The 111,277-nt window shown below is 66.1% G+C and carries 111 protein-coding genes, 1 tRNA gene, 1 other RNA gene and 1 pseudogene (1 of these 114 cut by a window edge); 64 read left to right on the top strand and 50 right to left on the bottom strand.

From position 1 onward, the window contains the following. Positions 1–653: the 3' portion of a M48 family metallopeptidase gene (locus ACH2CY_RS06815; RefSeq protein ID WP_395017422.1), read on the top strand. Its footprint begins 592 nt before the window's first position; only the last 653 of its 1,245 coding nucleotides appear in the window; the start codon falls outside the window, past its left edge; its stop codon occupies positions 651–653. Position 654: 1 nt separating this feature from the next. Here the strand turns inward: ACH2CY_RS06815 and ACH2CY_RS06810 are convergent, their stop codons facing one another. The 4 genes from ACH2CY_RS06810 to ACH2CY_RS06795 form a co-directional block, all read right to left on the bottom strand. Then, complete coding sequence (locus tag ACH2CY_RS06810) at positions 655–1,548, bottom strand: carbohydrate ABC transporter permease (protein ID WP_395017420.1); 894 nt, start codon at positions 1,546–1,548, stop codon at positions 655–657. Continuing rightward, on the bottom strand, positions 1,548–2,486 hold the full coding sequence (locus ACH2CY_RS06805; protein ID WP_395017417.1) for a carbohydrate ABC transporter permease: 939 nt from the start codon (positions 2,484–2,486) through the stop codon (positions 1,548–1,550). Before ACH2CY_RS06805 ends, ACH2CY_RS06810 begins: the two co-directional genes overlap by 1 nt. Positions 2,487–2,642: 156 nt before the next feature. Next, the gene (locus ACH2CY_RS06800) at positions 2,643–3,965 is read right to left on the bottom strand and encodes an ABC transporter substrate-binding protein (RefSeq protein WP_395017414.1); all 1,323 of its coding nucleotides are present in this window, start codon (positions 3,963–3,965) and stop codon (positions 2,643–2,645) included. 299 nt (positions 3,966–4,264) lie between these two features. After that, entirely contained in the window at positions 4,265–4,735 is a 471-nt protein-coding gene (locus ACH2CY_RS06795) for an NUDIX domain-containing protein (protein WP_395017411.1), read from the bottom strand. A 132-nt stretch (positions 4,736–4,867) separates the two neighbouring features. Here ACH2CY_RS06795 and ACH2CY_RS06790 point away from each other — a divergent pair, with 132 nt between their 5' ends. Further along, the gene (locus ACH2CY_RS06790) at positions 4,868–5,158 is read left to right on the top strand and encodes a hypothetical protein (RefSeq protein WP_395017409.1); all 291 of its coding nucleotides are present in this window, start codon (positions 4,868–4,870) and stop codon (positions 5,156–5,158) included. Positions 5,159–5,160: 2 nt separating this feature from the next. Here the strand turns inward: ACH2CY_RS06790 and ACH2CY_RS06785 are convergent, their stop codons facing one another. Further along, positions 5,161–5,799, bottom strand: a complete 639-nt coding sequence (locus ACH2CY_RS06785) for a DUF2306 domain-containing protein (RefSeq protein WP_395017407.1) — start codon at positions 5,797–5,799, stop codon at positions 5,161–5,163. 52 nt (positions 5,800–5,851) lie between these two features. On the opposite strand from ACH2CY_RS06785, the gene ACH2CY_RS06780 reads away from it, so the two are divergent. From ACH2CY_RS06780 to ACH2CY_RS06770, 3 genes are read left to right on the top strand one after another with little or no spacing between them, the layout of a single operon-like run. Further along, positions 5,852–6,502: a TetR/AcrR family transcriptional regulator gene (locus ACH2CY_RS06780; RefSeq protein ID WP_395017404.1), complete on the top strand. Its 651-nt coding sequence runs from the start codon at positions 5,852–5,854 to the stop codon at positions 6,500–6,502. Between the two features lie 6 nt (positions 6,503–6,508). Beyond that, entirely contained in the window at positions 6,509–7,705 is a 1,197-nt protein-coding gene (locus ACH2CY_RS06775; RefSeq protein ID WP_395017401.1) for an amidase, read from the top strand. A 39-nt stretch (positions 7,706–7,744) separates the two neighbouring features. Beyond that, a complete protein-coding gene (locus ACH2CY_RS06770) occupies positions 7,745–8,419 on the top strand; it encodes a hypothetical protein (RefSeq protein ID WP_395017398.1) in 675 nt (224 codons plus the stop codon). Here ACH2CY_RS06770 and ACH2CY_RS06765 read toward each other — a convergent pair. Further along, positions 8,407–8,934, bottom strand: coding sequence for an adenine phosphoribosyltransferase (locus tag ACH2CY_RS06765; protein WP_395017396.1), 528 nt, complete (start codon positions 8,932–8,934; stop codon positions 8,407–8,409). The two genes, ACH2CY_RS06770 and ACH2CY_RS06765, sit on opposite strands and share 13 nt — an antisense overlap. 107 nt (positions 8,935–9,041) lie before the next feature. Here ACH2CY_RS06765 and ACH2CY_RS06760 point away from each other — a divergent pair, with 107 nt between their 5' ends. The 14 genes and pseudogenes from ACH2CY_RS06760 (at position 9,042) to ACH2CY_RS06695 (ending at position 21,231) form a co-directional block, all read left to right on the top strand. Beyond that, positions 9,042–9,548: an Lrp/AsnC family transcriptional regulator gene (locus ACH2CY_RS06760; protein WP_395017393.1), complete on the top strand. Its 507-nt coding sequence runs from the start codon at positions 9,042–9,044 to the stop codon at positions 9,546–9,548. A 227-nt stretch (positions 9,549–9,775) separates the two neighbouring features. Then, positions 9,776–11,029, top strand: coding sequence for a type III PLP-dependent enzyme (locus tag ACH2CY_RS06755; protein ID WP_395017390.1), 1,254 nt, complete (start codon positions 9,776–9,778; stop codon positions 11,027–11,029). A 107-nt stretch (positions 11,030–11,136) separates the two neighbouring features. Continuing rightward, entirely contained in the window at positions 11,137–11,529 is a 393-nt protein-coding gene (locus tag ACH2CY_RS06750) for a hypothetical protein (RefSeq protein ID WP_395017387.1), read from the top strand. Positions 11,530–11,536: 7 nt separating this feature from the next. Further along, on the top strand, positions 11,537–12,664 hold the full coding sequence (locus ACH2CY_RS06745) for an MlaE family lipid ABC transporter permease subunit (RefSeq protein WP_395017383.1): 1,128 nt from the start codon (positions 11,537–11,539) through the stop codon (positions 12,662–12,664). 6 nt (positions 12,665–12,670) lie between these two features. Next, complete coding sequence (locus ACH2CY_RS06740; protein ID WP_395017380.1) at positions 12,671–13,498, top strand: ABC transporter ATP-binding protein; 828 nt, start codon at positions 12,671–12,673, stop codon at positions 13,496–13,498. 11 nt (positions 13,499–13,509) lie between these two features. Next, positions 13,510–14,448 (top strand): MlaD family protein, encoded by a 939-nt coding sequence (locus ACH2CY_RS06735; RefSeq protein WP_395017377.1) that lies wholly within the window; start codon positions 13,510–13,512, stop codon positions 14,446–14,448. Continuing rightward, positions 14,445–15,038 (top strand): ABC-type transport auxiliary lipoprotein family protein, encoded by a 594-nt coding sequence (locus tag ACH2CY_RS06730; protein ID WP_395017375.1) that lies wholly within the window; start codon positions 14,445–14,447, stop codon positions 15,036–15,038. The genes ACH2CY_RS06735 and ACH2CY_RS06730 overlap by 4 nt, the downstream gene beginning before the upstream one ends. Before the next feature lie 21 nt (positions 15,039–15,059). Continuing rightward, the gene (locus ACH2CY_RS06725) at positions 15,060–16,382 is read left to right on the top strand and encodes an aspartate aminotransferase family protein (RefSeq protein WP_395017372.1); all 1,323 of its coding nucleotides are present in this window, start codon (positions 15,060–15,062) and stop codon (positions 16,380–16,382) included. 332 nt (positions 16,383–16,714) lie between these two features. Next, positions 16,715–17,812, top strand: coding sequence for a DUF2336 domain-containing protein (locus ACH2CY_RS06720; RefSeq protein ID WP_395017370.1), 1,098 nt, complete (start codon positions 16,715–16,717; stop codon positions 17,810–17,812). Positions 17,813–18,085: 273 nt separating this feature from the next. Then, positions 18,086–18,313 (top strand): hypothetical protein, encoded by a 228-nt coding sequence (locus ACH2CY_RS06715; protein WP_395017367.1) that lies wholly within the window; start codon positions 18,086–18,088, stop codon positions 18,311–18,313. Between the two features lie 204 nt (positions 18,314–18,517). Next, positions 18,518–18,787 (top strand): ArsR/SmtB family transcription factor, encoded by a 270-nt coding sequence (locus ACH2CY_RS06710; RefSeq protein WP_395017364.1) that lies wholly within the window; start codon positions 18,518–18,520, stop codon positions 18,785–18,787. Positions 18,788–19,048: 261 nt separating this feature from the next. Beyond that, a complete protein-coding gene (locus ACH2CY_RS06705; RefSeq protein ID WP_395017362.1) occupies positions 19,049–19,798 on the top strand; it encodes an SDR family NAD(P)-dependent oxidoreductase in 750 nt (249 codons plus the stop codon). 160 nt (positions 19,799–19,958) lie between these two features. Then, positions 19,959–20,995, top strand: a pseudogene (gene dcm / locus ACH2CY_RS06700) (DNA (cytosine-5-)-methyltransferase). 41 nt (positions 20,996–21,036) lie between these two features. Then, positions 21,037–21,231 carry a hypothetical protein gene (locus ACH2CY_RS06695; RefSeq protein ID WP_395017359.1) on the top strand — a complete coding sequence of 65 codons (195 nt, stop codon included), beginning with the start codon at positions 21,037–21,039 and terminating at the stop codon, positions 21,229–21,231. Between the two features lie 164 nt (positions 21,232–21,395). Here the strand turns inward: ACH2CY_RS06695 and ACH2CY_RS06690 are convergent, their stop codons facing one another. Further along, positions 21,396–21,644 (bottom strand): helix-turn-helix domain-containing protein, encoded by a 249-nt coding sequence (locus ACH2CY_RS06690; RefSeq protein ID WP_395017356.1) that lies wholly within the window; start codon positions 21,642–21,644, stop codon positions 21,396–21,398. 236 nt (positions 21,645–21,880) lie between these two features. On the opposite strand from ACH2CY_RS06690, the gene ACH2CY_RS06685 reads away from it, so the two are divergent. The 8 genes from ACH2CY_RS06685 to ACH2CY_RS06650 all read left to right on the top strand — a co-directional run bounded on the left by ACH2CY_RS06685 (position 21,881) and on the right by ACH2CY_RS06650 (position 29,516). Further along, positions 21,881–22,981, top strand: coding sequence for a Gfo/Idh/MocA family protein (locus tag ACH2CY_RS06685; protein ID WP_395017354.1), 1,101 nt, complete (start codon positions 21,881–21,883; stop codon positions 22,979–22,981). Beyond that, complete coding sequence (locus tag ACH2CY_RS06680; RefSeq protein ID WP_395017351.1) at positions 22,978–23,934, top strand: sugar phosphate isomerase/epimerase family protein; 957 nt, start codon at positions 22,978–22,980, stop codon at positions 23,932–23,934. Before ACH2CY_RS06685 ends, ACH2CY_RS06680 begins: the two co-directional genes overlap by 4 nt. Continuing rightward, positions 23,931–24,872, top strand: a complete 942-nt coding sequence (locus ACH2CY_RS06675; protein ID WP_395017349.1) for a LacI family DNA-binding transcriptional regulator — start codon at positions 23,931–23,933, stop codon at positions 24,870–24,872. Before ACH2CY_RS06680 ends, ACH2CY_RS06675 begins: the two co-directional genes overlap by 4 nt. Then, positions 24,869–25,957 carry an ABC transporter ATP-binding protein gene (locus tag ACH2CY_RS06670; protein ID WP_395017346.1) on the top strand — a complete coding sequence of 363 codons (1,089 nt, stop codon included), beginning with the start codon at positions 24,869–24,871 and terminating at the stop codon, positions 25,955–25,957. Before ACH2CY_RS06675 ends, ACH2CY_RS06670 begins: the two co-directional genes overlap by 4 nt. Further along, positions 25,954–27,279: an extracellular solute-binding protein gene (locus ACH2CY_RS06665; protein ID WP_395017343.1), complete on the top strand. Its 1,326-nt coding sequence runs from the start codon at positions 25,954–25,956 to the stop codon at positions 27,277–27,279. The genes ACH2CY_RS06670 and ACH2CY_RS06665 overlap by 4 nt, the downstream gene beginning before the upstream one ends. Before the next feature lie 4 nt (positions 27,280–27,283). Continuing rightward, the gene (locus ACH2CY_RS06660; protein WP_395017340.1) at positions 27,284–28,204 is read left to right on the top strand and encodes a carbohydrate ABC transporter permease; all 921 of its coding nucleotides are present in this window, start codon (positions 27,284–27,286) and stop codon (positions 28,202–28,204) included. Continuing rightward, entirely contained in the window at positions 28,201–29,031 is an 831-nt protein-coding gene (locus tag ACH2CY_RS06655; RefSeq protein ID WP_395017337.1) for a carbohydrate ABC transporter permease, read from the top strand. Before ACH2CY_RS06660 ends, ACH2CY_RS06655 begins: the two co-directional genes overlap by 4 nt. Positions 29,032–29,123: 92 nt before the next feature. Further along, a complete protein-coding gene (locus ACH2CY_RS06650; protein ID WP_395017334.1) occupies positions 29,124–29,516 on the top strand; it encodes a hypothetical protein in 393 nt (130 codons plus the stop codon). Positions 29,517–29,520: 4 nt separating this feature from the next. On the opposite strand, the gene ACH2CY_RS06645 is transcribed toward ACH2CY_RS06650, so the two are convergent. After that, the gene (locus ACH2CY_RS06645; protein ID WP_395017331.1) at positions 29,521–30,108 is read right to left on the bottom strand and encodes a glutathione S-transferase family protein; all 588 of its coding nucleotides are present in this window, start codon (positions 30,106–30,108) and stop codon (positions 29,521–29,523) included. Positions 30,109–30,227: 119 nt separating this feature from the next. Between ACH2CY_RS06645 and glgX the strand changes: the two genes are divergently transcribed. Further along, positions 30,228–32,309 (top strand): glycogen debranching protein GlgX, encoded by a 2,082-nt coding sequence (gene glgX / locus ACH2CY_RS06640; RefSeq protein WP_395017328.1) that lies wholly within the window; start codon positions 30,228–30,230, stop codon positions 32,307–32,309. A 216-nt stretch (positions 32,310–32,525) separates the two neighbouring features. On the opposite strand, the gene ACH2CY_RS06635 is transcribed toward glgX, so the two are convergent. From ACH2CY_RS06635 to ACH2CY_RS06620, 4 genes are read right to left on the bottom strand one after another with little or no spacing between them, the layout of a single operon-like run. Continuing rightward, positions 32,526–33,425 carry an NAD(P)-dependent oxidoreductase gene (locus ACH2CY_RS06635; protein ID WP_395017325.1) on the bottom strand — a complete coding sequence of 300 codons (900 nt, stop codon included), beginning with the start codon at positions 33,423–33,425 and terminating at the stop codon, positions 32,526–32,528. A 16-nt stretch (positions 33,426–33,441) separates the two neighbouring features. Beyond that, complete coding sequence (locus ACH2CY_RS06630; protein ID WP_395017322.1) at positions 33,442–34,932, bottom strand: aldehyde dehydrogenase; 1,491 nt, start codon at positions 34,930–34,932, stop codon at positions 33,442–33,444. A 4-nt stretch (positions 34,933–34,936) separates the two neighbouring features. Further along, positions 34,937–35,512: a thiamine pyrophosphate-dependent enzyme gene (locus tag ACH2CY_RS06625; protein WP_395017319.1), complete on the bottom strand. Its 576-nt coding sequence runs from the start codon at positions 35,510–35,512 to the stop codon at positions 34,937–34,939. Between the two features lie 5 nt (positions 35,513–35,517). Then, entirely contained in the window at positions 35,518–36,048 is a 531-nt protein-coding gene (locus ACH2CY_RS06620; protein ID WP_395017316.1) for a phosphonopyruvate decarboxylase, read from the bottom strand. 122 nt (positions 36,049–36,170) lie between these two features. Here ACH2CY_RS06620 and ACH2CY_RS06615 point away from each other — a divergent pair, with 122 nt between their 5' ends. Next, positions 36,171–37,592, top strand: a complete 1,422-nt coding sequence (locus tag ACH2CY_RS06615; RefSeq protein WP_395017313.1) for an MmgE/PrpD family protein — start codon at positions 36,171–36,173, stop codon at positions 37,590–37,592. Here the strand turns inward: ACH2CY_RS06615 and ACH2CY_RS06610 are convergent. Further along, entirely contained in the window at positions 37,583–38,089 is a 507-nt protein-coding gene (locus ACH2CY_RS06610) for a hypothetical protein (RefSeq protein ID WP_395017310.1), read from the bottom strand. The genes ACH2CY_RS06615 and ACH2CY_RS06610 overlap by 10 nt on opposite strands. 141 nt (positions 38,090–38,230) lie before the next feature. On the opposite strand from ACH2CY_RS06610, the gene ACH2CY_RS06605 reads away from it, so the two are divergent. Further along, complete coding sequence (locus tag ACH2CY_RS06605; RefSeq protein WP_395017307.1) at positions 38,231–38,767, top strand: DUF1877 family protein; 537 nt, start codon at positions 38,231–38,233, stop codon at positions 38,765–38,767. Between the two features lie 103 nt (positions 38,768–38,870). Here ACH2CY_RS06605 and ACH2CY_RS06600 read toward each other — a convergent pair whose 3' ends face one another. The 3 genes from ACH2CY_RS06600 to ACH2CY_RS06590 form a co-directional block, all read right to left on the bottom strand. Continuing rightward, positions 38,871–40,244, bottom strand: a complete 1,374-nt coding sequence (locus tag ACH2CY_RS06600; RefSeq protein WP_395017304.1) for a mechanosensitive ion channel family protein — start codon at positions 40,242–40,244, stop codon at positions 38,871–38,873. Between the two features lie 116 nt (positions 40,245–40,360). After that, positions 40,361–40,437: transfer RNA gene (locus tag ACH2CY_RS06595), tRNA-Pro, on the bottom strand. Between the two features lie 330 nt (positions 40,438–40,767). After that, a complete protein-coding gene (locus ACH2CY_RS06590) occupies positions 40,768–41,790 on the bottom strand; it encodes a polyprenyl synthetase family protein (protein ID WP_395017301.1) in 1,023 nt (340 codons plus the stop codon). Positions 41,791–41,906: 116 nt separating this feature from the next. Here ACH2CY_RS06590 and ACH2CY_RS06585 point away from each other — a divergent pair, with 116 nt between their 5' ends. From ACH2CY_RS06585 to ACH2CY_RS06560, 6 genes are all read left to right on the top strand, one after another. After that, the gene (locus ACH2CY_RS06585; protein WP_395017298.1) at positions 41,907–42,659 is read left to right on the top strand and encodes a tRNA1(Val) (adenine(37)-N6)-methyltransferase; all 753 of its coding nucleotides are present in this window, start codon (positions 41,907–41,909) and stop codon (positions 42,657–42,659) included. A 32-nt stretch (positions 42,660–42,691) separates the two neighbouring features. Then, positions 42,692–42,913 carry a hypothetical protein gene (locus ACH2CY_RS06580; protein WP_395017295.1) on the top strand — a complete coding sequence of 74 codons (222 nt, stop codon included), beginning with the start codon at positions 42,692–42,694 and terminating at the stop codon, positions 42,911–42,913. 75 nt (positions 42,914–42,988) lie between these two features. After that, positions 42,989–43,870 (top strand): glycine--tRNA ligase subunit alpha, encoded by an 882-nt coding sequence (locus ACH2CY_RS06575; protein ID WP_395017292.1) that lies wholly within the window; start codon positions 42,989–42,991, stop codon positions 43,868–43,870. After that, the gene (gene glyS / locus ACH2CY_RS06570) at positions 43,870–45,975 is read left to right on the top strand and encodes a glycine--tRNA ligase subunit beta (RefSeq protein ID WP_395017289.1); all 2,106 of its coding nucleotides are present in this window, start codon (positions 43,870–43,872) and stop codon (positions 45,973–45,975) included. The genes ACH2CY_RS06575 and glyS overlap by 1 nt, the downstream gene beginning before the upstream one ends. Positions 45,976–46,003: 28 nt before the next feature. Continuing rightward, positions 46,004–48,730 carry a pyruvate, phosphate dikinase gene (gene ppdK / locus ACH2CY_RS06565; protein ID WP_395017287.1) on the top strand — a complete coding sequence of 909 codons (2,727 nt, stop codon included), beginning with the start codon at positions 46,004–46,006 and terminating at the stop codon, positions 48,728–48,730. A gap of 195 nt (positions 48,731–48,925) precedes the next feature. Beyond that, on the top strand, positions 48,926–49,831 hold the full coding sequence (locus tag ACH2CY_RS06560; protein ID WP_395017286.1) for an ArgK/MeaB family GTPase: 906 nt from the start codon (positions 48,926–48,928) through the stop codon (positions 49,829–49,831). A 67-nt stretch (positions 49,832–49,898) separates the two neighbouring features. Here ACH2CY_RS06560 and ACH2CY_RS06555 read toward each other — a convergent pair whose 3' ends face one another. The 6 genes from ACH2CY_RS06555 to ACH2CY_RS06530 all read right to left on the bottom strand — a co-directional run bounded on the left by ACH2CY_RS06555 (position 49,899) and on the right by ACH2CY_RS06530 (position 55,795). Beyond that, a complete protein-coding gene (locus ACH2CY_RS06555) occupies positions 49,899–50,690 on the bottom strand; it encodes an ABC transporter ATP-binding protein (RefSeq protein ID WP_395017283.1) in 792 nt (263 codons plus the stop codon). Further along, complete coding sequence (locus ACH2CY_RS06550) at positions 50,687–51,523, bottom strand: ABC transporter ATP-binding protein (RefSeq protein WP_395017281.1); 837 nt, start codon at positions 51,521–51,523, stop codon at positions 50,687–50,689. The genes ACH2CY_RS06555 and ACH2CY_RS06550 overlap by 4 nt, the downstream gene beginning before the upstream one ends. Positions 51,524–51,525: 2 nt before the next feature. Beyond that, positions 51,526–52,464, bottom strand: a complete 939-nt coding sequence (locus tag ACH2CY_RS06545) for an ABC transporter permease (RefSeq protein ID WP_395017279.1) — start codon at positions 52,462–52,464, stop codon at positions 51,526–51,528. A gap of 13 nt (positions 52,465–52,477) precedes the next feature. Next, positions 52,478–53,488, bottom strand: a complete 1,011-nt coding sequence (locus ACH2CY_RS06540; RefSeq protein WP_395017277.1) for an ABC transporter permease — start codon at positions 53,486–53,488, stop codon at positions 52,478–52,480. An 80-nt stretch (positions 53,489–53,568) separates the two neighbouring features. Then, the gene (locus ACH2CY_RS06535) at positions 53,569–55,140 is read right to left on the bottom strand and encodes an ABC transporter substrate-binding protein (protein WP_395017274.1); all 1,572 of its coding nucleotides are present in this window, start codon (positions 55,138–55,140) and stop codon (positions 53,569–53,571) included. 157 nt (positions 55,141–55,297) lie between these two features. After that, complete coding sequence (locus ACH2CY_RS06530) at positions 55,298–55,795, bottom strand: cupin domain-containing protein (protein WP_395017272.1); 498 nt, start codon at positions 55,793–55,795, stop codon at positions 55,298–55,300. 81 nt (positions 55,796–55,876) lie between these two features. Here ACH2CY_RS06530 and ACH2CY_RS06525 point away from each other — a divergent pair, with 81 nt between their 5' ends. From ACH2CY_RS06525 to ACH2CY_RS06515, 3 genes are read left to right on the top strand one after another with little or no spacing between them, the layout of a single operon-like run. Continuing rightward, on the top strand, positions 55,877–56,524 hold the full coding sequence (locus tag ACH2CY_RS06525; protein WP_395017271.1) for a CDP-alcohol phosphatidyltransferase family protein: 648 nt from the start codon (positions 55,877–55,879) through the stop codon (positions 56,522–56,524). Then, a complete protein-coding gene (locus tag ACH2CY_RS06520) occupies positions 56,521–57,462 on the top strand; it encodes a phosphatidate cytidylyltransferase (protein WP_395017269.1) in 942 nt (313 codons plus the stop codon). Before ACH2CY_RS06525 ends, ACH2CY_RS06520 begins: the two co-directional genes overlap by 4 nt. After that, positions 57,462–58,106, top strand: coding sequence for a lysophospholipid acyltransferase family protein (locus ACH2CY_RS06515; protein WP_395017267.1), 645 nt, complete (start codon positions 57,462–57,464; stop codon positions 58,104–58,106). Before ACH2CY_RS06520 ends, ACH2CY_RS06515 begins: the two co-directional genes overlap by 1 nt. Before the next feature lies 1 nt (position 58,107). Here the strand turns inward: ACH2CY_RS06515 and ACH2CY_RS06510 are convergent, their stop codons facing one another. Genes ACH2CY_RS06510 through ACH2CY_RS06500 form a run of 3 tightly spaced genes read right to left on the bottom strand, consistent with a single transcriptional unit; the run spans position 58,108 to position 60,576 of the window. Continuing rightward, positions 58,108–58,554: a hypothetical protein gene (locus ACH2CY_RS06510; RefSeq protein WP_395017265.1), complete on the bottom strand. Its 447-nt coding sequence runs from the start codon at positions 58,552–58,554 to the stop codon at positions 58,108–58,110. Further along, entirely contained in the window at positions 58,551–59,624 is a 1,074-nt protein-coding gene (locus ACH2CY_RS06505; RefSeq protein ID WP_395017264.1) for a P1 family peptidase, read from the bottom strand. The genes ACH2CY_RS06510 and ACH2CY_RS06505 overlap by 4 nt, the downstream gene beginning before the upstream one ends. Positions 59,625–59,658: 34 nt before the next feature. Continuing rightward, on the bottom strand, positions 59,659–60,576 hold the full coding sequence (locus tag ACH2CY_RS06500) for a YgfZ/GcvT domain-containing protein (protein ID WP_395017261.1): 918 nt from the start codon (positions 60,574–60,576) through the stop codon (positions 59,659–59,661). Positions 60,577–60,674: 98 nt separating this feature from the next. Between ACH2CY_RS06500 and ACH2CY_RS06495 the strand changes: the two genes are divergently transcribed. The 4 genes from ACH2CY_RS06495 (at position 60,675) to otsA (ending at position 65,564) form a co-directional block, all read left to right on the top strand. Continuing rightward, positions 60,675–61,769 carry an ATP-dependent 6-phosphofructokinase gene (locus ACH2CY_RS06495; protein ID WP_395017258.1) on the top strand — a complete coding sequence of 365 codons (1,095 nt, stop codon included), beginning with the start codon at positions 60,675–60,677 and terminating at the stop codon, positions 61,767–61,769. Continuing rightward, positions 61,766–62,269: a TIGR02444 family protein gene (locus tag ACH2CY_RS06490; protein ID WP_395017257.1), complete on the top strand. Its 504-nt coding sequence runs from the start codon at positions 61,766–61,768 to the stop codon at positions 62,267–62,269. Before ACH2CY_RS06495 ends, ACH2CY_RS06490 begins: the two co-directional genes overlap by 4 nt. A 113-nt stretch (positions 62,270–62,382) precedes the next feature. Beyond that, the gene (locus ACH2CY_RS06485) at positions 62,383–64,182 is read left to right on the top strand and encodes a glycoside hydrolase family 15 protein (RefSeq protein ID WP_395017254.1); all 1,800 of its coding nucleotides are present in this window, start codon (positions 62,383–62,385) and stop codon (positions 64,180–64,182) included. Then, positions 64,179–65,564: an alpha,alpha-trehalose-phosphate synthase (UDP-forming) gene (gene otsA, locus ACH2CY_RS06480; RefSeq protein ID WP_395017251.1), complete on the top strand. Its 1,386-nt coding sequence runs from the start codon at positions 64,179–64,181 to the stop codon at positions 65,562–65,564. The genes ACH2CY_RS06485 and otsA overlap by 4 nt, the downstream gene beginning before the upstream one ends. On the opposite strand, the gene otsB is transcribed toward otsA, so the two are convergent. Then, positions 65,561–66,298 (bottom strand): trehalose-phosphatase, encoded by a 738-nt coding sequence (otsB, locus tag ACH2CY_RS06475; protein ID WP_395017248.1) that lies wholly within the window; start codon positions 66,296–66,298, stop codon positions 65,561–65,563. The genes otsA and otsB overlap by 4 nt on opposite strands. Positions 66,299–66,308: 10 nt before the next feature. Continuing rightward, on the bottom strand, positions 66,309–66,953 hold the full coding sequence (locus tag ACH2CY_RS06470; RefSeq protein ID WP_395017245.1) for a UbiX family flavin prenyltransferase: 645 nt from the start codon (positions 66,951–66,953) through the stop codon (positions 66,309–66,311). A gap of 198 nt (positions 66,954–67,151) precedes the next feature. On the opposite strand from ACH2CY_RS06470, the gene ACH2CY_RS06465 reads away from it, so the two are divergent. From ACH2CY_RS06465 to ACH2CY_RS06450, 4 genes are all read left to right on the top strand, one after another. Continuing rightward, positions 67,152–67,328 (top strand): YdcH family protein, encoded by a 177-nt coding sequence (locus ACH2CY_RS06465; protein ID WP_395017242.1) that lies wholly within the window; start codon positions 67,152–67,154, stop codon positions 67,326–67,328. 461 nt (positions 67,329–67,789) lie between these two features. Beyond that, the gene (gene leuA / locus ACH2CY_RS06460; protein ID WP_395017240.1) at positions 67,790–69,496 is read left to right on the top strand and encodes a 2-isopropylmalate synthase; all 1,707 of its coding nucleotides are present in this window, start codon (positions 67,790–67,792) and stop codon (positions 69,494–69,496) included. Between the two features lie 5 nt (positions 69,497–69,501). Continuing rightward, complete coding sequence (locus ACH2CY_RS06455; RefSeq protein ID WP_395017237.1) at positions 69,502–69,933, top strand: GFA family protein; 432 nt, start codon at positions 69,502–69,504, stop codon at positions 69,931–69,933. Positions 69,934–69,988: 55 nt separating this feature from the next. After that, complete coding sequence (locus ACH2CY_RS06450) at positions 69,989–70,864, top strand: DMT family transporter (RefSeq protein WP_395017234.1); 876 nt, start codon at positions 69,989–69,991, stop codon at positions 70,862–70,864. Here the strand turns inward: ACH2CY_RS06450 and ACH2CY_RS06445 are convergent. The 5 genes from ACH2CY_RS06445 to efp form a co-directional block, all read right to left on the bottom strand. After that, positions 70,845–72,035, bottom strand: a complete 1,191-nt coding sequence (locus ACH2CY_RS06445) for a peptidoglycan -binding protein (RefSeq protein WP_395017231.1) — start codon at positions 72,033–72,035, stop codon at positions 70,845–70,847. The genes ACH2CY_RS06450 and ACH2CY_RS06445 overlap by 20 nt on opposite strands. Before the next feature lie 6 nt (positions 72,036–72,041). Further along, the gene (locus ACH2CY_RS06440; protein ID WP_395017229.1) at positions 72,042–73,196 is read right to left on the bottom strand and encodes a flagellar motor protein MotA; all 1,155 of its coding nucleotides are present in this window, start codon (positions 73,194–73,196) and stop codon (positions 72,042–72,044) included. Between the two features lie 49 nt (positions 73,197–73,245). After that, positions 73,246–74,436, bottom strand: coding sequence for an OmpA family protein (locus ACH2CY_RS06435; protein ID WP_395017227.1), 1,191 nt, complete (start codon positions 74,434–74,436; stop codon positions 73,246–73,248). A 165-nt stretch (positions 74,437–74,601) separates the two neighbouring features. After that, positions 74,602–75,393, bottom strand: coding sequence for an inositol monophosphatase family protein (locus tag ACH2CY_RS06430; RefSeq protein WP_395017224.1), 792 nt, complete (start codon positions 75,391–75,393; stop codon positions 74,602–74,604). 12 nt (positions 75,394–75,405) lie between these two features. Beyond that, complete coding sequence (efp, locus tag ACH2CY_RS06425; RefSeq protein ID WP_395017221.1) at positions 75,406–75,972, bottom strand: elongation factor P; 567 nt, start codon at positions 75,970–75,972, stop codon at positions 75,406–75,408. A 235-nt stretch (positions 75,973–76,207) separates the two neighbouring features. Here efp and ilvD point away from each other — a divergent pair, with 235 nt between their 5' ends. Together ilvD and ACH2CY_RS06415 are read left to right on the top strand one after the other, a co-directional pair. Further along, complete coding sequence (ilvD, locus tag ACH2CY_RS06420) at positions 76,208–78,052, top strand: dihydroxy-acid dehydratase (protein WP_395017218.1); 1,845 nt, start codon at positions 76,208–76,210, stop codon at positions 78,050–78,052. Positions 78,053–78,095: 43 nt separating this feature from the next. Next, positions 78,096–79,109: a lysylphosphatidylglycerol synthase domain-containing protein gene (locus tag ACH2CY_RS06415; RefSeq protein ID WP_395017217.1), complete on the top strand. Its 1,014-nt coding sequence runs from the start codon at positions 78,096–78,098 to the stop codon at positions 79,107–79,109. Here ACH2CY_RS06415 and ACH2CY_RS06410 read toward each other — a convergent pair. The 3 genes from ACH2CY_RS06410 to ACH2CY_RS06400 all read right to left on the bottom strand — a co-directional run bounded on the left by ACH2CY_RS06410 (position 79,089) and on the right by ACH2CY_RS06400 (position 82,649). After that, positions 79,089–80,000 (bottom strand): hypothetical protein, encoded by a 912-nt coding sequence (locus ACH2CY_RS06410; RefSeq protein WP_395017215.1) that lies wholly within the window; start codon positions 79,998–80,000, stop codon positions 79,089–79,091. The genes ACH2CY_RS06415 and ACH2CY_RS06410 overlap by 21 nt on opposite strands. A 1-nt stretch (position 80,001) precedes the next feature. After that, on the bottom strand, positions 80,002–81,393 hold the full coding sequence (locus ACH2CY_RS06405; RefSeq protein WP_395017214.1) for an aspartate aminotransferase family protein: 1,392 nt from the start codon (positions 81,391–81,393) through the stop codon (positions 80,002–80,004). 86 nt (positions 81,394–81,479) lie between these two features. After that, positions 81,480–82,649, bottom strand: coding sequence for an MFS transporter (locus ACH2CY_RS06400; RefSeq protein WP_395017212.1), 1,170 nt, complete (start codon positions 82,647–82,649; stop codon positions 81,480–81,482). 107 nt (positions 82,650–82,756) lie between these two features. Between ACH2CY_RS06400 and ACH2CY_RS06395 the strand changes: the two genes are divergently transcribed. Beyond that, entirely contained in the window at positions 82,757–83,533 is a 777-nt protein-coding gene (locus ACH2CY_RS06395) for an MBL fold metallo-hydrolase (protein ID WP_395017211.1), read from the top strand. 324 nt (positions 83,534–83,857) lie between these two features. Continuing rightward, complete coding sequence (locus tag ACH2CY_RS06390; RefSeq protein WP_395017209.1) at positions 83,858–85,489, top strand: methyl-accepting chemotaxis protein; 1,632 nt, start codon at positions 83,858–83,860, stop codon at positions 85,487–85,489. Positions 85,490–85,545: 56 nt separating this feature from the next. On the opposite strand, the gene ACH2CY_RS06385 is transcribed toward ACH2CY_RS06390, so the two are convergent. Next, on the bottom strand, positions 85,546–85,758 hold the full coding sequence (locus ACH2CY_RS06385) for a hypothetical protein (RefSeq protein ID WP_395017207.1): 213 nt from the start codon (positions 85,756–85,758) through the stop codon (positions 85,546–85,548). A gap of 11 nt (positions 85,759–85,769) precedes the next feature. Further along, positions 85,770–85,991, bottom strand: coding sequence for a hypothetical protein (locus ACH2CY_RS06380; protein ID WP_395017204.1), 222 nt, complete (start codon positions 85,989–85,991; stop codon positions 85,770–85,772). Between the two features lie 188 nt (positions 85,992–86,179). On the opposite strand from ACH2CY_RS06380, the gene ACH2CY_RS06375 reads away from it, so the two are divergent. Continuing rightward, positions 86,180–86,812 carry a LysE family translocator gene (locus tag ACH2CY_RS06375; protein WP_395017203.1) on the top strand — a complete coding sequence of 211 codons (633 nt, stop codon included), beginning with the start codon at positions 86,180–86,182 and terminating at the stop codon, positions 86,810–86,812. On the opposite strand, the gene ACH2CY_RS06370 is transcribed toward ACH2CY_RS06375, so the two are convergent. Continuing rightward, positions 86,809–87,945, bottom strand: a complete 1,137-nt coding sequence (locus tag ACH2CY_RS06370; protein ID WP_395017201.1) for a P1 family peptidase — start codon at positions 87,943–87,945, stop codon at positions 86,809–86,811. The genes ACH2CY_RS06375 and ACH2CY_RS06370 overlap by 4 nt on opposite strands. Beyond that, positions 87,942–88,583, bottom strand: a complete 642-nt coding sequence (locus ACH2CY_RS06365; protein WP_395017200.1) for a TetR/AcrR family transcriptional regulator — start codon at positions 88,581–88,583, stop codon at positions 87,942–87,944. Before ACH2CY_RS06365 ends, ACH2CY_RS06370 begins: the two co-directional genes overlap by 4 nt. 157 nt (positions 88,584–88,740) lie before the next feature. Between ACH2CY_RS06365 and ACH2CY_RS06360 the strand changes: the two genes are divergently transcribed. Then, positions 88,741–90,168 carry an APC family permease gene (locus ACH2CY_RS06360; protein WP_395017197.1) on the top strand — a complete coding sequence of 476 codons (1,428 nt, stop codon included), beginning with the start codon at positions 88,741–88,743 and terminating at the stop codon, positions 90,166–90,168. 22 nt (positions 90,169–90,190) lie between these two features. Here ACH2CY_RS06360 and ACH2CY_RS06355 read toward each other — a convergent pair whose 3' ends face one another. Beyond that, positions 90,191–90,979, bottom strand: coding sequence for a sterol desaturase family protein (locus ACH2CY_RS06355; RefSeq protein WP_395017194.1), 789 nt, complete (start codon positions 90,977–90,979; stop codon positions 90,191–90,193). Positions 90,980–91,078: 99 nt separating this feature from the next. Between ACH2CY_RS06355 and ACH2CY_RS06350 the strand changes: the two genes are divergently transcribed. Further along, positions 91,079–91,771, top strand: a complete 693-nt coding sequence (locus ACH2CY_RS06350; protein WP_395017192.1) for a TetR/AcrR family transcriptional regulator — start codon at positions 91,079–91,081, stop codon at positions 91,769–91,771. A 112-nt stretch (positions 91,772–91,883) separates the two neighbouring features. Next, positions 91,884–92,528 (top strand): glutathione S-transferase family protein, encoded by a 645-nt coding sequence (locus tag ACH2CY_RS06345; RefSeq protein WP_395017190.1) that lies wholly within the window; start codon positions 91,884–91,886, stop codon positions 92,526–92,528. 3 nt (positions 92,529–92,531) lie between these two features. Here the strand turns inward: ACH2CY_RS06345 and ACH2CY_RS06340 are convergent, their stop codons facing one another. Continuing rightward, a complete protein-coding gene (locus ACH2CY_RS06340) occupies positions 92,532–95,195 on the bottom strand; it encodes an ATP-binding protein (protein ID WP_395017188.1) in 2,664 nt (887 codons plus the stop codon). 261 nt (positions 95,196–95,456) lie between these two features. On the opposite strand from ACH2CY_RS06340, the gene ACH2CY_RS06335 reads away from it, so the two are divergent. After that, entirely contained in the window at positions 95,457–95,831 is a 375-nt protein-coding gene (locus ACH2CY_RS06335; protein WP_395017186.1) for a response regulator, read from the top strand. Here ACH2CY_RS06335 and ACH2CY_RS06330 read toward each other — a convergent pair. Continuing rightward, complete coding sequence (locus ACH2CY_RS06330; protein WP_395017184.1) at positions 95,828–96,058, bottom strand: hypothetical protein; 231 nt, start codon at positions 96,056–96,058, stop codon at positions 95,828–95,830. The genes ACH2CY_RS06335 and ACH2CY_RS06330 overlap by 4 nt on opposite strands. 142 nt (positions 96,059–96,200) lie before the next feature. Between ACH2CY_RS06330 and gcvA the strand changes: the two genes are divergently transcribed. Together gcvA and ACH2CY_RS06320 are read left to right on the top strand one after the other, a co-directional pair. Then, on the top strand, positions 96,201–97,112 hold the full coding sequence (gene gcvA / locus ACH2CY_RS06325) for a transcriptional regulator GcvA (RefSeq protein WP_395017181.1): 912 nt from the start codon (positions 96,201–96,203) through the stop codon (positions 97,110–97,112). Further along, positions 97,109–97,684: an isochorismatase family protein gene (locus tag ACH2CY_RS06320; protein ID WP_395017179.1), complete on the top strand. Its 576-nt coding sequence runs from the start codon at positions 97,109–97,111 to the stop codon at positions 97,682–97,684. Before gcvA ends, ACH2CY_RS06320 begins: the two co-directional genes overlap by 4 nt. Before the next feature lie 9 nt (positions 97,685–97,693). Here the strand turns inward: ACH2CY_RS06320 and ACH2CY_RS06315 are convergent, their stop codons facing one another. Further along, a complete protein-coding gene (locus tag ACH2CY_RS06315; protein ID WP_395017177.1) occupies positions 97,694–98,626 on the bottom strand; it encodes a helix-turn-helix domain-containing protein in 933 nt (310 codons plus the stop codon). A 433-nt stretch (positions 98,627–99,059) separates the two neighbouring features. Here ACH2CY_RS06315 and ACH2CY_RS06310 point away from each other — a divergent pair, with 433 nt between their 5' ends. Further along, entirely contained in the window at positions 99,060–100,559 is a 1,500-nt protein-coding gene (locus tag ACH2CY_RS06310; RefSeq protein WP_395017174.1) for a methyl-accepting chemotaxis protein, read from the top strand. Between the two features lie 26 nt (positions 100,560–100,585). Here ACH2CY_RS06310 and metF read toward each other — a convergent pair whose 3' ends face one another. The 7 genes from metF to tkt form a co-directional block, all read right to left on the bottom strand. Next, positions 100,586–101,446 carry a methylenetetrahydrofolate reductase [NAD(P)H] gene (metF, locus tag ACH2CY_RS06305; RefSeq protein WP_395017785.1) on the bottom strand — a complete coding sequence of 287 codons (861 nt, stop codon included), beginning with the start codon at positions 101,444–101,446 and terminating at the stop codon, positions 100,586–100,588. Positions 101,447–101,658: 212 nt separating this feature from the next. After that, complete coding sequence (locus ACH2CY_RS06300; RefSeq protein ID WP_395017783.1) at positions 101,659–102,255, bottom strand: thiamine phosphate synthase; 597 nt, start codon at positions 102,253–102,255, stop codon at positions 101,659–101,661. A gap of 53 nt (positions 102,256–102,308) precedes the next feature. Beyond that, entirely contained in the window at positions 102,309–103,229 is a 921-nt protein-coding gene (locus ACH2CY_RS06295; protein WP_395017173.1) for a class I fructose-bisphosphate aldolase, read from the bottom strand. Between the two features lie 179 nt (positions 103,230–103,408). Further along, complete coding sequence (locus ACH2CY_RS06290; protein ID WP_395017171.1) at positions 103,409–104,971, bottom strand: hypothetical protein; 1,563 nt, start codon at positions 104,969–104,971, stop codon at positions 103,409–103,411. Continuing rightward, positions 104,971–105,357 carry a class II fructose-bisphosphate aldolase gene (locus ACH2CY_RS06285; RefSeq protein WP_395017169.1) on the bottom strand — a complete coding sequence of 129 codons (387 nt, stop codon included), beginning with the start codon at positions 105,355–105,357 and terminating at the stop codon, positions 104,971–104,973. Before ACH2CY_RS06285 ends, ACH2CY_RS06290 begins: the two co-directional genes overlap by 1 nt. Continuing rightward, positions 105,300–106,310, bottom strand: a complete 1,011-nt coding sequence (gene gap, locus ACH2CY_RS06280) for a type I glyceraldehyde-3-phosphate dehydrogenase (RefSeq protein WP_395017168.1) — start codon at positions 106,308–106,310, stop codon at positions 105,300–105,302. Before gap ends, ACH2CY_RS06285 begins: the two co-directional genes overlap by 58 nt. Positions 106,311–106,457: 147 nt before the next feature. After that, positions 106,458–108,482, bottom strand: coding sequence for a transketolase (tkt, locus tag ACH2CY_RS06275; protein WP_395017165.1), 2,025 nt, complete (start codon positions 108,480–108,482; stop codon positions 106,458–106,460). A gap of 253 nt (positions 108,483–108,735) precedes the next feature. On the opposite strand from tkt, the gene ACH2CY_RS06270 reads away from it, so the two are divergent. The 5 genes from ACH2CY_RS06270 (at position 108,736) to ACH2CY_RS06250 (ending at position 110,975) form a co-directional block, all read left to right on the top strand. Continuing rightward, the gene (locus tag ACH2CY_RS06270) at positions 108,736–108,945 is read left to right on the top strand and encodes a hypothetical protein (protein WP_395017163.1); all 210 of its coding nucleotides are present in this window, start codon (positions 108,736–108,738) and stop codon (positions 108,943–108,945) included. A gap of 21 nt (positions 108,946–108,966) precedes the next feature. Further along, on the top strand, positions 108,967–109,296 hold the full coding sequence (locus ACH2CY_RS06265; protein WP_395017160.1) for a cell division protein ZapA: 330 nt from the start codon (positions 108,967–108,969) through the stop codon (positions 109,294–109,296). Positions 109,297–109,308: 12 nt separating this feature from the next. Then, positions 109,309–109,467, top strand: a non-coding RNA gene (ssrS, locus tag ACH2CY_RS06260) — 6S RNA. A 72-nt stretch (positions 109,468–109,539) separates the two neighbouring features. Then, positions 109,540–110,133 carry a 5-formyltetrahydrofolate cyclo-ligase gene (locus ACH2CY_RS06255; protein WP_395017158.1) on the top strand — a complete coding sequence of 198 codons (594 nt, stop codon included), beginning with the start codon at positions 109,540–109,542 and terminating at the stop codon, positions 110,131–110,133. Between the two features lie 11 nt (positions 110,134–110,144). Next, positions 110,145–110,975 carry a TIGR00282 family metallophosphoesterase gene (locus ACH2CY_RS06250; RefSeq protein WP_395017155.1) on the top strand — a complete coding sequence of 277 codons (831 nt, stop codon included), beginning with the start codon at positions 110,145–110,147 and terminating at the stop codon, positions 110,973–110,975. Positions 110,976–111,277 lie beyond the last annotated feature (302 nt).

Below are 111,277 nucleotides of genomic sequence, written 5' to 3'. Positions count from 1 at the left end.
CCTTCGTCATGCCGCTGTTCAACAAGCTGGAGCCGATCGACGATGCCTCGCTGCGCGGCAAGATCGAGACCCTGCTCGCCCGCTGCGGCTTCCGCTCCAAGGGCCTCTTCAAGATGGACGCCAGCAAGCGCTCCGGCCACGGCAACGCCTTCTTCACCGGCTTCGGCCCGTCGAAGCGGATCGTGCTCTTCGACACCATCATCGCCAGCCTCTCGGCCGCAGAGCTCGAAGCGGTGCTGGCCCACGAGCTCGGCCATTTCAAGCTGAAGCATATCGCCAAGCGCATGCTGATGATGCTGGTCACCAGCCTGATCGGCTTCGCGGTGATCGGCTGGCTGATCGCGCAGCCCTGGTTCACGGCGGCGTTCGGCGTCTCATCGGCAATGCCGCTCAGCGGCCTGATCCTCGCGCTCCTTGTGCTCCCAGCCTTCACCGGCTGGCTCAGCGGCTTCTCAAACTGGCGCTCGCGGGTGCATGAGTTCGAGGCCGATGCCTATGCCGCCGACCAGACCAACGGCGCCGATCTCGCCTCCGCCTTGCTGAAGCTGCACAAGGACAACGCGGCGCCGAGCACCACCGACCCGATCTACTCGACGTTCAAGCATTCGCATCCGCCGACCGCGGAGCGGATCGCCCGGCTGCAGACCGCCTGACCTATTCCTTCACCGCGCCGGTCATCGACGAGACGTAGTAGTCCACGAAGAACGAGTACAGAATCACCACCGGCAGCGACCCGAACAGCGCGCCCGCCATCAGCGCGCCCCATTCATAGACATCGCTCCGCACCAGCTCGGTCAGGACGCCGACCGGCACCGTCTTGTTCTCCGAGGACTGGATGAAGGTGAGGGCGTAGATGAACTCGTTCCAGGAGAGGGTGAAGGCGAAGATGCCGGCCGAGATCAGGCCCGGCACCGAGAGCGGCAGGATGATCTTCCACAGGATCTGCAGCCGGGTCGCGCCGTCGATCAGCGCGCATTCCTCGAGCTCGTAGGGGATCGAGCGGAAATAGCCCATCAGCAGCCAGGTGCAGAACGGGATCAGGAAGGTCGGGTAGGTGAGGATCAGCGCCCATTTGCTGTCGTAGAGCCCGAGCTTGAACACCATGAACGCGAGCGGGATGAACAGGATCGAGGGCGGCACCAGATAGGCGAGGAAGATGCCGAGGCCCACCTGCCGCGATCCCTTGAACCGCAGCCGCTCGATCGCATAGGCGCCGAACACCGCGGCGAAGATCGAGAGGAAGGTCGCTGCCGCCGAGATGATGATCGTGTTCCAGAGCCAGGGCAGGTAGGAGGTCTCGAACAGCAGGTAGCGGATATGCTCCAGCGTCGGCTTCACCACCCAGAACGGGCTGTAATTCTCGTAGTCGGTGAGCTGCTCGTTCGGCTTCACCGCCGTGATGGTCATCCAGTAGAACGGGAACAGCAGCACGAAGATGAAGACCGCCAGCGGCAGGTAGAGCGTCACCAGCCGCCGCGGCGTCCTTTCGAGATAGGTGGCGCCGCCCTCGTCGTGCTTCTTCCTGCCCATGGTCTCGGTCGCGGCCATCAGTCGCGCCCTCCCTGCTGCCATTTGCGCCGCTGCAGGCCGAAATAGCTGAACAGAATGGCCGAGAGCAGGAAGGGGATCATGGCGATGGCAATGGCCGCGCCTTCACCAAGATGCCCGCCCGGGATCGCCCGCTGGAAGGAAAGCGTCGCCATCAGATGCGTGGCGTTGACCGGGCCGCCGCGGGTCAGCACGTAGATCAGCTGGAAATCGGTGAAGGTGAACAACACCGAGAAGGTCATCACCACCGCGATGATCGGGGTTAGCATCGGCAGGGTGACATGGCGCAGCCGCTGCCAGGAATTGGCGCCGTCCAGCATCGCCGCCTCGTAGAGCGAGGGCGGGATGGTCTGGAGCCCGGCCAGCAGCGTGATCGCCACAAAGGGGATGCCGCGCCAGACATTGGCGGCGATCACCGAAGCCCGAGCAAGCGTAGGATCGCCGAGGAAGTTGATCGGGCTGTCGATGATGCCGAGCTTCATCAGCGACCAGGAGAGGATCGAGAACTGCGCGTCGTAGATCCACCAGAAGGCGATGGCCGAGAGCACGGTCGGAACCACCCAGGGCAGCAGCACGATCGCGCGGAAGAAGGCCTTGAACGGCAGCCGCTCGTTCAGGATCAGCGCCAGCCAGAGGCCGAGCGCGAATTTGAGAGCCGAGGCCACCACGGTGTAGAGCACCGTGTTGAAGACCGAGAGCCAGAAGACGGAATCCGACCAGAGATACTCGTAATTCTCCAGCCCGACGAAGACGCCTTCGCGGCCGATCTGGGTGTCGGTGAAGCCCAGCCAGACGCCGAGCCCCAGCGGATAGGTGAGGAAGAGCAGCAGGATGACCGCCGCCGGCAGCAGGAAGATCGCGCCGAGGACGTTGCGGTTCTCCAGGAGGTGCAGGCCGCGGCGCTCGTTCTGCGTGTTCGAGATGGTCGTCGAGGTCATTTCTGACTTTCAAATTTTGTCGTCATGGTCCGCGTAGGCGGACCATCCACGAGTTGTTTTGTCGCTGGCAAACTCGTGGATGGTCGGCCTTCGCCGACCATGACGATCGAGAAGAAACGACCAGCGAGACTAGCCCGCTGGTCGTGCATCGAACAATCAGCTCTTGTAATATCGCTTCGCGCGCTGCTCGGCGCGGGCGATGGCGTCTTCCGGCGAACGCTGGCCGGTGACCGCTTCCGCGAACATGTCGACCAGCACGTAATCCGCCATCACGCCGGCCGAGGCTGGCCCGAGCGGACCGGCATAGCCGTTGGTGCGCAGCGTCTCCGATGCCTTGGCATAGGGCGCAAAGACCGGATCGGCGGTCCAGATCTTGTTGGCCGCATAGGCCTTCAGGGTCTGGCAGCAATAGGCGCTGGAGGCCTCGATCCAGGGATCCATCTGCGGCTGCTCGAACATGTATTGCAGATAGCGCATCGCCGCCTTCGGGTACTTGGTGTACTTGAAGATCACCGCCGAGGTGACCTGGTAGAGCTCGGCGGCCTGGCCGCTCGGGCCGATCGGGAAGGGGGTCGAACCGATGTCGGCCGCGATTTCGGCCAGGGCCGGATCCTTCTTCGCCGCATAATAGACCGAGACGCCGTTGGCGATCAGCGAGACCTGGTTCGCCAGGAAGGCGCGGTTGTTGTTGACGTCGAGCCAGCTTTCCGTGCCCGGCACGAAGTTCTTGTAGAGCTCGCTCGCATACTTGACGGCTTCCAGCGTCTCCGGGCTGTTGATCGTGACGTTACCCTGCTCGTCGACCATCTTGCCGCCATGGCTCCAGAGCAGCCAATGGGCGTAGTTGTTGCCGTCGCCGACGCCGTGGCCGTGGGTGAAGCCGGCACCGAGGCCATTCTTCTTCAGTCCCTCGACCAGCTTCAGGAAGCCGGCAGTGTCCTTCGGAAACTCGTCGAAGCCGGCGGCCTTCATCAGGCTCTTGCGATAGACCACCGCGTTGCCGATGGTCGCGAGCGGCAGGCCGACGAACTTGCCGTCGCGCGTGGCATAAGACTTAGGCCCGTCATACCAGCCGCCGTACTTGCCGCCGAGATAGTCGGCGAGCTCGGTCACGTCCAGCAGCTTGTCGGGATACTGGTGCGGGTCGTCGAACCAGACCCACATGATGTCCGGGCCGGAGCCGACATTGGCGGCGACCGCGGCCTTGGGGCGGATGTCCTCCCAGCTCTCCTTGTCGATCCGGACCTGGATGCCGGTCTCCTTGGTGAATTTCTCGGTGTTCGCCAGCCAGGCCTTCTCGTCGCCCTCGACGAAGGGCGACCAGCGGGTCACGCGCAACGTCGCGCCTTCCTCCGGCGTGATCTTCATATCCTGCGCCGAAGCCGGGTTTCCGCCGAGCAGCCTGGCGCCCACCGCGCCGGCGGCAAGCCCTGCCGTGCCATGCACCAGCTGCCGCCGCGTGAGTCTGAACTTCGTCATGACGTTTCCTCCGTGTGAATTGTTCTTGGGACGGATCGAGAGGGAGCACGCGTTCCCGCGCGCAAGCGGATGGCCGACGAAGCTCCTCCCGAAATTCGTTGTCGTGGCTGGCGGTCTCTTCGACGGACCTTCGTGCAAAGCAATTCAGTTCGACCGGCTTCTGTTCCGCTTGCACCGGCACTCCTCTGAAAGCGCTGTCATTTTAACCGGAATCCGATGACCGGGATCAAGCCCTAAAAGCTGCGCTGCGCTGAAACCAATGCCGACTTTGGTCGGACTTGAAATGTGGGATCAAAGGGTTATCGGACAGCGTCGCCGAGCCGGCGGGCCAGTTCGTCTAAGATCGGCACTTGGCCCGGCTGGATGCGCTTCCGCGCCTCGCCGAGGCCAAACCAGGCGGCCCGATCGACCTCTGCAAATGCCTGCGTCCTGCCCGATTTTGGCGGCCATTCCATTTCGAACAGGTTGCTGGTGATCCGCTCGACGTCGAGATTCTGCTCGACTGCGAAGGCGTGGATCACCTTGCGGCTCGGTTGCTTCAGAGGCGTGAGGGCCAGCGCCTCACCCTCCACGCGCGTGCCGATCTCCTCGGCGAACTCGCGGCGCGCGGCGGCGAGCGGCGCTTCGTCTTCCAGGAACTCGCCCTTCGGGATCGACCAGGCGCCGAGGTCTTTCCTCGCCCAGAGCGGCCCGCCGGGATGGGCCAGCAGGACCTCGAGCCCCGCCTCGCCCCGGCGGTATAGCAGCAATCCGGCGCTTTGCTTCGGCATGGCCCCGCTATTAAGGATTAAGGCAACCGGGCGCGTTCCGACTCACCTTTTCGTCACCGCCCATCGCGGAAATTTGCGCCATAATAGTGGCCAATTCCGCCGCGATCTCGGCGTTCCTCAGGAGTGATGCGCATGTTCCGGGTTTCCTCTCTCCGCGCCGCGGCGATTGCCGCCGTCATCGCGCTGTCCGGTAGCCCCTCAGCCGCAAGTGCGCAGGATTCCACGATGCAGGATGCGCAGAAGCAGGCCGTGGAAGGAATCGGCAAGCTGCTCGAGGCTTTGCAGATGTTCGTGAAGTCGGTGCCGCAATATTCGGCGCCCGAAGTGCTGCCGAACGGCGACATCATCATCCGCCGCGTTCCCCAGAAGCCGGAACCGGCGCCGGAAAAGCCGCAGACCGACGACGACACCAGCAGCACCTGAAATCAGGCCGGTGCGATCTGCGTCCGGCGTTGCTGGGTCGCCGCGGCGTGGATCGCGACCGCGATCACGTTCGGAACCCAGGACGTATAGGCGAGCCAAGGCGACATCGCCGCATAGCTTTCATAGCCGAGCGCAAACCCGATCGGGATCTGCAGGCGCAGGGTCACCGCGGCGAAAGTCATCGCATAGCTGAACCGCATCAGCAGGCGGTGCAGCGCAAAGCGACGCCGAACCGCCGCCCGCCACGCCGCCAGGGTGACGGCGATCCACAGCACTGCGAGCAGGCCGAAGCCGAAGCCCGCGACCGGACCGCCGCTGGCGTGAAACGCGGTGAACAGCCCGGCCGTCCCGGCGATGACGCAGGCGGCAACATAGACCCGGCCCGACCGGCGATGAAAACGCGGATGCCGGGCACGCAGGTTCGGCAGGAACTGGAATACGCCGAGCAGGAGCGCCACCGGCGCCACCAGCATGTGGATCAGGGCGCGCAGCGGAAACTGCTCGACCACGCCGCGGATGGCGGCATCGATCCCCGGCCAGGCTCCGAACGGCGCGGCGGCGAAGCGCAGGGAATAGAGCGCGACGCCGCTGGCGAGCAGCAGCATCGCGCCCATGCCGATGCGGGAAACACGCTGGCCCATGGCCGTCCTCCGGGCTACAATCTGAACACTGTCAAGCAGGATAGGGATCAATTTGAACACTGTCAAGATTACGCGCGGCAAGCGGCCGGCGCGGCGCGGCTATCACCACGGCGATCTTCGGGCGGCGCTCGTCGCCGCCGCGGAAGCGCTGGTGGTCGAGCGCGGGGTGGATGGCTTCACCTTGCGCGAGGCGGCGCGCCGCGCCGGGGTCTCGCCGGCCGCACCCGCGCACCACTTCAAGGACATGCGCGGCCTGTTGACCGAGGTGGCGCTGCTCGGCTTCCGCGATTTCGCCGATGCGCTGGAGGAAGCGGATCGGCGCGGCGGCGCGGATCCGCTGCTTCGCCTGCGCGAGCAGGGTGCCGCCTATGTCGCCTTCGCTCTGCAATTCCCGGGGCGCTTCCTGCTGATGTTCCGGCACGACAAGCACGACAAGGACAGCGCGGAATTCGTCGCCGAGGCGCGGCGAGCCTACCGGGTTCTGGAAGACGCGGTGCGCGCCGCCACCGGCGTGGCGCCCGGCGCCGCGCTGGCCGCGGACGGGCGGGGCTTCCTGCTGGCCACCTGGTCGATCGTCCACGGCTTCGCCCATCTGGCGCTGGGCGGCGAGCTCGGCCAGGCGCCGGAAACGAAGAAGGGCAGAGGCGCGATACTGGAAACGCTGTTGCCTGCTATGCTCCAACATCTGCCGAGATTGAAGTAAGACAAGATGACGTCAATTCCCGACCGCGACTCCCTCAACGCCTTCTGCGAGCATGTCGACATCCGGATCCCGGGCAAGCCCGGCGGGCCGCTCGCCGGGCTTGGCTTCGCGGCCAAGGACATCTTCGACGTCGCAGGACATACCTGCTGCTGCGGCAATCCCGATTGGCTGGCGAGCCATGCGCCGGCGACCCGCACCGCGCCGGTGATCAGCCGTTTGGTCGAGGCGGGCGCCACGATGGTCGGCAAGACCATCACCGACGAGCTCGCCTACAGCCTCAACGGCCAGAACTTCCATTACGGCACGCCCAGGAACGGCGGTGCGCCCGATCGCATCCCCGGCGGCTCCTCCTCGGGTTCGGTCTCGGCGGTCGCCAACGGGGCTGCGGATTTTGCGCTGGGCTCGGATACCGGTGGCTCGGTGCGCATCCCCGCCTGTCTCAACGGAATCTGCGGCATCCGCCCGACCCATGGCGCCACCGATCTCAGCGGGGTGATGCCGTTGGCGCCGAGCTTCGACACGGTCGGCTGGTTCGCGCGCGACTCGGCGCTGCTGGCCAAGGTCGGCGATGTGCTGCTGCCGGAGGATCGCGTCCCGGGACCGCTCGGTCCCGGCGTCCTGGTTCCGACCGATGCCTGGGCGCTGGCGGATCCGGAAGTGCGCGCGGTCTTGTGGGCTGCGCTCGATCGCCTGGTCTTGCCGCCGCGGCAGGAGATCGACCTGGCCGGGCCGACCGGCGGGCTCGACGCCTGGCGCGTGACCTTCCGCGCCATCCAGATGCGCGAGATCTGGGCGCAGCACGGTGCCTGGATCGAAAGCCGCAAACCCGCCTTCGGCCCGGAGATCGCCGAACGCTTCGCGCTGGCCAAGGAGACCGCCGCCAAGCCCGATCAGGGCGAGGTGAAGCTGCGTGAGGAAATCCGTTCGCTGGTGGATGAATACTTGGCCAACGGTGCGGTGATGGTGATCCCGACCGCAGCCGACATCGCGCCGCTGAAGACCCAGACGTCAGCGGAATCCCTCCGCTTCCGCGACCGCACGCTCAGCCTGACCTCGATCTCCAACCTGACCGGCGTCCCGCAGATTCAGATTCCGGTCGGCCGCGTCCACGGCGCACCGGTCGGGCTCTCCTTCATCTCGGCCCGCGGCAGCGACCGCGCGCTGCTGCGGTTCGCCGCCGACGTGGCGCAGCGGCTTTCTTGACCGCTCACTCAAAACGGGTACCGTGCTAAAGGGATTGGCGTGGACACCATCGAGTATCCGTACAAGCCGAAACCCGAGCTGATGTACAGGGGCTTCTTCTTCTTTGGCGCCGGCTCCATCCTGCTCGCCTGGACGGCGGATCACAATAAGAACGGCCTTGTCCTAAACGGGATCATCCACCTGGATCCCCACGGTGCGACGCTCTTCTACTGGGGCCTCACCGCAGTCTGCGCGCTCGTCGCTGCGACCGCACTCATGATGAGCTTGTTCGGACTATTCAGCAGTCAGGTTCTAAGCGTCAGCGAGACGGTCCTCTCGGCGCCGAAGTGGCTCCTTTCGCCGGCCAACACGGTCATACCGCTCTCGAGCATTACGCGGTTGGAACTCAAGTCGGTGCGCAACCAGCACTTCCTTAGCGTCCATCACCATGAGGGCAAGCTGACGATCACAGCGGCGAATCTACCGAACGCTGAGGCGTTTGGACTTGTCTGCGCGCGGCTTGCCGACCGCCACCACCTGGGCGGCGCCTTGCCGGACGCCGAGCCTCTGGCCTACACGCAGGCCCCGCTGCAAGGTCAGCCGTTCACCCGGCCCGAAGGCGAGAAGGCCGGCCTCTTGAGAGTATTATTGGTGGTCGCGGTCTTTGCGGTCCTTCTCTTTACAGCGCTTGGAGTTATCGCGCTGCTAAAGATGGCCTGGGCTCAGCTGTCGTAAGACAGGATCGTGCTGAACGGCACGTTCAGCCGTTCGCGCCCGGCGAGGAAGGTGAGTTCGATGATCGAGGCAGCACCGACGACATCGCCGCCGACCTGGCGCAGCAGCTGGATCGCCGCCGCCATGGTGCCGCCGGTCGCCAGCAGGTCGTCCAGCACCACCACGCGCTCGCCCGGCTCGATCGCGTCGGCCTGCACCTCGACCACGTCCTGGCCGTATTCGAGGTCGTAGTGGTGGCGAATGACCTCGCCCGGCAGCTTGCCGCGCTTCCGCACCATCACGAAGCCGATGCCCAAGAGATAGGCGAGGGGGGCGGAGACCAGGAAGCCGCGGCTCTCGATCCCGACCAGCTTGTGCGGCTTCAGGGGTTCGATCGCGGTCTTCAGCCGATCGACGGTCTCGCGCCAGGCCTCGGGGTTCAGCAAGAGGGTCGAGATGTCGTAGAACAGGATTCCCGGTTTCGGGAAATCCGGGACGTGCCGGACATGCGCCTTCAGGTCGAATTCTGGCTTCATCGCGAAATCCCGGTCAGGAGAATAGGCCCGGTGGAAATGCGCCGGGCGCAGGCTGTATAAGCCATTTGTCGGTGTTGTCAAAGCTCGCGGGAGGGTACGGGAACGGCATGGCGAAGGCCCAGAAGATCGACAAGATGGACCTCAAGATCCTGTCCGTGCTGCAGGCCGACGGGCGGATGAGCAACACCGAGCTCGCCGCCAAGGTCGGGCTCTCGGCCAGCCCCTGCCATACGCGGCAGCGCGATCTCGAGAAGCAGAAGGTGATCCGCGGTTACCGCGCCGACATCGACATGGCCAGGCTCACCGACTATGTCGAGATCCTGAGCTTCGTCACCCTGCACAAGCATGGCCGCGCCCAGCAGGGCGCCTTCGAGACCCTGATCCAAGAGACGCCGCAAGCCATCGCCTGCTACCAGATCTCCGGTAATTTCGACTACATCGTCCACTTCATTTGCCGGAGCGTCGGCGACTACGTCTCGCTGCACAACGAGCTCATCGAGCAGGAGCCGAATATCGCCTCGGTCACCACCAACGTCATCATGGCCGAGACCAAGAAGTTCGCCGGCTACCCGGTGAAGGAACTGGTCGAGCCGGCGGCGGCGAAGGACGCCTGAGAACGCGAGCAGAAGAATCTCCCGATTTTCGCCCTTAACCTTGGTAAATCTCCTGGTCGGGGCGGCAAAATCGGCAGCAAGCCCCTGGCTTTCCACACTATTTTAACCCCTAGATCAGATGATGATCGCCGCTTCGGACCGGTGGAAACGCCGCTCTCGGGCGGCGTTTCTCTTTAGAGCCTGAAATCGACCAACCTCCAGCGCACGAAGTGGAAAAATAACGAGAGATGAAGAACAACCTCGCCAAGGTCGCCCGCAGCCGTTCCGCCAATACCCCCGCCACCATTACTACGGCTGTGGCCAATTCGAATGTGAAGCTGGTTGCCCAGCCCCACGCCCTGGCGCCGAATCATTCCCGGATCATCTCTTATCTCGAGGCCCATAAGCCCGCGACGCCCTGCCTGGTGGTCGATCTCTCGATCGTCGCCGGCAAGTACGGCGATCTCCGCGCGGCACTCCCGGCCGCGGAAATCTTCTATGCGGTGAAGGCCAACCCGGCGCCGGAGATCCTCGGCCGCCTGGTTGCGCTCGGCTCCAGCTTCGACACCGCCTCGGCCGGCGAGATCCGCCAGGTGCTGGCCGCCGGTGCCAAGCCAGCCCAGATCTCCTTCGGCAACACCATCAAGAAGCCGGCCGACATCGCCTTCGCGCATTCGGCGGGCGTCGATCTGTTCGCCTTCGATTCCGCGGCCGAGCTCGCCAAGATCGCCGAGCACGCGCCGGGTGCGCGGGTCTTCTGCCGCATCCTGGTCGAAGCCGAAGGCGCACTCTGGCCGCTCAACAGGAAGTTCGGCTGCGCCCCCGCGATGGCCGCCGACCTGCTGGTCGCGGCCGCGTCGCAGGGCCTGAAGCCGGTCGGCGTCTCCTTCCATGTCGGCTCGCAGCAGCTCGACCCGACGCAGTGGGGTGCCGCCATCGCCAACGCGAAGTTCGTGTTCGACCGCGCGGCCGAGCAGGGCGTCACCTTGACCCTGATCGATCTCGGCGGCGGTTTCCCGGCGACCTATGGCCCGGGCGTCCCGACCGTGGCCGCCTACGGCGCCGCCATCCAGCGCGCGCTCAAAGCCAGCTTCGGCGCCAAGCTGCCGGAAATCATCATCGAGCCGGGCCGCTACATGGTCGGCGATGCCGGTGTGCTCGAGACCGAGGTCGTTCTGGTCTCGCAGAAGTCCTATGAGGACGACCGCCGCTGGGTCTATCTCGACGTGGGCCGTTTCGGCGGCCTCGCCGAAGTGGAGGGCGAGGCGATCCGCTACCGCATCCGCCCGGTGGCCGAGAGCCAGGCGCCGGAAGCCCCGGTCGTGCTCGCCGGCCCGACCTGCGATTCCGCGGACATCCTCTACGACAAGGCCGGCTATACCCTGCCGTCCGACCTGGCCAGCGGCGACCGGCTCCGGCTCTACTCGACCGGCGCCTACACGACCACCTATTCCGCGGTCAATTTCAACGGCTTCGACCCCTTGCGGGCGATTTACATCTAAGCCTTTCGGAACGGCCGCGCCGGCTCCAGGTTGAGACCTGGGGCTGGTCGCGGCCGTCTTTGCCATGCCATAGTCTTGCCCCTGGTTGAGACAATACGGGCATAGCGATGCGGCGCCGAAATTCCCAGATCCTGGCGGCTTTGAGCCTCGCGGCGGCGCTCGACGCGCAAGTCGCGCAAGCCGGGGCGCAGCGCCCGATCATCGGCCAATGGTGCGGCGTCGACGACTACGTGATCAATGTCGCCGCCGACGGCATTTTCTTCCATCCGCGCCGGGGTTTCTACTCGCCGCCCGCGATCGATGTCAGCGTTGGCCAGGACAGCGCCAGCTACAGCCAGCGCTACGAGTCGATGCAGGTGACCGTCAGCTGCACTTTAGTCGTGACCGCCATGCAGGCGGCGACCGAGACCTGCGACAATCCGGAAGAGAGCTTCTATCCCAAGCAGGGCGAAACGGCGGAGCTGCACCGCTGCCTGCCGAAGCTGGAACCGAGCGTCTGATCGCGAGATGGCCGATCCAGGATGGGTGAAAGCGGGGTCCGGTGACCACGGGCAGGTCTGTCAGTTCGGCGGCGGCTGGACATTAGCCCATGCCACCGCGCTCAACGCGGAACTCTCGGCTCTGAAGCTCCGGCCGGACGCCGTCACCTTCGACCTCTCGGCGGTCGAAGTGATGGACACGGTCGGGGCCTGGCTGATCTTGCGGACGGCCGAGGCCGCCGCCGGAGAGGGCGCCAAGGTTCACTGGATCGAGCCGCCGGAGGCGGTGCTGCCGCTGTTCAAGCGCGTGCTCGAAGCCGGTGCCGCGCCGGAGGCGCAGCGCAGCCGCCGCGTCCTCTTCCTCGACTGGCTGGCCGATCTTGGCGCCGCCACGGAAAGCGTGGGCAAGGACTCGCTCGACCTCATCGCCTTCTTCGGGGCGCTGGTCGAGACCTTCGGCCGCATCATCGCCAGGCCCAGGCGCCTGCGCTGGGTCTCGGTGGTCTCGCATATCGAGCGCACCGGTTTGAACGCCCTGCCGATCGTCGGCATGATCTCCTTCCTGGTCGGCGTCGTGCTGGCCTTCCAGGGTGCCGATCAGCTCCGCCGCTTCGGCGCCCAGGTCTTCACCGTCAACATGGTCGGCATCTCGGTGCTGCGCGAGATGGGCATCCTGCTGACCGCGATCGTGGTCGCCGGCCGCTCCGGCTCCGCCTTCACCGCCGAGATCGGCGCCATGCAGGTGAACGAGGAGGTGGATGCCTTGCGCGTCACCGGCCTCGACCCGATGGAAGTCCTGGTGGCGCCGCGGGTGCTGGCATTGATGATCTCGCTGCCGCTGCTGACCTTCTTCGCCGATATCATGGGCCTGCTCGGCGGCGGCATCATGGCGGTGACCCTGATCGACATCAGCTTCGGCCAGTACTGGCGGATCCTGAACAGCGCGGTCAGCCTCAACACCTTCCTGGTCGGCCTGGTGAAGGCGCCGGTCTTCGCGCTGCTGATCGCCCTGGTCGGCTGCTTCGAGGGTCTGCGCGTCTCCGGCTCGGCGGAAAGCGTCGGCCGCCTGACCACGCGCTCGGTGGTCGAAGGCATCTTCCTGGTGATCGTCTTCGACGCCTTCTTCTCCGTCCTCTTCTCTTACATCGGATTCTAGACCGCCATGGCCGAGTGGAACGAACCGATCATCCAGCCGCCGGTCATCTCCCTGCGCGGCATCGTCAACCGCTTCGGCAAGCAGGTGGTGCACAATGGCGTCGACCTCGACGTGAAGCGTGGCGAGGTGCTCGGCATCGTCGGCGGCTCGGGCAGCGGCAAGTCGGTGCTGCTGCGGACCATCATCGGCTTGAACCGTCCGGCCGAAGGCTCGATCGAGGTGCTCGGCAAGTCGATGCTCGGGATGAACGAGCGCGAGCGGCGCGAGGTCGAGGAGCGCTGGGGCGTGCTGTTCCAGAACGGCGCGCTGTTCAGCTCGCTGACCGTGGCCGAGAACATCGAGGCGCCGCTGAAAGAGCATACCCAGCTGCCGCCGGAGCTCCGCCGCGAGATCGCCGAGTTGAAGATCCGCCTGGTCGGCCTCGCCCCCGAGGCCGGCGCGAAGTATCCGTCGGAACTCTCCGGCGGCATGAAGAAGCGGGCGGGCCTGGCGCGGGCGCTGGCGCTCGACCCCGAGATCCTGTTCCTGGACGAGCCGACCGCCGGCCTCGACCCGATCGGCGCCGCCGAGTTCGACGAACTGATCCAGAGCCTGCAGCGCAGCCTCGGCCTGACCGTGGTGATGATCACCCACGATCTGGACAGCTTGGCGGCGATCTGCGACCGTATCGCGGTGCTGGTGGACAAGAAGATCAAGGTCGGCACTTTGGCGGAATTGCAGCAGGACGATCACCCGTGGATCAAGTCGTATTTCCACGGACCGCGGGCCCGCGCCGCCGGAATCGGTGGGGCAATCGGCGTCGCACCACAACCGCGACCGCAACCGGCTAACTGAGCGAAAGAGCGATGGAGACCCGAGCCAGACATCTCGCCGTGGGCGCCTTCGTCATGGTGCTCGTCATCTGTGGCGGCCTGTTCGCGATCTGGGTCGCGAAGTTCAGCGGCCAGGTGACCTTCGTGCCCTATTACACGCGGTTCAGCGGCTCGGTCTCGCAGATGCGGGTCGATACCACCGTGCTGTTCGGCGGCATTCCGGTCGGCCGCGTCACCGACGTGCGCATCGACCCGGAGAATTCCGAACTGGCGCGGGTCGATTTCGTGGTGCGCGACCAAACGCCGATCCGCACCGACTCCCAGGCCACGATTGAGATCCAGTCGATCGCCGGCGGCGTCGGCCTGCAGATCAGCCGCGGCACCAGCAACGCCGACCTGCTGGCGCCCGGCCTGGAGGTCAAGGGCGGCGCCTCGCCGCTCGAGCGCGTGATGTCCCAGGCGCCCAACCTGATCGCGAAGTTGGCCACCATCGCCGAAAACCTGAACAAGATGCTGAGCGACGAGAATCGCGATGCACTGACCCAGACCCTCGGCAACCTGCGCGACCTCTCGGTCAACCTGAACAGCCACCAGGACCAGATCAACACCCTGCTCGACAACGGCAACACCGCGGTCGCCAACTTCTCCGAAGCGGGCGCCTCGCTCAAGAATCTCGCCGACCAGCTGAACAAGAGCGCCGGCGCCATGACCGGCGACGCGCGCAAGGCGGTGCAGAGTTTCCAGCAGATGTCCGCCGCCTTCAAGGATACGGCGGACCAGTTGAACGGCGTCATCACCGACAACCGCGGGCCGCTGAAGCAGTTCACCGGCAGCGCGCTTTACGAGGCGACCGATCTGATCGCCCAGCTGCGCGAGCTCGCCGGCTCGATGGCCCGCATCTCCGAGGAAATCGAACGCGATCCGGCGCGCTTCTTCCTCAGCGACCGCAACAAGGGAGTGACTCCGCAGTGAAGCGCCGCGACTTTCTCCTCCTGTCGGCGGCGGGCCTCGCCGGTTGCGGCATCGTCCCCGACGTCAACAAGCCGCTGACGCTCTACACCGTGAAGCCGAAGCTCAGCCTGGCCGAGCAACCGGCCAAGGTCGCCTGGCAGCTGGTCGTGGCCGAGCCCGCCGCCGAGCGCGACATCGACACGACGAGGATCGCGCTCACCCGCACCCCGAACGTCATCGAATATTTCGCCGACGGCAACTGGTCCGACACCGCGCCGAAGATGGTGCAGGCCAAGATGATCGAGGCCTTCGAATCCACCAACGCGATCGTCGCGGTCGGCCGCGATGCCGCCGGCCTGCGCGCCGACTACATCCTGCAATCCGACCTCCGCGACTTCCAGGCCGACTACACCGACGGCGCCGCCGCTGCGCATGTCCGCCTGATCGCCAAGCTGGTTGAGATGCCCGACCGCCGCATCACCCGCACCGTCAGCGCCGAGACCACGGTCCCCGCCGGCGGCAAGGACCTCGCCGCCATCGTGGTCGCTTTCGAAGCGGCGCTCGGCCAGGCCCTCAGCAAGATCGTCACCGAAATCCTCGCCGCCAGTTGAGTCCAGGGATTTAGAGTTTCCATGTCACACGTATTGCACCGCGCCCTGAAGAAGACCCTCCCCGTCGCGGTGAAAGGCGAGGGCGCCTATATCATCGACAGCGCCGGCAAGCGCTATCTCGACGCCTCGGGCGGGCCCGCCGTTTCCTGTCTCGGCCATTCCCACCCCAAGGTGATCGAGGCGATCGCCAGGCAGGCCTCCGAACTCGCCTACGGCTACACGCTATTCTTTACCTCGCCGGCGATGGAGCAACTCGCCGACCGGCTGGTCGAGCAGGCACCCGACGGACTCGAGAGCGCCTTCTTCGTCGCCGGCGGCGCCGAGGCGGTGGAGAGCGCGATCAAGCTCGCGCGGCAATACCATCTCGAGCGCGGCGAGCCTTCGCGCAAGCTGTTCATCGCCCGGCGCCGCAGCTATCACGGCAACACGCTCTCGACGCTGGCGCTCGGCGAGGACGTGACCCGCCGCGCGCCCTATGAGGCGCTGCTGGCCAAGGTCGAGCATATCTCGAACTGCTACGAATACCGCGACCGCCGCGCCGACGAGAGCGCCGAGCAATATGGGATTCGCATCGCCGACGAGCTCGACGTCGCGATCCGGATGCTCGGCCCGGAGAACGTCGCCGCCTTTATCGCCGAGCCGGTGACCGGTGCCAGCCTCGGCTGCGCGCCGCCGGTGCCGGGCTACCTGAAGCGCCTGCGCGAGATCTGCGACCGCCACGGCGTCTTGCTGATCTTCGACGAGGTCATGTGCGGCATGGGCCGCACCGGCCATATGTATGCCTGCGCCGAGGACGGCGCGACGCCCGACATCCTCACCATGGCCAAGGGGCTGGGCGGCGGCTATGCGCCGATCGGCGGCCTGCTGGCGCACCGCCGGATCCGCGACGCCATCGCCGCGGGTTCCGGCGTGCTGAAGCACGGCACCACCTATTCCGGCCACACCCTCTCCTGCGCCGCGGCACTTGCGGTCCAGGACGTGATCGCGGAGGAGGGGCTGCTCCGGAACGTCCGCAAGATGGGCGGCCTGCTCCGGGAGCGGCTCGAGGAGGCCTTCGGCCAGCACCCCCATATCGGCGACATCCGCGGCCGGGGTCTGTTCCTGGGGCTGGAACTGGTCGCCGACCGGGAGACCAAGGCGCCCTTCGACCCCGCCCGGAAGACCTGGCTGCGGCTCCGGGACGCGGCCATGGAACGGGGCCTGATCTGCTACCCCGGCGGCGGCTGCATCGACGGGAAGCAGGGCGACCACATCGTCCTGGCCCCGCCCTACAACCTGACCGAGGCCCAAACCGGCGAAATCGTGGACAAATTGGCCGCCGCCCTGGCTGCGGCCACCGCCTAGATCGAGCTTGCGGCACCCCCACCCAACCCTCCCCCGAAGCCGGGGGAGGGCTTTGCGCCGTGCCCTCTTCTCCCTCCCCCGTCTTCGGGAGAGGGCCGGGGAGGGGGTGCCGCACACCCGCTGCCACTTCCGCCAACGCCGGCATTTTCCGCACATTCTCGCAGCATTCGCGGCACGGAACCCTCGTCAATTTTTCCTTAAGTACCAGTCCGTTAAATAGGAACAGCGGGCCGATTTCACGTCGACCCCTCGGGCATTAACGGGTACATTTCCCTAGGCATCCGCCTGGGAGCAACGGGCGAGAACCACCGATGAGGCCGATGATGGCTGGCATGCTGACGGAAGCTGATGTGCAACGGCTGATGGCGAGCCCATCCAGCGATGTGCGTGCCGAGACGGCCCAGAAACTCGCTGCCGCCTTCGATGTGAACAAGCTCAGCGCCAAGGAGCGCGAGCTCGCCGAGGCGATCTTCCGCGTCATGATGAAGGACGTCGAGGTGATGGTGCGCGAGGCGCTCGCGCGCAACCTCAAGGAAAATCCCGACCTGCCCAAGGATGTGGCCCTGAGCCTGGCCAAGGACGTGGAATCCGTCGCGCTGCCGATGCTGCAATTCTCGACCGTGCTGAGCGACGCCGACCTGATCGAGATCGTGCGCGTGTCCGGGGCCGACAAGCAGGTGGCGATCGCCAAGCGCGTCCAGGTCTCCACCGCCGTCGCCGAGGCCCTGGTCGATCACGGCCGCACCCCGCAGGTGGTCGCCGCCCTGGTCTCTAATCCGGGCGCCAAGCTCAACGAAAGCATCATCAACAAGGCGATCGAGAAGCACGGCACCGACGTGACGGTGCGCAATACCCTCGCCCATCGCCCCGACCTGCCGGTCACCATCGCCGAGCGCCTGGTCGCCGCGGTTTCGGAATCGCTGCGCGACTACCTGCTCACCAAGCGCGAATTGTCGCCTGACCAGGCGGCGGACCTCGTGCTGCAGGCGCGAGAGCGCGCCACCGTCGCCTTGCTTCCGCCCGGCTCCAAGGGCGCCGACGTGATCGACCTGGTGAAGCAGCTCAAAGACCATCAGCGCTTGACGGCGAGCCTCATCCTGCGCGCGCTCTGCATGGGCGATCTCGGCTTCTTCGAGGCCAGCCTCGCGGTGCTTTCCAACACCACGATTGTCAACGCCCGCGCGCTGATCCACGACGAAGGCAAGCTCGGCCTGCAGTCGCTCTATGCGCGCACCCAGCTGCCGACCGCGCTCTATCCGGCTTTTCGCACTGCACTCGACATGGTGCGATCGACGGAATACGACGGCGGCGAGAAGGACCGGGAGCGCTTCGCCTCCAAGGTCATCGAGCGGGTCCTCACACAATATGAGGACATGGATGCCGAGAACCTCGAATACCTGCTGAAGAAGCTCCGCCAGCTGGCGGCCTAGGACCGGCGCCTTCGCGGGCTTTCTGCCCAAAAAACCATCAGGCTGAAAGGCCACACTGTGTCGCGCGCGCCCTCTCGCAGGCGCGTTACAGGCGTTCGTGCGAAAAAGAGAAACTTTTAGAAAAATAACGCTTTATTAAGTGAGATCGGCGACAATAAGTATAAGTCGCCGAGTCGACGAAACCGCAATGGCCGATGTCAAGGGGCGTCCAGCGCGGGGACTTGAGCGACAAAGAGTAGGTCGAAAACAAAGACCGCTGGGATGGAAGTGCCAATGTTCGGTTCGTTTGGAATCACGGAATGGGTGGCGGCTTCGATCACGTTGTGGCTGGCCGCCCAACTGCCTCTGGGGATGCTTGTCGGCTTTTATCTGCGCCGCGCCACGGCGCTGAGCACGGTCGGCGTTGCGGTCGAGACCGCGCCGGTCTATGCGCAGCGCAAGAGCGGCTGGCAAGGCTTCCTGCAGAGCAACTCAATTCCGGCAGCGCCGCGCGCGCTGTAACCGGCATCCGATGACGGCCCGGAGCCGATCCGGGCGACGTCATCGGCAGGACCTCAGGACGACCCGGCGACCCGGGCGTATCCCCTAACTCGGTCTTGCGGCACACGACCTCTAATCCTTTGGAATGACGATATTCCGCCACGGCCGCTTTAAGTGCTGTGGCACGATCGCTACATTGCACTTATGGCCAAGTCCGATTCCAAATTGAGCGACCGGCAATTCTCGCGGATCGCCCGTGCCCTCGCCGAGCCCCGCCGCTACCAGATCCTGAAGCAGATCGGCGACGCCGACGGCCGCCTGGCCTGCAGCGCGATCGGCGAATGCCACGACATCAGCGCCGCGACGCTCTCGCACCACATGAAGGAACTGGAAACCGCCGGCCTGATCGAGATCGTCCGCGAAGGCAAGTTCGCCAACCTCATTCTCCAGCGCGACGTGCTGAAGGCCTATCTCGACCGGCTGGCGAAGATCTAGTCTGGTCCGCCTCAAGCAGCTTCCAGACCCTCACCCAACCTCTCCCTACGGGAGAGGGGTTCACCGAGCGCCGGCAACGGCGTCCCCTCGCCCGTAGGGAGAGGGACAGGGTGAGGGTCTTGCAGCTGCCTGAGGCCCATCAAGCCAATCCAAGCAAACAAGAATCGGATCGCCCGCCCTAAGAAGATCTGGCCCTCTTGAATCCATCGCTTCGACACTTATCTAACTATCGAACTCAACGGCAACCTCAAGGAGAGCGACATGAGTGACTTGGCGGGGAAGGTGGCGGTGGTGACCGGCGCCTCCAAGGGTATCGGTGCCAGCATCGCGCAGGAATTGGCCGCGGCCGGCGCTTCCGTGGTCGTCAACTACGCCTCGGCGCAAGACGACGCCGAGCGCGTGGTCGCTTCGATCAAGCAGAAGGGCGGCAAGGCGGTGGCGGTGCAGGGCGACGTCTCCAAGGAGGCCGACGTGAAGCGCCTCTTCGCCGAGACCAGCAAGGCCTTCGGCGCGGTGGATGTGCTGGTCAACAATGCCGGCGTCTACGCCTTCGTGCCGCTCGAGAACGTGACCGAGGCGGAATATCGCCGCCAGTATGACATCAACGTGCTGGGCCCCTTGCTCGCGACCAAGGAAGCGGTCGCCCATTTCAACGGCAAGGGCGGCAGCGTCATCAACGTGAGCTCGGTCGTCAGCACCAAGGCCTTTCCGCTGACCTCGGTCTATTCCGGCACCAAGGGCGCGCTCGACGCGGTGACCCGCGTGCTCGCGGCTGAGCTCGGGCCCCGCAAGATCCGCGTCAACACCATCGCGCCGGGCGGCGTCGAGACCGAAGGCTCGCGGGCGCTGGGCATGATCGGCGGCGATGTCGAGAAGCAGTTGGTGGCGGCGACACCGCTCGGCCGCATCGGCCAGCCGGACGACATCGGCAAGATCGCCGTCTTCCTCGCCTCCGACCGGTCGGGCTGGGTCACCGGCGAACGCCTCGTCGCCGCCGGCGGCTATTCCTGAGCGGCTTTCCTCCCGGCGGAGCGGGGCGTCGCTGCGCGCAGCAGCGGCGCCCTGTTTCGTTTCGCCCCGACTCCGTTGCACGGTCGAAGGTTGACCCTCGATCCCGACTCGGTCACCACTGAGCTTGAGGAAGATGATTCGCTTATAGACAATACGTGACATGAAGATCACCGGAAGCAGCCTGCGTCTGAACCGGCAGCAACTGGGTCTCTCCCAGGCCAAGCTGGCGGAGATCGCGGGCATTCCACAACACCTCCTGTCGGCCTTCGAGCTTGGCAAGATCGAGCTCGCTTCCACCGCGCTCGACAGCGTGACCGATGTCCTGGCCGACAATCGAAAAGTCGCGGCGGTGGTGCAACGGGCGAAGCGCTATCGTGCGCATGAATATGCCACTGTGCCCCGGCTGCCGGAGCGGATCGCGCTCGCGCAGCGGACCGAGGAGAATGTCGCCTATCTCGCATTGCTGGACGACCTGGCCGCCGGCCATGCGAGCGACGATCCGCGGCCGCTCTCGGCGCTCAGCCTGTTTTCCGGCGCCGGCGGCTTCAGCCTGGGCTTTTCCGCGGCCGGTTTCGCCATCAAGGGCTTCGTGGAGATCGATGCCGCGCTCCGCAGCATCTACCGGCTGAATTTCCCCCATTCGACGGAGCTCGGCGGCGATATCACCGACATCGCGCAGGATGCGCTGGAGGCGATGGCGTGGACGCTCGGCGGCATCGACGTGATCATCGGCGGCCCGCCCTGCCAGGGATTCAGCCTGTCCGGAAAGCGCGACATCCACGACCCCAGGAATCAGCTGTTCCGGCACTACTGCGCTTCGTCGACGCGTTCCGGCCCGTGGTCGCGGTGCTGGAGAATGTGCGCCTGCTGACCTCGATGAAGAATGCCGAAGGCAAGCGCGTCGTCGATGACATCGCCGCGGAGTTTGCGCAGCGGGACTATCGGATCCGGTCCTTCGAGGTGAACGCGAAGGATTACGGGGTGCCGCAGCATCGCGAGCGCGTGCTGTTCATCGCCGTCAGGGACGATCTCGCCTTTTCGCCCTCGCTGCCGCCGCGGTCGCATGGCGACGGCGACCTGCTGCGCAGCCTGGCGCCCTGCTGTCGCCGCAGAACTGCCGCAGCGCGCCGACGGCGCGCTCGGAAACCGGAATGCCGTTCTGCTGCAGCAGGGCGGCAAAACCCCGTGCCGTCGTGAAATAGAGCTGGGCGTTGGTCGGTGTCCGGTTGTTGCATTGCTTGACCGAAACCCCCGCCGTGATCGTCCGGCCGTCGCCGGTGGTCAAGGTGACGACGATGTCGCTCTTGCAGCGGCTGACCGGCATGCCGTTGACCGACAGCCATCGCTTGCCTTCCTCGGAAGTCGCCAGTGCGCCGGTGGAAAGGGCGATGTCGGAGAGCAGCCGTTCGATGTTCTGGCTTCGCGCGATGTAGTCGATGAGCAGCCGGCCCGGGCTGCCGGAGAGGATATGCCCGATGCTACGGTTCGGGAAATCGCGCGGAGTCGCGAGCTGATCTCCGCCGTGACCGCATCTTCGAACTGATGCCCCGATTTCCGGCCGAGCACGCCGGCCTGGATCTGCAGTGCATGGATCTCGTCAATCGGCGTCAGCGTCATCGTAGACCTCGGTCAGTCGCGAAACCGAAGTCTCGAGGCCCTCCGCCAGCTTCAGGAGATTGAGCAGGGAAGGGTTCCGCTTCCCCCGCTCCAGCATGCTTATGTAGGTCCGATCGAAGCCGCATCGGTTGGCAAGTTTCTCTTGCGACAGCCCAAGTTGGGTCCGCTGCTGGCGAATGGCTCGACCGAAGGGTGCGAGTGACTTTGGCACGCTGAATTCGGCGTCCATGACGACAATCCGTCTACGGACTATACGTCACAAATCCGCAATTTTCCCCATTGAATCAGCAGCCCAAGGCCAATTCCGCCGGGCAGCGGCCGGGTGGCGCTCCGCGCGCTCGGCTTGACAGGGCCGGACCTGAAATGTTTCAGTGCGAAAAATTGGAACGATCCAATCAAGAGATCGCAGTGTTGGAAAATCTAAACCGGCCGCGCCCGCAAGAGGCACGGCCTGCGGCAGGGACCATGAAAAGACTTCGGGTGGGGCTGGTCGGCGCGGGACTTGTGGGGCAGGCGGAGCACGCCTTCTACCTCTGGGAGGAGCGGGCGCGTTTCGATTTCGTCGGCTTGGCCGATGCCTCCGCCGCGGTGCGCGAAGCCCTGGGCGCGCGCTACGGCATCCAGCATCTGCATGCCGATCTGCCGAGCCTCATCCAGGCCGCCAAGCTCGACGCCCTGGTGATCGCCGCACCCGATCCCTTCCACCCCGATCTCGCCGCGACCGCGCTGGATGCTGGCCTGCATGTCCTCTGCGAGAAGCCGCTGTCGCTGACCTTGAGCGGCTGCGACCGCATCAAGGCTGCACGCGACAAGGCGGGGAGGGTGCTGCAGGTCGCCTATATGAAGCGGCACGATCCCGCCTATAAGAAGGCGCTCGACCTGCTGCCGAAGATGATTGACGACGTGAAGCTGATCTCGGTCGAATGCAACGACCCCGACCAGGACCCCTTCGTCGCGCATCTGCCGATGACCTTGCCGACCGACATCCCGGCGGCATTGAAGGACCAGTTCAAGGCCGCCAACACCGCGCAGCTCGCGGAATCCGCGACCCGCACCCCCAGCGAAGCCGGCGCCCGCGCGCTGTCGGGCGGCTTCTTGTCGTCGCTGGTGCATGACGTCGGCGTGGTGCATGGGATGCTGCTGCATATGGGCCACGACCTGCCGCCGCAGGCCAGCCACGGCGTGTTCTTCGACGGCGGCCGCGGCGTCCAGCTCGCCGCCGACCTGCCGGGCGGCGGGCGGATCTCGATGACCCATCTCAATCTGCCCGGCGTGCCGGATTACACCGAGCGCATCACCATCTATTGCACCGACCGCATCGTCGAGCTCACGTTCCCGTCGCCCTACCTGCGCCATTTCCCGACCAAGCTCACCTTGCGCAAGGACGCCGGCGACAAGGGGCTCGAGACCCACGAGTTCCGCGTCTCCTACGAGGAAGCGTTCCGCGAGCAGCTGCGCGCCTTCCATGCCGCGGCCTGCGGCGAAGGCCCGGTGAAGACCCCGCTCGAGCAGGCGCGGCGCGACGTCGAGTTCCTGATCTCCGCATACAGAAAGGCTGAATCATGAGAATCGGCGTCTATTCGGATTCGCTGCCGCATCTCGATCGCCGCGCGATGTTCCAATGGTGCGCCGAGCGCGGGTTCAACGACATCGAGATCGGCGTCGGCGCCTGGGGTCCCTGGCCGCGCCCGCATCTCGACATCAAGACCGTCGGCACCGCGAAGGAGCGCGACACCATCGCCGGCGAGATGCGCGAGTTCGGCATCCGCTTCTCGGCGATCAACGCCGCCGGCAACCTGCTGCATCCCGATGCCGCGAAACGCGCCGATGCGCAGGCCCGCTTCGAGGCCGCTGTCGATCTCGCGGTCCATTTCAAGGTCGATCGCGTCATCACCATGAGCGGCTGCCCGGCCGGCAAGGGCGGCGGCGCCTTGAGCATCTTCCCCTGCTGGGCGACCTCGGCCGATGACGAGCGAATCTTCCAGTGGCAGATGGAGAACGAAGTCGGTCCCTGGTGGCGCCAGACCTCGACCTGGCTCGCGCGCAACGCGCCGAAGGTGATGGTTTGCCTGGAGATGCATCCCGGCGTCACCATCTTCAACGCCGCCGGCTTCGGCGAGCTCACCAAGTATGTCGACCGCAATGTCGGCTTGAATCTCGACCCCTCGCATTTCTGGTGGCAGGGCATCGACCCGGTCAGCGTGGTCGAGGAGTGGGGCGACCGCATCGGCCATGCCCATGGCAAGGACACCAAGCTCTATCCCGACCGCATCCGGAAACACGGCGTGCTGCATTTCGCGCCGCCGGATCCCTTGAAGGCGCCCTGGCATTTCGTCTCCTGCGGCGAAGGCCAGGACGACGCCACCTGGGTCCGCTTCCTCAAAGCTTTGCGCAAGGCCGGCTATGACGGCGTGATCTCGATCGAGCACGAGGACCCGCGCTATGACGGCGAGGAGGGGACCTCGCGTTCCGCCGCCGGCCTGACCCGCGCGCTGGCGCAGATGGCCGAAGCGGCATGACCACCCTGATGGATGTGGCCGAGAAGGCCGGCGTCTCGAAATCCACGGTCTCGAACGTCATCCGCGGCACCGCCATGGTGGCTGAGGAGACGCGGGCCCGGGTCGAGCGCGCCATCGCCGAGACCGGCTATCATCCAAACGCCATCGCCCGCTCGCTCAAGGCCCGCACCAGCTCGGCGATCGGCATCGTCGTCCCCGACCTCACCAATCCCTTCTACGCCCAGCTCGCGGTCGGCGTGGAGCGCGCGGCCAATGCGCTGGGCTATGCGGTGCTGACCGCCAACACCGAATGCCTGCCGGAGACCGAGGAACAGGCCGCCCGGGCCTGGATCGAGCGCCGGGTCGATGGCGTCATCATCGGCGGCATGTCGCTGGCCTCGACCTTGCCGAAAGTACTGCTCGACCGCGACGTGCCGGTGGTCCTGGCTTCCTTGGGCGAGTTCGAGGACCCGCGCCTCGGCGTCATCGATCATGACGACGCCGCGGCCATGGAGTCGATCGTCGCCCATCTCTACGACCTCGGCCACCGCCGGCTCGCCTTCGTGTCCGATCACCTCCGCGAGCACGCCGGCGAGCGCCGCTTCCTGGGCTTCAAGGCCGCGCTGAAGAAGCGCCGCCTGATGCCGATCGCGATCGACGACGGCGCCACCGCCGTGGTCGCGCATAACGACCTGCAAGCCATCGCCACCATGGACCGGCTGGAGCGCCGCGGTTTGAAGGTGCCGGACGACGTCTCGGTGGTCGGCTTCGACGACATTCCGCTCGCCGGCCATAGCCGCATCCAGCTCACCACGGTCCGCTCCGACGCGGTGGAGATGAGCCGCCGCGCGGTCGATCTGGTGATCCAGGCCGCGCGCGGCAACCGCCCGGTCTCGCACCGAGAGTTCCTCGACGTGCAGCTGGTCGTCCGCTCGACCACCGCGAGGCCAAGCAAATGAGCGGCGTGCGCTACGAAGGCATCGAGAAACGCTTCGAGGCCTTCACGGCGCTCCACGCCCTCAACCTGGAGATTCCCGACCGCACTTTCCTGGCCCTGCTCGGGCCGTCCGGCTGCGGCAAGACCACGGCCTTGCGCATCCTCGCCGGCCTCGAGACGCCGACCGCCGGCAAGGTGATGATCGGCGACCGCGACGTGACCAGGCTGCAGCCGCGCGACCGCGACGTCGCCATGGTGTTCCAGTCCTATGCGCTCTACCCGCATATGACCATCGCCGACAACATCGGCTACCCGCTCTGGATCCGCAAAGTGGACGCCGGCACCCGCGCCAGGAAGATCGCCGAAGTGGCGCAAGCCCTCGAGATCGACCCGCTGCTGGACCGCCATCCGCGCCAGCTCTCCGGCGGCCAGCGCCAGCGCGTGGCTCTGGCCCGCGCGATCGTGCGCGACCCCGCCGCGTTTCTCATGGACGAGCCGCTCTCCAACCTCGACGCGCGGCTCCGCCTCTCCATGCGCGGCGAGATCAAGCGGCTCTGCCATCGCCTGGGTGCCACCACGATCTACGTCACCCACGACCAGGCCGAGGCGCTCACCATGGCCGACCTGGTCGCGGTGATGCGCCAGGGCGAATTGCAGCAGCTCGCCCCGCCGACCGATGTCTACGAGCGCCCCGCCAACCGCTTCGTCGCACTCTTTGTCGGCAACCCGCCGATGAACGTGTTGAAGGCCGAGGTGAGCGAGCAGGGCATCCACCTGGCCGGCGCTTGCCTGCCGATCGACGCCGCGCGCAAGCGCGAATGCCTGGCCGCCGGCATCACCGAGATCGGCATCCGCCCGGAAGACATCCGGCTCGACGCGGCCAGCTTGCTGCGCGGCGAGGTCTATGTGGTCGAGCCGATGGGCAACGAGACCCTGGTCGATGTCCGCTTCGGCGACCAGCGCCTGACCCTGCGCGCGCCCAAGGGCTTCACCGCCGCGATCGGTTCGCCGCTCGGCGTCGCTTTCGACGCCGCGGATGCCAGCTTCTTCGATTCCACGGGTTCAACAAGGGTGCATCGCGCACGAAACAAGGGAGGGCAACAATGACCGGCATGAAGAAGAACCGCGGCATCACGCGCCGCAAGGTCCTGCAGAGCGGCGCCAGCCTCGCGGTTGGCGCAGGCCTGATCACCTCGATCGTCCGTACGACGCCCGCGCGCGCCGCCGGCGGCAAGGTGATCATCGGCGCCTTCGCCGATGGCGGCCTGACGCCGTTCAAGGAGAAGATCATCCCGCTCGCCAAGGAGCAGGGCGGCTTCGACATCCAGTTCCTGGAAGACGAATACGGCGTCACCCTGGAAAAATGGTTCGCCGACGCGCAGAACAGCGCCGGCCAGTATGACCTCTATTTGCTGGACGATCCCTGGGTGCCGCAATTCGGCGCCGCCGACGTGCTGGAGGACCTCGGTGCCGGCGGCATCGACGGCAATGACAAGGACTGGATCGGCTCGATGATCGACATGGGCTTCTGGCCGCCGCGCGCGGGTCCGCGCGTGAAGGGCTTCGAGAGTGCCGAGCCGAAGCTGATCACCGTGCCTTTCGTCGGCGATCTGCAAACGCTCACCTATCGCAACGACGTCTACGGCTCGGCCCCGGCGACCTGGGACGAGCTGATCGCCAAGGGCAAGGAGGGTGTGGCCGCCGGCAAGATCAAGTTCCCGGTGGTGTTCCGCGGCGTCTCCGGCAACCCGATCGTCACCTCCTGGTATCCGGTGTTCCTCTCCTTCGGCGGCGAGTTCTTCGACGACAAGTGGAACCCGACCTTCAACTCCGAGGCGGGCCGGGCCTCGGCCGACTTCTTCGTCGGGACGATGAAGGCCAACACCGCGCCCGGCGTGGTCGAGTTCGACAGCGACCAGGAAGGAGCGGCCATCCTCGGCGGCGATGCCGGTGCCATCATCCAGTATTCCGGCAATGCGCTCAAAGCCGACGACGCGAAGCAGACCAAGGTGCCGGGCAAGCTTGACTTCGGCGTGGTGCCGAAGCAGGTGAAGGCGATCTCGCAGATGGGCATCTTCATCGCCGGCGTGCCGAAGTCGGCGCCGAACAAGGCCAACGCGATCGAGTTCCTGAAGTGGTACACCTCGGCCGACGCGCAGAAGGCGCTGGCGACCGCGGGCTCGATCCCGGTGAAGCGCAGCGGCTTCGCGGCCGAGAAGCCGGGCAATCGCCTCATTCCAGTGGCGTTGCAGCAGCTCGACGCCGGCTGCCTGCCGCGGCCCCGCACGCCGGACTGGGCGAAGGTCGAGGAACTTCTCGGCATCCAGCTCAACAAGGCGCTGCAAGCCGGCTCCGGCGGCGGCGACGCCTTGAACACCGCCGCGGAGCAGGTGAAGGACTACCTGACCCAGGCCGGCTACTACAAGTAAGCGGGTGACCGACGCGACCAAGATCGGAACGACGATACGCCGCCGGGAAAGGCTGCAGGGGGCAGGGCTCGACCTCGCCTTGCCTTACCTGCTGCTCGCCCCGGCGGTGCTGATCGTGCTCGCCGTCCTGGTCTATCCGCTCTGGGACGGGTTGCGCGCCAGCCTGATGTTCTACCGCTACGGCAAGCCGATCGACTTCGTCGGCCTGGACAACTACCTCCAGCTCTGGACCGACGCCCAGTTCCTGAATTCGCTCTGGGTCACGGTCCGCTTCGTCTTCTTCGCGGTCGCGATCGAGACCGTGCTCGGCCTGGCGCTGGCGCTGTTCTGCCTGCGCGAGTTCTACGGCATCCGACTCCTGCGGACGATCCTGATCATCCCGATGGTGATCACGCCGGTCGTGGTCGCGATCGTGTTCCGCCTGATCTATGCCAGCGACGCCGGCATGCTGACCGCCTTCTCCGAAGCGATGGGCGGCGGCCAGGTGCAGATCCTCGGCGATCCCTTGAAGGCCTTCATCGGCCTGGTCGCGCTCGACGTCTGGGAATGGACGCCGCTGATGTTCCTGATCCTGCTCGCTGGCCTGCAAAGCCTGCCGCAGGAACCCTTCGAAGCGGCGCGCGTCGACGGCGCCGGCGCCTGGCGCACCTTCGTCGACCATACCTTGCCGATGCTGAAGCCGGTGCTGGCGATCGCGATCGTGCTGCGCACCATCGACTGCTTCGGCACCTTCGACCAGGTCTTCGTGCTGACCCGTGGCGGCCCCGGCGAGGCGACGCGGCTGGTCTCGATCTTCGGCTACGACACCGCCTTCAAATTCCAGCAGACCGGCTATGCCGCGGCGCTGTTCGTGACCGTGGGGCTGATCATCCTCGCCTTCGCATTGTTCGCGGTGCGCATGCTGAAGCGGGCGGGGCCGGAATGACCTCGAACTGGAAGCTCTCCCTCGCCCGCGTCGCGGTCTTCGTCGTCATCCTGGGCGTCGTGCTGCTGCCGATCTACTGGATGGTCGCGGCCTCCTTCAAGTCCAACCCCGAGATCACCCAGGACGCGACGCTCTACCCGCATGTCTGGACCCTGGACAACTACATCCGGCTCTTCTCGGAGAAGGAATTCGGCAACTACCTCACCAATTCCCTGGTCGCGACCGTGGTCTCGGTGGTGCTGGCGCTGATCGTCGGCTCGCTCGGCGCCTATGCGATCGCGCGCTTTCACCTGAAATACCGGCTGGAGCGCAAGATCGGCCTCTCACTCTTGACCTTGCGGATCGTGCCGCCGGTGGTGATCCTGATCCCGGTCTATCTCCTGATGCTCAGCCTGAAATTGCTCGACACCTGGCTCGGGCTGATCATCACCTACACCGCCTTCAACATCACCTTCTGCGTCTGGATGATGGAGAGCTTCTTCCGCGAGATCCCGGTCGATCTCGAGGAAGCGGCGATGGTGGACGGCGACAGCCGCTTCGCCGCCTTCCGACGGATCGCACTTCCGCTGGCAGCACCCGGCCTGGCGGCCACCGCGATCTTCGCCGTCATCGTCACCTTCAACGAGTTCCTGTTCGCGCTGGCACTGACCGCAACGCCCAAGGCCATGACCATGCCGCGCGGCACCGCGACCCTGATCGGCCGCATCGACACCGACTGGGCCTCGATGTCCGCCGCCGGCGTCATCGGCGCAGCGCCGATCGTCATCTTCGCGCTGCTGGTGCAAAGGCACCTGGTGCGCGGCCTTACCATGGGCGCGGTGAAATAGCCGGCTCTCGTCTGCCTGGCTATCGAAAGTTGTCCTTGCCGCATCTTTGAAATAGAATCCGCCCTGGAAGCCAAGAGTATTCGGGGGGCAGTATGCGTGGATTTCTGGTGACCGCTGTTCTTTGCCTGGCGGCCTGCACGACGACCCAGCAGGCCACCGACCATCTGAAATCGGCCTGGATCGGCCGCAGCGCAGACGACTTTGTCGCGCGCTATGGAATCCCCAAGGGCCAATATCGCATGCAAAACGGCGACAACATGCTGGCCTGGGGCGACACGGCCAACACCCTGCAAACGGTATCGGACGGCGGCCATGTCGACCCAGAGAGCGGCATCTATGTTGAGGATACCACCACGGTGCCGCGGGAAATGTCCTGCGACGTCCAATTGACGGTATCGCCGAACGGCATGATCAAGGACGTGATCATTACCCGCGACACCGTAGGCAAATGGAACAATTCACGCTGCGCGGAAGTCTTCGAGTAGCGGACTACTTTGCCATCGCCCGCTGGAACGCCGGGCGCGCGGTGATGCGCTCGACATACTCCTTGAACACCAACGTCTCGGCCATCCGCTTCACCATGATCATGAACTGGATCGCGCCGCCGACCATGATGTCCGCGGCGGAAAACTTATCGCCGAGGAAGTACCGGTTCTCGGCCAGGTGCCGGTTCAGCAAGGCATCGACCTCGTCGGGCTCGGGCCAGCCCATCGCGCCGGTGACATGTTCGATCTTCAGGTGCCGCTCGAGCATCGCCGGCTCCAGCACGCCCGGCCGGTAGGCGAGCCAGGACAGCAGCGCGCCGCGCTTGGGCTCGCCGACCCGCGGTCCCAGACCCGCCTCGGGGAAAAGATCCACCAGGTAGAGCGCGATCGCGGCACTCTCGAACACCAGCGCGCCGTCATGCAGCAATGCCGGGACCTTGCCGTGCGGATGCGGATTGTTGGGATCGCGCGCGCCCTTGCCGTCGGCCGTGCGCGTCGTTACCACCCGGGTCTCGTAAGACGCACCGATCTCCTCCAGCAGCCAGATGATGCTGGCCGAGCGCGTCTGGGGCTTGGAAATCAGGGTGAGCATGCCGTTCCTCCGATCCGTTCTCTTCGCTCGCACTATAGCGGCGGCGTCGCGCCCGAAAAGCGCAACCATCCGCGGGCGCGGACGTTTATCCCGGTCTTCCAGCGCCGAGGATCTTCAGAATGGCAGACCGGATGGTGACCACCCGCGATGTTCTGCCGGGCGATCCGCGCGTGCGCGGCGCCCATTGGGACGGCGAGGGGACCAATTTCTCACTCTTCTCCACCCATGCCGAGCGGGTCGAGCTCTGCATCTTCGATTCCAAGGGCCGCAAGGAGATCGACCGCATCACCTTGCCCGAATATACCGACGAGATCTGGCACGGCTACCTGCCGGGGCTGGGGCCGGGCACGCTCTACGGCTATCGCGTCCACGGTCCCTACGCGCCGGAGCAGGGCCATCGCTTCAACCCCAACAAGCTGCTGATCGACCCCTACACCCGCGAGCTGGTCGGCGACGTCAAATGGTCCTCGGCGCATTACGGCTACAAGCTGCGGGCAAAGGAGAAGGACCTCTCCTTCGACGACCGCGACAGCGCCGCCTATATGCCGAAATGCCGGATCATCGACCCCGAGGCCAAGGAATGGCGCGAGGACCCGCGCCCGCAAATCCCCTGGGCCGAGACCGTGTTCTACGAGACCCATGTCCGCGGCTTCACCCAGCTCCACCCGGCGATCCCGCCGGAATTCCGGGGCAAGTTCGAAGGCCTCGGCCACCAGGCGGTGGTTGACTATGTGAAGAGCCTCGGCATCACCGCGATCGAGCTGCTGCCGGTGCATGCCTTCCCCGACGACGAGCACCTGCTGAAGCGGGGCCTCAAGAACTATTGGGGCTACAACTCGATCGCCTTCTTCGCCCCGGCCGCGCGCTACGTGGGGCCGCAGGGCCTGGCCGGCTTCCGCAACATGGTGCATGCCTTCCACGACGCCGGCATCGAGGTGATCCTCGACGTGGTCTACAACCACACCGCCGAGGGCAACGAACTCGGGCCGACGCTCTCCTTCAAGGGCATCGACAACTTCGCCTATTACCGGACGCAGGCCGGCCAGCCGCGCTACTACGTCAACGACACCGGCACCGGCAACACCTTCAACACCTCGCATCCCCGCGTGCTGCAGCTCATCCTGGACTCGCTGCGTTACTGGGCGACCGAGATGCATGTCGACGGCTTCCGCTTCGACCTCGGCACCATCCTCGGGCGCGAGCCCAACGGCTTCGACCAGCGCGGCGGCTTCTTCGACGCGATCGGCCAGGATCCGGTGCTCTCGCGGGTAAAGCTGATCGGCGAGCCCTGGGACATCGGTCCCGGCGGCTACCAGGTCGGCGGCTTTCCGCCCGGCTGGGCCGAATGGAACGACAAGTATCGCGACACCGTCCGCGACTACTGGAAGGGCAGCGAGGGCATCATGCGCGACTTCGCCGCGCGGGTGACCGGCTCCGGCGACATCTACGACATCCGCGGGCGCCGGCCCTGGGCCACGGTCAACTTCGTCACCGCCCATGACGGCTTCACCCTGAACGACCTCGTCTCCTACAACGACAAGCACAACGAGATGAACGGCGAGGACAACCGCGACGGCCATTCCGACAACCGCAGCTATAACTATGGCGAGGAAGGTCCGACCGACGACGTGGGCATCAACGCCACGCGCGCGCTCCAGAAGCGCAACTTCCTCGCCACGTTGCTGCTCTCCCACGGCACGCCGATGCTGCTCGCCGGCGACGAGTTCGGCCGCAGCCAGGACGGCAACAACAACGCCTATGCCCAAGACAACACGATCAACTGGATCGACTGGGAAGGCATCGACGACGCAGGCCGCGCGCTCACGGATTTCCTGAGGAAGCTCACCTGGTATCGCCGCGAGCAGCCGATCCTCCGCCGCCAGAGTTTCCGCGACGGCCTGGTGATCGCCTGGCTCAATCCCGGCGGTGGCGACGAGACCGAGGAGCAATGGGCACTACCGACCGCGAAGACCATCGGGCTGCGCTTGACCTATCCGGAAGCGCCTAAGGACTCATCGCAATGGCAGGATGTGTTGATCCTCTACAACGCCCATGACGGCACGGTGCCCTTCACCTTGCCGGCGCGCGAAGGCAATCCCTGGAAACCGATCATCGACACCGCGAACCCGGAAGCGAAATCCGAAGGCCTCCCCGGCGGCCCGCTGGAACTACCGGGCCGGTCGTTGATGCTGTTGGTGTAGCGGGCTGGATCTTCGCACAATCGCAGCCGGCGATATCACGGCTGCATCAACCCCCTACCCAGCCTCCCCCCATCTTGGGGGGAGGGGACTTTATGAAGACGCCGCCTCGCGAGAACGCGATGGCTGGAGCCATCCGTGCTCGCTGCCGCTGTCCCCGCCCCCAAGATGGGGGCGGGTATGGGTGGGGGTTGACGGTTCCGCTACTGTGAGCCGCCGCTACCCCTTGAATCGCGGCTTCTCGATCCCCGCCATCGTGCACAAGGCATCGACCATCGCCGAGAAATCCTGGCCGCCGAAGCCGCTGGCCCGCGCCATGCTGAAGGCCTCGCGCGCCGCCGCCGCCATCGGCATCGGCACTTTCGCGCTGTTGGCGGCATCGACGATCAGGCTCAGGTCCTTGTGTGCGAGGTCGATGGTGAAGCCGGGCGAGGTATCGCCCTTCAGCACCTTGTTCGGCCAGTTGAGCTTCAGCTGCCCGTTGGTCGCCGTCGTGCCGTAGAGCACGTCCAACGTCTTCTCCAGCGCGAGACCGAATCGCTGCGACAAGGCCAAAGCCTCGGCGTTCATCTCGCACAAGCCCACCGCCAGGAAGTTGTTCACCAGCTTCATCCGCGTTCCCGATCCGACCGGGCCGCAATGGTGGATGGTGGTGCCCATCGCCTCCAGCAGCGGCTTCACCCGCGCGAAATCCGCGTCCGTGCCGCCGACCATGAAGAGGGATTCCCCGCGATCCGCATGCTCGGCCAGGCGCCCGACCGGCGCATCGACGAAGCCGACGCCCCTGGCTGCCGCCGCCTTGGCCAGAGCATCGGTCGTTTCCGGGCTGACCGTGCTCATATCCATGATGAGGCCGCCGGGCTTCACATGGGCGAGCAGCCCGTCCTTGCCGCCGACGATCTCGCTGACCACAGCGGAGTTCGGCAGCATGGTGACGACGACGGGCGCTTCCTGCGCCACTTGCGCGGCGGTCTCCGCGCCGCGGCATTGCAGCTTCTCCATGTCGGCGACGGCGGCGCGGTTGATGTCGTTGACCACCAGCCGGAAGCCCTTGCGGCTCAAGTTCGAGGCCATGGGCTTGCCCATGCGGCCGAGGCCTACGAAGCCGATCGTCTCCATGTAATGCTCCTGAATTTCAGCGGATGATGAAAGGATTGGCGGTCTTGCCGACCATGTCGATCCAGACCGTCTTGGTCTGGAGATATTCGTGGATCGCGTCCTGGCCGCTCTCGCGCCCGATCCCGCTGCGCTTCATGCCGCCGAACGGCGCCATATAGCTGACCGCGCGATAGGTGTTGACCCAGACCGTCCCCGCGCTGAGCGCAGCACTCCCGCGCAGCACCCGCCCGATATCCGCGGTCCAAAGCCCGGCGGCCAGGCCATAGGGGCTGTCATTGGCGATCGCGAAGGCTTCTTCCTCGTCGTCGAAGGGAATGACTGAGAGGATCGGCCCGAACACTTCCTCGCGCGCGATGCGCATCGTGTTGTCGACCCCGGTGAAGACCGTCGGCTCGACGAACCAGCCGTCGCCGAGCTCCCGTGCATCCGGCCGCCCGCCGCCCATGGCACAGGTGGCGCCGCCCGCCCGCGCGATCTCGATATAGCTCAGCACCTTGTCGCGCTGTGCCAGCGTGGTGATCGGCCCAACCTGCGTCTCAAGCTTCGAGGGATCGCCGATCCGCGCCGAACGGCCGAGCTTGACCAGCCCCTCGACCACCTGGTCATGCACCTTGCGCTCGACCAGCAGCCGCGACCCGGCGATGCAGGTCTGCCCGGTCGCGGCGAAGATGCCGGAGACCGCACCGTTGATGGCACTTTCGAGATTGGCATCGGCGAAGACGATGTTGGCCGACTTGCCGCCGAGCTCCAGGGTGACCTGCTTCAACCCGGCCGCCGCCGCGCCATAGACCGAGAGTCCGCCGGCCTCGCCGCCGGTGAAGGCGATCTTGGCGACATCGGGGTGGCTGACCAGCGGCATGCCGCATTCGGCCGGGAAGCCGGTCACCGTGTTGACCACGCCCTCGGGAAAGCCGGCCTGCGCGAACAATTCCGCAAAGGCCAGGGTCGAGCAGGAGGCATGTTCCGACGGCTTGATCACCACGGTGTTGCCGGCGGCCAGCAGCGGCGCCAGCTTCCAGGTCAGCAGCAGCAAGGGCGAGTTCCACGGCACGATCGCGGCGATCACCCCCAGCGGCTCATGCCGGGTGAAGGCGAACATGTTGGGCTTGTCGATCGGCAGCACGGACCCTTCGATCTTGTCCGCGAGCCCGCCGTAGTAGCGATACCATTCCGCCATGTAGCGGACCTGCGCCGACATCTCGGCAATCAGCTTGCCGTTGTCGCGCGTCTCCAGCGCCGCCAGCCGCTCGGCATTCGCCCCGATCAGATCCGCCAACCGCACCAGCAGCTTGCCGCGCGCCGATGCGGTCATGCCGCGCCAGGGTCCCTTGAACGCCTGCGCCGCCGCCGCCACCGCCGCATCGACTGCGGCGGAATCGCAGCGCGGCACCAGCGCCCAGGGCTTGCCGGTGAAAGGATCGAAGCTTTCGAACGTCGCCCCAAGGGACGTACCGGTCGGCGCCGCCTTGCCCGCAACGATGTTGGTGAAACGCGTCAGCCCGGACATTCTTCTAACTTGGTGCGAAGCCGAGATGGGCGCGGAACCGGTTCTTGATGAAGACGGCGTCGCGCGACGGCATGGAACGCGGCGGGCTCTCCGCCGAAACCTTGATGACGAAGAGCCGCGGTCCCGCGGCCTCCTGCTGCAAGCTGGGAACGACCGCCGCGATCTCGTCCAGGCTGCGCAGCGTCACGGCGCTCGCGAAGCCGCTGGCGCCGGCGATGGCGGCGAGATCGATGCCGCGGCCGGTATGGCTCGCCTGCATGCCGGTCTCGCCGTAATGCTGGTTGTCGATCACCGCGATCGCGAGATTGCGCGGCCGGGCGGCGGCGATGGTGGCGAAGCCGCCCAATCCCATCAGCTGCTCGCCGTCGCCGGTCACCACCAGCACGCGGCGCTTCGGTTGGGCCAGGGCGAGGCCGAGCCCAACCAAAGCCGCGCCGCCCATGGCGCCCCAGAGATAATAGTTGTCGTCGCGGTCGCCGGCGGCATGCACGTCATAGGTCGGCGAGCCCAATCCGGTGACGACCAGCAGATCCTTCCGGTCTTTGAGCAGAGCGGCGACGGCCGCGCGACGTTCCAGCATGGCGGTCACCATTTCTTCCGGCCGAGCAGGCGCTGGCCGATCAGCACCGCCACCTGTTGGTCGGCCTTGAAGGCGAGATCGGCGGCGGCCGCGACGGTCTCGACCAGATCCTCGGCCGTGTCGGCGCGCAGCACCTTCATGCCGATCGCCTCCAGGCTCGGCTGGGTCGCGCGGCTCATCGGCATCTGCCAGGGATTGAACTCGGCCCATTCGCCGCGCATGGTCACCAGGATCAGCAGCGGAAACCGCCCGATCGCCGGCAGGGACAGCATGTTGATGCAATTGCCGACCCCGCTCGACTGCATCAGCAGGACCGAACGCTGCCCGCCGAGCCAGGCGCCGGCCGCGATGGCGACACCTTCCTCCTCGGTGGTGAGCACCGTCGAGATCACGTCCCGGTCGGCCTGGAACAGGTTGATCAGCGCGGTATGCCCGGCATCCGGCACATAGGCCATCTGCCGGACCTCGGCCGCCTTCAGCAGCCGATGGATCTCCGCCGGCCAGGTGGCGACGTCGGTATCCGATCTTCCGTCCATGCGTTACATCCGTCGCGCTTGATCTTCTCCTCCCCTCAGGGAGGAGATACTTCATCTTCCCCTCCCCCCTTCAGGGGGGAGGTCGGGAGGGGGGCACGTGTTATAGTCACCCGATGGACAGCATGGAACCACGCCCCGCACTCGACCGGCAAGCACCCCAAAATGGGGAGCCCACCACTTCCGAACAGAAGCTCTGCCGTTTCGTCGCCGATCTCCGCTTCGAGGCGATCCCGCCGCGCGTCATCCAGTTCGGCAAGGGCCTCATGATCGACTGGCTGGGCTCGGCTCTGGCGGGGAAGGGCGCGCCGCAGGTCGAGGCGCTCGAACGCTTCGCCGCCGCGATGGGGCCGAGCGACGGTCCGAGCACCATCGTCACCAGCCGCCGCAAGACCAGCCCCTATTTCGCCGCCATGGTCAACGCCGCGGCGAGCCACGTGGTCGAGCAGGACGATGTCCACAACGGCTCGGTCTTCCATCCGGCGACGGTGGTCTTTCCGCCGGTCCTCGCCGTCGCCGAGGCCGAGGGCAAATCCGGACGCGACATCCTCACCGCCGCCATCGCCGGCTACGAGACCGGGATCCGCATCGGCGAGTTCCTCGGCCGCTCGCATTACGAAGTCTTCCACACCACGGGCACGGCGGGCACGCTCGCCGCCGCCATGGCGGTCGGCAAGCTCCTCGGCCTCGACGCCGTCGCGCTCAACCACGCGCTCGGCTCGGCCGGCACGCAGGCCGCGGGCTTGTGGGAATTCCTCCGCGATGCCGCGGATTCCAAGCAGCTCCACACCGCCAAGGCCGCCGGCGACGGCCTGCTGGCCGCTTACCTCTCAAGAGACGGCTTCAAGGGGGCGACCCGCATCCTCGAAGGCAAGCAAGGCCTCGCCGCCGGCATGTCGAGCGACGCCGATCCTTCGCGCCTGACCGATGGCCTCGGCACCCGCTGGGCCACGGAAGAAACCAGCTTCAAATGGCACGCCGCCTGCCGCCACACCCATCCGGCGGCGGATGCACTGCAGCTCCTGATGCAACGCGAGAACCTCCGCGCCGAAGACATCGCCGAGGTCACCTGCCACGTGCACCAGGCCGCGATCGACGTCCTCGGCCCGGTCACCGACCCGAAGACCGTCCACCAGGCCAAGTTCTCCATGGGCACGGTGCTGGGCCTGATTGCCGTGCACGGCGTCGCGGATCTGGACGCGTTCGAACGGTATGCGCTCACCGACCCGAAGGTCGCCGCCTTCCGCAACAAGGTCCGCATGCTGCGCGACGCCGAAGTGGACGCGCTCTATCCGAAGCGCTGGGTCGGAAAACTCACCGCCACCAGCACGTTGAGGCGCGCGCTTGAAGCGCGGGTCGACGAGCCGAAGGGCGATCCTGGAAACACGCTGTCAGCCGCCGAGATCGAGGAGAAGGCAACGCGGCTCGCGGTGTTTCGCAGTGGTGCCACCGCAGATGAGATGCGCAAGTTGATCGCCCGAATTTGGGACGCCGAAAGCGAGGGAAGGCCCGAACTCCTGCCCGCCAGAATCGACAATCAACAATGAATCTTCATCGCGTCCTGCTGGCTCTTGCCGTACTCACCTGCTTCTGCAGCACCGCGTCGGCGGACGAAGTTGTGCCGGCGCCGGAATCCGTTTTGTTTCGTCCAGTTCATGACGTTGTGACGGTGGAGAAGAATGCTTGGATCTTCGGTGGGCCTGGCGGCAATGCCATCTTCAAGCTCAAAGCGCGAACTCGGGTGGCCGCGCAGGCTGTTTCCGTGGACGGCCGCTGGTGGGAGATCGTTTTCCCCAATGGCGATATCGGTTACGCGCCCACAGTCTCTCTTGTGAACAAGCCATAGTCGCTTCGCCCCGACTGTCTCCCGCGCGCGCTTGAGCAGCCCCGCATCGCCGCCTTCCAGCAGCGGCAGCATCAGCCCCTTCTCTTGGAGATAGGTCTTAGCGAACTTCGGATCCCGCGCCAGGATCGAGCTCGTGTTGTCCAGAAGATCGGCGAGCTTCACCGTCTTGGCGTCGGGCTTGTCGCAGCGCGCGCCCATCTATCGCACGGCTCGGACTATCCTTGGTAGAATTGCCTGTTATTATTGGTTGTGCTCTTCACAAAGAATACGGCTCGAAATGGCGGCGGGCGATGTATATGATGGACGTTGAGCGACCAATGCGGAGATACGCCGGTGGGAATGGTATTCGAGATGCAGGCCGTGACGGCGCGCCAGATTGAAGCGATGCACAAGGACCCGCGCCTAGCCGACGCGGTGTTCGCTTTGAGCGCGTACGACAAGAACCCGAAGCAGCCGTTCGATGAACCGCTGTCTGAACGCCTCGACTTGGATAAGAGCTGGGCGATTCTCAATTTCCTGTTTGATAGAGCTGCACCTCCCTTCAACTCCACCGCTCCAGCGTATTCGTGTGACCTCTTGAGTGGGGCAAGCATCGGGGAGCCGAAAGACTACGGTCCTCTCGGTTTGTGGGATGTCGAGGACACCAAGGAACTCGCCGCTTACCTGAAGGGAGTGACTTGGGAACAACTCTTGGCGCACTTTGACAGTCAGGAAATGTGGGAGGCGGACACTTATATGGTGGAGGCGGAGGACATCGGGGACGAGATTGGTGAGCGCGAACTGCGCGAGTATGCGAGCAGCAATTTCCAAGCGTTGCGGAACTATGTTTTGAAAGCGGCAGAAGCGGGAAATGGCTTGCTGGCTTGGGTCGGCTAAGAGCGAAATGATATGGGGCTGGCCGGTGTATTTGCGCGTCTGCCCGACATGCGCCCCCACTGGGCGTCCGCTCGGCAGCTCGATTTTCAGCGGTCTTCTGGGTCTAGCGAGACGACGCCCTGCCCGCGAGCGGCGGGATTGGCGTGATGTCACCCTCCGCCGGCTCCCCCTGCGCCGAGATCTTCACCTCGATCGGCGACGTGATGTTCATGTCCCGCTGCGGGTTGGGGATCTCGATGCCGTGCTGCTGGAATCGGTCCCAGACCTCGAGCAGCACCTCGCTCTTCACATTGGTCACCCCGTTATGCGGATCACCGATCCAGAAGCGGAGCTCGAGGTCGATCGCGCTGTCGCCGAAGCCCTTGACCAGGCAGGCGGGCTCCGGCGTCTTGAGCACGCGCGCGACCGCGGCGGCGGCCTCCACGCATAAGGCAATCGCTCGGCGCGGGTCGGAATCATAGGAGATGCCGAGCGGAATCTTCAGCCGGATCTGGTCCGAGCTGTAGGTCCAGTTCTCGACCTGCTGCGTCACCAGGTCTTCGTTCGGGATCAGGAACTCGCGGCCGTCCCGCGCGACGATCGAGATGTAGCGCGCGCCCAAGGACTGCACCCGGCCGTAGGTCTCGCCGACCGCGATCACGTCGCCCGGCTTGATCGAGCGGTCGAGCAGGATGGTGATGCCGCTGACGAAGTTGGAAACCATCTTCTGCAGGCCGAAGCCGATGCCGACGCCAATGGCGCCGGTCAGAACGGCGAAGGCGGTGAGGTCGATACCGACCGATTGCAGCGCCGCGACCACCGCGATCACCGTCAGCACGATCTTCAAGAGCTTGACCACCAGAACCCGCAGCGACGGCGTCAGGCTGTTGAGGGTGGTGACGCGCCGCTCCAGCATCCGCCCGGTGACGGTCGCCAGCCACAGCAGCATCGCCAGCAGCAGCACCGCCTTGATCACGGTGAGCGCCGAGATCCGCAAGGTGCCGACGTTGACCGCCGCGGTATCCAGCAGCTCCATGGTCGGCGCCAGCAGGTGCAGGATGTTGAGCGCGGCGATGGTCCAGGCGACGACGGTGACGAAACGCGACCAGAGCGGATCCTTGAGCAGGTTGGCGCTGAAGCGGATCACGATCCAGGCGGCCAGCAGGCTGACCATCAGGTTGATCACCTGCAGCGGCAGGGCGGCGGCCGCCGCGACGACCAGCGCGATCAGCAAGAGCAGCAGCCAGATCACCGGCAAGGTCAGTGCCGCCAGCGCCAGGTTGATGCGGGCGAATTGCGTCTCGAACCGGCCCCAGCGGTGGGCGGCGAGAAAGCCGCGCAGCCGCGGCGAGAGCAGGCGCGCCGCCAGGAAGGCCGCGAGCACGACCAGCAGCTGCCCGAAGGTGGCGACGCTCAGCGCGAGCGCATTCTCGCTCAGCCAGGCCTCGGCCTCGCGCCAGCGCTCCAGATAGAAATCGGCGCTCAGGAACTGGTCCAAGCGAGCACCTCGCAATTCATCGACGACAGGGCTTCAGCGCACCGAACGGTGCGCCATCAGGTAGAACGGCGCTGCGGCCGTTCCGTGCCACGTATCGGGTCCATTTTCGGATGAAATGGTCGGAGTGAGAGGATTCGAACCTCCGGCCCCTGCGTCCCGAACACAGTGCTCTACCAGGCTGAGCTACACTCCGACGCTGGCTCGTACGGGGTCGCCCCCGCGCAGGGACCCGCTATATACCGTCCGACCCCCTGCTGCGCAAGCGGCGTTCTTAACTGAATCGGGGAGCGCGCAAGCGGCGTCTTAGCGCCCGCAGACCGGTGAAAAGCCTTGTCGCTGCGCTGGTTCGGAAGGGAGTGCGTGCGGGGCCGAAATCGCCGACAGAGGGATTCCGTTTCGCCGCTCCTGAGGTCGACAAGACCGTACACCCCGGTGTGTTCATTGTCAACATGGGCGCTAACCCGCTGACCGGGCGCCTAAATTCTTTCGAGCCGGACGCAAGATTATTTCGCGGGCGTTTGGGTCAGTGGCCGCGCTGGATGCAGAAATCGACCACCTCGGTGAGCGCCCGCTTCTCGGCGCTGTCCTTGAAGATGCCGAGCGCGTCCTTGGCCATGGCGCCGTAATGCGCCGCGCGGGCCACGGTGTCCTTGAGCGCGCCGTGGCGGCTCATCAGGCCGATCGCTTCCGGGAGGTCTTCCGGCCGCTGCTCCTGGGCTTCCATGACGCGCTGCCAGAAGGTGCGCTCCTCGGCGCCGCCCCTGAGGAAGGCGAGGATGACGGGGAGGGTGATCTTGCCCTCGCGGAAGTCGTCGCCGACGGTCTTGCCGAGCGCCTCCTGCTTGGCCGAGTAGTCCAGCGCGTCGTCGATCAGCTGGAAGGCGATGCCGAGGTTGAGGCCGTAGCTGGAGAGCGCCTCCTGATCGGTCTTCGGCCGCTCGGCGATCACGGCGCCGACCTCGCAGGCCGCGGAGAAGAGGGCCGCAGTCTTGCCCTTGATCACCTCGAGATAGGCGAGCTCGGTGGTCGCGGTGTCGTTGCTGGTGATGAGCTGCAGCACCTCGCCCTCGGCGATCACCGCGGAGGCACTGGACAGGATTTCCAGCACCCGCAGCGAGCCCGGGATCACCATCAACTGGAAGGCGCGGCTGAACAGGAAGTCGCCGACCAGCACCGAGGGTTTGTTGCCCCAGAGCACGTTGGCCGAGGCTTCGCCGCGCCGCAGCGCGCTGTCATCGACCACGTCGTCATGCAGCAGCGTCGCGGTATGGATGAACTCGACGCAGGCCGCCAGCGTCTGGTGATGCTCGCCGCGATAGCCGCACATCCTGGCCGCGGCCAGGGTCAATATCGGCCGCAGCCGCTTGCCGCCGGCGGCGATGATATGGCCGGCAAGTTCGGGAATGAGCGCCACCGGCGACTGCATCTGCTTCAGGATGATCTGGTTGACCCGCGCCATGTCGGCATCGACCAGGGAGGCCAGACGCTCCAAGGCGTCCGGCTCGCGGCCGGCGCGTTCCGCGTCGAGGTTCACGACTACTGCCAAAGCGACACCAAATCATGCGTGGTTTCAGGCCGCAGCATAGAAGCATAATGATGAGGGTCAAGCCGCCCACGGGCCGGGGTTCCGGGCCTGCTGCGGCGGAAAGACGCGGGGTTTGGATGGAAGCCGCTGCATTGGATGCGCCGATCGATAGTCTGCTGGACGGCCGGGTTGAGGTCGCCCAGCCGGCCGACGGCTATCGCGTCGCGGTCGATGCGGTGCTGCTGGCCGCCGCGGTGGATGCGCCTGAGGGCGGGTCGGTGCTGGATCTCGGCTGCGGCGTCGGCTCGGTCGGCCTCTGCCTCGCCTGGCGCCGCCCGGATCTCCGCGTGACCGGCCTCGACCGCGAGCCGGTCTTCGCCGCCTGCGCCCGCGCCAACGCCGCGCGCAACGGCATGGCGGCCCGGCTCGTGATCTTCGAAGCGGACCTGCGCGCGCCGCTGCCGCAGAAGTTCGACCAGGTCGCGATGAATCCGCCCTATCTCAAAGCCGGCACGGCGACGGTCTCGGCGCATCCGCTGAAAGCCGCCGCCACGGCGGAGAGCGAAGCGAAGCTCGCCGACTGGATCGCCGCCGCCCGCGACGCGCTGAAGCCCGGCGGCATCCTCACCTTGATCCACCGCGCCGACCGCCTGGACGATGTGCTCGCTGCGGTGGGTCGCAGCTTCGGCGGCATCGCGATCCTGCCCATTCACCCGAAGCAAGGCCGCGCCGCCAAGCGTATTCTCCTGCGCGCGCAACTGGGCTCCGGCGAACCGCTTGCAATCCTGCCGGCGCTGGTGCTGCACGCAGACGACGGCGCCTTCACCCCGGCCGCCGAGAGCATCCTGCGCGACGGAAAGGCGCTGCCGATGCGGGTCTCGCCTGCTTGACCCCTTGTCACCCACACCGCTAAATGGTCGCCATGACTTTGACCCTGCCGAAAATCCTCCTCCTGCTGCTGGTCGCCTTCCTGGCTTGGCGGTTCCTGAAGCGGCACAACATCATCGGCGGCTCGCGACCCCAGGCGCAGCCGCGCGCGACTCCAAACCAGAAGGCCGAAGGCGCCATCGAGGACATGGTTAAATGCCCGAAATGCGGCGCCTACGTGCCGGCCAAGGGCGGCCACGACTGCCCCGGCGCCTGAGCTCCCGCTCAGCTTGATTAATCCCCATCTGCCCGATATTTTGCGCCGCACCATAAAAGCAGGCGACCAGGGGAAATGCCCGCCAAACCGAACCCCGAGACCTCGTTCCAGGCCCTGATTCTGAAGCTCCAGAATTATTGGGCCCGCCAAGGCTGCGTGATTCTCCAGCCCTATGACATGGAGGTCGGCGCCGGCACCTTCCACTGGGCGACCACGCTCCGCGCCCTCGGTCCGAAGCCCTGGCGCGCGGCTTACGTGCAGCCCTCGCGCCGGCCGAAGGACGGCCGCTACGGCGAGAACCCCAACCGCCTCCAGCACTATTACCAGTTCCAGGTGATCCTGAAGCCGTCGCCCGCCGACAGCCAGGAGCTCTACCTCGGCAGCCTGAAGGAGATCGGCATCGATCCCGCGCGCCACGACATCCGTTTCGTGGAAGACGACTGGGAAAGCCCGACCTTGGGCGCTTGGGGCCTCGGCTGGGAGGTCTGGTGCGACGGCATGGAAGTCTCGCAGTTCACCTATTTCCAGCAGGTCGGCGGCATCGAATGCGACCCGGTCTCGACCGAGCTCACCTACGGGCTCGAGCGCCTGATCATGTATGTGCAGGGCGTCGAGAACGTCTACGACCTCGACTTCAACGGCCACGGGATGTCCTACGGCGACGTCTATCTCCAGGCCGAGCAGCAATACTCCGCCTACAACTTCGAATGCGCGAACACCGATCTGCTGTTCCAGCACTTCAAGGACGCCGAGGTCGAATGCGCGGCCTTGCTCGACCGCAACAAGGCGCTGCCGCTCCCGGCCTATGACCAGGCCCTAAAGGCCAGCCACATCTTCAACCTGCTCGACGCCCGCGGCGTGATCTCGGTGACCGAGCGCCAGGCCTATATCGGCCGCGTCCGCGCGCTGGCCAAGCGCTGCTGCGAAGCCTTCGTCGCGACGCAGGGTCAGGCGTAATGGCCGAGCTCCTCCTCGAACTCTTCTCGGAAGAGATCCCCGCGCGCATGCAGGCGCGCGCCGCGGATGACCTGAAGCGCCTCGTCACCGAGAAGCTGAAGGCCGCCGGCCTGAGCTTCACCCGCGCCGACGCCTACGCGACGCCGCGCCGCCTGGCGCTGGTGGTGGACGGATTGCCGACCGCGCAGCCCGACGTGAAGGAAGAGAAGAAAGGCCCGCGCGTCGGCTCGCCGCAGCAGGCGATCGACGGCTTCCTGAAGTCCGCCGGCTTCTCGTCGTTGGACCAATGCGAGAAGCGCGACACCGGCAAGGGCGAGTTCTACTTCGCCGTGATCGAGAAGAAGGGCGGCGATACTTCAAAGGTAATTTCGGAGACCTTGAAAGAGATTGTGCCGGGATTTCCGTGGCCGAAGTCCATGCGCTGGGCGTTCAATAGGCTTCGGTGGGTCCGGCCACTTCAAAGTGCGATTTGCATCTTCAATGGCGACTATGTTGCCTTAGACATTAGCTGGCAGGGTTCACGGAGCTATACGGACCCTAAGGATTCAGCTCTGGAGTTTAACAATTGGACACAGGGTCATCGCTTTCTCTCGCCAGGTAAGTTTATCGTCTCCGGCTTTGCCGACTACCAGTCGAAGCTGCGCGCTGCGAAGGTCATCCTCGATCCTGCCGAGCGCCGGGCCGAGATCTGGAAGCAGGCGCAGGCTTTGGCCGCGAAGGAAGGCCTCACGGTCAAGCAGGACGACGCATTGCTGGATGAAGTGACCGGGCTGGTCGAATGGCCCGTCGCACTCATCGGTCGCATCGATGACGCCTTCATGACCCTGCCGCCCGAGGTCATGACCACGACGATGCGGGTCAATCAGAAATACTTCGCGGTCCTGTCATCGGACGCCAAGCTGGCGCCGCGTTTCATCGTCGTCGCCAACACCGAGGCCGACGACAGCGGCAAGGCGATCGTCGCCGGCAACGAGCGCGTGCTGCGCGCGCGTTTGTCCGACGCCCAGTTCTTCTGGGAGCAGGACAAGAAGGTTCGGTTGCAGGATCGTGTCGCCGCGCTCGACGGCATCACCTATCACGCCAAGCTCGGCTCCGTCGGCGACAAGGTGAAGCGCATGCGCGCGCTTGCCGCCGTGCTTTCGGAGAAGATCCCGAACGGCGATGCCGGTCAGGCCGACCAGGCCGCGCATCTCGCCAAGGCTGACCTGGTGTCCGGGATGGTGGGCGAGTTCCCGGAACTCCAGGGGATCATGGGGCGTTATTACGCGCGGAACGAGGGATTGTCCGACGCCGTGGCCGACGCAATCGCCGATCATTACAAGCCCTTGGGCCCGAACGATCTCTGCCCGAAGGCCCCGGTCTCGATCGCCGTGGCCCTGGCGGAGAAGATCGATTCCCTGGTCGGCTTCTTCACCATCGATGAGCGGCCGACCGGTTCGAAGGATCCCTTCGCGCTGCGCCGCGCGGCGCTCGGGATCATTCGGCTGATCCTCGAGAACAAGCTGCGCCTTGGCCTGCGCGCGGTGCTGGAGCAGTCCTACAAGAGCTACGCGCTCGGCAACGCACCGCAGCCGGTGATCGGTCTGCTGATGGACTTCTTCGCCGACCGCTTGAAGGTGGCGTTGAAGGAGCAGGGCATCCGCCACGACTTGATCTCGGCGGTGTTCGCGCTGGGTGACGAGGACGATTTGACGCGCCTGATCGCGCGGGTCGATGCGCTGAAGGGCTTTGTCGAGAGCCCGGACGGTGTCAACCTTTTGGCCGCGCACAAGCGCGCCGCCAACATCGTGCGCATCGAGGAGAAGAAGGACAGCGCCCGCTACGACGGCGGCATCGATCCCGCGGCCCTGGTCGAGGAGCCGGAGAAGGCGCTGAACGCGGCGCTTTCCAAGGTGTCCGAATCGGCCAAGGCGGCGATCGCGCGCGAGGATTTCACCGGCGCCATGTCCGCCATGGCGCAACTGCGGGCTCCGGTCGATGCTTTCTTCGACAAGGTGACCGTGAACGACAAGGACCCGAAGCTGCGCGCCAACCGTTTGCGCATGCTCTCGGCGATCAACGCGACCCTGTCCGCCGTGGCGGACTTTTCCAAGATCGAGGGCTGAGCCGCCCCGCTGAAGAGGAGACTTCCCCGTGGCCTCGAATGCAGTTCGCAAGCAACCGGAAACCAGCAGCGCGAAGTGGGTCTACCGCTTCGGCGCCGGGGCGACCGAGGGCCGGGCGGAGATGAAGAATCTCCTCGGCGGCAAGGGCGCCAATCTCGCCGAGATGGCGTCGCTGGGCCTTCCCGTGCCGCCGGGCTTCACCATCACCACCGAGGTCTGCACCTACTTCTACGCCAACGCCCGCGAATATCCGGCCGAGCTCAAGGCCGAAGTCTCCGCCGGCGTCGCGCATATCGAGAACGCGGTCGGCCTGAAGTTCGGCCATCCGGAGAACCCGCTGCTGGTCTCGGTGCGCTCGGGCGCGCGCGTCTCCATGCCTGGCATGATGGACACGGTCTTGAACCTCGGCCTCAACGACGAGACCACCGAAGGCCTGGCCAAGAAGTCGGGCGACCGCCGCTTCGCCTATGACTCCTACCGCCGCTTCATCCAGATGTACGGCAACGTCGTGCTCGGCGTGGAGCACCACAATTTCGAGGAGGCGCTGGAGCTGCACAAGCAGGACCGCGGCGTCGAGCTCGACACCGAGTTGACCGCCGAGGACTGGTTGAAGGTCATCGCCGAATACAAGGCGCGGATCGAGGAGGAGCTGGGCAAGCCCTTCCCGCAGGACCCGCATGAGCAGCTCTGGGGCGCGATCGGCGCCGTGTTCGGCTCCTGGGACATCCCGCGCGCCAAGACCTATCGCAAGCTCAACAACATCCCGGAAGAGTGGGGCACCGCGGTCAACGTCCAGGCCATGGTGTTCGGGAACATGGGCGACGACTGCGCCACCGGCGTGGCCTTCACCCGCAATCCCTCGACCGGCGCCAAGGAGTTCTATGGCGAGTATCTGGTCAACGCCCAGGGCGAGGACGTGGTCGCCGGCATCCGCACGCCGCAGCACCTGACCCTCGAGGGCAAGAAGGCCAACAAGTCCACGCTGCCGGCGATGGAAGAGGTGATGCCCGAGGTCTTCAAGCAGCTGGATGGGGTGCGCGCGCAGCTCGAGAAGCATTACCGCGACATGCAGGACATCGAGTTCACGGTGCAGCAGGGCAAGCTCTACATGCTGCAGACCCGCAACGGCAAGCGCACCGCCCAGGCCGCGCTGAAGATCGCCGTCGATCTCTGCAACGAGGGCCTGATCGACAAGAAGACCGCGGTCGCCCGCGTCGATCCCGCTTCGCTCGACCAACTGCTGCACCCGCGTCTCGATCCCAAGGCGAAGAAGGAGACGATCGCCCGCGGCCTGCCCGCATCGCCGGGTGCGGCATCCGGCAAGATCGCCTTCACCGCCGACGAGGCCGAGGACCGCGCCGCCAAGGGCGAGCGCGTGATCCTGGTCCGCGTCGAGACCAGCCCGGAAGACATCCACGGCATGCATGCCGCGGCCGGCATCCTCACCACCCGCGGCGGCATGACCAGCCATGCGGCGGTGGTGGCGCGCGGCATGGGCCGTCCTTGCGTTTCCGGCGCCGGCGATCTCCGGGTCGATGACGTGAAGAAGACCATGGTGGTGCGCGGCAAGACCATCGGCGCCGGCGACATCATCACCATCGACGGCGGCACCGGCGAAGTCATGTTCGGCGAGGTGCCGACCATCGAGCCGGAGCTCTCCGGCGACTTCGCCAACCTGATGGCCTGGGCGGACAGCTTCCGTCAGCTGAAGGTCCGCACCAATGCCGAGACCCCACTCGATGCCCGCACCGCGCGGCAGTTCGGCGCCGAGGGGATCGGTCTCTGCCGCACCGAGCATATGTTCTTCGACAGCGACCGCATCGTCGCCATGCGCGAGACCATCATGGCCGAGGATGTGGAGGGCCGGAAGAAGGCGCTGGCCAAGCTCTTGCCGATGCAGCGCCAGGACTTCATCGAGCTGTTCCAGATCATGCGCGGGCTGCCGGTCACGATCCGTCTCCTCGATCCGCCGCTGCACGAGTTCCTGCCGCACAGCAAGGCGGAGCTGGCGGAAGTGGCCGCCGCTTCCGGCCTCTCGGTCGATTGGGTGACGCAGCGGGCGGCGCAGCTCAAGGAATCCAACCCGATGCTCGGCCATCGCGGCTGCCGCCTCGGCATCACCTATCCTGAGATCTACGAGATGCAGGCCCGGGCGATCTTCGAGGCCGCGGCCGAGGTGAAGAAGAAGCAGGGCGAGACCTCGGAAGCCGAGATCATGATCCCGCTGGTCGGCATCCCGAAGGAGCTCTCGTTGATGCGCGCGGTGATCGACCACGTGGCGCGCGAGGTGCAGAAGGAGAGCGGCGTCGAGCTGCCCTATTCCGTCGGCACCATGATCGAGCTGCCGCGCGCCGCTTTGCTCGCTGACCAGATCGCCAAGGACGCTGCCTTCTTCAGCTTCGGCACCAACGATCTGACCCAGACGACCTATGGCCTCTCCCGCGACGATGCCGGCCGCTTCCTGCAGGCCTATGAGCGCCAGGGCATCATCAAGCAGGATCCCTTCATCAGCCTCGACCGCGAAGGTGTGGGCGAGCTGGTGAAGATCGCCGCTGAGCGCGGCCGCAAGACCCGCGCCAACATCAAGCTCGGCATCTGCGGCGAGCATGGCGGCGATCCGGCCTCGATCCACTTCTGCGCGGAAGTCGGCCTCGACTACGTCTCCTGCTCGCCCTACCGCGTGCCGATCGCGCGGCTCGCCGCCGCCCAGGCTGCGCTCACCGGCGACCAGTCCGGCCGCAAGGGCGAGGGCTGAAGAGTCTTTCGTGGAGACAGCCATCGACCCCTCACCCCAGCCCTCTCCCTCCCGTCGGCGCAGGCCGACATTCGTCGGCGGGGGAGAGGGGGATTTTGTCCGCGCTCCGCGCGTAAGTTTTCCGGGTCGTCTCTCTCAGCAGCGCAATAGAATCCCCTCTCCCCTTCAGGGAGAGGGTCAGGGTGAGGGGTCGACGTGACCTCTTTGGCTGATCTCCGAGCTGGCGGCAAACCAGCTCTCGCAAACATCCTAGCCAAGCTCGAGTCATCGCCGGATGACGGCGATCTCACGACGCTGCTGACCGATGCCTATCTCGCACCGCTCGGCCAGGTGATCGGCCTCACCGGTCCGCCGGGTGTCGGCAAGTCGACCCTGGCCGGCGCGCTGATCTCCGCCTACCGCGCCCAGGGGAAGAGCGTCGGCGTCATCGCGGTCGATCCCTCGTCGCGGCGGACCGGCGGCGCGCTGCTCGGCGATCGCGTCCGGTTGCGCAGCGATCCCGACGACCAGGGCACCTTCATCCGCTCGATGGCCGCCCGCGACCAATTGGGTGGACTCGCCGAGATCACCTTCGGCGCCATGGTGCTGATGCGCGCGGTCTACGACATCGTGCTGGTCGAGACCGTCGGCGTCGGCCAGTCGGAGACCGACATCTCGATGGCGGCGGACACCGTGGTGTTCTGCGTGCAGCCGGGCTCCGGCGACAGCCTGCAGTTCATGAAGGCCGGCATCGTCGAGATTCCCGACATCGTGGTCGTCACCAAGGGCGACATGGGTCCTGCGGCGACGCGGGCGCGCGCCGACGTGGTCGGTGCGCTCGGCATGGCGGCGGAGCCCAGCTTCGATTGGACGGTCGCGGTGAAGATCGTCACCGCCACGTCGGGCGAGGGTCTGGACGCGCTGCTCGCCGAGATCGGCGAGCATTGGCATTGGCTGCACCGCGAGGGTCATCTCGCCGAACGCCGCCGCCTGCAGGCCGAGAACTGGCTGAAACAGGCGATCAAGGACCGCTACGGCCGCGAAGGGTTGAAGCGCTTGGGCGCAATCAGCCTTGCGCCGGAGACGGCGCCGTTCGGATTGCTGGCCCGCACTGACGACTGACGCAGCCATCACGCGGAGAGGTCAACCCCCTGCCTAGTGGGGGTTGACGGTTCAGCTACTGTGCGCCTCATAGATCCGCGAAAGCCGCGATCGCGGCGCGGTCGAAGCCCTTGCTGGCGGTCAGCAGCTGCCGCGAATAGGGGTGCTGCAACTCGCCCTTGGCCAACATCGCGCTATCCGCGGTCTCGACGATCTCGCCAGTGCGCATGATGGCGAGGCGTTCGCAGAGCTGCGCCACCACGGCGAGATCGTGGCTGACCAGGATATAGGTGAGGTCGAGCTCCTGGCGCAGCTTGGCCAGCAGGTTCAAGACTTCCGCCTGGATCGAGACGTCGAGCGCCGAGGTCGGCTCGTCGAGCAGCAGCAGCTTCGGCCGCAGGATCAGCGCCCGGGCGATGGCGACGCGCTGGCGCTGCCCGCCGGAGAGCTGGTGCGGATAGCGGAAGCGGAAGGAGGGGCCGAGCTGGACCTGCTCCAGCGTGTCCTTCACCCGGTTCTCGATGTCGCCGATCCCATGGACCTGCAGCGGCTCGGCCAGGATGCGGTCGACCGTGTGCTTCGGGTGCAGCGAGCCGTAGGGGTCCTGGAACACCATCTGGATCGCGCGCTTCGCCTCCTTGTCGCGGTCGCGCGCCAGCGGCTTGCCGGCGACGGTGATCTCGCCGTCCCAGGCCGGGTTGAGGCCGGCCAGCACGCGCAGCACCGTGGTCTTGCCGGAGCCGGATTCGCCCACCAGCCCGAAGCTCTCTCCAGCGGCGATCGAGAAGCTGACGCCGGCCAGCGCGCGGACATGATGCTTCCCGGTGTAGAAGTCGACCTCGAGATTCTTCACCTCGATCATGGGCGAAGTCGTGTTCATCGGCTCACCGGCGCCATCCAGCTGGGATCCCGCTGCAGGGTCGGGAGCACATCGACCGGCTTCTCCAGGTTGGGCGTGCAGGCGAGCAGCCCACGGGTATAGGGATGCTTGGCCGCGCTCAGATGCTTGGCATCGAGCTCTTCCATGACCTGGCCGGCATACATGACCAGCACCCGGTCGCAGAAGGTGCTGACCAGGTTGAGGTCATGGCTGATGAAGATGAGGCCCATGTCGCGGGTCTTCACCAGGTCGTCGAGGATGGCGAGGACCTGCAGCCGCACCGTCACGTCGAGCGCCGAGGTCGGCTCGTCGGCGATCAGCATCTCGGGCTCGGTCACCAGCATCATCGCGATCATGACCCGCTGGCCCATGCCGCCGGATAGCTCATGCGGCCAGGCGCGGAACACGCGCTCGGGATCGCGGATCTTCACCGCTTCCAGCATCTCCATGGCGCGGGCCTTGAGCGCGCTTTTGGCATTGGTGCGCGCGGCCGCTTCCATCAGCTGGTCGCCGACCCGCATCACGGGATTGAGCGAGTATTTCGGGTCCTGCATCACCATGGTGATGCGGCGGCCGCGGATCTTGCGCCACTGGGCGTTGGAGAGGCCGAGCAGGCTCTGGCCGTCGAACTCCAGCTTCTGCGCGCTGACCATGCCGGGGGTGAGGCCGAGGATCGCCCGCGCCGTCTGCGACTTGCCGGAGCCGGACTCGCCGACGATCGCCAGCTTCTCGCGTCCCAGGGTGAAGGAGACGTCGCGCACCACGTGGTTGATGCCGGTCGGCGTGTTGAACCGGATGTTCAGCTTCTCGACGTCGAGGATCGGCTTCGCCATGGTCATTGCTCTCGCGGATCCAGGACGTCGCGCAGGCCGTCGCCGATCAGGTTGAAGCCGAGGCTGACCACGAAGATCGCGATGCCGGGATAGGTGCAGATCCACCACTGGTCCAGGATCTGGTTGCGGCCGTCGGAGACCATCGAGCCCCATTCCGGCTGCGGCGGGGCGACGCCCAAGCCCAGGAAGCCCAAGCCCGCGGCGATCAGGATGATACCCGCCATGTCGAGCGTCACCCGCACGATCAGCGAGGGCAAGCACATCGGCATGATATGGCCGACCAGCACGCGGAAGCTGGAGGCGCCGCTCATCTGCGCCGCGGCGATATAGTCGGTGTTGCGCACCATCAGCGTTTCGGCCCGGGCGATGCGCGCATAGGGCGGCCAGGAGGTGATGGCGATGGCGAGGATCGCGTTCTCGATACCGGCACCCAAGGCCGCCGCGAAGGCGAGGGCCAGCACGATCTTCGGGAAGGCGAGGAAGGCGTCGGTGATCCGCATCAGCACCGTGTCGACCCAGCCGCCGACATAGCCGGCGGTGGTGCCGATGATGATGCCGAGCGGCGCTGCGGTGATCGCCACCATGATGATGATCAGCAAGGTGGTGCGCGAGCCGTAGACGATGCGGCTCCAGATGTCGCGCTGCTGCTGGTCGGTGCCGAGCCAATGCTCGCCGCCGGGTGGCAGCAACCGGTCGGTGATCGGGCCGGCCTCGGTCGGGTTGAACTGGGTGAGCCAGGGCGCGAACACCGCCATGCCGATCAGGCCCAGGATGATGACCAGGCCGATCATCGCCAGCGGGTTCTTCGCGAAGGCGACCCAGCCGAGATAGGCGCGGCCGGCGCGGGCCTGCATCCGCGAATGCGGGGTGTCGGTCAGCAGCCAGCGCCGCCAGTTCTGCGGCGTTACGTTGAGGACCCAGCCGGTGGTGCCTGTGGCCATTACTTTGCCCCCATCATTTCGCCCGGGGATCCAGGAAGCGGTAGGCGAGATCGGTCAGGGTATTGATGATGATGTAGACGAAACCGACCACGATGGTGCCGCCCATCACCGCCGGCAGGTCCTGGCCGAAGATCGAATCCGTGATGTAGAGGCCGATGCCGTGCCAGGCGAACACCGTCTCGGTCAGCACCGAGCCTTCCAGCAGGTTGCCGTAGGAGAGCGCTACCACGGTGATCAGCGGCACCAGGATGTTGCCCATGGCGTGCTTCCAGATGATGCGCCGTTCCGGCACGCCCTTGACCCGCGCAGTCAGCACGTATTCCTGCCGGAGCTGGCTCAGCATCAGCGAGCGGGTCATGCGGCTGATATAGGCCAGTGAGTAATAGCCGAGCAGGGCGGCCGGCAGGATCAGGTGTGCCACCGCGTTCCAGAACAGATCGGTCTCGCCGGCGATCAGGGTGTCGATGGTCATGATGCCGGTCACCGGCGTGATGATGTCCTCATAGCCGAAGTCGAGGCGCCCGGGGCCGGGCAGCCAGTCGAGCTTGGCGTAGAAGATCAGCAGCGCCATGATGCCGAGCCAGAAGATCGGCATCGAATAGCCGACCAGGCCGACGAAGCGGATCAGGTGATCGACGACGGTGTCCTTGGCGACGGCGGCCCAGACCCCGAGCGGGATGCCGATCACCGTGCCGATCACGATGCCCCAGGTGGCGAGCTCCAGGGTCGCCGGGAAGACATGGGCTAGGTCTTCCAGGATCGGCTGGCTGGTGCGGAGCGAGACCCCCAGATCGCCCTGGAACACGTTCCAGATATAGAGCAGGAACTGGACCGGGATCGGATGATCCAGGCCGAGCTTGGTGCGCGCCGCCGCGATCGTCGATTCCGAGGCATGGTCGCCGACAATGGCGAGCACGGGATCGACCGGCAGCAGGCGGCTGATGACGAAGGTGACGACGAGCAGGCCCAGCATCGTCGTCGCGATGGACAGCAGGACCTTGCTGGCGGATTTCAGCGCAAGCATCGAATTGGGAGAGTAACCGAGGCCGGAAAAAACACGGGCGACTCCCGATCAAGGGAGTCGCCCGATGCCGGTTCCGAACGTCAGTTCTTCACGACGTATTTGTAGAGATTGAGGTCGAAGGTCGGGCCGATGATGAAGCCGCTCACATCGGAACGGACAGCCGCGGTCTCGACCTGCTGGAACAGGATGACGTAGGGGCTCTCTTCCAACGCCATCTTCTGCAGGTCCATGTACATCTGGGCCCGCTTGGCGCCGTCCCGTTCGTCGCGGGCGGCGTTCACCGCCTTGGCACGCTCCTCAGACACCCACTGATTGCGCTTGGCGAGCGGTGCGTTCAGGTAGCCGTCGGTATTCGAGTGCGGATCCTGGTAGTCCGAGCCCCACTGGCCGAGATAGATATCGTGCTCGCTGGCGCGATACTTGGTCAGCGTGGTCTTGTTGTCGGCCAGGCGGATGATCAGGTTGACGCCGGCCTTGGCCATCGAGCTTTGCAGCGAAGCGGCCAGCTCGCGGGCTTCCGACTTGTTGGTGACGTCGATGGTCACGTCGAAGCCGTTCGGCTGTCCGCCGGCCTTCAGCAGCTCCTTCGCCTTGGCGACGTCGAAGGTGAACGGCGTCTCGTTGTCGGCGCCGAGCTGGCCGTCGGGCAGGAAGGTCTGGTGCTTGATGCCGGTGCCGTTGAACAGGGTCTTCTGCAGCCCGTCATAGTCCACCAGATACTTCATCGCCTGGCGGAGATCCTTGTTGCCCAGGTACTGGTTCTTCACGTTGAGGCCCATGTACCAGAGCGTCGCCTTCGGCGATGCCACAGTCTTCAGCGCCTTGTCGCCGGTGATCGCCTTCAGCTGGTCGCCGGTCAGGTTGCGCGCGATGTCGACGTCGCCCTTCTGGACCAGCAGCTGCTGGGTGGCGCTCTCGGTCACGTTCTTGATCAGGACGCGCTTGATCTTCGGCACGCCGTCCCAGTAGCCCTCATTGGTCTCGAGGACCATCGACTCCTTGGGCTTGTAGCTCTTCAGCGAGAACGGGCCGGAGCCCGCTTCGTTGGTCTTCATCCAGCCGTTGCCCATGTCGTCGCCCGAGGCGTGCTCCATGGCCAGCTTCTTGTCGATGACGACGCTGGTGTACGAGAGGCAGTTCAGGAAGAAGCTCGGCGCATAGGCGGCATCGAGCTCGACCTCCAGGGTCATCGGGTCCTTCACCCGGATCATCTTGTCGGCGTTTTCCGCGGTCAGGCCGAACTGATTCATGATGAAGGCGGGGTTGCCGTTGATCTTCACGAAGCGGATCAGCGAGAAGGCGGCATCCTCGGCGGTCATCTCGTTGCCGGAATGGAATTTGATGCCCGGGCGGATCTTGAACTGGAAGGTTTTGCCATCGTCGCTGACGGTGTAGCTCTCGGCCGCCTGGAACTTCAGCTCGGACGGCTTCTCCGCATTGATCACCACCAAGCGATCATAGGTGTTGGCCATGTATTCCGAGCTGGTGAACTCGTAGATCTCGGCCGGATCGAGCGAGATCATATCGTCGATGACATAGGCCATCACCAGCGTGTCTTTCGGCGTCTCGGCCTGCGCCATGCCCATGGCAAAGGTGAAGGCGCTGACGCTCATCCCCACGGCGAGGAGGGCCGATCGTACAAACGGTTTCATTGTCTTAGCTCCCTGATTCAGGCAGTCCTGGCGCTTCATTGGAACACCCCGCACCCTGGACCGAACGGTCAAGGTTATCATGGCTTTGTCACGGAGGTAAACGATTGCGACCCGGCTTAGAGGCGCTAAAAACTTGCGCCGGTGTTCAGGCCGGCGCTCAGGTCAGGCGGCGAATCCAGTCCTGATGCCTCGGATATTCGGCCAGCAGCGCGTCCCGGCCGGCCAGCTCGAAATCCGCGAAGTCGAAGCCGGGCGCCACCGTGCAGCCGACCAGGCTGAATCCCGTGGGGCTGAACCGGCTGTCCGCCGCGGGGGCGGCGCCGAACCAGGACCCGGCCGGGACCACGTGCTGGTAGAGGAGACCGCCGCCGAGCCGCGTGGTCCTGAGGCTGCCGGCGGGATCGATCTCCACCACGTCGAGGGGATCGCCGGCGTAGAAGTGCCAGACCTCGTCGGCCTTGATGCGGTGGAGGTGGGAACATTGGCCGGCTTCCAGCAGGAAATAGATCGCCGTCGATATGCTGCGTTCGCCGTTGAATCGCCGGGGCAGGGCGGCGGCGACGACGCTCTCCGCAGCCCGATAGGTCTCGCGGAACCAGCCGCCCTCGGGATGGGGCTGGAGTTGCAGCTGCTCGACGATCGCACTGACGTTCATGGTCGTCCTCAAACTTGACGGGTGTTGACCCCCATGGAACCCTATCGAAGGTGGCGGAATGCCGGGGGACTCGCGTAACCGATGCCGAGCATCTATCAGATCAAGCCGCGCTTCCAGGCGCTGCTGCGGCCGCTGGTGCGGGGGTTAGCCGCGGGCGGCCACACCGCCAATCAGGTGACAATCGCGGCGGCCGTGATGTCTGTCGCGGCGGGTGTTGTGTTGGCGAAGTGGGCGTCCGTGCCGGCGGTCTGGTTCCTGCTGCCGGCGGTGCTGTTCATTCGAATGGCGCTCAACGCCATCGACGGCATGCTGGCGCGCGAGCATGGACAAAAGAGCCCGCTTGGCGCCTTCCTGAATGAGCTCTGCGACGTGATCTCCGACGCGGCGCTCTACCTACCCTTCGCGTTGCTGCGCGTATCGGAACCAATCATTGAGTATGCACCATCCCCTTTTAACGTGAATCCCATCGTCGTGATTGTCGCCGTGATGCTGGCGGCGCTCTCCGAGATGACGGGCGTGGTTGCGATCCAGATCGGTGCCGAGCGGCGTTATGACGGCCCGATGGGCAAGAGCGATCGGGCGCTTGCCTTCGGCTTCCTGGCTGTGCTGGTCGGTCTTCATCTCGTTCCGACGGTCTGGATCACCTATGCCATAGGTTTCATTGCGCTGCTGACCGCCTGGACCATCGTCAACCGTGTACGCGCAGCGCTGCGCCAGGGGACGGCTTGATCCCCTTCGAAATCACAAACAATGCGGCTATCGCACTGCTCGGCGTTTTCACGCTGCTGATTGTGGCGAGCGCTGTCGCCTTCGGCCTTGCGAAGCGCCATCCCGACCGCGACTACACCGAGCTCAATCTACGGATCCGCACCTGGTGGGTGATCGTCATCCTGTTCGCGCTGGCGATCGCGCTGCCGCCGATCTTCGCGATCTGTCTCTTGGGCTTCGTCAGCTTCCTCGCCTTCAAGGAATATATCACCCTCATTCCCACCCGGCGCGCCGATCATCGGGTGCTGTTCTGGGCCTATCTCGCCATTCCGGCGCAGTACTATTGGGCCGCCGACGGCTGGTACGGGATGTTCATCATCTTCATCCCGGTCTACGCCTTCCTGTTGCTGCCCGCGCGCATGGTGCTGATCGGCGAGACCGAAGGCTTCATCCGCGCCGCGGGCACCCTGCATTGGGGCCTGATGACCACGGTCTTCAGCCTCAGCCACATGGCCTATCTGCTGGCGCTCCCGGCCGCGGTCAATCCCGCCGGCGGCAGCGACGGCTTGCTGCTCTATCTGCTGCTGCTCACCCAACTGAACGACGTCGCGCAATATGTCTGGGGCAAGAGCTTCGGCCGGCACAAGGTGGTGCCGAAGGTCAGCCCGAAGAAGACGGTCGAGGGCCTGGCCGGCGGCATCCTGACCACCACCCTGGTCGGATTTCTCGCCGGGCCGTATCTGACGCCGCTGACGCCGGTCGAGGCGGCGATCGCCGGCCTGCTGATCGGCTGCGCGGGCTTCATCGGCGACATCTCGGTCTCGGCGGTGAAGCGCGATCTCGGCATCAAGGACAGCGGCAGCATCCTGCCCGGCCATGGCGGCATCCTCGACCGGGTCGACAGCCTCACCTTCACCGCGCCGCTGTTCTTCCACTACGTCTACTATCTGCACTACTGATGATCCGGCTGCTGCGCCTGCTGTTCTGGATCCTGATCGGGCGGCCGCTGGTGCTGATCGTGCTGGGCCTCAACGTGCGCAACCTGAAGAACCTGCCGCTGCAGGGCCCGGCCATCGTGGTCGCCAACCATAACAGCCATCTCGACACTTTCGTGCTGATGACCTTGTTTCCCCTGTCGCGGCTGCATCGCCTGCGGCCGGTGGCGGCGGCGGATTACTTCCTCAAGAACCGCGTGCTCGCCTGGTTCACGCTCAACATCGTCAACATGATCCCGCTCGACCGGACCAAGGTCGGCAAGCGCGGCGAGGATCCGCTCGAGAACTGCGGCAAGGCGCTCGCCGCCGGTGAGATTCTCCTGGTCTATCCGGAAGGCACGCGCGGCGCGACCGACAGCCTGGCCAAGTTCAAGGGCGGTGTCGCCCGATTGAAGGAGCAGTTTCCCGAGATGCCGGTGGTGCCGGTCTATATGCAGGGCTTGAGCCGCGCCCTACCCAAGGGCGAGATCGCCCTGGTGCCGGTGGTGGTCGACGTCTTCATCGGCGAGCCGGTCGCCTGGGCCGGCAACCGCCAGGCCTTCACCCAGGCCTTGCAGGATTCGGTCACCGCGCTCGCCGCCGCGGCGCCGCACCCGACCTGGAAGTGACTCAGCGCAGGTAGATGTCGATATAGTCGGCGACCGCCTCGCAGGGGTTGTCGATCGGATACATCCGCCAGTATTTCCGGCCGCCCTTGCGCTCGAAGATGACCTCGACTTCGCGCGGGCATTCCTTGCCTTCGTAGATGTGGAAGACCTTGGTGACGATCTTGCCCTTGAAGGTGAAGGTCGACTTCTCGATCTTGGTGACCTCGCCATCCAGGGAGACTAGGCCCTCCTTGGCCTCCATCTTTCCGGTCAGCAGCCAGCGCCCGCCATCCTGCTTCACCTCGGCGCTGCCGGCGTCCTTCAGGGTGCCGCTGCCGATCCATTGCAGGGTCAGGGCATGCTTGCCGAGCAGCTGCTTGGCGGCCTTCTGGTCGGTGATGACCGGATCGGCGTGAGCGGAAGCAGCGCAGAAGGTGAGTGCGACGAGTGCTGGCAGCAACTTCCTCATTTCGGCCCCCGGTATTTGGCGAAGATTTCCTTCAGGCGGTCATGCGGAATCGCATGCGCGGTGCGGCCCTTGAAGCCGGTCATGGTCTCGGCGGCGACCAGGGCGTTCCAGATCGCCTCCTCGGTCGCCTCAGCGGCGGCCTGGAACAGCGGGGTGCATTCGTCGATGCCGAGCATGCGCACGTCCGTCATCTTCGACCGGAGCGGCACTTTATTGCCGGTGGAGAAGGCGAGGAAGATGTCGCCGCTGCCGTTGGAGCCGAAGCCGCCGCACCAGGCGAGCCCGGTCGTCGCGCGCCGCGCCAGGCGCTGGCATTGGATCGGCAGCAGCGGTGCGTCGGTTGCGAGGATGACGATGATCGAGCCCGAACCCGGCTCCGGGTCCCAATAGGCGCCCTTGATTTTGTCGGTGCCGAGCTCCAAGCCGACCGGCGCATTGCCGCAGCGGAGCAAGGCGCGGCTGCCATAGTTCGACTGCACCAGGGCCCCCACCGTCCAGCTGCCGGTCTCGCCCTTGACGACGCGGGAGGCGGTGCCCGTGCCGCCCTTGAACTCATGGGTGATCATGCCGGTGCCGCCGCCGACATTGCCCTCTTGCGGCAGGCCGCCCTTGGCATTCTCCAGCGCCTCGAGCGCCAACTCCGTTGTCACCGGAAAGGAATAGGCGTCGGAGAGCCAGCCGTCATGGGTTTCGGCGGCGACCGGCAGCAGCCAGGACTCATCGATGCCGCGTTTCTTTGCGTCATGACAGATCGCGTCGCGCACCACGCCGACCGCATGGGTGTTGGTGATGCAGATCGGCGAGGTGAGCAGGCCCTGCTCGGCCAGCCAGATCGTGCCGGTCATCTCGCCATTGCCGTTAAAGCTGTGGTAACCGGCGAAGCAGAGGTCGGTATAGGCATTGGCCGTCGGCCAGATCGCGGTGACACCGGTGCGCACCACATGCGGCTCGTCGCGAATCAAGGTCGCGCTGCCGACCGTGACTCCGGCGACATCGGTGATGGCATTGAGCGGTCCCGGCGGCATCTGCCCGAGGCTGATGCCGAGGTCACGCAAGCGCGGCTTTCCCATGATTCCCCCTGACTGCAACAGGGGGACAGTCTAGCTAGCCAACCTGTTCGGGCAAGCGCATCCAGTCCGGCACGCTGGGCCGGAGCGTGGCCTCGCCCGCGGTGAGGCCTTCGGCCCGTGCGCGATCGAGATGCTCGAGCCGCACCATGGCGAGGCCGCTCTTGCCGTCCGGGCCGAGGCTGCGGAGCTCCCCGGCCTCGACCCCGCCCAGCATCAGCGCCGTGCCGGGCGCCGGCGCCGCGCCGCTGATCTCGACGGGCAGCAGCCGCTTGCGCACCAGGCCGCGATAGCGGGTCCGGGCGGTCAGCTCCTGACCCATGTAGCAGCCCTTGTCCCAGTCGATCGCGTGCAGCTCCTCGAAACCGTTCTCCAGCAGGATGCCCTTGTCCGGGATCAGGTCGCGGCTGCCCGAAGGCACGCCCAGCGCGACGCGCAGCTGCTCGAAGGTTTCGATGGGTGCCGCGCTGAACCCGGCGTTCCGCGCCGTCGCCTCGGCCTCGGCACGGGGCAGGAAGGCGCGGGCGCCGAGCGCCGGCAGCCGCGGATCGACGAAGACCACGCCGCCCGACAGGGGCTTTGCCAGCCCCGCAGTGGGGGCGAGGCCGAGCCTGGCCAGCGCGCCGGGCCCGGCGAACACGACCACCGCCCAATCGGCCGCCGCATCGACCACCTTCACCTTGGAGCGCAGGCGATACATGGAAAGGCGTTTGATCAAATCGGCCCGGCGCTCGGTCTCCGGGTCGAGCAGATAGCGCCCCTCGACCTCGGCCACGCTGAAGTCGTGCAGGAACTTGCCCTGGGCGGTCAGGAAGGCGCTGAAGATCGCCTGGGTCTGGCTCACCCGCTGCGTGTCGTTGCTGATCAACCCCTGGAGGAAGGTCTGGCGGTCTTCGCCCTCGACCGCGACCGGGCTCCGGAACGTGTCGATCGCAAAAAAATCCGTATTCGTCATGTGGCTATGGCTTGGCTGCTGCGTGATCTATGGTAATAGTCGGATGCTTCCGTAAAATTGCAAGACCCAGGGATCCACCTAATTATTCAGGGGAGACGATGAAGCGGATCGGATTGTTGACCAGCGGCGGCGATTGCGCCGGGCTGAACGCGGCCCTTCGCGCGGTCTATGCCCGCGCGCATCATGGCTATGGCTGGACCGTCGTGGGCATCCGCAACGGCACGGCCGGCCTCATGGAGCGGCCGGTCCAGGCCGAGGAGCTCGACGAGCGGGCGATGAACAGCGATCTCCTGCGCCTGGGTGGTACCATCCTGGGGACCACCAACAAGGGCAATCCGTTCAAGTTCCCGATGGAGGATGGCAGCTTCGTCGATCGCACGAACGAGGTGATCGAGGGCTACAAGATGCTGAACCTCGACGCCCTGATCATGATCGGCGGCGACGGCTCGATGGCGATCATCCGCAAGCTGGCGAAGCAGGGCGGGATCCCGCTGGTCGCGATCCCCAAGACCATCGACAACGACATCGGCGCCACCGAGACCTCGATCGGCTTCGAGACTGCGGTCCAGGCCGCGACCTCGGCGCTCGACCACCTGCAGCCGACGGCGGCGTCGCACAGCCGCGTCATGGTGCTGGAGCTGATGGGCCGCGATGCGGGCCATATCGCGCTCTGGTCCGGCATCGCCGGCGGCGCCGACGTGATCCTGATCCCCGAGATCCCCTACAAGCTCTCCGCGATCTGCGAGAAGCTGGAGCAGCTGAAGAAGCGCAAGCGCAACTTCGCCCTGGTGGTGGTCGCCGAGGCGGTGAAGACCGAGACCGGCGAAGCCGTGACCGCAGTCCATGGCGGTGGCGCCGGCGCCACCCGGACCTATGGCGGCATCGGCCAGTACATCGCCGAGGAGATCGCGCGCCTCACCGGCGCCGAGACCCGCGTCACCGTGCTCGGCCACGTGCAGCGCGGCGGCACGCCGGAACCCGGCGACCGGGTGATCGCCTCGGCCTTCGGGGTCCATGCCGTCGATCTCATCGCCGAGAAGCGCTATGACCGCATGGTCGGCTGGAACAACCGTCGCGTCGTCGATGTGCCGATCGAGGATGCGATCCGCGCCGCGCAGACGGTCGATCCGCAGGGTGAGCTGGTGACCGCGGCGCGCGGCCTTGGGATCAGCTTCGGCGATTCGGTCGCGTGACACGTCTCGACCCCGGAGCCTTCTGGGAATTCAGCCTCGCCTATTACAGCCGTGAGCGCGTCGCCGCCGCCTGTCTCTCGCTGCAGAACCGCCGGGGCGCGGACGTGAATATCCTGTTGTTCTGCTGCTGGCTTGCGACCATGGGCTGGAAAGTGGAGCGGGACGGCCTCCATGCCGCGATCGCCACCGTCGAGGCCTGGCGCCGCGACGTGCTGGAGCCGCTGCGCGGCGCCCGGCGCACCGTCGCCGACCAGTTTCCCGAACTCGCCAAGTCCGATCGCCAGTCGATCAAGCACGGCATGCTCTCGGTCGAGCTGGAATGCGAGCGCGTGGCCCAGGAGAAGATCGCGCTCGGCGCGACCGGCGTGGTCGCGGTCGAGGATGGGTCCACGCCGCTGCAACTCGCCAGTGCCGCGCTCGAGACCTATCTCGACCTGGTCGTCGGCACGCCCGACGAGCAGGACGCGGAAGATTTGAAGGCGCTCCTGGAACCGCTTTGATTTCAAAATGTTACTGCGGCGCCGGCGGCGGAACCAATTTGCCAGGAGGGGGTTGTACTTAAACCGGGCGAGCCGCCTGGATTCCACGCAATCACTGAATGGAACGCCCGACGATGAGCAGTCTCGATCTCGCCGTCATCGGAAACAGCAGCGTCGCGGCGCTGATCGATTCCCGGGCCCGCATCGTCTTCGCCAGCCTGCCGCGCCTCGATTCCGATCCGGTGTTCTGCTCGCTGCTGCGCGGCGGCGATGCCGCCGGCGCGGCGCCCGCCGACGGTGCGCTCTCAATCGAGCTCAAAGACTACGAAGACTCTGAGCAGAGCTACCTCGATAACACCGCGGTGCTGCACTCCGTGCTGCACGACCGCAATGGCGGCGCGATCGAGGTTGTCGACTTCGCCCCGCGCTATGATCAGCACAACCGCACGCACCGTCCGCCGATGCTGGTGCGGCGCATCACGCCGCTCGCCGGCCGCCCGATGATTCGGGTGCTTGCGCGGCCGATGAGTGACTACGGCGGCACTGCGCTGAAGTCGGTGCGCGGCAGCCACCATATCGTCTATTTCAGCGACCGCCAGCGCCAGCGCATGACGACCACGATTCCGGTCAGCTACGTGATGGAGGAACGCTACTTCCGGCTGGACCAGCAGCATTGGATCCTCTGGGCGCCGGACGAGCCGATCAATTCCGATCTCGAGGACCTCTGCCGCCGCTATTTCGAGACCACGCTGGGGCACTGGCGGCTCTGGGTGCGCGGCCTCACCATCCCGTTCGAGTGGCAGCAGGCGGTGATCCGTGCGGCGATCACCTTGAAGCTCTGCATGTTCGAGGAAACCGGCGCGATCGCCGCGGCGCTCACCACCTCGATCCCGGAAGCGCCGAATACGGTCCGCAACTGGGACTATCGCTATTGCTGGCTGCGCGATGCGGTATTCGTCATCCGCGCCTTGAACCGGCTCGGCGTCACCCGAACCATGGAGCAGTATATCGGCTTCATCACCGACGTGATCGACGTCGCGCGCGAAGGCGTGATCCAGCCGGTCTATGGCATCTCGCGCGAGGCCGACCTCACCGAGACGATTGCCGAGGCGCTCGCCGGCTATCGCGGCATGGGGCCGGTCCGGGTCGGCAATGCCGCCTACCAGCAGGTGCAGAACGACGTCTACGGCAGCATGGTGCTGGCGGCGATCCACTTGTTCTTCGATCACCGCCTGCTCAGGAAGCCCGCCAACGAGGAGCTCTACGACCAGCTCGAATTTCTCGGCGCGCGCGCGGTCGAGGCCTTCGACCAGCCCGATGCCGGGCCCTGGGAGCTGCGCGGCTCGGCCTCGGTGCACACTTTCTCCGCCATGATGTGCTGGGCGGCCTGTGACCGGCTGAAGCGGATCGCGCGGATCATGGGCCGGACCGACCGCACCGAGTTCTGGAGCGACAAGGCGGAGCATCTGAAGCTCACCATCGAGCGCCATACCTGGTCCGAATCCCGCAAAAGTTTCGTTTCCACCTTCGACGGCAACGACCTCGATGCAAGCTTGCTGTTGATGGCCCAGATCGGTTTCGTGCAGGCCTCGGACCCGCGCTACGTCGCCACCGTCGAACGGATCGGGCAGGAACTGAAGCGCGGCGATTTCATTTACCGCTATGTGGTCCGGGACGATTTCGGCGAGCCGGAGACGGCCTTCCTGATCTGCACGTTCTGGTACATCGATGCGCTGGCCGCGATCGGAAAGTCGGTTGAAGCCCGCGCCTTGTTCGACAAGATCATGAGCTACAGAAACCGGTTTGGTCTGTTCTCGGAGGATGTGGACCCGAAGACGGGTGAGTTGTGGGGCAATTTCCCCCAGGCCTATTCCATGGTGGGTCTGATCAACTCCGCCATGAATCTGAGTCTGAGTTGGGAGGAAGCGTCATGACCCGCTTGATCGTCGTCTCCAATCGCGTCGCCCTGCCCCGCGACCGCTCGGCGCGGGCCGGCGGCCTCGCGGTCGGCGTGCTCTCGGCGCTGAAACGCTCCGGCGGGATCTGGTTCGGCTGGAGCGGCGAGACCAGCGAGTCCCCGGCACCCCAGCCCAAGGTGATGAAGTCGGGCGGCATCACCTATGCGACCATCGACTTCACCGCCGAGGAGTTCGACGCCTATTACAACGGCTATTGCAACAGCACGCTCTGGCCGCTGCTGCATTATCGCCTCGGCCTGGTCGAGCATTCCAGGCAGCACCAGGATGCCTATATGCGCATCAACGCGCGCTTCGCCGATCACCTGGCGGCGATGGTGCGGCCGGGCGACGTCATCTGGATCCATGACTACCAGCTGATGATGCTGCCGGGCGAGCTGCGGCTGCGCGGGCTCAGGAACCGGATCGGCTTCTTCCTGCATATTCCGCTTCCGGGGCCGGAGATCTTCTGCGCCCTGCCGGCGCACAAGCAGCTGATGGGCTCGCTGGCCGAATGCGACCTGGTCGGCTTCCAGACCGAGAGCGACCTCCGCGCCTTCCGCGACTACGCGCAGTATGAGAGCGGCGGTTCGCTGCGGCCGGACGGCGCGATCGAGATGTTCGGGCGGCGGCTGCGGGCCGGCGCCTTCCCGATCGGCATCGATGTCGAGGAGATGAAGTCGCTCGCCGCCGAGGCCGAGGGCGACGAGGAAGTGCGGCGCCTGGCCCACAGCATCTCCAGCCGCCAGCTCGTCATCGGCGTCGATCGACTGGATTACAGCAAGGGCATCCTCAACCGCATCGATGCGGTTGGCGAGCTGCTGACCACGCGCCCCGACTACCGCAACCGCATCACCTTCGTGCAGATCGCAGCACCCTCGCGCATCGACGTCGCGCGCTACAAGAAGCTCCGCCGCGAGATCGAAGGCTGCGCCGGGCGGGTCAACGGCAAGCACGCCGAGATCGACTGGGTGCCGGTGCGCTATCTGAACCGGGTCTTCCCGCGCCGGCAGCTGGCGGGTTTCTACCGGGTGGCGCGGGTCGGGCTGGTGACCCCGTTGCGCGATGGGATGAACCTGGTCGCCAAGGAATATGTCGCGGCGCAGAAGCCGAACGATCCCGGTGTCCTGGTGCTCTCGCGCTTCGCCGGCGCCGCGCGCGAATTGAAGGGCGCCCTGATCGTCAACCCCTTCGACCAGGTGGAGATGGCGGAGGCGCTGGACCAGGCCTTGCGCATGCCCTTGACCGAGCGCCAGGACCGCTGGCGCAAGCTGATGGGCGCGCTCCAGCGCAACGACCTCGCCACCTGGTCGGACAGCTTCCTCGATACCTTGAACACCAGCGAACGCGCCGCGGCCTAGCCGAGCAGCGCCTTCAGCCAGGCCCGCACTGCGGCCGGATCGCTGAGCGCCCAGGCGACCTCGGCATCGAGGCCGCCGATCGCCACGCCGTCGCCGCCCAGCGCGCGCGCCGCCGCCATGCCGTCGAGATCGGTGCGGTCGTCGCCGATGAACAGCGGTCGGCGGCCGGCGAAGGCGGGCTGCTCCATCAACCGCTGCACCGCCGTGGCCTTGTTCCAGCCCCGCGCCTTCACCTCGAAGACGCGGTGCCCCGCAAGCAGCTGCCAGCCGTTCTCGAAATGCAGCGACCCGAGGGCGGCGCGCAAATCCGGCTCCGCCTCCGCTGCGTGGCGGTAGTGGATGGCGAAGGAGGTGCCTTTGTCTTCGGTCCTGAGCCCGGGCCACCGCTGCTCGAGCATCGACACGATGGCCTGGAGCTGCGCCCGCAGCGGGTCGGAGAGATGCGCGCCGATCACCTGGATCTCGGCATCGGGGGTCTCGCGCAGCTCCGCTCCATGGGCACCGGAGGCTGGAAGCCGCAGCGGCTTCAGGAACCCATCGACCTCCGCGATCGGCCGGCCGGAGATGGTGGCAACCGCGCCGCCCGTGCCGGCAAGCAGGCGCGCGAGCAGGGGCGGCAAGTCGGAGGGCACGATCACGGCCTCCGGCTGGGGTGCCAGCTCGACCAGCGTGCCGTCGAAGTCGAGGAACAGCGCGATTTCCCGGAGTGCGAAGACCGGGGGCCCAGCGTTCATTTGGCGCCGGTCATCGCGGCTTCGACTTGCCGCGCCGGCGTGCTTGCTGGCCCCAGCGGTTGACGCGGCCGCTGTCGATGCCGAACAGGTCGAGCACGCGGCCGAGGCTGTGATCCACCATCTCCTCGAGGCTCTGCGGCCGCGCATACATGGCGGGGACGGGTGGGGCGATGATCGCGCCGATCTCGGTTGCTGCGAGCATGTTCTTTAAATGCCCGGCATGCAGCGGAGTTTCACGCACCATCAAAACCAGGCGCCGGCGCTCCTTCAAGGTGACGTCGGCGGCGCGCGAGATCAGGGTGGCGGTGACGCCGGTCGCGATCTCCGCCAGGGTCTTCACCGAGCAGGGCGCCACAATCATGCCCATGGTCTGGAACGAGCCGCTGGAGATCGGCGCCGCCAGGTCGTCAGCGCCGTGCACCTGGTCGGCCAGCGCCTTGACGTCCTTCAGCTTCCAATCGGTCTCGTAGGCCAGGGTTTGTTCCGCTGTGCGGGACATGATCAGGTGAGTCTCGATCACCGTCGGCTTCAGCAGTTCGAGCAGGCGTAGCCCATAAACAACACCGGAAGCTCCGGAAATTCCGACAACCAGGCGCGCCGGATGATGCGCGGCGGGTGCAGGGCTCTTGGGGGCCGAAGATCGACGGGAAATCATGGAGATGACGGGTTTCCTGGAATGGCGCGGGCTTTGCTTGCCGAAAGCTTAACGGAGCTGGACTGCCGCGGCGAATCGCCCGCCGCCTGCGCTCTGTCATTTACTCCGGTCGCGGATTGGAGTTAGCATTGTGCCTCTAAACGTCCCACCGACGCAAACCGCAGCGTCCACCGCAACTGCTAACCGGGAGAGTTGGGAATGAACGCAGAGCCACATCTTGAGTCTCTCAAGATCAAGCATGCAGACCTCGATGCCAAGATCGCTGCCGAAGAGTGCAGACCCCACCCCGATGACGACGTCATCCACGACCTCAAGAAACAAAAGCTGCGGATAAAAGACGAGCTGTTCAGCATCCAACGCCACGCGGGCCGCTGAACCCATCCAAGCCGATGCCAGATCGCCTTTCCTGAGCGGAAAGCGCGGTCCTTCACGTCCCACGGGCGGCTTGCCCCAGAGGTTGAGCCGCCCGATAGGTGAAACTTGCTGACCTGAATGGTCGCTTGACCCGGTCGGCGCAGTCCGGCTAATTTTATTTCATGACCGCGACCCGTTTCCCCCTGGAGCTCCTTCGACTTATCGCCCCGACGCGCTGATCGCGTCGGCCGCAGGGCTTCGTCCGAAGCCCGCCCTGCAGAAAAGTCGATTTTTCCAGTTCTAACAACGGGTTATGTCATGTCTCCCAGTTTCACGACGATCGATGCCTTGAACGATTCCCTGCTGGCGCGGCTGCGACTTCGCGGCGGCCGCCGGGGCCAGGGTGACGGCCGGCGGCCGGGCTTCGCGTCACGCCGCTTTCGACGAACCTGTTGTTGAAGAGATTTTTGAGGATGTCCGCCATGCGCGTTGACCCCAGTACCAAGTACAAGCCGTTCCAGCCGTTCAACTTGCCCGACCGCAAATGGCCGGGCCGCACCATCACCAAGGCGCCGATTTGGTGCTCGGTGGACTTGCGCGACGGCAACCAGGCGCTGATCGAGCCGATGGGACCTGAGCGCAAGATGCGCATGTTCCAGACCCTCGTGCGCATGGGCTACAAGGAGATCGAGATCGGCTTCCCCTCGGCCTCGCAGACCGATTTCGATTTCTGCCGCGAGCTCATTGAAGGGAAGCACATCCCCGACGACGTCACCGTCCAGGTGCTGACCCAGGCGCGCGACCACCTGATCAAGCGTACCTATGAGGCGTTGATCGGCGCACGCCGCGCGATCGTCCATGTCTACAACTCGACCTCGACCTTGCAGCGCCGCGTCGTCTTCAACCAGGACATGGCCGGCATCAAAGCGATCGCGGTCAACGGCGCGAAGCTGGTCCGCGAATTGGCCGAGAAGCAGACCGGTTCGACCGAGTTCGTCTATCAATACAGCCCGGAGAGCTATACCGGCACCGAGATCGACTATGCGATCGAGGTCTGCGAGGCGGTGATGGATGTCTGGGAGCCGACGCCGCAGAAGAAGTGCATCCTCAACCTGCCGGCCACCGTCGAGATGTCGACGCCGAACATCTATGCGGATTCGATCGAATACTTCTGCCGCAAGATGAAGAACCGCGAGAGCGCGATCATCTCGCTCCACCCGCACAATGACCGCGGCACCGGTGTTGCCGCCGCCGAGCTGGGAGTGATGGCAGGTGCCGATCGCATCGAAGGCACTTTGTTCGGCAACGGCGAGCGCACCGGCAACGTCGATCTCGTGACCCTCGGCTTGAATATGTTCACCCAGGGCGTCGATCCGGAGATCGATTTCTCCGACATCAACGACATCATGCGGACCGCGGAATACTGCAACCAGCTCCCCGTGCATCCGCGTCACCCTTACGCCGGCGACCTGGTCTTTACCGCCTTCTCAGGCTCGCACCAGGACGCGATCAAGAAGGGCTTCGCGGCGATGAAGCAGTCGAACAGCGGCGAATGGGCGGTGCCCTATCTGCCGATCGATCCGCAGGACGTCGGCCGCGACTACGAGGCGGTGATCCGCATCAACAGCCAGTCGGGCAAGGGCGGCGTCGCCTATATCCTGGAGAAGGATTACGGCATCAGCCTGCCCCGGAAGCTGCAGATCGAGTTCAGCCAGATCGTCCAGGAGATCGCCGACAAGACCGGCAAGGAGATTTCCAGCGAGGTGATCTGGCGCGCCTTCAACGACGAGTATCTCGGGCTCGAGGAGCCCTATGCCTTCATCGACCAGCAGACCTTGACCGACACCCATGCCAGCGAGATCCGGAACCTGACCGCCAAGCTCCGCGAGAACGGCGGAGAGGTCGAGATCACCGGCCGCGGCAACGGCCCGATCGATGCCTTCATGGATGCGATGAAGAAGCATTCAGGCATCGAGCTGAAGGTGGTCGATTACCGCGAGCACTCGGTCGGTCTCGGCAACGATGCGGCGGCCGTGGCCTATCTCGAGACCCGGCTCAATGACGGCCGCACCGTGTTTGGGGTCGGCATGAACCCCAACATCGTGACCGCCAGCCTCAAGGCCGTGGTCTCGGCTGCCAACCGGGCCAAGCTTGGCAAGGTCCGCGAGACGGCCGGCGCCGCCGAATAGCCCGAATGGAGGGGACGCGCAGCGGCGGCTGCGTCTGCGGTGCCGTGCGATTCACGGCGACCGGGGAACCGTTGCGCGTCACCCTCTGCCACTGCACCTGGTGCCAGCGCCGCACCGGCAGCGCCTTCGGCACCGAAGTCGTGTTCGAGAGCGGGCAGGTGGCTTTCACCGGCGCGCCCGCGAAATACCGGCACCACTCCGATGAGTCGGGCCGCTGGCTGGACGTGGAGTTCTGCCGCAACTGCGGCACCAATCTCGGCTTCACCTTGGAACTGGCGCCCGGATTGCGCACCTTGCCGGCCGGCGCCTTCGACGACCCGCGCTGGATCCGGCCGGAGGCCGTCGCCTTCAAGCATATCTACCTGCGCTCCCGCCGCCCATGGTCTGACTTGACCCCGCTGGTCGAGCAATACGAGCGGCACTTCCGCGCATCCTGACAGCTTCCGGCCGGTTCTCGCGCTATACGTATCCGACCAGGTCGGGGGGAAGTGCATGCAGTGGGTCGGCAGCCGTTCTTACGGCGTGACATTGGTCGCCTTGGCCGGTGTCCTCTGGAGCACCGGCGGGCTGTTCGTGCGGGCACTGGCGGCGCTCGACCTCTGGACCATGGTGGCCTGGCGCTCGCTGTTCGCGGCCCTGGCCCTGGCGGTGGTGATCGCTGTGTTGCACCGCGGGCGCAGCCTCGATGCCCTGCGACGTCTGGGGCGGCCTGGCCTGATCGCGATTCCGATCGCGCTGGTCTCGATGACCTCCTTCGTCGTGGCAGTCTGGCTGACCACGGTCGCCAATGTGATGATCGTCTATGCGACGGTGCCGTTCATCGCCGCCGGCATCGGCTTCCTGTGGAACGGCGAGCGGCCCAGCCGCCGCATGCTGGTCGCGGCCGGGGTCGCCTTCCTCGGCGTCGCGATCATGGCCGGTGCCTCAGCCAGCTTCGACGATCTCTTGGGCTGTGCCGTGGCGCTGCTGATGACCGGCACCTTCGCCACCCAGCTGGTGATGGCGCGCCGCTACCCGACCCTGGAGATGGCGCCGGTCAACGGCGGCGGCGCGGCTCTCTGCGCACTGATCTTCTTTCCGTTTGCGTCCACGCAGATCCCGGATCCAGAGCAGCTTGGCATCCTGCTTGCCTTCGGCATAGCGACCACGGCCGGCGCTTACGTGTTGTTCCTGATCGGCGGACGCTACATCCCCTCGGGCGAGGCGGGGCTGGTCGGCATGCTCGACGTGGTGCTGGCGCCGCTCTGGGTCTGGCTGCTGTTCAACGAGCAGCCCGGCACCGCCGCCTTGGTTGGCGGTGTAATCGTGCTGGCTTCGGTGCTTTGGTATCTGATCGCGGAGCTGCGGCTCAGCGCTGGTCGAGCTTGAACTCGATGCGGCGGTTCTTGGTGAGAGCGTCTTCGCTGTCGCCCGGGTCGAGCGGGCTGAACTCGGCGAAGCCGGCCGCGGCCAGCTTGTCCTCGGGGATGCCCTTGCTGGCGAGATATTTCACCACGGCGATGGCGCGGGCGGTCGAGAGCTCCCAGTTCGAGGGATAGAGACCGCTGGTGATCGGCCGCTTGTCGGTATGGCCGTCAACCCGGAGCACCCAGTTGATGTCCTCCGGGATCTCCTTGGTGATCAGGATCAGCGTGGTCGCGAGCGTGTCGAGCTGGTCGCGCCCGGCCTGGCCGATATCGGCCGAGCCTGAGGCGAACAACACTTCCGACTGGAACACGAAGCGGTCGCCGACGATGCGGATATCCCGGCGCTCGCCCAATGCCTCGCGCAGCCGCCCGAAGAACTCGGAACGATAGCGCGCCAGCTCCTCGACCTTGGAGGCTAGGGCGGAGTTTAGTTTCGAGCCCAGGTCGGCGATCTGGACCTGCTGCTCCTTGCTCTTCTGCTCAGAGGCCTGGAGCGCCAAGGCCAGTTGCGCCAGCTGGTCGCGCATCGCCAGGATCTGCTGGTTCAAGAGCGCGACCTGCGCTTCCGACTGGCTGGTGATCTGCTTGGCGTTCTCGTCAGCGGTCAGCAGCTTCTTCTGCAGGTCGTCGCGCAGGCTCTCGAGCGCGGCGATGTCGGAGAGCAAGGCGGTGATCTTGCTCTGGTCAGCCTCGATCGTCTTGTAGGCCTCTTCCAGCTGCTTCTGCTTCTCCTTGCTGGCGGCGAGCTTGGCCTCGGCGTCCTCGATCTTCGACTGGGCGTCGCCGAGCTGGGCCTTCAGGTTGTCGCGCTCGCCGATGATCACGGTGAGGCGGTTCTGCAGCGCATCGCGCTCCTGCGTGGACTTGGTCAATGCCGAGGAGAGCTGCGAGAGCTGCACCTTCAGCTGCTGGGAATTGCCGCGCTCCATCGACAGCATCTCGGAAAGCTCGTTCAGCTGCTGCGAGAGCTTGGCGAGAGTCTGGTCCTTGCCGGTCAGCGCCTGGGAGAGATAGAGCTGCGCCACCACGAAGATCATCAGCACGAAGACGATGACCATCAGCAAGGTCGACAGCACGTCGACATAGCCCGGCCAGGCTTCCATGGCGCGTCTGCGGCGGCTGGCGAGGGCCATGGTGGTTTAGCTTCCGGGCGTGCGCTCGAGGCCCGCCGCCACGGCAATCGTGCGGGTCAGGACCTTGATCTCCGAGCGCAGGTCCTGGACGGCGATGGTGCGGCCCTGGGCGAGATCGTCGGCCAAGCGGTTCAGCAGGCCGTCGATGTTGCGCAAGTGGTTGCGGCTGTTGGCGTCGAGGCCGAAGCCGCCGCTGGAAGCGAGCTCGCCCAGCCGCTGCATGAACATCCGCATCTCGCCCTGGCTGTCGGCGAGGCGTTGCATGACCTGCTGCTCGGTGCGCAGCTGGTCGTTCAGCTGGCCGATCTGGTCGGCCAGCAGCTTGAAATTGGTGCCCTGCTGGTGGCGGTTGTCTTCCGCCCGTCCGATGGTCCGCTGCAATTCGCCCAGGCTTTCCGCCGTCTGTTCGAGCAGAGCCTGAATATAGGCCGGAACCGGCTGGTCGCCCTCGATCAAGGCACCGCCGGAGCTGATCCGGGTCTGGCCCGAGAGCCAGTCCTCGAGCTCGTTGAAGAAGCGCGCCTGCGCCTGGCCGGCGCGGAGATCGAGATAGCCGAGCAGCAGCGAGCCCGAGAGGCCGAACAGCGAGGCGGAGAAGGCGATGCCCATGCCCGAGAGCGGGCCTTCCAGGCTCTGCTTCAGGCTTTCGAACATGCTGGCCGGATCGCCGTTGGTCCCGACCTTCATCCCCTTGATCGCCGCGGCCACGGAATCGATCGTGTTCAGCAATCCCCAGAAGGTGCCGAGCAGGCCGAGGAAGATCAGCAGGCCGGTCAGATAGCGCGAGATCTCGCGGCTTTCATCGAGCCGCGACTGGATGCCGTCCAGCAGCGAGCGCATCGCCGAGGCGGAGAGGCTGAGCTTGCCGCCGGTCTTGTCGCGCAGCATCGCCGCCATCGGCGCCAGCAGCCGCGGCTGGGCGGAGCTGAGCTTATGGCCGCCGGTGCGGAAATTCTCGACCCAGGAGATATCGGAATTGAGCTGGATCACCTGCCAGAACAGGTAGAGCGCGCCGACCGCCAGCACGCCGAGAATGAAGGAGTTTAGGAAGGGGTTGTGGAAGAAGGCGAGGACGATCTGGTCCCAGAGCCAGCCGGCCACGAAGCCCGCCGCCAGCAGGCCGACGATCATCCACAGAAGCTGGCTTGTCGGTCGGCTCATGCGATCGCTCTATGCCTCGGGGCCGGAGTGATGAGAGGTCGCACGCGGATCAGTTGGCCGGGATGATATCGACGCGGTCGGCCGGCCCGCCTTCGGCCTTGTTGCCGAGCGCGCGGACGTCGATCCGGGTCGAGGGCACTTGGGCCTTCATCAGATAGCTGCGGATCGCGAGACCCCGGGCCAGCGACTTCCGGCGCGCCTTGCTCTCGGTGTCCTCGGTGCCGGCGGCATAGGACAGGACCTGGATCCGCTTGTCCGTGTTGGCCAGCATGTCCTGGGCGATCGCGTCGAGCGTGGCCGTGCTCTCCGCCGGAACCTCGTCGGACTCGCCGGTGTAAAGGATGCGCGAGGCGCCGGCGGGCAGCGCGCCAGTGCCTTCGGCGGCCGGCGGCGTGGTGCCTTCGGCCGGTGCCGCGGGGGTGGATTCCGGCGCCGCGACGGCGGCCTGCTGCTCGCCCTCGGGCTGCGCTTCGGTGCTGGTCGCGGCAGTGCCGGCCGGCGGGGTCTCGGGCGGGACTTCCGCCGTCTGGGTCTCGGCCGGAGCCGGCGTGGTCTCGGCCGGTGCTGTCGGGGCCGCGGCGGGGGCCTGGGCTGCCGGCTGCTCGACCGGCGAGGGCACTTCGGTCGGCATGTCCTCGGGCTGGGCCGGCGGGGTGGTCCCACCGCTCGGCGCCGCGGCTTGATCGCCGGGCGTGCTCGACTCGCTCTGGGTCGGCGTGGTCTTCGACAGGGTCGGCTCGGCCGGCGCGGCTTCGCTCGAGGATCCGGTCTGGGTCTCCGTGCTGGACGGCAGCGGTTCGGCCGGGGCCTGCTCGACCGGCGCCGGCTCGCTCGCCGCCATCTGCGTCGGCGCGCTGGGTTCGCGCAGCACGACGGCGCCGCCGCTGCTCGAGGACCCGGCGACTTGCGAATAGGCCATGAAGCCCGGCGGCACGGCCGGGGCCTGGGTGACCTGGGTGTTGAACGGGTTGGTGAAGGTCGGCCGCGGCGCCGCGGCGATCACGCCCATCGGCGCATTGGCGCAGCTGCAACTCCCCACCGGCATGGCGGCGCCGGGCAATGTCCCGCGCGTCACCGGACCCGGCCCGGAGCCGAGGCCGATCACGCTGTAATCGACCGTGACGTTGCTGCCGTTATCGGCGAGGTAGCTCTGCGCCGCGGCCGGCAGGGTGCCGCCGCCGATGCCGCAGAGCGCGACGAAACCGAGATAAAAAGCGCGGCGACCAGCCCGAAGCGTCATCATTGCCTGCCAGCGAGACATCCTGTGGCCTTGGCCTAACCAAGGCGCACAAAACTACAACGCATGCCCTTGAAAAACCACAACGATGTTGCGGCGGCGGCAAGCCATGGGCGGGTTTGGGTTTTCCCGCCCATCAGGCTTCCCGAGTCGGGACCGACGGCTGGGTCAGACGTTGCCGAGCAGGGCCTGGAGCGGGGCGTGCAGGATGCTGTTGGTCGCCAGCACCGAACCCGACTGCAGCATGGTCTGGCCGCCCTTCAAGTCGCTGACATAGCCGCCCGCTTCCTTGACCAGCAGGATCCCGGCCGCGATGTCCCAGATCGAGATCTCTTCTTCCCAATAGCCTTCGCAGCGGCCGGCCGCGACATAGGCCAGGTCGAGCGATGCCGAACCCAGGCGCCGCACGCCGGCGGTTTCCCGCATGGCGGCGTCGAGCTGGCGGCCGAACTTCGCCCGGTCGCCATGGCCGATGAAGGGAATGCCGGTGAAGAGCAGGGATTCCGGCAGCTGCTTCCGCCCCGAGACCCGCATGCGCCGGTCGTTGCAGAAGGCACCGGCGCCTTTCTCGGCCCAGAAGGTCTCGTCGCGGATCGGGTCGAAGACCAGGCCGGCGACGATCTCACCCTTGGCCTGGAGGGCGATCGAGATCGCGAAATGCGGCACGCCGTGCAGGAAGTTGGTGGTGCCGTCGAGCGGATCCACGATCCAGGTATGGTCGGGATCGCTGCCGGGGATCGCGCCGCTCTCCTCCATCAGCAGGCCGAAATTCGGCCGCGCCTTCTGGAGTTCCTCGCGGATCGTGCGCTCGGACTTGTGGTCGGCGGTGGAGACGAAGTCGCCCGGCCCCTTGCTCGAGACCTGGAGCTGCGAGACTTCGCCGAAGTCGCGCTTCAATGCGCGCGCCGCCTTGTCGGCGGCCTTGGCCATCACGTTGATGACGGCGGAACGGGTGGCCATCTTATATTGATCTCAGTCTTTGGCGCGTTCGACGTAGGTCGCGTCGGAGGTGTTGACCACGATGCGGGTACCGGCGGCGATATGCGGCGGGATCATGACGCGAACGCCGTTCTCCAGCTTGCCCGGCTTGTAGGAAGAGGAAGCGGTCTGCCCCTTCACCACGGCATCGGCCTCGACCAGCTCCATGATCACGGTTTCGGGCAGCGAGACCGAGATCGGCGAGCCTTCATAGCTCGACACGGTCACCACCATGCCCTCTTGCAGGAACACGGCCGGTTCGCCGATCAGTTCGGCGTTAAGCGTGATCTGCTCGTAGGTCGTCTGCTCCATGAAGGTGTAGTCGTCGCCATCGGCGAACAGGAACGAGTATTCATGCTCGTCCAGGCGCACGCGCTCGACCGTCTCCGAGGAGCGGAAGCGCTCGTTCAACTTGGTGCCGGTGCGGATGTCCTTAAGTTCGACCTGGAGATAGGCGCCGCCCTTGCCCGGCTGGGTGTGCATGGTCTTGACCGCGCGCCAGAGCTTGCCCTGGTGCTCGACGATGTTGCCGACCTTGATGGCGTTGCCGTTGATCTTCATCGCTAGAATCCGCTCATTCGATTGATAAGTTTGGGAAAATCGGCGCGGAAACTACCAGGAACAGGGGGCCGCGTAAACCGGCCCGTACGCATGCTTTCCGCGCGCCGCTTCCATACCTGATTCCGATTGGTTGGCAAGGGTTTACTGTGTTAACTCCAACCCCTCCGGCGAAGCCGGCTTGTGGACTGCCTGGCGTCCCCGGATGGGGTGGCGCCTTTAAGGAGACCGCCCGACCATGACCCAGTACCGTTCCCGCACCTCCACCCATGGCCGCAACATGGCCGGGGCCCGTGGCCTCTGGCGCGCGACCGGCATGAAGGACGGCGACTTCGGCAAGCCGATCGTCGCCATTTCCAACTCCTTCACCCAGTTCGTGCCGGGCCACGTGCACCTGAAGGACCTCGGCCAGATGGTCGCCCGCGAGATCGAAGCCAATGGCGGCGTCGCCAAGGAGTTCAACACCATCGCGGTCGATGATGGCATCGCCATGGGCCATGACGGCATGCTCTACAGCCTGCCTTCGCGCGAGATCATCGCCGACGCGGTCGAGTATATGGTGAACGCGCATTGTGCCGATGCGCTGGTCTGCATCTCCAACTGCGACAAGATCACGCCCGGCATGCTGATGGCGGCGCTCCGCCTCAACATCCCGACCGTCTTCGTCTCCGGCGGCCCGATGGAAGCCGGCAAGATGGTCATGAAGGACGGCAAGCTGGTGGCCCTCGATCTGGTCGATGCCATGGTCGCCGCCGCCGACGACAAGATCTCGGATGAAGAGGTGAACAAGATCGAGCGCAGCGCCTGCCCGACCTGCGGCTCCTGCTCCGGCATGTTCACGGCCAATTCGATGAACTGCCTGACCGAGGCGCTCGGCCTGGCGCTGCCGGGCAACGGCACCACCTTGGCGACCCATGCCGACCGCAAGGAGCTGTTCCTGGAAGCGGCCCGCACCGTGGTGCGGCTGACCAAGCGTTTCTACGAAGGCGACGACGAGAGCGTGTTGCCCCGCTCGATCGCCTCGTTTAAGGCCTTCGAGAACGCGATGACCCTCGACATCGCCATGGGCGGGTCCACCAACACCGTGCTGCATCTGCTGGCCGCCGCCTATGAGGGCGAGGTCAATTTCACCATGAAGGACATCGATCGCCTGTCGCGCCGCGTGCCGAATGTCTGCAAGGTGGCGCCGGCGGTCTCCCACGTTCACATCGAGGACGTTCACCGCGCCGGCGGCATCATGTCGATCCTGGGCGAGCTCGAGCGCGGCGGCCTGATCCACCGCGATCTCCCGACCGTGCATTCGGCCACCATGGGCGATGCGATCGATCGCTGGGACGTGACCCGCGCCAACGACCCGAAGATCCATCACTTCTTCAAGGCCGCCCCGGGCGGCGTGCCGACCCAGACCGCGTTCAGCCAGGATCAGCGCTTCGACAGCCTCGACCTCGACCGCTCGAAGGGCGTCATCCGCGACATCGACCATGCCTTCAGCAAGGACGGCGGCCTCGCGGTGCTCTACGGCAACATCGCGCTCGAAGGCTGCATCGTGAAGACGGCGGGCGTCGATGAATCGATCCTGAAATTCTCCGGCCCGGTGAAGATCTTCGAGAGCCAGGATGCCGCGGTCGAAGGGATCCTGCTGAACCAGGTGAAGCCCGGCGACGTTGTGGTGATCCGCTACGAGGGACCGAAGGGCGGTCCGGGCATGCAGGAGATGCTCTATCCGACCAGCTATCTGAAGTCGAAGGGACTGGGCAAGCAATGCGCCCTGATCACCGACGGGCGCTTCTCCGGCGGCACCTCGGGCCTGTCGATCGGCCATGTCTCGCCGGAAGCGGCGGAGGGCGGCGCGATCGGCCTGGTCCAGGCAGGCGACCGGATCGAGATCGATATCCCGAATCGTACCGTCAATCTCGGGGTGAGCGACGCCGAGCTTGCGAAGCGCCGCGCCGCGATGGACGCTAAGGGCGCTGCCGGTTGGCAGCCGGCCGAGAAACGGCATCGCCGGGTGACGACGGCACTGCGCGCCTATGCGGCACTGACCACGAGTGCTGCCAAAGGTGCGGTGCGGGTGGTACCATAAGGCCTGGATAAGCGCCTCCGGGGGGAGGCGCTGAGGGGAAGACGTGCGGACTGCTGCCTGTATTGCGTTCGTGCTGGGACTGGCCGGCGCGATCGCGTTGATCGCCTGGCAAGGTTTCGGAACCGTGTCCGTCGCCATGGGAACGCTTGGCGCCGGCGTCCTGCTGCTGCCGTTGATCTATGCGCCGCATTACCTCGGCGCGGCTGGTTCGTGGAGCCTCAACTTCCCGGACGGAAGACGCCCGGCCTTCGTCAGGGTCCTGCGCGCGATCTGGATCGGCATCGCCGTCGAGACGTTGATGCCGCTGGGCGGCCTCGCCGCGGAGGTGGTGAAGGCGAGATTGCTGATCCGCGACGGCACCCGCGCCGCCGACGCCGCCTCGCTGGCGGTGGTCGACATGACGGTGCAGATCGTCGTGCTGATCTTCTGGGCGCTGCTCGGCTTCAGCGCGCTCATCGTCACCGGCCCGGACGAGACCTTGTTCTGGCCGATCATCACCGGCGCCGCCTTCCTCACCCTGGCGATCGGCACCATGCTCTACGCGCAATACGCCAACCTGCTCGGCAAGCTGGCGCAGTGGGGCGCGCGCAGCCTGCGCTCGCCGCGCTGGCAGGGCCTGGCCGACAATGCGCATCATCTCGATCGCACGATCCGCGCGATCTATGCGCGGCCGTTCCGGGTCGCCGCGGCGTGCGCAATCCGTTGCACCACCCGCGGCTTAATGGCGGTTGAGATCTTCGTCGCCGCCTGGCTGATGCACAACCCGATCACCCCCTCCGACGCGGTGATGTTCATCGGCATCATCTGCACCTTGCGCGCCGCGGCCTTCGTCGTGCCCGGCGGCTGGGGCCTGCAGGAGGGGGCTTATGTCGTGCTCGGCCAGATGATCGGGCTCGAGCCGGAGATCGCGCTGGCCTTGTCGCTCGCCACCCGGGCGCGCGAGTTGATGACCGGGATTCCGGCGCTGCTGCTCTGGCAGGTGATCGAGGGCCGCAGCCTGCACCGGCTGATCGGCGGCCGGCCGGAGCCGATGACTTCAGAGCTGGATCCAGCTTAGCCACTGGCCGGGATGGCGCAGCGCATAGGGCTCGCTGCGCCGGGCGAAATCCTGCACCGCGGCTGATATCGCCTCGTCGCGCACCCCTTCGAGCGCGATCTCGGGCTCGACGGTGACTTCGACCGCGCCGTCCGCGGCGCGGAAGGCGAAGACCGGCAGCAGGCGCGCACCGGTCATCCGAGCCAGGCTCGGCGCCCCCGGGGCCAGCGGCAAGCTCCCCTCGAGAAACCGCGCATCGACCGTGCGTCCGCTGCCCTTCTGCCCGGTGATGCTCACCACCTTGTTGGACTTGAGGCGCTTGGCGAGAGTCTGCAAGGCGGCGTTCTGGCCTTGCAGCGGCAGCAGCACGCGCTCGGCGATGTAGCGGTCCTCTATCCGGGTCTGTATCCGGTTGAGGTAGCGGACGCCGAGCCGGGTCGCCGAGAAACCGTGCGCCGGCGTGCTCAGATGCACGACCTCGAGCCCCGCCCGGCGAAAGCCGACCTTCGAGCCGAGATGGCCGTGGAAGGCGTGGCTGACCCAGAGCACCGCGCCGCGGCCGGCTTCGAGCGCGGCATGGACATGCTCGAAGCCGGCAATGCGCACGGCGGGCTCCCAGCCATCGGGGCGATAGCATTTCAGCACCTGGAAGAAGGTGAAGATGCCCTCCGCGCCCATGTCGCGCAGGATTGACTTTGCCGGCGTATCGGCCAGCCGCGCACCGAGGGTCTTGCGGATGACGGCTAAGGTGGCGGCGGGATCCTGGGTGAGATCGCCGATCGCCATCGGGCTCAGCCGCCGCCCGATCGCCGGCCAGGCGCGCTCGGGTAGGAACCAGGCGGGCAGGGCGAAGAACGGCGCGCCGACCAGCACACCGAGATCGGTTCCGGAAAAAGAGCGCTGCGGGTCCAAGTCAGGCGGCGCTGCTGCGCGCCTTCAGGCTGTGCGCGGCCAGGGTCCGGCCGAGATCCCAGATCGCGCCCGGCACCCGGTGGCTGTCGGCAACCACCTGCTCGAAGCCGCGGCGGATCCAGGTGCGATCCTCTTCGTTCAGCGTCAGCGGCGGAATGAGCTTAATCACGTTCATGCCGTAGCCCGCGACCTGCGAGAGGATGCGGTGCTGCTTCAGCAGCGGTATGGTGATCAGCTGGCAGAACAGGCCCTTGTTGGCCTGCTCCAGCAGCGCCCAGGCGGCTTTCAGCGAGAGCGATTTCGGCGTGCCGAACTCGATCGCGATCATCAGGCCCTTGCCGCGCACCGCCTTCACGAACTCATGGGGTTCGACCAAGGCGGCGAGATCGGCGCGGATGCCCTCGCCGATCGAAGCCGCGTTCTCGATCAGCTTCTCGTCCTCGATCACCTGCAAAGTGGCGAGCCCGGCGGCCATGGCGATGTCGGTCTTGCCGAAGGTCGAGCCGTGCACCACGGCGCGATCCATGCGGTCGAAGATCTTGTTGAAGGTCGGCTTCTTCATCGCGACCGCGCCGACCGGCACGAAGCCGCCCGAGAGTGCCTTCGCCAGCAGGACCATGTCGGGCTCCGCGTCCCAATGGTCGATCGCCAGGAACTTGCCGGTGCGGCCGATGCCGGTCTGGATCTCATCGACCACGAACAGCGCGCCATGCCGCTTGCAGAGCCGCGCCGCCTCGCGGAGATAGTCGTCGTCCGGAATGTTGACGCCCTTGCCCTGGATCGGCTCGACGATGAAGGCGGCGACGTCGCCCGCCGCCAGCGCGCGGTCGAGCGCCATCAGGTCGTTGAACGGAACCGACTCGCAATACGGCAGCAGCGGGCCGAAGCCGTCGCGGAAGTGATCGTCGCCGTTCAGCGACAGCGCCCCGTAGGTGAGGCCGTGGAAGGCGTGGTCGCAGAACAGGATCCGGTCGCGCCCGGTGGCGGCACGGCTGAATTTCATCGCCGCCTCGACCGCTTCGGCGCCCGAATTGCAGAAGAACATCTTGTCGAGGCCGCGCAGCTTGGGGAGCAGCCGCTCGGCCAGCAGCCCGCTCAGCAGCGAGACGTCCATCTGCACCAGGTTCGGCAGTTCCGCGGTCAGCGTCTGCTGCAGCGCGCCGATCACCGTCGGGTGGTTGCGCCCGACCGCGAACACGCCGAACCCGCTCAACAGGTCGAGGTAGCGGTTGTCTTCCCGGTCGTAGAGATAGGCGCCCTTGCCGCGCACGTAGCCGCGGTCGAAGCCGATGGTCTTCAGCATCCGGACCATCTGCGAATTGAGATGCCGGTCGTAAAGATCGTATTTCTCGGCCGATCGGTCCGCCAGAATCGCGTTCATATCGATCGGCATGAGTGACTTCCCTGTAACCCCCGCCCCCGGCTGCATTTCAGCAGTGGTGGCCCATCCCCGATTCTTCTGTCAGGAAGACGAAAGCGTCAAGGTGTCCTTGGGCGCCGGTTTGCCGCACGGCGCCGAAACTCGGTTACCATCCTGACAACGAGATAGCCGATGAAGATCGCCAGCAGCGCGTTCGGGAAGCCGTCCGGGCCGAACCGGTTCATCGCCAGGCCGCAGACCACCGATCCGGCCAGGGCGCCAAGACCCCAGGCGGTCGAGAAAGCGGCGGTCCCGGCGATCAGGTCGGCGCCCTGGAATCGGTCGCCCAGCTGCGCGAGGCCGATCGTGTAGATGCCGAAGCCGGCGGCGCCCAGGAACAGCATCAGCGGCCAGACCCAGATCGAGGTCACGCAGAAGGGCAGGGCGATGAGACCGACGATCGTGAGCACGAAGCAGGCGATCATCGCCGGATTCTTGCCGATCCTGTCGGCGATCCACCCGATCGGGATCTGGAAGAAGACGTTGCCGAAGGAGAGTGCGGTGATGAGCGCAGCCCCGACTCCGTCGCTCATGCCGTTGTCCCGGCCATAGACCGACAGAAAGCCGAGCATGCCACCGTCGAAGATCGCATGGACGAAGATCGCCCCCATCAGCATCGGCGCCTTGGGCAGAAACGCCAGCATCGGCACATGCTCGTAGTCGGCCGCGCTGGCTTCCGCGGTGAGCAGCGACATCGGCAAGGCGGCGAGGCAGAGCACGATCGCACCGATCACGAATGGCGTGTAGCCTTCGATGCCGACCCAGCCGACGACGGCGGCGCCGACGCCGAAGGTGGCCGAGATGCAGGTGGCATAGGCGCCCACCACCAGGCCGCGCCACTTCCCGGTCGCATTGGAGAGCACCCAGGCCTCGCTCAAGGCGAACAGGGTCGCGACGGTCATGCCCTGGGTAAAGCGCAGTACGAACCAGGCCGGCAGCCAGTCAATCGTCGGATAGAGGATGAAGATCGCCCCGGTCGCGAACGCCATGAACAGCGCGACCCGCTTGGCGCCGAAGGCATGCGACAGGCGGGGAATGAACAGCCCCGCGACCAGGATGCCGAGCGGCGCCATGGCGGTGTTGAAGCCGATCGTATCCTCAGTGACGCCGTCGGCCTTCATGTTGAGCGAGAGCAGCGGGAAGATTTCGCCGAGCGAGAAGGCGAAGACACAGACCGCCGCGCAGGCCGCGATCAGATTGCGCCAATTGATGCTCTCTTGCTCGGCCACGCCGGTCCCCCGAATTGCGGCGCAGACTGGCCTAGAATCATTTCATGGACAAGCGCAGCGGGTTTGTCTTCCATGCAGGCCAAGCATGCGGAGGGAGCGCATAGATCATGACTTTGCAGATCGCGGACCGCTGGTTCGAGGAGAAACGCATCGGTGACGGCATCACCCTGCTCTGGGAACCGCATGTGATCCCGCTGATGCGCTGCAACATCTGGCATGTGCGCGGCCGCGACCGGGATCTCCTGATCGACACCGGCATGGGCGTTGCCAGCCTGCATGACGCCACACGGCACCTGATCGACAAACCGGTGCTCGCGGTCGCGACCCACACCCATCTCGACCATACCGGCGGGCATCACGAGTTCGAGGAATGCCTGGTGCATTCCGCCGAGGTTTCGACGCTGACCGAGCCCGAGCACGAGCTCAGCCTGCGCAACGAGGCCTATTTCAGCGCCGAGGGGCGGCGCAAGCTGGCGGCGGCCGGCTATGAGATCCCCGACGGCTGCATGATCACCGCGATCCCGCATGCCGGCTACGACCCCGACCGCTATCGCCTGAAGCCGGCCAAGCGCGTGCGCACGGCAGAGGACGGCGACACCGTCGATACCGGCGACCGCCGCTTCGAGGTGATGCATCTGCCCGGCCATTCGCCGGGCAGCATCGGCCTCTGGGAGGAAGCCACCGGCACGCTGTTCTCTGGCGACGCTCTTTATGATGGGCCGCTCTTGGATCAGCTCTCCGGCTGCAGCGTCCCGGATTATCTCCGCACCATGGCGCGCCTGCGCGAGCTGCCGGTCCGCGTGGTGCATGGCGGCCATGACCCGAGCTTCGGCCGGGAGCGGATGCTGGAGTTGATCGACGGCTACGTCGCCTCCCGCACCTAGGTTCCGGTCCAGACGCTGCGACAGGTTGTCGTCGCCGCGCCGGATCCCACGATCCGCTGCCGACGAGTTCCGGTCGCGCAGATTGTGAAATAGATGCGCTCCATCAGGGCCTTATCATCACGGGAGGTCAGGGAGTGCCCAGATCGGGCGCGGCCGAACGTGATCGAGATCAAGGGGTTACGCTGCGGCGCCGATGCCCTAGCAACATCTTCTTAACCCCGGCGCGTCACAGTTCCGCATCGGTTCGTCCGGACCCGGAGAGAAGGATTCGTCATGCTGAAGCGCGTGAAAATTCAACACAGGATTGCAGCGGTTATCCTGCTGATGACGATCGGCTTGGTTGCCATCATGTCGGTCAGCCTGATGGAGCTGCGCGAAACGCTGATGAATGACCGTCGCACGATGGTGAAGCAGGAGGTCGAGACCGTGCTCGGCCTGCTCGACTCCTATGCCGAGCGCGCCAAGAAGGGCGAGCTCACGGTCGAGGAGGCGCAGAGCCAGGTCCGCGAGATCGTGCACAAGATCCGCTACGGCAACGGCGACTATTTCTTCGCCTATGATTTCGACGGCGTCGCCAAGATCCAGGCCGGCAAGCCGGAATCCATCGGCAAGAACCTGATCGATCTCACCGATCCCGACGGCGTGAAACTGATCGCCCGCCTGATCGACGCCGCCAAGGCCGGGGGCGGCTATGTCAATTACCGTTTCGGCCGTGCGGGCTCGGAAGTGCCGCTGCCGAAGGTTTCCTATGCCGCGGTTCAGAAGGACTGGAATTGGATGGTCGGCACCGGCGTTTACATCGACGACGTCGATGCGGAGTTCCGCTATGTCGCGATCCAGCTCGGCATCATCATGGCCGTCGTGCTGCTGGTCGGTCTCGGCAGCGCCTTCGTGATCGCCCGTGGCATCACCCGGCCGATCCGGGCGATCACCGACCGCATGGGCCGCCTGTCGCAGGGCGACCTTTCGATCGACACGCCCTTCACCGGTCGCGGCGACGAGGTCGGTGACCTCGCGCGCTCGCTCGGAGTGTTCAAGGACAACGCTCTGAAGATGGAAGCGATGCGCAAGGCCCAGGAAGAGGCCGAGCGCAAGGCGGAGGAGGAGCGTCGTGCCGCCCTGCTCGGCATGGCGGACGACCTCGAGCGTTCGGTCGCCAAGCTGGTCGGCGTGCTGGCGGATTCCGCCGGCAACATGAAATCGGCCGCCACCAACATGAACGGCCTGACCGACCAGGCGAGCCGGCAGGCGAGTTCGATCGCCGCGGGCTCGCATGAGGCGAGCCAGAGCGTGCAGACAGTCGCCGCCGCAACCGAAGAGCTGACCGCGGCGATCGGCGAGATCAACCAGCAGGTGACCCGCTGCACCGTGGTCTCGAAAGAGGCCGTCGAGGCGGCGACCGCGGCCAACGCCGACGTGGAATCGCTGACCGATTCCGCGCAGCGCATCGGCACGGTGGTGGGTCTCATCAACGACATCGCCAGCCAGACCAACCTGCTGGCGCTCAATGCGACCATCGAGGCGGCGCGCGCCGGCGAGGCGGGCAAGGGCTTCGCGGTGGTCGCTTCCGAGGTGAAGCAGCTCGCGACCCAGACCGCCAAGGCGACCGAGGAGATCGCGACCCTGATCAATGGTGTCCGCACCATGACCGACCGTTCGGCGGTCTCGATCAAGAAGATCGCCGAGACGATCCGCGGCGTCGACGACATCGCCACGGCGATTGCGGCGGCGATGCAGGAGCAGGGTGCGGCGACCGCGGAGATCGCGCGCAACGTCGAGCAGGCGGCCAATGCCACCACCGATGTCTCGAAGACCATCACCGAACTCAGCGGTGCGACCCAGGAGGTCGGCCAGTCCGCCGGCCTGGTGCTCTCGGCCTCCGATGGCGTGGTGCAGAATGCCGGCAGCCTGAAGCAGCAGATCAACGAGTTCCTCACCCAGGTCCGCGCTGCTTAAGCGAACCTCGATCGAACGACGGCGGGCCGGCTCCCCTCGGGGCCGGCCCGTTCGTTTTAATCCCAGTGGTGCCGGTTGCGGTGCCAGCGGTTGCGGTGCCAGGTCCAGCGTGGTCCGTAATCATAGCGCGGCGCGACATAGGCCGGCCGGGGCTCGGCATAATAGCCCCCCTCGGTATAGGGAGCCGGGCCGACATAGCAGCCGGCGAGAGTCGCGGCGGCGAGCGACAATACGGCGACCGGCATGATGCGCTTCAGTGCGGCGGACATGACGTTCTCCTTCAATGCTGGCCGTCCCAGTCGCCGTGACGGCCCTGCCAGCCCGACCCGCTTTTCCAGCCCGGCCCGTTGTTCCAGTTGCGGTCGTTGTTCCAATGATGGTGTCGGCCGTGACCGTCGCGGTCGGGCGCGACCACGCAAGCCGACAGGCTGATGGCCGCGAGCAGCAGTGTCGCCAGGAGCAGCGTCTTCCCTGATCCAGTGGTCTCGTTGCGGTTTTCCATCGGGACCTCCATCCGGCGGGGTGCCGATGCCCCAACGGCCCGGCGCCGCCTTCATTGCCCAGGAATGTCACGTCGGCCTGGGGCCGGCACGGCGATCACGAACCGCGGAGCGGGCTCACGAAAACGGCATTGCGCGGGTTTCCGACATCTGTCTTTGCTGGAGTCCGAAGCAGAATGGGAGCATGCCGATGATTTCGTTTCAGCTCTGGCTGGCCTTTGCCGCCGCGGCGGCGGTCGTGATCGCGATTCCCGGACCGACGACGCTGATGGTCACCGGCCATGCGATGAGCTCCGGCACGCGGGTCGCGCTGGCAAGCCTGCTGGGCGTGGCCCTGGGCGATTTCACGGCGATCGCCTGCTCGGTGCTGGGTCTGGGCGCGATCCTGGCGGCTTCGGCCGAAGCCTTCACCCTGCTGAAATGGGTGGGCGCGTTATACCTGATCTATCTCGGCATCAAGCTCTGGCGCGCACCCGCAGTGCCGCTGGGTGCCGCGGCCGGTACCCAGGGTGCCCGTCGCGGGATGCGCCGCGCGATCGCCGAATCCTTCTCGGTGACCCTGCTCAACCCGAAGGGCCTACTGTTCTTCGCGGCCTTCCTGCCGCAGTTCATCGACATGCACCGCGCGGTGCTGCCGCAGGTCATCGTCCTGGCTCTGACCTTCGAGGTCCTCGCCGCCGGCAGCCTCATGCTCTACATCTTCATGACGGCGCGGGCCCGGCGGGTGATGGATTCGCCGCGCGCGATCCGGATCATGAACCGCGCCGGCGGCACCATGCTGATCGGCGCCGGCCTGCTGACCGCATCGCTGAAGCGCAGCTAACCGCGCAGCGCCTGCGCGACCTTCTCCCGCGGCAGGCCCGGCGCGCGGTGGCCGTCGCGGCCGATCATCTCGCCGGCGGCGGAGAGCGCGTTCAGCACCGCTTCCTCGACCGCCTGGACCGTCGCCTCGTAGAAGCGGTCCATGTGGCCCCACTGGACGAAGGCGAGCTGGTCGAGATCGCCGGCGCCCTTCGGCTCGGCTGAGAACTGGCTGGTGAGCGCGCCCCTGTTGGCGGTGGAGAAGGCCAGGAAGAGATCGCCGGAGAAATGCGAACCGCTGGTGCCGGTGCGCGCGAGGCCGAGCGGCACGCGACGCGCCAGCGCCTTGCATTGACCGGGCAGCAGCGGCGCATCGGTCGCGACGATCGCGATCACTGAGCCGGCGCCGGGCTTGGCGTAGAAGTCTTCCATCGGGTTGTCGCCGGCCAGCAGCTCGCCGAGATAGGTGCCGCCGATGGTGAGCTCATGGCGCGCGCCGAAATTCGCCTGCACGAAGGCGCCCAAGGTGTAGCTTTCGCTGCCGAAGGAAACCCGGCGCGACGCGGTGCCGCTGCCGCCCTTGAAGGCATAGCAGTTCATGCCGGTGCCGCCGCCGACCGAGCCTTCCTCGATCGCGCCCTCGACGGCCTCGTCGATCGCGGCCACCGCGTGCTGCGCGGTCACATGGTTGCCGTTGATGTCGTTCAGGTAGCCGTCCCAGGTCTCGGCCACGACCGGCAGCAGCCATTGCTCCGCCAGCTGCGGGCGGTGCTTGACGGTCCAGTCGATGATGCCGCGATGGCAGGCGCCGACCGCATGGGTGTTGGTCAAGAGGATCGGCGAGCCGAGCGCGCCGGTCTCCTCGATCCAGGAGACGCCGGTGATCTCGCCATTGCCGTTCAGCGAATAGAAGCCGGCGGCGCAGGGCAGGCCGACACCGTCGCGGCCGCGCGGCAGGATCGCGGTGACGCCGGTCCGCACCGGGCCTTCGCCGACCCGCGTCGGCCCGTGGCCTTCGATCAGGGTGACATAGCCGACCGCGACGCCCGGCACGTCGGTGATCGCATTATGCCGCCCGGGGCTGCCCAGCAGCCGGACGCCCAGGCTGCGGGCGCGCGGCTTGCCGGACGGGGTCTTCAAGTTTCTTTCGCTCATCGCGTGATGTTCCCTGCTTCGGAATCGAGATCGATCTCGGTGATATTGCAGCCGGTGGCGATGCTGGCATAGCTGCGAATCAGCGCCTCGGCCGCCTGAGGCGTGAAGGTCGGCACCGCCATGGTCACATGCAGGCCGTAGCCGTCCTCGAGCGTCACGAAGTTGCGCGCGATGGCGAGCGCGCTTTCGTTGAGCTTGAACTGGCCCTGGGCGGCGCCGGCTTCCAGGATCGCGACATAGATGCCGACCTGCCGCTCATAGAGCGCGATATAGCGGGCGGCCTGCACGGCGTCGCGCCGCGCCACCGAGCCCAGCTCGTAGAGCAGGCGGCAGAGCGCATCGTCGGGGCCGGCCGGCAAGCCGGTGCGAATCATGGCCGCCAGCCGCAGCGCCGGATCGGCGATGTGTACCACCGCCGCCGCGCGGTCGATGCAGAAGCGCTCGACCGCGTCGCGCAGCACGTCGCGCAACAGGTCGCCGATCGCCGGGTAGTAATAGAAGACCGAGCTCGCCGTCATCCCGACGCGCTCCGCCACATCCTTCAGGCGCAGCCCGATGACCCCGCGCTGGATGATCGCCTCGCGCGCCGCGGCCACCAGCTCCGCCCTGCGCTCCTTCTGCCGATTCGGCCGTGCCATGCCGTTATTTAACCAATGTTCATATTATTCTGAAAGCCAGAAATCGGCAGAATCGGGCAAGTTATCCGCATAAAATGCTGATTCTGAATCAACTTGACCGCCCAACTGAATCGTTTTTCAATGAAGTATAAAATAACTAAATCCCAGGGAGGGAGCAATGGCTATTCGCGAGGAGGCCGCAGCGGCGGCTCATGAGAATGCGCAGCCGGGGGCCAGCCATCCGGCGCTGAAGCGCGGCCTGCATGTGCTGGGGACGTTGCTGATCACCCTGTCGGCGGTGACGCCGGCTTCGTCGGTCTTCATCATCGTGCCCGGCGTGATCGCGCTGGCCGGCACCGGCGCGCTCTGGAGCTTCATCGTCGCCGCGGTGGTCGGCGTGTTCATGGCCTTCGTCTATGCCGAACTCTCCTCGGCCTATCCGCTGACCGGCGGCGAATACGCGATCATCGGCCGCACGCTCGGCAAAGCGCCGGGGCTGATGGTGCTCTGGCTGATCCTGATGACGCAGGTCCTGATCATTGCCGTGATCGCGCTCGGGGTCGGCACCTATCTCGGCGTGCTGTTCCCGGAATTGAACGGACCGGTGGTCGCGGCGGTCGCGGTGCTGCTGGGCGCGGTGATCGCGGTCTTCGACATCAAGTTCAACGCGGTCGTGACCGGCACTTTCCTCGCCATCGAGATGGCGGCCCTGGTGGTGCTGGCGGCCCTGGGCTTCCTCCATGTCGAGCGGCCGGTGACCGAATTGCTGTTGCAACCGGTGCTGCTGGCCGACGGCAGCCTGGTGCCGGCGACCTTCGGCGCGATCGGCATCGCCACCTCGATCGCCATCTTCTCCTACAACGGCTACGGCTCGGCGGTGTTCTTCGGCGAGGAGACGCACGATGCCCATCGCGGCATCGCCCGCGCCATCCTCTGGGCGCTGGCGATTACCGTGGCGGCGGAGGCGATTCCGCTGGCGGCGATCCTGATGGGGGCACCCGACCTGACGGCTCTGCTCTCCAGCGCCAACATGCTCGACTATTTCCTGGTGGCGCGCGGCGGCAGCGTTATCAACACCGTCATCAGCCTGGCGATCGCGCTGGCGATCTTCAACGCGGTGGTCGCGATCATCCTGCTGACCGCGCGGCTGCTGTTCAGCAGCGGCCGCGACCGGGTCTGGTGGGCGCCGGTCAACACGGCACTGACGACGACCCATGCCAAGACCCACACGCCCTGGTTCGCCACCTTGCTCTGCGGCCTGGTCAGCGCCGGCGCCTGTTTCATCGACCTGAAGGTGCTGTTCGTGGTGACCGGCACCTCGCTGGTTGCGGTCTATGGAGCACTCTGCCTGGCGGTGATCGCCGGACGGCGCAATGGGACCATCGCGCATGCCGCCTACAAGATGCCGCTGTTCCCGCTGCCGCCGATCGCAGCGCTCCTGGTGCTGGTCTATGTCTGCTGGCTGAACTTCATGGACCCGGTGATCGGCCGGCCCAGCCTTGGCGTGACCGTCGGCGTCATGGTCGCGGCGGCGCTCTATTACGCCTTGGTGCTGCGGCGGCGTGGCGGCTGGGTGCTGCGCGGCCCGGACGAGAAGGCGCAATGAAGACCTGGCCGCGTGGTCCCCTCTACGCGGCCGCGTCCGCGCTAGGCTTCCGGCCGAGACTGTCCGGTCCGGAAGCCGGCGCGTTGACGTCGACGAAAGCCAGCATCGCGCCGAACCGCGCTGTCGCCGGCGCATCGAAGCCGACCTCGCCTTCGAAATCCTTCGGGTTGCGCCAGGTGCCGAGCAGGATGTCCCAGATCGGCAGGTCGCCGTAGTTCCAGGCATGGACGTCGCGCTGGTGGTGCAGGCAATGCGCCTCCGGCCGCTGGATCACGTAACCCAGCCAGACGGGCGTCTTCACGTTCATATGCTGGAAATAGCCGTAGAACTGCGCGATGTAGCCGGTCAGCGCCGCCGCGACCGGGTCGAGGCCGAGCAGCAAGGTCGTCGTGAGCGTGCTGATCAGGATGAAGACGCTGAGCTCCAGCGGGTGGAAGAGATTGGCGCCCGACATGTCCATGCGCTGCGGGCTGTGATGGATCTGGTGGAAGCCGCGCCACATCAGCGGGAAGGTATGGGCGCTCCGGTGCCAGGCATAGGAGATCAGGCTGACCGCGAGATAGCCGATGGCTGCACCGCCGATCACGCCCAGCCCGGTCAGGTCGATCAGCCGGTGCCGTGCCAGCCAGTCCTCGGGGATCATGAGCGGAATGGTGCTGGCCAGGATGCCGGCTGCCAGCAGGAAGCCGATGCCTTGCAATCGCCAGAGCCGGATCTTCGGGAAGCTCCGCGCCGGGAACAGCGTTTCGATTCCCAGCATGACCAGGAAGGTCGCCGGAATCAGTAAGCCGAACAGGTCAGCCGCGGACATGACGCACCTCCTCACGCCGTGCGGGCGCACGGCGACCATTGCGGGATCGCATTCTTACGGTGTAAGTTTATATTGCGAGATTATCCTTACGGTGTACGAATGCAAGCCCCAAAGCGGCGTGCCTCCCCGAAACGTGATGGTGCGCACAAGAGGACCCGCAAGCCCGCCTACCACCAGGGCTTGACCCGGGACGGCATCGCCGCCGCGGCGCTGGCGCTGGTCGACCGCGAGGGCCTGGACGCGCTCAGCTATCGCCGCCTCGCCGAGGCGATCGGCTGCGAGGCGATGAGCCTCTACCACTACTATCCGAGCAAGGCGCATCTCATCGACGCGGTGGTCGACCGGGTGTTCGGCGCGCTGGAGATTCCGCCGGCTGGTGGCGACTGGATCGCGCGGCTGCGCCAGGCCGCCTTCAATTATCGCGCCATGGCGCTGGCGCATCCGAAGCTCTATCCGCTGCTGGCGGTGCATCGCATGAACACCGGCGTCGGCGTGCGCAAGCTCGACGCGGTGATCGGCCTGTTTCGCGACGGCGGCTTCGACGACGCCATCGCGGCGCGGCTGTTCCGCGAGTTCGGCTATTACATCACCGGCGCGGCGCTGGACGAGACCGCGGGCTATGCCAAGGGGCCTTCGGCGACGGAGCCGGCTTCCGAGGCCGAGATCGCCCGCGACTGCCCGAACCTCGCCGCGGTCGCGCCCTACTTCAAACCGCAGCATTTCGAGCCGACCTTCGCCCAGGGGCTGGATCTGCTGCTGGACGGCATCGCGCGCTTGCGCAAGAAGGCCTGAGCTTGTCCCCACGCAGAACAGGGGCGAAAGGGCGGAACGTCTCGGCTAAGAATCCCCCGCAATTCGCAGCCGCGATTTTCAGCCGCGATTCTCATGGGAGTGGGACAAGATCATGGCACTGACGTTCTATTACGGCTCCGGCTCGCCTTATGCCTGGAAGGTCTGGTTGGCGCTGGAGCACAAGGGCATTACCTATGAGGCCAAGCGCCTTACCTTCGAGCCCGACCAGACCAAGACGCCGGAATTCCTGAAGGTCAACCCGCGCGGCCGGGTGCCGGCGATCGTCGATGACGGCTTCGCGCTCTCGGAATCGAACGCGATCGCCGAGTATTTGGACGAGCGTTATCCGGAGAAGCCGCTGCTGCCGAAGGACGTCAGGGCGCGCGGCGTGGCACGCCGGCTGATCGCGGAAGCGGGCGGTGATCTCGAGAAGGCGCTCGAACCCTTCATCGACGCGACGCTCTACACCAAGGCGGAAGAGCGCGACGCCAAGAAGATCGCCGAGGCGCGCGCGAAGCTCGATGTCGAGCTGGCGCGCTGGGCGGAGGCGCTGCCGGGCGACTTCTTCGCCGGCGGCGTCGGGCTGGTGGATTACACCCTGTTTCCCTGGATCCGCCTGCTGGGGCGGGTCGAGGAGCGGGCCCCCGGCCTCGGCTACAAGCCGGCGGATCTTCCGCCCAAGCTGGCCGCCTGGCAGGCGCGGATCGAGGCGCTGCCCTATTACGACCGCACCTATCCGCCGCACTGGCGCGGATAAGTCTCAGTCCTTCGCCTGGGTCACCTCGACCAGGGCCTGGCGGAGATCGCGCAGCTTCGGCGGCTTGCTCAGCACCCGGTCCACATGGGCCGGGGCGTCATCGTCGTCGATCAGCCGCTGGCCCCAGCCGGTCAGCAGCACGATCGGCGTCTCCGGCGACTCGGCCTTGATCGCGGCGGCGACCTTGCGGCCGTCGACATTCGGCATGCCGAGATCGGTGATGACGGCGGCGATCGATCGTCCCGCGGCCATGGCGTCGCGGAAGGCGGCGATGCCTTCCGCGCCGCCGGTCGCGACGGTCACGGCATGGCCGTCGTTCTCCAGGATGTTGCGCAGGGTTTGCAGCAGGATCGGGTCGTCGTCGATCACCAGCAGCGGCAGGCGCGGCGGACGCGCTGGCTCGCTGCTCTCGCCGCCCGACTGCAGCCGCGCCGGGTCGGCGGCGGGGAAGACCAGCCGCATCGTAGTGCCGCGACCGACCGCGCTGTCGATCTCCAGCTCGGCGGCATGGCGCTGCAGCACGCCGTAGACCATGGCGAGGCCGAGGCCGGTGCCGCGCTCGCCCTTGGTGGTGAAGAAGGGCTCGAGGCAGCGGCGGCGGGTCTCCTCGCTCATGCCGGCACCGGTGTCGGTGATCTCGCAGCGGATGCGCGGCGGACGCTCCCGGCTTCCCGCTTCGGCCGCGGTGGTGAACGAGATCGTGCCGCCGTTCGGCATCGCGTCGACGGCGTTCATCAGCAGGTTGATCAAGGCCTCGCGGATCTCGCTGGCGACGCCCTGCATCGGCGGCAGGTCGGCGGCGAGGTTCAACTGCACGCCCACCGCCACGCCGCGCTGCATCGGCATGTCGCGCCAGCGGGCGCGGGTCAGCTCGACCACCTGGCAGATCAGATCGTTGAGCGCGATCGGTGCGAGATTCATCTGCGCGTCATGCTGGCGGTAGAACTCGCGCATCCGCGCCACCGTATGCGTGACGTCGCCGATCGCGCGGTGCACCACGCCGAGCAGCTCGCGGCTGTTGGGCGACAGGGTCTGGTCGTCCTCCAGCAGCGTCTCGGTGTAGAGCGAGGCCGGGGTCAGCGCGTTGTTGATGTCATGCGCGATGCCGCTCGCCATCTGGCCGAGCACCCGGAGCCGCTCCTGCTGGATCACCGATTGCTGCGACTGCCGGAGATCGTCATAGGCTTTCTGCAGCGCCGCGTAGAGCTGCGCCTGATGCGCGGCGAGGGCGACATGCTCGCTCAGCTGCCGCAGGAATTCGCATTCGGGGCTGAAGAAGGATTCCGGCTCACGCCGCGCCACCACCAGCACGCCGAACACCACGCTCTCGACCTGCAGCGGCGCCAGCACCATCGAGCGCAGGCCGCCCTTCAGCAGGCGCTGAGGGAAGGGGAACGGCAGCTGCGCCAGATCGGGCTCGTAGACCAGGCGGCCGGTGATGCAGCGTGAAAGTCCGTTGGCGTCGATCTCGATCCGGGCCCGCTCCGGCATCGCCAAAGCCATCGCCGTGTCCTGGCTCTTGGTGCCGACGCCCGCGACGGTCAGCACCTGATCGGCGTCGTCGTAGAGGCAGAGCGCGCAGAAGTCGGCGGGGAGCTCATCCTCGACGCTGCGGATCACCACCTGGAAGATGCTGGCGAGGTCCTGGCGCTCGCCGATGGCGCGCGTCACCTGGTGCAGCAGGTTCAAACGCTCGAGATGCAGGCGCAGCCGGCGGTCGGTCTCGCGCAGCGACTCCTCGGCGCGCCGCCGCTCCTCGACTTCGGCGGTGAGCGAGCGGTTGCTGGCCGCGAGCTGCGCGGTCCTTTCGCCGACCCGGCGCTCGAGCTCGGCATTCAGCTGGCTGAGCGCCCGCTCGGCCTGGATCCGCTCCAGCATGTCGTGCGAGGCCATGCGCATCACGGCCAGCATCAACAGCAGATAGCCGGTGACGCGGGCGACATGGGCGATCATCGCCTGGTCGTCGTTGCCCGCCTGCGAATAGAGGAAGGCCAGGTTGCCGCACAGCAGGATCAGCGCCATCGCCGCGATCGGTGCGAGCTTCCGCTCCAGGTTGCGGCTCCGCCAGGCCGCCAGCGCGACGATCGCCCAAAGCACCGGAATTCCGACCTGGGCGGGCCGCGTCATGCCGAGCGGGCTCCACGCGAGGTTTGCCGGAAACAGCTGGAACACCGCGAACAGACAAACTCCGATCAGCAGCAGGCCAGGCAGGAAGAACGGCATCGGCCGTTCGCCGCGCTGCAGCCGCCAGATCGCCAGGCCGATGCCGATGGGCAGGATGTAGCCGGACGGTGACCAGGTCGTGGGGCGCAGCCAGTCCGGCAGCGACAGCACCGGCAGCAGGTCGTCCCACCATTCGATGGTCGCGGTGACATGCAGGAACTCGAACAGCGCCGTCACGGCGAAGCTGGCGGCGAGCCAGGTCGGGAAGCCACGCTCGAGCCGGCGTCCGATATCCAGGAGCAAGGCCGACAGCACCACCGACAGGAAGAACATGCCGGTGTCGAGCATCGTGTGCAGCTCGGGATATTCGTGTCGGCCGAGCCCGAACAGAATTGCTGAGATGACGATGAAGGCCAGGAAGGGCAGGGCGAAGGAGCGCGAGAACAGCGCCGCCCCGGTTCCAGCTTCCTGCCTGCTGCTCAGTGTACCGGACTCGCCCACCATGGCTGTTCGTCACCGGATTCGTTTATGGCCCGACATCAACCCCGTCGGAGCTGAAAGGTGGCTAGGACATCTTACCCCGGGCGCGTATTCCAAGGCGCCGCGTGGCAGCGCGGGATACAAGAATATCCCAGCAATTTTAGCTATATACCTGAACGCGCTTGATCAATAACAAATTCGTAGGCTTGAGCGCGGGCTTGATATAGAGCAGGCTGTGCGTCTCGGCGCCGAGGCTCGGGCGCGCCGCGAATGGTGAAATGGGCAATGCGCGACAGTGCGAGCATCCTGCTGGTCGATGACAACGAAGAGGCGCGCGTGACCGTGGCGCGGATCCTGGAGATGTCGGGCTATGGCGTGGTCCAGGCGGCGAATGCCAAATCGGCCAGCGCGCTGCTGAAGGACCACACGCCCGACCTCGTCATCACCGACATCTTCATGCCGGAAGGCGATGGCTTCGAGATGCTGAGCGAGCTCAGGGATCGCGACCCGAAGATTCCGGTGATCGCGATGTCCGGCGGCGGCGCCCATAACGGGCTCGACGTTCTCGCGATCGCCGGCCGGCTGGGCGCGAAGAAGGTGCTCTACAAGCCCTTTGCCCGCCGCCAGTTGCTCGATGCGATCACCGAGGCGCTGGCCTAACGCATCAGGAAATCCGTCGGCTTGCCGCGGGGTTCCGCCGGGTCGCGGATCGTGCTGTCGAGGCCGATGTCACGCAGCAGGTAATCCGGCCACTCTTCCAGCCTGAGTTGGCGCGAACGACCGCCGCCGGCCAGGCGCGAGAGACCGCGCTGCAGCGCTGCCATGAGTCGACCGGTCGCGCTGCTTTGCCGCCCGGTGCAATGGGAAACTCCAACCATCTCGGCCATTCTGCAATCCTCCAACGCCGGCGAGCCAAAGCTGCCTTTATGCTGATGATGGGAAATTGGCCTCGACAGCCCTGTTTCTCAAAGCGATTGTCAGGGGAAGAGCATAAGCTGGCCTTATGCTCTCGGCCCCAGGATCGACGCCATGCCCAAGGATTCCGCGCCACCCTTCAGCCCGAGCCTGCCGCCGCTGACCGCGGTGCGCGCCTTCGAAGCCGCGGCGCGCCATCAGAGCTTCACCAAGGCGGCGGAAGAGCTCGGCATGACCCAGGCCGCGGTCAGCTACCAGGTCAAGCTGCTGGAAGACCGGCTCGGCAAGGCGCTGTTCATCCGACTGCCGAAGAAGGTCGAGCTCTCGGAAACCGGCCGTCGCCTGGCGCCGGCCGTCGCCGCGGCGTTCCAGGGATTGCACAGCGCCTTCGCCGAGCTGCGCGAGACCGACGATGCGGTGCTGGCGGTGACGGCGGTGCATACCTTCGCCACCAACTGGCTGGTGCCGCGCCTGGGCGCGTTCCAGCAGCAGCATCCGGAGATCGCGGTCCGCATCGATCTCTCCAGTCGCAACGTCGATTTCACCCGCGAGGAGTTCGATATCGGAATCCGCGGCGGCCGCGGCAAATGGCCGGGGCTGCGCGCCGATGAACTGATCCCGATCGCCTTCACGCCGCTTTGCAGCCCCGACTTCCTCGCGCGCCATGGTCCTTGGGCCGAGCCGGCCGACATGCTGAAGGCGCCGCGGCTCGACGCGCATGACGAATGGTGGCGGCTGTGGTCCCAGGCGGCGGGCATCGCGGAGATTCCGCCGGCGGTGCCTTCGAATGTCTCGCTCGATGTCCAGTCGCTGCTCGGCACCGCCGCGATCGCCGGGCAGGGCGTCGCCATGCTGATGCCGGCCTTCTTCTCCGGCGATCTCGCCGCCGGCCGCCTGGTGCAGCCCTTCTCCTTGATGGCGACCGACGACACCGCCTATTGGCTGGTCTATCCCGAGACGCGCAAGGCGGTCCGCAAGATCCGCGCCTTCCGCGACTGGATTCTGGACGAGGTGAAGAGGGGATGAACATGCTGTTCGAGCGCGACCGGTCCTGCCTCGTCGTCATCGACGTGCAGCAATACTTCCTGGACAAGCTCCCCGCCGGACTCGCCGCACCGCTGGTCGCGCGCATCGCCTGGTTCATGCGCGTGGCAAGCGCGCTCGGCATTCCGATCGTCGCCACGGCGGAAGATATCGCCAATGACGGGCCGCTGCTGCCGGAGCTTGCCGCGCTGCTGCCGGCAGGGACCAAGGTCTTCGATAAGCTGGTGTTCGGCCTCTACGGCCAGGCCGACATCCGCGACGCCGTCGCGGCCAGCGGGCGCAGCGCCTTCGTACTGGTCGGGCTGGAGACCGATGTCTGTGTCGCGCATTCGGCCCTCGGGCTCGCCGCGGCCGGCCACCGTGTCGCCGTCATCGAGGACGCCTGCGGCTCGCCGCCGCCGCATCACGAAGCGGGGCTGCGCCGGATCCGCGACGCCGGGATCCTGGTGACCACGCTCAAGGGCATGCATTACGAATGGGTGCGCGACCTCGCGACCTTGAAGCAGCTGAAGGCCGCGATCGGCCCCGACCTTCCGGCGGGAATGACGCTCTAAGCGCGAAACTCAGTGCAGCGCCGCGACAGCGCCCTTGAAGCGCTTCAGCACGTCGGACGGCCGTTCGCCGAAGGCCTGGGCGAAATCCTTGCTGAAGCGGCCGAGATCGCTGAAGCCGCAGGCGAAGCACACGCTGGTCACCGAGCCGCCGGACTCCGTCCCCTCGAGCATGCGGCGCGCGCGCTCGAGGCGGATGCGCTTGGCGTACTCGAACGGCGTATAGCCGCGGCTCTGCTTGAAGGCACGGAAGATGCTGCGCACGCTGGCGCCGGTCACTTCGGCGACCGTGTCGATCTCCAGCGGCTTGTCCCAGTGTGCCGCGATATAGGCTTCGGCGCGCCGCACCTGCCAGGGCGCCGCGGCCAGCACGCGGCCCTCGAGGTGCTCGCGATAGCGATGCTCGCTGGCGGCGAGGAAGGCCGAGACCAGCGCCTGCTCGAGCTCGCCGAGCACGATCCCGCCGGGATCGGCCGCGCCCGGATCGCATTGCAGGGATTCCGCCGCATGGATGGTGCAGCCCAGCAACTTGGTGAGCAGTTGGGATTTCGGCCGGTCCAGGTCCAGCCTGTGATCGAACACCAGCTCGCCGGTCAGCGGCGCCTCGGTCAGGCTGGCCAGCTTCTTGCGCAGGAAGTCCTTGGACACGCGCCAGACCACCTGCTGGAAATCGTTGCCGAAGTCGAACTCGGCGGCCGTCGATGTGATGCAGGCCTGGTTGCTGGTCACCGGTGCCAATATGTCGCCGATCCAGGTGGCACCGACCCCGGCGTGATGGAACTGCACGCGGACGTGATCGGGCTCCGGAAACTGGATCGCGACCGGCGCGCCGAATGCGCAGAACCAGAGACTGCCGTTCGGCAGCTTGAAGCGATTGGCGCGGGCCGCGAACACCGCCGGCTGTGTCGGAAGCTCCACAAACCGCGCCGCGAGTTGCGTCGCCACGGCATCCTTCAGCGCATCGAAGCAGGATGCGCGGAACGCCGGATGTGCATCGAGTGGTGCGTTCTGCGCAAACAAGAGCCGACCTTTCATACACCCAACTTGATGCCGAGAATGCGGCTCAAATTGCTGACAATGTGTTAAACACGCGCCGAGAGGCCCGGATTTCCGCGACTTTGCAAGGACTACACTCCCAGGTTTCTCATGATGCGTGCATAACCCGCGATGCATCCGCAACCATCTGGGGCGGCGGTAAACTGCTTGTGATGTATATCCCCTGATCGGGTCACGCCTTCCGCAAGACGGATTTTGGCACTCGGCGCCAAATTGCGGCGTCCCAGGACGAAGCGCTGGAACCTGCACAGCCCCATATTCAGCCTGTCGAGGCCTGCGATCCGCCGGCCCGTGAAATACGACCGAAGAAGGGGATCAGGTCATGGCGTTTTCAGTTCTCGGCGGCGATGCCGCCGCCAAGCTCGCGGCACTGGACAAGTCGCAGGCGGTGATCGAGTTCAACATGGACGGCACCATCATCACCGCGAATGCGAATTTCTGCGCGGCGGTGGGCTACGAGCTTGCCGAGATCAAGGGCAAGCATCACAGCATCTTCTGCGAGCCCGCCTATGCGGCGAGCGCGGAATACCGCGAGTTCTGGGTCAGGCTCAATCGCGGCGAGTTCCAGGCGGCGCAATACAAGCGCTTCGGCAAGGGCGGCCGGGAGATCTGGATCGAGGCTTCCTACAATCCGCTGATGCGCGGCGGCAAGCCCTACAAGGTCGTCAAATACGCGACCGACATCTCGAAGATGAAGGCGGAGCAGGCCGATCTCACCGGCAAGATCGAAGCGATCGGCCGCTCGCAGGCGGTGATCGAGTTCAACCTCGACGGCACTATCATCACTGCCAACGACAACTTCCTGCACACCCTCGGCTATACCCTGCCCGAGATCCAGGGCAAGCATCACAGCATGTTCGCCGACCCCGCCTATGCGGCCAGCGCCGAATACAAGGCCTTCTGGGCCAAGCTCGGCCGCGGCGAATATGATGCCGGCCAATACAAGCGGCTCGGCAAAGGCGGCAAGGAGGTCTGGATCGAGGCTTCCTACAACCCGATCCTTGATCAGAACGGCCGGCCGTTTAAAGTCGTCAAGTTCGCGACCGATCTTTCCAAGCGCAAGGAGCAGAACCGCGCGCTGGCCCAGGATTTCGAGGACGGCGTGAAGGCGCTGGTCCAGGAGGTCTCGTCGTCCGCGAAGGGGATGGAAGGCACCGCGCAGTCGCTGGCGGCTGCGGCGGAGCAGACCAATCAGCAATCCTCCACCGTCTCATCGGCGACGGAGGAGCTTGCCGCCTCTGTCAACGAGATCTCGCGGCAGATCTCGGAATCGACCCGGGTGGTCGGGATCGCGGTCAGCGAGGCGAAGAAGTCGGAGCAGATGGTGAGCGATCTGGTGACGGCCGCGCAGAAGATCGGCGAGGTGACGCAGATCATCAACGACATCGCCAGCCAGACCAACCTGCTGGCCTTGAACGCCACCATCGAGGCGGCGCGCGCCGGCGAGGCGGGCAAGGGTTTCGCGGTCGTCGCCTCCGAAGTGAAGAGCCTGGCCAATCAGACCGCCAAGGCGACCGAGGAGATCGCACAGCAGATCAAGGGCATCCAGGATTCCAGCCAGACCACGGCGACGGCGATCCGCGAGATCGGCCAGATCATCTCGCAGGTGAGCGAGATCTCGACGTCGATCTCCGGCGCTGTGGAGGAGCAGTCGGCCGCCACCAAGGAAGTCTCGTCGAACATCAACGGCGTCAGCCAGGCGGCGCAAGAGACCGGTCACTCGTCCTCGACCGTGCTCAACGTCGCCCAGTCCCTGTCGCAGCAGGCCGACCAGCTCGAGGTTCGGGTGGATGACTTCCTGAAGAGCGTCCGCGCGATGTAAGACGAGACGATCCGGAGAGCCGGGCTTCAGTCCGGCATCTCCGGGTCGCGCTGCACCGGCGTCGGCGCGTCGGCGAAGTCGTTCTTCTCCGGCAGCGGCGCCGGCTTCAAGCCCATGCGGCGGCAGATGCCGAGCGTCAGGTCGGCGCGGTTCAGCGTATAGAAGTGGAAATCGGTGACGCCCTCGGCCTGCAGCGACCGGCATTGCTCGGTCGCGACCATCGCGGCCATCAGCTTGCGGGTGTCCTGGTCGTCGTCGAGGCCTTCGAACAGCTCCTTCAGCCAATCCGGCACCGAGGTGCCGCACATCGCGCTGAACTTCACCACCTGGGCGAAATTGGTGACGGGGAGGATGCCCGGCACGATCGGCGTGGAGATGCCGGCGCGGCGCGCGCGTTCCAGGAATTTCAGGAAGGCCGTGCTGTCGAAGAAATACTGCGTGATCGCCCGCGTCGCACCGGCGTCCAGTTTGCGCTTGAGATTGTCGAGATCCGCGGTGGCGGACTGGGCCTGCGGATGCATCTCCGGATAGGCCGCGACGCTGACCTCGAAATCGGCGATGGTCTTGATGAAGGCAACCAGATCCGCGGCGTAGGCCAGGCCATCCGGCGGCGTCGCCGCGCCGCCGGCCGGCAGATCGCCGCGCAGCGCGATGATGTGGCGGACGCCGGCTTCCCAATAGCGCTCCAGCAGCTGCGCGATGTCCTTGCGGCCATGGCCGACGCAGGTGAGATGGGCGGCGGGCCGCAGATGGGTCTGGTCGACGATGCGGCGGACGGTCTCGAAGGTCGCGTCGCGGGTTGAGCCGCCGGCGCCGTAGGTTACGGAGACATACTGCGGCAGCAGGGGCTCCAGCGCCTTGATGGTCTGCCAGAGCTGGGTCTCCATCTGCGGGTTCTTCGGCGGAAAGAACTCGAAGCTGACCCGCGGCGGCGCTTCGACCGCACGGCTTGAACCGCCCCGGTTATGGGCGGCGGCATCCAGGCGGCGCAGCTGTCGCTCGTGCAGGAAGTTCACCCTGGCCTCGTTTGCTATTGGCGCGGAATCGACGAAAATAGTCGGTTTCAGGCTAACCGCGAGGCTAACACGCGAACCGGGCGCTATCCAGCCCGGATTGAGGTCTGCAGCGCCGCGAGTTCGCCGACGGGATCAACGCGGCTCCAGAGATCCGGTTCAGGGGCAAGGAAATCCGCCCCGCTTTTCGCCAGCGCCGCCGCGGTGGCGGGGTCGATCCGGCCGAACGCAATGCAGGGCACCGTCATCATCTCGCCCCACCAGGCCAGGGTGTCGGCGGCCTCGGGTGCCGCGAGATCGAAGCCGACATAATCGGCGCCGGCTTCGGCGAGTTCCATGGCCAGGTGGCGCTCGGGTGGGCAGGCGACGCCGACGATCGCGTCGTCGGCCAGCGTCTTGCGTGCCTCGCGATAGCTGCGCATCGCCTCTTCCGTCGGCGCGGCGCGGAGGTCGAGATGAACGCCGTCGGCGCCGAGCGCCTTGGCCAGCGCGGCGCGGCCGGGCAGGAGTGCAGCGACATCGCGCGCCTGCGCGGCGCGGATCAGCGGCTCGGCGACGGCGCGCAGGCCGTCATCGCGGGCGTCGGCGGGGGCCGCGATCAACAGGCAGGCCACATCGGCGCTGTCGAGCGCGCGCTCGAAATGCTGCAGGAAATCGCGCAAGAGAACGCCGCCCGAAACCAGTTCGGGCGGCGTCGTCAGGTAGACCCGGCAGGGTTCGCGGTCGACGATGACCGTTACTCCTTGCCCTGGTAGATCTTGATCAGCGTATCCAGCATCTTCAGCGCATCCTCGCGCGGGCGCTGGAAGGTGTTGCGGCCGATGATCGAGCCGTTGCCGCCGCCGTCGCGGATGCCGCGCGCTTCGTCATAGATGCCGTTGAGGTCCTTGGCCGCGCCGCCCGAGAAGACCACGATGCGGCGGCCGTTGAAGCAAGCCTGGACCACATGCCGGATGCGCTCGGCCATCGTGCCGATCGCGATCTTTTCCTTCTCATAGACCTTCTTGGCTTCCGGCTGCTCGAGATGCGCGGTCGGCGGCTTCACCTTGATGATATGAGCGCCGAGCAGCGCGGCCATATGCGCCGCATAGGCGCAGATATCCATGCCGGTCTCGCCGTCCTTGGAGAGCGCGTCGCCGCGCGGGTAGGACCAGACCACGACGGCGAGACCCGCCGCCTTCGCCTCCTCGGCGAGATCGCGGATCTCTTCCATCATCTCGAAGGCATAGTCCGAGCCCGGATAGATGGTGAAGCCGATCGCGGCGCAGCCCAAGCGCAGCGCGTCGTTGACCGAGCCATGCACGGCCTGGTCCTTGGCCTTGGCGAGGGAGTTCGAGCTGTTGACCTTGAGGATGGTCGGGATCGCGCCCGCGAAAGTGTCCGCGCCGGCCTCGATCATGCCGAGCGGGGCGGCGTAAGCGGAAAGGCCGGCATCGATCGCCAGCTGGAAATGGTAGTGCGGGTCATAGGCGTCGGGGTTCGGCGCGAAGCTGCGCGCGGGCCCATGCTCGAAGCCCTGGTCCACGGGCAGGATCACCAGCTTGCCGGTGCCGCCCAAGCGGCCTTCCATCAGGATGCGGGCGAGGTTCGCCTTCGTCCCCGGATTGTCGCTCTCATAGTGCGAGAGGATTTCCTTCACCTTGCGCGAGATCTTCATGAGGATGGTCCTGCTGGTTAACGCGAAAATGGTTGCTGGCGGCGCGCCCGCCGCCTTCTAGCCCAGAACGGGGGTTTTGTTCAATGCGGCCCATTGCGGCGGCGTGTGACGCAATTTGGACAGGCCTGTTCGCGGCCGCCGCTATCAACCGAGCGGGCCGGATTCGGTTCCGGCTTGTCTCATTGCGGCGGATGGATGCGGTAGAGGGTGAACACGGCGCCGCGCCCGACCTCGGTGAGCAAGGCGGGAACCGGATTCACCTTCTCGCCGAAATCGAGGTCGACCAGGATGTCGTATTGCTCCGGCCAGTCGGACCAGTCGATCGGGTTGGTGATCGTGTCCCAGGGCGCCATGCGCTGGATGACGGCGCCGACCTGCGCCACCGTCTCGGCATCGGTGCCGGCAAACGCCGGGCTGGCCGGCTGCCAGTCCATCGGTCGCGCCGCCAGCGCCGGCCCGACCAGGTCCGCGGCACGGCCGTCGGTGAAGCGCAGCGGCGTTGCGATCGTGTAGAGATGCGGCAGGAACGCACTGCGGTCGATCACCGCCAGCGATGCCAGATACCAATAGGGCAGCCGCGGTCGATCCGCGCTCTTGCCGAGGTCGAAGGGGATCACCATCACGCGGCTGCCGCGCTCGATCGTCGCGGCGGCGGCACGGAACTCCCGATAGTCGGCGTCGAACACGCGCCACTGGTCGATGAGCGTCGCGACGCGGAACGTCATCAGCACGATCACCGCGGCGCAGAAGATCTGCATCTCCCGGCGGCTGCGGAAGGCGACGTCGCTGGCGGCCACCAGCAGGAAGGCGAGCAGGCAGGGAATCCGCAGATCGGCGCCGAGCACGCCCTGCAGCATGCGCGGCATAGCGATTGCCGCGACCACGAGGACCAGGACGGGCAGGCGCATCCCGGCGGCGAAGGAGAGCAAGCCGCGCCGGTGCAGAATCCACAACCCGACGATCACCGCGACGGTGACGACGACATCCGGCCAGGTGCCGTAGGTGATCGTCGCGGCGAGGACCGAGACCGCCTTCGCGGCGAGATCGCCGTAGAAGCTGCGCCCGTGGATCGATGCGGTGAAGGAAAGCAGATAGACCAGCACCGGCAGCACGAACGGCGCGCCGGCTTCAGCGAGGTCGCGCCCGCGCCGCTGCCGGTCGGGGTCGCGCCACCATCGCGCCCCGGCATGGGCGCCGACCAGCAGCGCATAGGCGGCAAAGGCGAAGAAGTGGCAGAGCAGCAGCGCCAGGCTCGCGGCCGAGAACAGCAGGACCTTGACGAGCCCGTGCCGCGCCAGGGACGCGATCCAGGCCGCGAACAGCAGCAGGCTGAGGCCGGTGGTGAGCAGGAAGCTGATCTGCCCGAGCGCGAAGGGAAAGCTGAACAGGAAGAGCATCGCCGCCGCCGGCCAGAGGCCGACCCGTCCGAAGAAGGCGCGATGCAGGGCCACGGTGCCGCCGATCAGCAGGGCGAAGGTCGCAACGATGAAGAGACGCGCGCCGAGCTCGAGGCCGAAGGCCTTGATCAGCAGCGGCAGGATGAGATCGGTGGACTGGAAGGAGAAGAAGCGCCACTCGATCGCATAATATTTCTGCAGGTCCGGATCCGACGGCAGGGCGTTCATGATGAAGGCCCGGGCCAGGTGGTTCGGCATGTCGCCCAACGGCAGGATGCCGAAGCTGAACACCGGCACCAGAGCGAGCACGAACAGCGCGGCGTAGAAGGCTGCGGTTCTCGCCATCAGGCCCGTGCCTCGAACGTCACGCCGAGGCTCGCGGCGATGTCGGCGAGCTTCTCGGCGCTGCGGGGATCGCCGCGGAAGACGATGCTCTTCAACCCCAGGCGCATCGCGTCATGGGCGAGATCGGCGCGGTCGCCGCAATCGAGGGCCACGACCGGCTGCAAGTCCGGATATTCCGCGGCCAGCGCTTCGGCGAGCTGCACATGAAAAAGGACGCCGTATTGAATCGCGGCGTCCGGCGGGGAGGCGAGGGCAACAGGCTCTCGCGCGACCCGCGCCGCCTCGAGGGCGGCGCGGGCTTCGGCGAGGTTGCGGATGGTGACGGTCTTCAGCCGAGCTTGCTCATTGCGACGGCGGTGTCCGCCATGCGGTTGGAGAAGCCCCATTCGTTGTCGTACCAGGACAGCACGCGCACGAAGACGCCGTCGATCACCTGGGTCTGCGGCAGGTCGAAGGTCGAGCTGGCCGGGTTGTGGTTGAAGTCCATCGAGACCAAGGGCTCGCTGTTGGTGGCGAGGATGCCCTTCAGCGGGCCATTCGCGGCCGCCTTGATCGCCTCGTTGACGGCTTCCTTGCTGGTCGGCTTCGCGGTGGTGAACTTGAAATCCACCACCGAGACGTTCGGGGTCGGCACGCGGATCGAGGTGCCGTCGAGCTTGCCCTTCAATTCCGGGATCACCAGGCCGACGGCCTTGGCGGCGCCGGTGGTGGTCGGGATCATGTTGAGCGCGGCGGCGCGGGCGCGATGCAGGTCCTTGTGCAAGGTGTCCAGGGTCGGCTGGTCGCCGGTATAGGAGTGGATGGTGGTCATGTAGCCGCGCTCGATGCCGATCGCCTGGTGCAGCACGTGGGCCACCGGCGCCAGGCAGTTGGTGGTGCACGACGCGTTCGAGACGATGGTATGCGCCTTGTCGAGCTTCTGGTGGTTGACGCCGTAGACCACGGTCAAGTCCGCATCGGCCGAGGGCGCGGAGATCAGCACGCGCTTGGCGCCGGCCTGAAGATGCAGCGAGGCCTTGGCCTTGTCGGTGAAGATGCCGGTGCATTCGAAGGCGATATCGACGCCCAAGTCCTTCCAGGGCAGCTTCGACGGGTCGCGCTCGGCGGTGATCTTGATGAAGCCGGCGCCGACATCCATGCCGTCGTCCTTCACCTTCACCTCATGCGCGCGATAGGCGCCATGGACCGTGTCGTGCTTGAAGAGATGCGCATTGGTCGGCACCGGGCCGAGGTCGTTGATGCCGACGACCTCGATGTCCCTGCGGCCGGATTCCATGATGGCGCGGAGCACCAGGCGACCGATGCGCCCGAAGCCGTTGATGGCGACACGAACAGCCATGTTCTTATCCTTCTCTGGAAGACGTTGATTGAAGGCTTGGCCGGACCGGCCCGCCGCGGGGAAGCGGCGGGGCCGGGCCGGTGAAACTCACCCATTAAACTGCAATGCCACCCCCGCGGGATCAAGCCCGCGCATGGCGGCCATTCGTTACAGTCTGGCTTTGACCGCCTCGGCGACGGCGGCGGGGGTGATGTTGAAGTGCTTGTAGACATCCGGGCCGGGGGCCGAGGCGCCGAAGCCGGTCATCCCGACGAAGCCGCCGCCTTTGGGCCCGATCGGGCCGAGATAGCGTTCCCAGCCGAACGAGACCATGGCCTCGACGGCAACCCGGACACCCGAGCCCAAGACTTCGTTGCGATAGGCCTCGGACTGCTGGTCGAACAATTCCCAGCAGGGCAGGGAGGCGACGGCGGCGCCGATCCCTTCCTGGGCGAGCAGCGCCTGGGCCTCGACCGCGATCGAGACCTCCGAGCCGGTGGCCAGGATGGTCGCCTTCCGCTCGCCTTCAGCCGGGCGGATGATATAGCCGCCGCGGGCGCAATGGTTGGCGACCGCGGCATCGGCGCGCAGATGCGGCACCGCCTGGCGGGTCAGCGACAGGATCGAGGGCTGGTTCCGGGCGCTCAAGGCCAGGGCCCAGCATTCCGCCGTCTCCATGCTGTCGCAGGGGCGGAACACCAGCATGTTCGGGATAGCGCGCAGGGCCGCCAGATGCTCGACCGGCTGGTGGGTTGGCCCGTCCTCGCCCTGGCCGATGGAATCATGGGTCATTACATAGACGACACGCTGGTTCATCAGCGCCGAGAGCCGGATCGAGGGCCGCGCATAATCGGTGAAGCAGAGGAAGGTGCCGCCGAACGGAATGAATCCGCCATGCAGCGCGATGCCGTTCATCGCCGCCGCCATGCCGTGCTCGCGCACGCCGTAATAGATGTAGCCGCCGGAATAGTCGCCCGGCTTCACCGGGTTGGCGGCCTTGGCCTTGGTCAGGTTGGAGCCGGTCAAGTCGGCCGAGCCGCCGATCAGCTCCGGCAGGACCGCATTCAGGCCATCGATGACCCGCTGCGACGACTGGCGGGTGGCGAGCTTCGGCGCTTCCTTGGCGAAGGCGTTCTTGATGTCGTTGATCGCGGCGGCGAAGCCTTCCGGCAGCTCGCCCTTCTGGGTGCGGTCGAACTCGGCGCGGCTGGCCGCGGCGCCGTGGCGCTGGGTCCAGTCCGCGAAAGCGCCCTGGCCCCGCGCGCCGACCTTCCGCCAGGCGCCGAGGATGTCGAGCGGCACCTCGAACGGCGGATACTTCCAGCCGAGCTGCTCGCGGGCGCCGGCGATCTCTTCCTTGCCGAGCGGCGAGCCATGGGCGGAGGCGGTGCCGGCTTTCTTCGGCGCGCCGAAGCCGATCGTGGTGCGGCAGGCGATCATGCTGGGCCGGTCGGATTTCTTCGCCGCGGCGATCGCCTTGGCAATGGCTTCCGGATCATGGCCGTCGATCCGGGTCGCGTTCCAGCCCGAGGCTTGGAAGCGCGCCACCTGGTCGTCGGAGACGGTGAGGTCGGTCGAGCCGTCGATCGAGATGTGGTTGTCGTCGAACAGCAGGATCAGCTTGCTGAGCTTCAGGTGCCCGGCCAGCGAGATCGCTTCCTGGCTGATGCCTTCCATCAGGCAGCCGTCGCCGGCGATGCAATAGGTGTAGTGATCGACCAGCGCATCGCCGTGGCGCGCGTTCAGCATGCGCTCGGCCAGCGCCATGCCGACCGCGTTGCCGACGCCCTGGCCGAGCGGGCCGGTGGTGGTCTCAACGCCCAGGGTATGGCCGTGCTCGGGATGGCCCGGCGTCTTGCTGTCGATCTGCCGGAAGCGTTGGATCTCATCGATGGTCATCTGTGGATAACCGGTGAGGTAGAGCAGCGCATAGATCAGCATCGAGCCATGGCCGGCGGAGAGCACGAAGCGGTCGCGATCCGGCCATTCGGGATGCTGCGGATCAAATTTCAGAAATTGCGAGAACAATACGGTGGCGACATCGGCCATGCCCATGGGCATGCCGGGATGCCCGCTGTTGGCTTTTTCCACCGCGTCCATCGCCAGCGCGCGGATCGCATTGGCCATGTCCTTGTGGTTAATCGCAATTGCCGCGCCATCGTTGGTGGTTGTGCGGGCGGTCGCGGTTTCCATCGCATTTTCCTGAATTTGCTTGCAGGCGGCGAAGATGCCCGCTCGACCCGGCAAAATCAACCCAGTGGTCAACCCAGTGGTTGGTTCGCCCTGCAGATGACGTGAGCTTGCGCACATCATGCAACCCGATGCCGTGTTGACGCGTTCGTGGATCACCGGTTTAATCTCTGAAATCAACGTAGAAGAACGCGGTCCTCACCGGGGACCTCAGACAGAGGCAACGATCCTTTCGATGTCCCGCTTGGAAACGGCGATGAATCGCCTGGATGCCGCCATGGCCCGGCTTGATGCCGCCGTCAGTCACAGCGCCGAGCGTGGCGATCGCGGCCGCGACTCCATGGAGAAGGAATTGTCCGCGCTTCGCCGCACGCATGCCTTGCTGCAGGAGGAAGCGCGCGTGGTTTCCGATCGCCTCGACCACGCGGTCGGTCGCTTGCAGCATGTGGTGGCGGGAAGTCTCTGATCAAATTCGGGGGACACTGAAATGCCGACGGTGACCATCGCCCTAAACGGACGAAACTACGATCTCGCGGTCGGCGAGGGCGAAGAGCCGCGCGTGCAGGAACTCGCGGCGGAGATCCGTCGCCGCATGGAGAACCTGGCGCGCAACGCCGGCACGCTCTCCGAAGGCATGGTCTTCGTGATGACCGCCCTGACCCTGGCCGACGAGCTCGACCAGCGGAAGCGCGAAGCCCTGAAGCTGAAGGATGAAGGCCGCGAGGCATCGCTGAAGCGGGAAGTGGCCCTGGCCGACACCATCGAGGCCCTGGCCGCCCGGGTCGAAACCCTTGCCGCCCGGGTCGAAGCAGCCTAAGTAAGCAGTGGGCGGTCGCTCTTAGGTGCGACAGGCCGGGTAATCCCTGAGGCCAATTCTAAACCTCTCGGGAGCTGTCCCTACCGAGACCGTGGTTTCGGCACATGGCGCCCACCTGCTTTAGCAGGCCACAGAGGATTCATACGAGCCACCGGCCCATGGGGCGCCGCCCACTCAATGTGGCTTCTCCTCCCCCGTCTTCGGGGGAGGGTGGGTGGGGGAGCCGCAAACTCGATCGTGAACATGGAATCTCCCGAAATCGCCGACTGGAAACAGCGCGAGCGGCGTGCCGCGGCGGAACGTCGCGCGGCCGCTTTCGCGGCCCATCCGAATGCCGGAGAGGATCTCGCCCGGCGCTTCCGGGATTCCGTGCATCTGCCGCGCAGGGCCGTGGTCTCGGGTTACTGGCCGCTGCCGGGCGAGCTGGATATCCGCCCGCTCCTGCACCAGATCCATGATCAGGGCCACCTGATCGGACTGCCGGTCGTGCAGGGCAAGGGCCAGCCGCTGCTGTTCCGGCGCTGGTCGCCGGGGGTGGCGCTGCTCCAAGGCAGCTTCAAGGTCCTGACCCCGCCGGAGGGCGCGCCGGAGCTGGTGCCGGACGTCCTGCTCGTGCCGCTGCTGGCCTTCGACCGGGCGGGCTTCCGCCTGGGCTACGGCGGCGGCTTCTACGACCGGACCCTGGAAAAGCGCCGCCACGAGGCGCATTCTGGACATCCGGTTGTCGCCATCGGCATGGCCTTCGCGGCGCAGGAGACCGAGAACCTCCCGCGCGGGCCCTTCGACCAGCCGCTGGACTGGATCGTGACCGAGGCCTGGGCCCGGAAATGCAGTTGAGAGAGTAAGGTATGCGAATTCTGTTTTGCGGCGATCTGGTGGGGCGTTCGGGGCGCGACGTGGTGATCGAGCGCCTGCCGGCCCTGCGCCGCGACCTCGGCCTCGACCTGGTGGTCGTCAACGGTGAGAACGCGGCCGGCGGCTTCGGCATCTCGCAGAAGATCTGCGACGAGCTCTACAAGGCCGGCGCCGATTGCATCACCACCGGCAATCACGTGTGGGACCAGAAGGAAACTATCTCCTTCATCGGTGCCGATCCCCGGCTGCTGCGCCCGGTCAACTTCCCTGCCGGCACGCCCGGCAAGGGCAGCGGCATCTACCAGACCGCGCGCGGCAAGAAGGTGCTGGTCGCCAATGTCATGGGCCGCCTGTTCATGGACCCGCTGGACGATCCGTTCAATGCGGTCGACCAGCTCCTCAAAGCCCATCGGATGGGCGGCAACGTCGATGCCATCCTGATCGATTTCCACGGCGAGGCGACATCCGAGAAGATGGCGATGGGCCATTTCTGCGACGGCCGGGCCAGCCTGGTGGTCGGGACCCATACCCATGTGCCGACCGCCGATCACATGATCCTGGCCAAAGGCACCGCCTACCAGACCGATGCCGGCATGTGCGGCGACTATGACTCGGTGATCGGCATGGAGAAGTCGATCCCGGTCGCCCGCTTCACCAAGAAGATGCCGACCGAGCGCCTCTCGGCGGCATCCGGCCCGGGCACGCTCTGCGGTACCTTCGTCGAAACCGATGACGCAACGGGATTGGCCAAACGCATCGAGCCCGTCCGCCTCGGCGGCAAGCTTTCGCAGATGCTGCCCAAGGTCGAGGCCTTGACCGCATGAGCGTCGAGGCCAGTTCGGGGAAAGCTGGCCCATCCATCGGACGCTGTCTCCGAGCGATTGTCATGCTCGGGGGAACGGTCGGTCAGCTGGTCCTAATCTTGGCGCTCGGTTGGGTGGCTTGGTCCAGCGCCGACCGATCATGGAGTTCGCCACACCTGCCGGAATGGTATCTAGCTGTCGTTGCCAAGCAGGTTGTTCAGTCGGTGAGCTGGGGGAGCGGCCATGATCCCGGCATGGGGTCGGTGGTGATTGTACCAATGTAGCCAGCCAGGCATGTCGGAGCAGCGATCGGCTGAAGAAGC

This window comes from Dongia sp. (assembly GCF_041905885.1).
In the GTDB taxonomy this organism is placed as follows: Bacteria; Pseudomonadota; Alphaproteobacteria; order Dongiales; family Dongiaceae; genus Dongia.
Note: the sequence above shows the minus strand (reverse complement) of the source record. Positions and strands in the feature narration are given on the sequence as shown.

Coding starts and splice junctions, on each gene's coding strand:
- ACH2CY_RS06775 (WP_395017401.1), top strand. CDS start 6,509: ATGACGTCAATTCCCGACCGCGACTCCCTCAACGCCTTCTGCGAGCAT.
- ACH2CY_RS06390 (WP_395017209.1), top strand. CDS start 83,858: ATGACGATCGGCTTGGTTGCCATCATGTCGGTCAGCCTGATGGAGCTG.
- ACH2CY_RS06440 (WP_395017229.1), bottom strand. CDS start 73,196: ATGAGCCGACCGACAAGCCAGCTTCTGTGGATGATCGTCGGCCTGCTG.
- ACH2CY_RS06620 (WP_395017316.1), bottom strand. CDS start 36,048: ATGGACGGAAGATCGGATACCGACGTCGCCACCTGGCCGGCGGAGATC.
- ACH2CY_RS06385 (WP_395017207.1), bottom strand. CDS start 85,758: ATGTCCGCCGCACTGAAGCGCATCATGCCGGTCGCCGTATTGTCGCTC.
- gap (WP_395017168.1), bottom strand. CDS start 106,310: ATGGCTGTTCGTGTCGCCATCAACGGCTTCGGGCGCATCGGTCGCCTG.
- ACH2CY_RS06290 (WP_395017171.1), bottom strand. CDS start 104,971: ATGGCGAGAACCGCAGCCTTCTACGCCGCGCTGTTCGTGCTCGCTCTG.
- ACH2CY_RS06375 (WP_395017203.1), top strand. CDS start 86,180: ATGATTTCGTTTCAGCTCTGGCTGGCCTTTGCCGCCGCGGCGGCGGTC.
- ACH2CY_RS06295 (WP_395017173.1), bottom strand. CDS start 103,229: ATGAAGATCTCGCGCAAGGTGAAGGAAATCCTCTCGCACTATGAGAGC.
- ACH2CY_RS06265 (WP_395017160.1), top strand. CDS start 108,967: ATGCCGACGGTGACCATCGCCCTAAACGGACGAAACTACGATCTCGCG.
- ACH2CY_RS06435 (WP_395017227.1), bottom strand. CDS start 74,436: ATGACGCTTCGGGCTGGTCGCCGCGCTTTTTATCTCGGTTTCGTCGCG.
- ACH2CY_RS06515 (WP_395017267.1), top strand. CDS start 57,462: ATGATCCGGCTGCTGCGCCTGCTGTTCTGGATCCTGATCGGGCGGCCG.
- ACH2CY_RS06405 (WP_395017214.1), bottom strand. CDS start 81,393: ATGCCGATCGATATGAACGCGATTCTGGCGGACCGATCGGCCGAGAAA.
- tkt (WP_395017165.1), bottom strand. CDS start 108,482: ATGGAAACCGCGACCGCCCGCACAACCACCAACGATGGCGCGGCAATT.
- ACH2CY_RS06470 (WP_395017245.1), bottom strand. CDS start 66,953: ATGATTTCCCGTCGATCTTCGGCCCCCAAGAGCCCTGCACCCGCCGCG.
- ACH2CY_RS06380 (WP_395017204.1), bottom strand. CDS start 85,991: ATGGAAAACCGCAACGAGACCACTGGATCAGGGAAGACGCTGCTCCTG.
- ACH2CY_RS06270 (WP_395017163.1), top strand. CDS start 108,736: ATGAATCGCCTGGATGCCGCCATGGCCCGGCTTGATGCCGCCGTCAGT.
- ACH2CY_RS06615 (WP_395017313.1), top strand. CDS start 36,171: ATGGAACCACGCCCCGCACTCGACCGGCAAGCACCCCAAAATGGGGAG.
- ACH2CY_RS06485 (WP_395017254.1), top strand. CDS start 62,383: ATGAGCAGTCTCGATCTCGCCGTCATCGGAAACAGCAGCGTCGCGGCG.
- ACH2CY_RS06580 (WP_395017295.1), top strand. CDS start 42,692: ATGACTTTGACCCTGCCGAAAATCCTCCTCCTGCTGCTGGTCGCCTTC.
- ACH2CY_RS06370 (WP_395017201.1), bottom strand. CDS start 87,945: ATGAGCGAAAGAAACTTGAAGACCCCGTCCGGCAAGCCGCGCGCCCGC.
- ACH2CY_RS06345 (WP_395017190.1), top strand. CDS start 91,884: ATGGCACTGACGTTCTATTACGGCTCCGGCTCGCCTTATGCCTGGAAG.
- ACH2CY_RS06575 (WP_395017292.1), top strand. CDS start 42,989: ATGCCCGCCAAACCGAACCCCGAGACCTCGTTCCAGGCCCTGATTCTG.
- ACH2CY_RS06790 (WP_395017409.1), top strand. CDS start 4,868: ATGTTCCGGGTTTCCTCTCTCCGCGCCGCGGCGATTGCCGCCGTCATC.
- ACH2CY_RS06685 (WP_395017354.1), top strand. CDS start 21,881: ATGAAAAGACTTCGGGTGGGGCTGGTCGGCGCGGGACTTGTGGGGCAG.
- ACH2CY_RS06365 (WP_395017200.1), bottom strand. CDS start 88,583: ATGGCACGGCCGAATCGGCAGAAGGAGCGCAGGGCGGAGCTGGTGGCC.
- ACH2CY_RS06745 (WP_395017383.1), top strand. CDS start 11,537: ATGGCCGATCCAGGATGGGTGAAAGCGGGGTCCGGTGACCACGGGCAG.
- ACH2CY_RS06665 (WP_395017343.1), top strand. CDS start 25,954: ATGACCGGCATGAAGAAGAACCGCGGCATCACGCGCCGCAAGGTCCTG.
- ACH2CY_RS06310 (WP_395017174.1), top strand. CDS start 99,060: ATGGCGTTTTCAGTTCTCGGCGGCGATGCCGCCGCCAAGCTCGCGGCA.
- ACH2CY_RS06680 (WP_395017351.1), top strand. CDS start 22,978: ATGAGAATCGGCGTCTATTCGGATTCGCTGCCGCATCTCGATCGCCGC.
- ACH2CY_RS06255 (WP_395017158.1), top strand. CDS start 109,540: ATGGAATCTCCCGAAATCGCCGACTGGAAACAGCGCGAGCGGCGTGCC.
- ACH2CY_RS06760 (WP_395017393.1), top strand. CDS start 9,042: ATGGCGAAGGCCCAGAAGATCGACAAGATGGACCTCAAGATCCTGTCC.
- ACH2CY_RS06545 (WP_395017279.1), bottom strand. CDS start 52,464: ATGGCCACAGGCACCACCGGCTGGGTCCTCAACGTAACGCCGCAGAAC.
- ACH2CY_RS06430 (WP_395017224.1), bottom strand. CDS start 75,393: ATGGCCACCCGTTCCGCCGTCATCAACGTGATGGCCAAGGCCGCCGAC.
- ACH2CY_RS06450 (WP_395017234.1), top strand. CDS start 69,989: ATGCAGTGGGTCGGCAGCCGTTCTTACGGCGTGACATTGGTCGCCTTG.
- ACH2CY_RS06585 (WP_395017298.1), top strand. CDS start 41,907: ATGGAAGCCGCTGCATTGGATGCGCCGATCGATAGTCTGCTGGACGGC.
- ACH2CY_RS06350 (WP_395017192.1), top strand. CDS start 91,079: ATGCAAGCCCCAAAGCGGCGTGCCTCCCCGAAACGTGATGGTGCGCAC.
- ACH2CY_RS06555 (WP_395017283.1), bottom strand. CDS start 50,690: ATGAACACGACTTCGCCCATGATCGAGGTGAAGAATCTCGAGGTCGAC.
- ACH2CY_RS06690 (WP_395017356.1), bottom strand. CDS start 21,644: ATGGACGCCGAATTCAGCGTGCCAAAGTCACTCGCACCCTTCGGTCGA.
- ACH2CY_RS06360 (WP_395017197.1), top strand. CDS start 88,741: ATGGCTATTCGCGAGGAGGCCGCAGCGGCGGCTCATGAGAATGCGCAG.
- ACH2CY_RS06550 (WP_395017281.1), bottom strand. CDS start 51,523: ATGGCGAAGCCGATCCTCGACGTCGAGAAGCTGAACATCCGGTTCAAC.
- ACH2CY_RS06530 (WP_395017272.1), bottom strand. CDS start 55,795: ATGAACGTCAGTGCGATCGTCGAGCAGCTGCAACTCCAGCCCCATCCC.
- ACH2CY_RS06535 (WP_395017274.1), bottom strand. CDS start 55,140: ATGAAACCGTTTGTACGATCGGCCCTCCTCGCCGTGGGGATGAGCGTC.
- ACH2CY_RS06785 (WP_395017407.1), bottom strand. CDS start 5,799: ATGGGCCAGCGTGTTTCCCGCATCGGCATGGGCGCGATGCTGCTGCTC.
- ACH2CY_RS06655 (WP_395017337.1), top strand. CDS start 28,201: ATGACCTCGAACTGGAAGCTCTCCCTCGCCCGCGTCGCGGTCTTCGTC.
- glgX (WP_395017328.1), top strand. CDS start 30,228: ATGGCAGACCGGATGGTGACCACCCGCGATGTTCTGCCGGGCGATCCG.
- ACH2CY_RS06495 (WP_395017258.1), top strand. CDS start 60,675: ATGAAGCGGATCGGATTGTTGACCAGCGGCGGCGATTGCGCCGGGCTG.
- ACH2CY_RS06285 (WP_395017169.1), bottom strand. CDS start 105,357: ATGGGGCTTCTCCAACCGCATGGCGGACACCGCCGTCGCAATGAGCAA.
- ACH2CY_RS06750 (WP_395017387.1), top strand. CDS start 11,137: ATGCGGCGCCGAAATTCCCAGATCCTGGCGGCTTTGAGCCTCGCGGCG.
- ACH2CY_RS06630 (WP_395017322.1), bottom strand. CDS start 34,932: ATGTCCGGGCTGACGCGTTTCACCAACATCGTTGCGGGCAAGGCGGCG.
- ACH2CY_RS06805 (WP_395017417.1), bottom strand. CDS start 2,486: ATGACCTCGACGACCATCTCGAACACGCAGAACGAGCGCCGCGGCCTG.
- ACH2CY_RS06675 (WP_395017349.1), top strand. CDS start 23,931: ATGACCACCCTGATGGATGTGGCCGAGAAGGCCGGCGTCTCGAAATCC.
- ACH2CY_RS06645 (WP_395017331.1), bottom strand. CDS start 30,108: ATGCTCACCCTGATTTCCAAGCCCCAGACGCGCTCGGCCAGCATCATC.
- ACH2CY_RS06650 (WP_395017334.1), top strand. CDS start 29,124: ATGCGTGGATTTCTGGTGACCGCTGTTCTTTGCCTGGCGGCCTGCACG.
- ACH2CY_RS06355 (WP_395017194.1), bottom strand. CDS start 90,979: ATGTCCGCGGCTGACCTGTTCGGCTTACTGATTCCGGCGACCTTCCTG.
- ACH2CY_RS06500 (WP_395017261.1), bottom strand. CDS start 60,576: ATGACGAATACGGATTTTTTTGCGATCGACACGTTCCGGAGCCCGGTC.
- ACH2CY_RS06765 (WP_395017396.1), bottom strand. CDS start 8,934: ATGAAGCCAGAATTCGACCTGAAGGCGCATGTCCGGCACGTCCCGGAT.
- ACH2CY_RS06330 (WP_395017184.1), bottom strand. CDS start 96,058: ATGGCCGAGATGGTTGGAGTTTCCCATTGCACCGGGCGGCAAAGCAGC.
- ACH2CY_RS06505 (WP_395017264.1), bottom strand. CDS start 59,624: ATGGGAAAGCCGCGCTTGCGTGACCTCGGCATCAGCCTCGGGCAGATG.
- ACH2CY_RS06320 (WP_395017179.1), top strand. CDS start 97,109: ATGAACATGCTGTTCGAGCGCGACCGGTCCTGCCTCGTCGTCATCGAC.
- ACH2CY_RS06250 (WP_395017155.1), top strand. CDS start 110,145: ATGCGAATTCTGTTTTGCGGCGATCTGGTGGGGCGTTCGGGGCGCGAC.
- metF (WP_395017785.1), bottom strand. CDS start 101,446: ATGGAGACCCAGCTCTGGCAGACCATCAAGGCGCTGGAGCCCCTGCTG.
- efp (WP_395017221.1), bottom strand. CDS start 75,972: ATGAAGATCAACGGCAACGCCATCAAGGTCGGCAACATCGTCGAGCAC.
- glyS (WP_395017289.1), top strand. CDS start 43,870: ATGGCCGAGCTCCTCCTCGAACTCTTCTCGGAAGAGATCCCCGCGCGC.
- ACH2CY_RS06395 (WP_395017211.1), top strand. CDS start 82,757: ATGACTTTGCAGATCGCGGACCGCTGGTTCGAGGAGAAACGCATCGGT.
- gcvA (WP_395017181.1), top strand. CDS start 96,201: ATGCCCAAGGATTCCGCGCCACCCTTCAGCCCGAGCCTGCCGCCGCTG.
- ACH2CY_RS06725 (WP_395017372.1), top strand. CDS start 15,060: ATGTCACACGTATTGCACCGCGCCCTGAAGAAGACCCTCCCCGTCGCG.
- ACH2CY_RS06335 (WP_395017186.1), top strand. CDS start 95,457: ATGCGCGACAGTGCGAGCATCCTGCTGGTCGATGACAACGAAGAGGCG.
- ACH2CY_RS06340 (WP_395017188.1), bottom strand. CDS start 95,195: ATGGTGGGCGAGTCCGGTACACTGAGCAGCAGGCAGGAAGCTGGAACC.
- ACH2CY_RS06465 (WP_395017242.1), top strand. CDS start 67,152: ATGAACGCAGAGCCACATCTTGAGTCTCTCAAGATCAAGCATGCAGAC.
- leuA (WP_395017240.1), top strand. CDS start 67,790: ATGCGCGTTGACCCCAGTACCAAGTACAAGCCGTTCCAGCCGTTCAAC.
- ACH2CY_RS06800 (WP_395017414.1), bottom strand. CDS start 3,965: ATGACGAAGTTCAGACTCACGCGGCGGCAGCTGGTGCATGGCACGGCA.
- ACH2CY_RS06715 (WP_395017367.1), top strand. CDS start 18,086: ATGTTCGGTTCGTTTGGAATCACGGAATGGGTGGCGGCTTCGATCACG.
- ACH2CY_RS06525 (WP_395017271.1), top strand. CDS start 55,877: ATGCCGAGCATCTATCAGATCAAGCCGCGCTTCCAGGCGCTGCTGCGG.
- ACH2CY_RS06735 (WP_395017377.1), top strand. CDS start 13,510: ATGGAGACCCGAGCCAGACATCTCGCCGTGGGCGCCTTCGTCATGGTG.
- ACH2CY_RS06610 (WP_395017310.1), bottom strand. CDS start 38,089: ATGGGCGCGCGCTGCGACAAGCCCGACGCCAAGACGGTGAAGCTCGCC.
- ACH2CY_RS06705 (WP_395017362.1), top strand. CDS start 19,049: ATGAGTGACTTGGCGGGGAAGGTGGCGGTGGTGACCGGCGCCTCCAAG.
- ilvD (WP_395017218.1), top strand. CDS start 76,208: ATGACCCAGTACCGTTCCCGCACCTCCACCCATGGCCGCAACATGGCC.
- otsA (WP_395017251.1), top strand. CDS start 64,179: ATGACCCGCTTGATCGTCGTCTCCAATCGCGTCGCCCTGCCCCGCGAC.
- ACH2CY_RS06625 (WP_395017319.1), bottom strand. CDS start 35,512: ATGCTGGAACGTCGCGCGGCCGTCGCCGCTCTGCTCAAAGACCGGAAG.
- otsB (WP_395017248.1), bottom strand. CDS start 66,298: ATGAACGCTGGGCCCCCGGTCTTCGCACTCCGGGAAATCGCGCTGTTC.
- ACH2CY_RS06605 (WP_395017307.1), top strand. CDS start 38,231: ATGGTATTCGAGATGCAGGCCGTGACGGCGCGCCAGATTGAAGCGATG.
- ACH2CY_RS06810 (WP_395017420.1), bottom strand. CDS start 1,548: ATGGCCGCGACCGAGACCATGGGCAGGAAGAAGCACGACGAGGGCGGC.
- ACH2CY_RS06740 (WP_395017380.1), top strand. CDS start 12,671: ATGGCCGAGTGGAACGAACCGATCATCCAGCCGCCGGTCATCTCCCTG.
- ACH2CY_RS06455 (WP_395017237.1), top strand. CDS start 69,502: ATGGAGGGGACGCGCAGCGGCGGCTGCGTCTGCGGTGCCGTGCGATTC.
- ACH2CY_RS06510 (WP_395017265.1), bottom strand. CDS start 58,554: ATGAGGAAGTTGCTGCCAGCACTCGTCGCACTCACCTTCTGCGCTGCT.
- ACH2CY_RS06540 (WP_395017277.1), bottom strand. CDS start 53,488: ATGCTTGCGCTGAAATCCGCCAGCAAGGTCCTGCTGTCCATCGCGACG.
- ACH2CY_RS06755 (WP_395017390.1), top strand. CDS start 9,776: ATGAAGAACAACCTCGCCAAGGTCGCCCGCAGCCGTTCCGCCAATACC.
- ACH2CY_RS06445 (WP_395017231.1), bottom strand. CDS start 72,035: ATGGCCCTCGCCAGCCGCCGCAGACGCGCCATGGAAGCCTGGCCGGGC.
- ACH2CY_RS06795 (WP_395017411.1), bottom strand. CDS start 4,735: ATGCCGAAGCAAAGCGCCGGATTGCTGCTATACCGCCGGGGCGAGGCG.
- ACH2CY_RS06720 (WP_395017370.1), top strand. CDS start 16,715: ATGCTGACGGAAGCTGATGTGCAACGGCTGATGGCGAGCCCATCCAGC.
- ACH2CY_RS06635 (WP_395017325.1), bottom strand. CDS start 33,425: ATGGAGACGATCGGCTTCGTAGGCCTCGGCCGCATGGGCAAGCCCATG.
- ACH2CY_RS06670 (WP_395017346.1), top strand. CDS start 24,869: ATGAGCGGCGTGCGCTACGAAGGCATCGAGAAACGCTTCGAGGCCTTC.